The following is a 115,343-nucleotide window of genomic DNA, read 5'->3' as shown; positions in this document are numbered from 1 at the left end:
TTCCGACTCTCCCAGTGAGGCTCCCAACCTGTTTACTGATATCAGCGGTAATACGTTTCTATCCTGGACAACCACCCGTGGTGAAATTGCACAACTTCGGTATACACGTTACCTGGGCAACAAGCAATGGTCGGAAATACAGACTATTGCCGAAGGTGCTGACTGGTTTGTGAACTGGGCTGATTTTCCTTCCCTGGTTACGAGCCAGGGTGAGATTATTTTCGCGCATTATCTTCAGAAGACTGATCCGGGAACATATAATTACGATATATACCTGCGCAGATCGGCTGACGGTGGTATCAGCTGGAGCACCCCGTTCACGCTGAACGAAGATGGCGTCCCTGCAGAACACGGATTTGTTTCGATGGTACCCTCCGGTACTGATGTGTTCATCTCCTGGCTTGATGGACGAAATACTACAGGTTCCCACGGTGAAGGAGCAATGACACTCCGTGCAGCCATCCTGGGAAGTGATGGTACCAGAAAGGGCGAATGGGAATTGGATAATCGTGTTTGTGATTGCTGCCAGACGGCCGCTGCCATTACTGCCCGTGGTCCGGTAGTGGTCTATCGTGACCGTTCAGAAAATGAATTTCGTGACATGGCTATCGTTCGGTTTGTTAATAACAAATGGACAGATCCGGTTTTGATTTATCGTGACGGGTGGATGGTTGAGGGGTGTCCCGTAAATGGTCCGCAGATCAGTGCGCTTGAAAATACAGTGGCAATTGCCTGGTTCACCGCGGCCAATGACAAGCCTGAAGTGAAGCTTATTTTTTCGAACGATGGAGGTCAATCCTTTAATGCCCCCGTTCGAATCAATGAAAATTCTCCGATAGGGCGGGTTGATATTGAACTGATCGATTCTACCCGTGCCTTCGTAACCTGGATGGAAGGCGCGGCCATCAGGGGAGCCATAGTAACCGCTGATGGCTATGTGCAATCCCGCTATCTGATTGCTTCTTCTTCAGAATCACGAAGCAGTGGCTTCCCGCGCATTACCCGCCGAGCTGAAGAGATCATTATCGCCTGGACGGATCCGGATGACAACGTGATCAGAAGTGCGTTCATCCCTCTTTAAGGCGTTTCGTCGTTATTTTTTTAATTCTTGCGTCCGGTATGGTAGGAAAATCACCTGTCAGACGGTTTCATTATCAAACAGATTAAAAATTAAAATCAAAATGATAGTGAAGATGAGAAATATTGTAATGACACTGTTGGTAATCGCGATGCTGGTTTCTGCATGTGATGGAAATAACGATCCTGCACTGCCCTTCGCACAACTTGATCTTCAGATGAAGGCTGTTGCAGCGAATGGAAAGGTTAACGCTTCTGGCAGGGCAGCGGATGAGATTACCTTCAATGAGATTCTTATTGGCGTAACTGAAATTGAATTTGAACTGGTCGACAGTGACTGGGATGATGACGATGACAGTGATGATGATGATGACAGTGATGATGATTCAGATGATGACAACTCTTCCAACGATGATTCTGACGATAACGACGATGATTCCGATGATTATGAGGATGAAATAGAGTTTGAGGGAGCGTTTATTGTGGATCTGATCAATGGAACCAGTACTCCTGATTTTGGAGTGGCGGATGTAATTCCGGGCCGTTATGAAGAAATCGAAATGGAGGTTGCTCCGATTATGGAAGGTAACAGATCGGTATTTATTGCACTTACCTATAAAGACGCGAATGATGAGCAGTGGGATGTCGAATTTTCTACAGGAGCGTCTTTTGAAATTGAATTTGAAGATGAGGACGGACTTCAGCTGGACGGAAATTCATTGAACAGCGTGCTGGTATTATTTGATCTGGATCAATTGTTCGAAGGGGTGGATTTTTCCCAGGCGATCAAAGATGAAGATGGAGTAATTCGCATCAATGAAAATTCAAATACAGCCCTGGCTGTCCAGATACGCAATAATTTTGTTAAATCATTTGATTGCAATGACTGAGACGTTGGATTGAGCGTGGAGATAAGCCCGGCCATATGGCCGGGCTTTTTTTATGGCCCGCGTGACGATTTACCCCTTTTTGGGGATTGTAAATTATCAGTTTGTCGAGTAATATGCCTGCTTCATCGAGAATCTTTAAAATAGTATACCTTTCAGGCTTGCACCTGACGTTCTTAAAGTATGGCAAAGGCATATCATTTCAATTGCAGGCAATGTTCGTTTTCATATACTGGCCCTCTTGGTCATAAGCATGCATCACGGGACCAGGTCATTTCAGTGATTTGTCCGTCATGCCAGGTAGTCGAAGCCCGCAGGCTTAACTGGACGCAGATCCCCCCTGAGGCAAAGTATATCTCCGATAACCTGGAGGAGATTGTCATGAATCCTGAAATTTCCCAACTACAAAAGACAGAGCATCACAAAATGGAGAGTATGATCCGGGCGGTTGATAAAAATATTGAATGGCACGATTATTCACTCTATGCTGAGGATGTATTTAAGTGCTGGTCCTGTGAAGAAGAAATGTTTGTTTGGGATACCGCTGTATGCCCCTGCTGTGGCGATAAACTTCAGCGGGAGTTTGGTATAGATATGGATTAAGGTTTTGGGGGAAAAGTATTATTTTTTGTGTAAATGATTATATATTGAATTCTTAATTTTTCAATATTACGTCTATGAGGGCTTTTACAACTTTCTTCCTCGCCCTTTTGCTTGCTGCCTGCTCCACATCTGAAAATAAACCCGCATTGTATGTAAATACTACCATACTTCCGGGTAATGATTTCTATCACTTTGTAAATGGCAACTGGCAAGTTGATTCCTCTAAGGAGGTAGAAACTGTTAACCTTGAAATGCGGCACCGACTTCAGAAGGAATTGCTGGAGCTGTTGAAGGAGAATCACGAAACTGAGATGTATTCTAAAATCTACGATTTTTATCACAGCCTGGCCGATCCGATTAATGATAACGATGAAGGGGCATCATTGACAGCAGAGCTGGCCTTATTGGACAGCTTTCAATTGGAAAAGGATGTAATCCCCATGATGGCAGCTATGTTCAGGCGGGGTTATGGCGGACCCATTTCAGGAGAATTCTACGCAAGGTATGATCAGTCATATGTTTTACAACTCAAGCCTGGAAGTGTTCAGTTTGATCCTGTATCTCGTTCCGGTCCGAATTACAATATCTTTCTAAATGAGATAACCGAAGAGGTTCAGAAATTATTGGGCAGCAGTTGGACAGAAAAGGAATCGGGAGAAGTTGCTTCGATCTATCATAAGATTAATAAGATTGAACAGCAATACGGTAAGCCTTATAAACGTGCAGACAGTGCCTTTTATCACCAAATTCCTCATATCGGTGCGTTGCTCGGAGAACTCGGTTTGACCGACCATGAATACATTGAGCTGCCTGCCAATCCGCTGTCCTTTCAGATGGATAGCCTGATCGCCGAATATCCTCTATCGTCATGGAAAATTTTTTACACCTATACAATCATTAAGGAGAACGATAGACTGTTTCGGGTCTCGGATCAATATGCATTTGAGATTTTAATGAAATACTGCAATGATGCATTGATCAGGCTCCACAAGCAATATCACTATGATTCCAAAAAGGAGGCGGGAATCAAAGTTATGGCCGAAAATATACGCCGTGCGATGATAAGTAATTTAAGGCAGGCAGATTGGCTCGACGATCCAACAAGAGATCGATTATCCGTTTTATTCGATACTACACGAATTGAGGTTTCGTATCCTTCATTTTACGAAGACTATTCGTCACTTGTTATAAAAAAGAGCGATCCGGTAGGTAATTACCGAAGGGCCCGGGAATTTCAGATTTCGAAGGATATCGGATATCTGGGCGCGGGGAAAATTCCACCGGGAAAATGGCGGATTAATACCCTAGATGATAGTCCGACGAGCATCAAGAGCATGAATACAGTCTATCTTCCAATTGCTTTCAATCAGTACCCGCTCTACAGCCAGTCCTTTGATGAAGCCTATAATTACGGCGGACTGGGATTTTACATTGGTCATGAGATGGCGCATCTGGTGGATTTCAATTCCGAAAAAATACAGGATGTTAAGTTCTTTAATGAACTGGAGCAGAAACTAATTTCACAATATGGGAGCTATCTGACGACGGCCGGAGATACGTTGAACGGCCGGCAAACCATCAATGAAAATTTCTCCGACATTATGGGTCTTAGCGCTGCCTATAAAGCGTTTTCTGAATTGCCATCTTTCAATGATAGAAGAGACGGATATACCGGGGCTCAGCGATTTTTCATGGCATTTGCGAATTCGCAACGTGAATACCGAAATGATGTAAAATCCAGGGAATTCATCTCAAAATTCGAGCATTCCCTTTATTACCTTCGTGTAAACGGGGCGGTTAGAAATCTGGATGCTTTTTATGAGGCATTCGACGTGACCGAACAGGACTCCCTGTACCTGGTGCCGGATGCACGAATTCGGATTTGGTGATGGTATGTTCTCTGAATTTCGTAATTTCCATATCTAATTATTGAAGTATGAAGATTACCCCTGTCCTTATAATTTTTACTTTGTGCATTGCTACCGTGTCGGCACAAAATACCGATCGCATTAAACCCGGTGTACTTTATAAATCGGGTGAAACCATCAATTCACCCAAATATGGATTTACGGCCACCATACCTCAGGAATGGTCGGGTTTCCTGCCGCAGGGTACTGAAGTATTCGCGTTGGCGAAGAACGACGGCACGAGCGGTGAAGTTGTGCTTCTGGCCCGGGAGAACAGTAACCTTGAAACCCTCGAGGCAGCATGGGAACAGGGTGGTAATCTTACCGATGGCATCAGGATCAAAGCTGCTGATGTTCAAAAGGAGGGTGATATGATCTTTTCGGAAGTGACAGCGGAAGGTGAGAATATTAATAAATCCTACCGTGGATTTATCATTGGAAAATGCGGGGGATTCGGTCCGTGCGTTTCCCTTTTCATGATTACGCCTTCCCAGTTTTTTGAAGGGATCCGGGATGAGATGCTTTCGCTGATGCGATCGGGTCAGTTCTCGGAGCCGGGAGAAGCCAATATATATTCGGATTTTGACTGGCAGCGATTTCTGGCGAACAAAACGCTCGTAGCCTTTGAACTGATGGAGTTTTCCAAGAAACAGAATACGATCGACTTGTGTGTAAACGGAACTTTCCGATCGCAGGTAAAACAATCGGGGTGGTTCAAGCAGAATGGCAGTGACTACAAAGGCAAAAATGGAGGTACCTGGTCTGTCCGGGGAAAAGGTCCGCAAACGATTCTCAGGCTGGAATTCAACGACAAAAAACTATTGCCTCTGGAGATTGTCCTGCGCATCGAAGAGGAAAAAATCTATGCAAATGATGAGCGCTACTATGCTGGCTATTCCTTGCGCTGCAACTAATTTACCTGTATGGAAAATCACCCAATTTGGGTGATGTAAAGGGGTAAATATCTCTCTATATTGTTACATGCATTGGTGGAATCTCATCGGATTGAATGAATTGCTGCTCTTAGCCGTCCTGGCAGGGGTCATATTGGTTGCCATTCGCCATTTTGGCAGCAAAGAAAATACTACCCACTGATTGCCATTAACCACGGAAATAATCCTGCAGACCCCTTAATAATTGAGCCGATAAGCAACAACCTTGTTTTTGAAAAACGTTGGGACCAGAATAACATTCTGATCCGGAATGAATCCGATATCAGCCGTGTTAGCCTGCTGGGCTTTGGTATCCAGCAATAAATATTCGTGACCGTCTTTAATGAGGTAGATTTCACCCTGCCATCGGCTCGCTATATACGTGTTGGCATCCAGTACAATCAAGCCATCGCCACCTGTAACACCATCGTTGATCATAACGGGAGCTTCCTGAGCATATCTTCTCAATCCTTCGGCATCAAGGCCGATCAAAACACCATTTGTATCGATCGCTAGTCCGTTGATGCTTTCGAGCCCTTCAAGAACAGTGTCAACCATCCCATTTTCAAGCGAGTGTACTTTCCCGGTACTCATGTCTGAGAAATATATGATACCATTATGGGTGGTTACATCATTCAGGAATTCAGCACCTTCCACAGCATAGGTATTTACAATTTTCCCGCTGGCAAGTTCTATTTCTACAAGCGCATCGATATCGGTAACGTATAGTCTATTGCCCGTAATTGCCATTCCTTTGGGTGCATTAAGGCCTTTTACCCATTCCAATTCGATTATATCACCTGATTTCGACAATTTGGTTATAAACCCGATTCCGTCTTTTTCAGTAGGATTCCCGGAGATGTTGCTGGCATAAAGGATTTCGCTGCCCGGATCGAACAGAACAGATTCAACGGTAGTGAGTACAGTATCCGTTTCCCAAACCATTGTGAGGGAAGGTGAGAGGGGAACATCAATTTCCGATGTTATTTCTTCTGAATTATTAATTTCTTCCTGGTTTTCCTGTTTATCCGGGTTTCCGCAACCGGTAATGAACGCGATGAATATGCAAAATGTTAGTATGCCCTTTGTCATAATACTTTTAAGTAAAAATGGAACTGTTCACCGAAATTAACACATCAAATCATAACATGTTAGGTTGAGGTATCTAATTGTTGAATATTCTCTTCCAGCCGGTTGAGCAACTTCTTGAATGTGATCCTGTTCATCCATTTGGTAAGCCAGTGGCAAAGCGGGGTTAAGATGGCAATAACAACAAAAAAGATCACCCACTCATGCCATTCATTAAAGAAGGGATCAATATCAGGATCTGCATTCACACCTATTATGAAACCCGCCGAGGCCGAGAGCGGATACATTGTAAGGCCTATCATCTCTTCATAATGTATAACCCGGCGGATTCTTGCCGAGAATCGTGTCATAACATCCCTGGGGTTGGCAGTGATATCGATATCTTTTTTCAGTTCTTTATGTTCCTTATAGAAGAAAAATACACCGGCAAGCATGGCCAGTTCTACCACAGTCAGCAAAATGATTACGGCAAAATCGTCTGAAAGTATGATGAATGGAATCAGCAGCGCAAATGAGAAAACAGAGAACCACATTTTGTATAATACCGATTTGCGTAATTTATCCATAACGCCTCCGGATTTCCGTTTGATTGCTTCGTGAACGATTTCCCGGCTGATGATATCTTCAGTTCCGTGTCGCTCCTTGGCCGTTTCCCAAAGTAATTTCAGATCAGACATTTGAGAGTTGTTTTTCAAGTTGTTGCCTGATCCGGTGCAGTTTTACAGCGACGTGATTCTTGCTGATACCCAGGATTTCTGTTATTTCATCGTTGGAGTAATCCTCGAGATGCAAACTGATCAGTGTTTTATCGATATCTCCCAACTTCTTTATGGCGTTCCAAAGGAGATCTGATTTGTCACTTGGTTCAGGATAAAGGACAGATTGTTCATGAGATTCATTCATGGGTTCTTTTTTTAAACGACTGTTCTTGCGTTTGTGAGTCAGCACAGTATTCAGCGACAGACGGTACAGCCAGGTCGAGAATTTCGAATTCCCCTTAAACCTGTCGATTGATTTCCAGGCCTGATACAGGATTTCCTGGTGCAGGTCTGCCTGATCTTCAGGATTATCCGCGTACAGATACAGGATCTTGCGGATAATCCCGGAGTGTTGCTGAATCATTAAAAGAAACTGTGCTTCTTCCAATGTTTATTCGGTGATTGGGGTGACAGTATAACCTGCTTTCCGCAATAATTTGATCACGCCTTCCTCACCTCCAAGGTGGCCGGCACCTACGGCAAAGAATGTGCTTTTCTCTGAAGCAATCGCCGGGATACGATCGATCCAACGCTTGTTGCGATTGACCAGCATGATCTCATTGAAGTCCTCCATGCCCGATTCAGCGACTTGTTCATTCATGAATTCGAGCAATAATTCGGGGTCCTGTTTTTTGTAAGCAGCTACCATTTGTCCGAAATCCGCTTTCATATCATCGATATCAACGATGTATTCCATCAGCATATCTGCCATCTCATCCTGTGAAAATGAATCAATGGCGTCCATTTGCTCTTCTACCGTTTCCAATCCGATTACTTCCTGTTCGTTCTCTTTTGCGAGGCCAACAAGTGTCTGCTCATAGGAAGCCGGGGGGCATTCGAGCACCACGGGCATGATCATGCTCATCAGCATGAATGGTTTGATCTTTACCAGGTTGTCTGCCGGCATACCCATCCGTTCGGTAAAGAAAGATTTAAAGGCAATCATTTCCTCCTCTGTAAGCATATCGGCTAATGACTGATCGTCTTCAAGCATAATATACTTCTGGATATCTGCATACATGTTCGGGTCGTCGAAATCGAGCTCAAGGACCAGCTGTTCTGATGTGGCCAGGGATTGCTTTACCGTTTCCGGAAGGTAGAAATCATCCTGACAAAGCAGGTGTATGGTGCCGAAAAGGTAGGAATCCTTGATGTCCTTGCCTGTGATTTTCCATAAAAGTGATGTTTCCTGTGCGTGAAGGACGCTTCCGGCAAATGCCAGCAATATGCTGAATATTATTCTTCGTTTCATAAGGGTAGTTTTTTCTGATTAGTATCGAATGGGTTTCTGAAATTACAATTTCCCCAATTTTTTTTACCTGCCCACATTTATATGTGGTTGAAAGCCGGATATGGCATTTCTAACTTGAGTCCCATCTATCGACAATTCTTTTGATAACCAAAACAAGAAAACCATGAAAAGGATTATACTACTTACAATCGTGTTGGCACCAATACTGGCATTTTCGCAATTCCGTATCGGAGCGCGCCTGGGACCCAGCCTTGCCAACTTCACAGGAAGTGAAGTAAAAGAGTGGGGTGAGGCCAATGTAGACCCTACAGCCCAGATCAAATTTCACCTGGGTCTCTATCTGGATTATTATCTCCTTGATAATCTCAGCATTCAGCCCGGTATATTCTATTCTGCCAAGGGACCGAAGTATGAGGGACAAACTGAAATCTATGACTTTCAGACGAATGAGATCATGATGGCAGATATTACCTATAAAAAGAAGCTGGGCTATATCGACATACCCGTGTTAGTCCACTTTCACATCAATGGATCGATCTCCGTATTTGCCGGACCGCAATTCTCTTTCCTGCTGAGCGCCAAGGTTAAGAATGATGCCACGCAGGAAGTTCTTGATGCCCTCGGACTGGAGGAAGATGAGGATGTAAAGGATTTCTATCGTGGGTTCGATCTGGCACTTCCGATTGGAGTGGCCTATGAACTGGCCAATGGCATAAATCTCCAACTGGGCTATGATATAGGACTTATCGACATCGCCAAAGGATATGATTACGACGGTGGAGATGGAAATGACAAGTATTACAAGGTGAAAAATGGTGTTCTTAAGCTTTCCGTGGGATATGTGATTAAGGATAACAGGGACGACTGATCACTATATCGATTGGGCGAATTTTTGCTCGAATATCCGCCAAATCACCCAGCCATTGTTCATAATTAAACCCGAACACCATGAAAAAGATTTATCTTATCCTGCCAGCCATGGCATTGATCACGCTATTCACAATTGAAGCATGTAACGAAGACGATACACTCAACCTGACGCTGTTCGCCTTTGAATGGCAAACAGAGCAGGCTGGAGTAAATCTCAATGACCTTCAAAGCCAGCTGTGGAATCCATCTTCAACCATTACTTCCGGAGCACTGGAATTTAATAATGTATCCCCCGATCCAACCATTACCCTCAACAATGCGAACAACATTAATGTCTATGGAGCACCCCCGGGTAACATAGATATTTATATCACACGGGACCCGCAGCCAGCCGAGCAGAATGCACGCGCATTTCGGCTGTACCTTGTCGATGATTTGGAAGAAGGCAGGACTTACAGCAGCAAAGACAGTCCGCAAAACTATGCCGAAATGGTATTTGGCACGCAGATAGGCAGTGGCAATACTGTATTTTCAACACGGCCTGGCGGTGATACCTATTTTGAGTTAAAGATCACGCGGCTCAATACTGATACTCGCCGGATAGCGGGAGAATTCATTTTCGCATTGCGAAATGAGGATGATCCGAATTCGTCAAATTCAGTCATAGGCTTCAACGGGTCTTTCGACTGGATTTATTAGGCTATTCTTCAATTTGGTTTAGTTAGGAAGCCGGCGCATATGTGCCGGCTTTTTTATGTTGATGATTATCATTCCCAATTAAGGGGTGATTTCACTATATTGCTGCCTTCATCATCAGAAACAACATGATACCCGTAAAACGCACATTACTCACAGGCAGCCTGGTGTTCACATTGCTGATTGGCATTGTTGGATGTACAGGAGATTCGGCTCAGTCAGACACTGAAAAAAGTGCCAGAACCCAAAAGATAGATTCCCTGATCACAGTTATGACCCTTGAGGAAAAAGCAGGTCAGTTAAACCTCTATGTAGGGGATATGTTCAATACGGGGCCGACCCGCCGTACTGTGGAATCCGAGAGATTTGACAGCCTGGTTCGAAATGGAAGCATTACAGGTCTTTTTAATATTCACGGTGCCGCGTATACCGCAAGACTACAGCGCATCGCTGTTGAGGAATCACGACTGGGCATTCCGCTCGTTTTCGGTGCCGATGTGATTCATGGTTTCCAAACGGTGTTCCCTATTCCTCTTGCCTCTGCAGCGAGCTGGGACATGGAAGCAATTGAAACCGCAGAACGTATTTCTGCCATTGAGTCAACCGCAGTAGGCATTAATTTCAATTTTGCCCCGATGGTTGACATTACACGCGATGCCCGCTGGGGCAGGGTTGCGGAAGGGGCCGGCGAAGATCCATACCTGGGAGCCCAGGTAACCAAAGCCCGTGTGCGCGGTTTGCAGGGGACATCACTCGACGATGCCAGAACGATGGCTGCGTGTATCAAGCACTTTGCTGCTTACGGTGCGCCCGATGGGGGGAAGGAATACAATACCGTTGATATGTCGGAACGAAAAATGCGTGAGATATACCTGCCTCCCTACAAGGCCGGGATTGAAGCGGGAGCCGCAACCATTATGACTGCATTCAATGATGTGAACGGCATTCCTGCCACGGGAAATAAGAAATTATTGCGCCAGATTCTTCGAAGTGAGTGGGGTTTTGATGGAATGATTGTTTCCGACTGGAACTCTATCGGGGAATTGGTTGATCACGGCTATGCGGTAAATCCTGAACAGGCCACTGTGCAGGCAATTGAAGCGGGTGTCGACATGGATATGATGAGTGATTACTATAAGTTGTTCATTCCGGCACTTGTGCGTGAGGGACGTTTGGATGGAAAGCTGGTAGATCAGGCAGTTCGCCGGGTACTGGAACTGAAATGGGATCTCGGGCTCTTTGAAGATCCGTACAAGTATTCGCAAATTGAACGGGAGAAAAATGAGATTCGTACCCCTGAGCATCTGGCGGCTGCACGTGATGCAGGCAGAAAATCCATTGTACTCCTGAAAAATGAAAATAATCTGCTTCCGCTGCCAAAAACCGGTAAAAAGATTGCGGTCATTGGCCCGTTGGCCGATAGCCATGCCGATATGAATGGTACCTGGTCGTTCTTTGGAGAGCAAGAACATTCAGTGACCTTCCTCGACGGGATCAAGGAAGTGGCAGGAGAAAATAACGTAATCTATGCCGAAGGCTGCGGAATGTATGACGATTCAAAAGCCGGATATTCTTCAGCAATGAGTGCCGCCCGTCGTTCGGATGTTGTTGTAATGGTATTGGGTGAGAGTGCGGTGATGAATGGTGAAGCGGCATCACGGACGAATATAAAAATCCCGGACAATCAGCTTGCCCTGCTTGAAGAGGTTACAAAGACCGGTAAACCAATTGTTGTGATGGTGATGACAGGAAGACCCCTCGATCTTTCATGGCTCGATGAGAATATACCTTCAATCCTTTGTGTATGGACGCTGGGATCAGAATCCGGACATGCTGCAGCTGATGTCCTGTTTGGTGACTATAATCCTTCGGGCAAATTACCGATCACTTTTCCAAGAAATGTCGGACAAGTGCCGATTTATTACAATCACCCCCATACGGGAAGACCTTATTTGGGCGATTACTCTGAACCACCTACAGAGCGTATTTATCTGTCAAAATACAGGGATGTGGAGAATTCCCCGCTGTATCCGTTTGGATACGGACTCAGCTACACACAATTCGAGTACTCTGGAATTTCAGTAAGTGATGATACAGTACGGAGTGGAAACCATATAACTGTAAGTGTGATGCTCACCAACAAGGGTGACCGTGACGGTACTGAGATCGCACAGTTATATATTCGCGATCTGAAGGCGAGCATTGTACGGCCAATCAAAGAATTAAAAGGGTTTAAGAAAGTTACCCTGGCTCCTGGTGAAAGTAAGGAGGTAACGTTTGATATAACGCCTCAGATGCTGGCATTTTTTCATGCGAACCTTGAGAAAAAGGCAGAAAAGGGTGAATTCCGGGTGTTTATCGGCGGTAATTCAGATGTTGAGGAATTCGCAACGTTCTTTTTTGACTAGAAACTTTTTACAATCGGGGGCGTTCAGATCATGATGAAAGATCTGTATATATTCCTGGAAAAACTCCGGGTGAATAATAATAAGACCTGGATGGATGAGCATCGTGCTGAATACAATCAGGTTCGCGATGCATATATTCTATGGCTGGATGACCTGGATGCGCGGCTGGCGGAAATTGATCCGTCCTATGATCATACGGAGGGGAAACGCGCCATCCATCGCATCAATAATAACCTGATGTTCCATCCCGACCGGCCCACTTATAAGGAACACATTGGGGCAACCATGGATCGGGTTAAGGAGAAAAGTGACTTTTATATCCATATCGGACCGGAGGAGTCCTTTGTTGCCGGAGGCTACTACCATCCTCCTTCATCCATCCTGTCAAAAATTCGGGAGGCCATTGATTACGACGGAGATGTGCTCCAATCCATACTGGATGAGAAACGCTTTAAGGCAAATTTTGTGCTTGAACAGGATCTGTTAAAGACTTCTCCAAAAGGGTTTACGCAGGATCATCCGCACATCAAACTTTTGCGTTACAAAAGTTTCGCGGTGATGCATACAGTTACCCGGCAAGAGGTTTGCCATCCCGATTTTCAGGATAAAGTTGTGGAATTGTATAAGGTAATGATGCCGTTCAGGGATTACCTGAACCGTGCGGTATTATACTGAGTTCAGAAGCCAGGCTGTTTAATCTCAAAACCTTCTTCTTCCTTCGATGCATCCACAAGCTCTTTTACATCCTGAAGCAGCTTTTTGGCGTCATAGATAATACCATCCTTGATCGTGTATTTTACACCACCCACACGAACTACGTCGTTTTCATCTGTTAGCTTTATGGCACCAGTTCCATACAATACCTTCAGGTTTTGAAGTGGATTTTCTTCGACAATGACAAAATCTGCCAGTTTGCCAACTTCCACTGTGCCCAGATCCTTGTCAAGACCAAGCGCTTCGGCGCCATTCAGCGTAGCGGAGCGAATGACTTCCAAAGGATGAAATCCAGCTTCGCGCAGTAATTCCAGTTCGCGGATATAGGCAAATCCATATAGTTGAAAAATAAAACCGCTGTCAGATCCGGCCGTTACCCTGCCACCCCGGTTTTTATATTCATTGATGAAGGTCATCCAGAGTCGATAATTTTCTTTCCAGGCTACTTCTTCCTCGGTGCCCCAGAAATGCCAGTAGGACCCATGTGATATTTTACTTGGCTGATAGAAACGCCATAAACTGGGCAGGGTGTAGTCTTCATGCCATTCTGCACGGCGAGCACGCATCAGATCCCGGCTCGCCTCATAAATGTTAAAAGTAGGATCCAGCGTGAAATCCAGTTCCAGTAATTCATTCATTACGGCATTCCATTTTTCGGTATATGGCGCTGCGGCCTGTTGCCAAAGACGCCCTGCCTCGCCGAAACGATGCTGCTCGTTATTGTAATTATAATCCAGCGGATAGTTCTGTACCGTCCGGTCGGTAAACAATGCCTCCGGCAAGCCATACCAATGTTCCATGGAGGTAAGTCCCGCGCGGGCGGAATTCAGTACGTTCCATCGCGCGACATCCATCTGCGCGTGGTGACATGCAGAACGCAATCCCAGTTTTTTGTTTTCCATCAATGCCGCTTCCATGATATCCGGGGCAGCACCAAAGAATTTAATCCCGTCGGCACCGTTTTTTGCATTATTCTGCACCCATTCGCGCGCCATTTCCGGTGTACTGATTGGAGAGGTACTTCCCTGTCCGAACGATGTATAAGCCAGTATTCGCGGCGCAGTAATTGTATTTTTCTGACTCTTTTGTTTATGGTCAAGAACCCAGTCGAGTCCGTTTCCCGCTGATGGATCCCGGATCGTGGTGATGCCGTGCGCCATCCAAAGTTTGAAAACATATTCTGCAGGTGTTCCCTGTGCTGACCCTCCGATATGGCCGTGCATATCGATGAAGCCCGGCATGAGATACATACCTGTTGCATCCAGTTCCTTGCCTCCCTTTTCCAGCTTGGGCCGGCGATCGGGGTCGATCGCAACCCCGGGATACCCAACAATTCGAATTTGTTCAATGCGATTATTGCGAACGACAATATCCACTGGCCCGGTGGGTGGAGCGCCGTCTCCTTTAATCATCATTACGCCCCGAATGATTAGCTGTGGCCACGGACCTTCTCCCTCCGTCCGCTCCGGTGCGTCTGTCACCTGGCCGAACGTGAGAAATGGTAGAATTAATAATGCAATTAATGAAAATGCCTTCATAAGATGTTTTTTGGGAATTTACAAAATGACGAATTGATACTAAGGGATTATTATTTGGCCGGCGGATCGAATTGCGAATCACGGTCTGGATTTTCCAGAAATTCGATGATCATCCTTGACTTCAGCCACAGAAATTTCTCCAGTTCATAATAGTCGAAAGCTTGCAGGTCATAGGTTGAGGAAAAATGATCTGTTACGATCTTAAAATCCGAATAGCTCAGTACTGATGTTGGATGCCCGTTGTTTTGAATATGCTGGGTGTAAAGCCCCATTATTTTTTCTGCAATATCCGATTGTACCGGATAAACATCCGGAAAATGAAAATTGCAGTACGTTGAAGCCAGTTTTCTGAATTCGTAAGGCTTATCCGGGAGTAATGCCGAAATGCGCGGAACGATTTCAAGTTCACTGTTTTGAAGATATGGATCTATATGCAATGATTGGATGTGCTTAGCCATCGAGGGCACATAGTGCAGGTCGATAATGCCGTTGTTCATGGCACTGATCTTCTCATTGATAACTAACAGATCTGTATTTTCCGGATTGGCTTCAATAAATTTGAAACAGCGATTATCATTGTAAAAGTAAAGTTCATCCCGCTTGATATCGCGAATCAATTCTTTTATTGTCTCCTTGAGTGTAGCCATGGGCAACGATTTTTTAGCCACATAAGGTAGAAAAATTATTTGAAGAGACTCCAGTTAATTCCTACAAAAAATTCCCTGCCGTGAATAGGGGCATACGAATAGGCGGTATCAAAAAAATTGCTGAAACCCGGATTGGAATAAGGATCATTCAGTCCCGATAAGGGTGAAACCGGTTGAGTGAAATTAAAAATATTACTCACACCCCCATATAGTCTGAGGTTCTTCCAGGATTTGGTGATCTGAATATTATGAATCTGAAAAGGAGAGGAGGTTCTGGGTCTTGGATCAGCCATTGGCTGACCCTGTTCATCGAGATCAAAAACCTCAGGAAGCAACATAGAACCGGTAAAGGTGGCCGACCAGGCAAAGATCCAGTTGGAACGAGGAATGGTATAACTGATATTCAGCAGGGCCGACCATTCAGGGGCGAATGGCAGATTTTCCTTGATGCCCTCTTCGCCGGTCTCTGTCGACCGCAGCAAGGTGCCTGCTGCCATCACCTGAAGGGGAAATATGAATTCCTGTGTCCAGCTGAAACTCACCCCACCGGTTTGGGCATGACCAGCGGTATTGTCATAAATAATTTTCCCGGGATCTGAATAATCAGGAATTATCTTATTGGTAAAGTGCGTGTAAAACACATCAAAATCCACGCTGGCCTGACTGCTGCCCATCGTGAGGATATGATTCAGGTTGAGTGAAATATTGGCGGAACGTTCGGGTTTCAGCTCTTCCCTGATTTCAATGCTCCGCTGCCCGGTTACAAAGGCATGGTCTTCGGTGAATAAGTTTACAAGTCTGAATCCTGTGCCTGAATTGACCCGCAAAGTAGTCCAGTCACCTGCTTTCCATTTCGCATTAAACCTTGGCGAAAAGATTAGTCCGTGTTTTTCATAATAATCTGTGCGCAGGCCACCCAGGAAGGTAAGGGAAGGTGAAAGAGCAAGTTCATCCTGGATAAATATTCCCGGAATGAATTGTTTGTCGGCACCCCCGGGTGTCGCTACCGTATTGTCGTCATAATACTGATAGCGAGAAGTTACACCGGCCAGGATAGCATGCCGACCGGATTCCAGTCTTCTGTAGGCATTGATGAAACCAATCTGTTGCTTTGCCTCATACAGGTCACTGCCGTAGAAACTGTTCTGGTCATGAATACTGAAGGAGTAATCGATTTTATATCCATGGTTGCCGGTAAAGCTTCCGAATAATTCGAACCGTTCTGTCTGGATACTCTCGCCATAAATTGTATCGTTGCCTCGTAATGAATTATGGTTCTCCAGAAAGGATTGAACGCCATTCCTTCGGTCTTCTGTCATGAACTTTGCCGACACGCTTAATTTCTGATCTTTCGGCAACTGTGCCTCCCATTTGCTGAAAATCGCGATGCGGTCCATGTTAATAATATCCCCGAACCCGTCCCTGTTTTCATCAATATACTGGTGCATCCCACTGTAGCTGAGTCCGGAATAGGTTGAAATTTTTTTCAGTTTACCAGACACGGCCGTATTAAAGAACATTTCCCCATGGGTAGTGCCCATAACGTCTGCCGTGAGTATTGGCTGCTTAGCAGGATCTCTTGTAATGATATTGATCACTCCCGCCAGGGCCTCTGAACCATACAGCGTTGAACCCGGGCCTTTAACCACTTCCACCCGATCTACCATGATACCCGGGATACCATTCAGGCCATAGACAGACGCCAGGTTGCCGTACATGGGGGTTCCGTCGATGAGAATCGAGGTATACTGACCCGGAAGTCCGTTAATACTCAAACTATTCGTAAAACATACCCCGCAGGAAACTACCTCCTGGACGCCATTCACCATCGACATGGCGTCTACCAGGTTGTTGGAAGCAGAAGGCATAAACGTATTAAAATGTTTGGTGGTGAGTACTTCGGTTTTAATCGCCGACTGGGATACGAATACGGGCTGGAGTGTACCGGTAATGACCACCTCATCAAGCCCCAGAGAACTTTCCTCAAGCAATATTTTTATTTTTTCATCTGATGCCGGGAGAATTTCCTTGAGGACTGACTTATACCCAAGGGAGCGAATTTCTATACGAATGATATTCTGATCGGCAATTTCCAACCGGAACTTTCCCAGGCTATCTGTGACGGTCATTCCCCCATCCGGCAACTGTCGGATTGTTGCTCCCGGTACGGGACCTTCTTTTCCCTCTACACTGCCCCGTAAGATTTGCTGGGAGAATCCGGACAGCGTGGTTATGAGAAGAAAGAATAAGAAAATAAACCGCATTTCGATTTGACGTAAAATAATATAATAACAAAACTAAAAAATAAATTAGATAAGTCTAAAAAATATTTAAAAAACTCTGAAATACACGGGAGGAAATATTTTACGTATACTTGCACCGTCATGGTGTCCACAATGGTGGACTTAAAAGGGAATACCGGTGAGAATCCGGAGCAGTTCCCGCTACTGTAATCCCATGGATGGCTGATATCCACATTGCCATTGTCCGTTTCGGATGAGAAGGCGGTATCAGTCGGGAGAGCCAGGAGACCTGCCCTGACGATGTTTATTCAATGCTTCGGGTAAAAGCGTGTGAATGGAATCGACTGTTCCCATTCCCCTCTTTTACTCCTTTTGTTTCATTTAACCATTATTGCAATGAAAAAGGAGTTAAAGGTTTGGGCAATAACCTGTATTGCCTTTTGGTGGCTGACGCCAAACATCATTTACGGTCAGCATGACACATTACGCACGGATGAGCTTCGTGAAGTGGTTATTACCGCAAGTAAATTTCCTAAAGCCTCTTCGCAAACCGGTAAAGTAATAAATGTGATCACAAAGGATCAGATAGAAAATGCCGGTGCGCGGGATCTGGGTCAGCTACTACACGAGCAGACCGGATTGTTTGTAAACGGTGCCAATAGTAATCCCGGGAAAGACCGGGGCATATATCTTAGGGGTGCTTCTGCGCAATACACCCTCATTTTACTTGATGGTGTACCAGTTTATGATCCCTCAGGTGTTAATGGCGTATTTGATCTGCGGCTTCTGTCGCTGAACAACATAGAACGGATCGAAATTTTGAAGGGGTCACAATCGACTTTGTACGGGTCTGATGCTATGGCGGGAGTGATCAATATCATTACCAAAACCCCGGAAAGGGCAATTGAACCTTCAGTTTTACTTTCATATGGCACCTATGGGCAATTCCTCGGGGATGTAAGCCTGTTGGGAAGCAAAGGCAAGTTCAGGTATTCAGCCGGATACAGCCGGCGACAGAGTGAAGGATTTTCAGAAGCACGGGATACTACGGGCACAGACGCATTTGAAAAGGATCCGTTTAATCAGAATTCGGCAAATGTGAAAGCAGGGGTTGAGTTGACCAGTAAGACCCGCCTGGAAGGGTTTTTTCAGTTTACCGACATGAAGGGTGATTATGATGCCGGCGCCTTTACCGACTCGGATGTGAATCTTTATGAGGCGCGCAACATGCGCTACGGTATTACTGCCACCAGTCGGGGTGAACGGGGTGATCTCCAGGTTCAGGTTGCCCGGAATGAAACGGATCGTGTTTTTGATACGGATTTCGGAAAGTTTGAATACGCTGCCATTTTTGATCACCTCGAAGGATTCTATCATTACAGAATTTCCGACAGATGGCAGATTCTTCCGGGGGTTTCATTTCAGCGCCAGGAAATTACCAATGAAGAATTTGAAGATGCCAGCCTGTTTGCTCCCTACGCTACGGCTACCTATCAGGCAAACGGTTTTTCCCTGGAAGGGGGTATTCGGTTCAACCGGCATTCTCAATTCGGAAATTTTACTACCTACAGTATCAATCCGAGCTGGTTGATCACTCCGGTATGGAAGGTTTTCGCCAATTATACCACAGGCTTTAAGGCACCTACATTAAATCAGCTTTTTGGGCAGTTTGGAGCAAATCCCAATTTAAAGCCCGAACAAAGCCGCAGCATGGAGGCAGGATTTCAGCGAGCTGATCAGAAGTCTGATATACGTATTGCTGTTTTCAACAGGCGTATTGAGAACATCATCATCTATATCATGGATTATCAGAACAGCGATCGTCAGGATGTAACGGGTGCAGAGGTAGAGGCCGGATATCGAATCACGCCTGAACTGGAGTTCAAGGCGGGATATACCTGGCTCAATGGTGAAATGCAAATGAGTCAGGAGGATAGTGTTTTTAATGGAATTCTCCGTCAGCCGGAACATGCTTTGCGCACTTCGCTTTCCTATTCACCGGTTGCGGGTCTTGAATTGCGGGCCGCCTGGCAGTTATTTGGGTCGCGCAAGGATGTTTATTTTAATCTCCGGGATTTCGCAGTCGAGCAGGTGAATCTTGACGCGTATTCATTACTGGACCTGATGGTTTCCTATTCATTCCCAAAGGCGAAAATGCGTATGTTCGCTGACATTCGTAATTTATTGAATACCGATTATTACGAGGTGTATGGCTATAATGTAATGGGAAGAAATATTCAACTTGGGGTTCACTGGACCCCCTGAGTTTACATAATATAAGGGGAATGCAGGTGCAGAATATTGTCGTTGTTGTCGTTATTTTCGTTGTCTCCGTGATATTATGCGACCACCCGCTGCGCAGGGGTCGGATTAACAAATGCGATCTGTCTCACATATGCGACCACCCGCTCAGGGGTGGAACTATGGTCTGCAGAGTTTCTATTATTTTGCTTTTTGAGAGATGTTTGTGGATGACCCCTGCGATGGCGGGGGTCAAATAAGTGAGCACATTGGCAGAATAAAGAACGACCCCTGCTTTAGCGGGGGTCGCATAAGAACTAATGGCTTGATATACCCGATTAATGAATGATTTGGTGTATGCGTTCTTTGAATTTTTATGCTTGAATTTCCAGCATTCGTTACATCGGAGGCTTCTGCGTGGCTGGTTGTGGATCAATAGGCTGAAGTTCCTTACCTGCGACTGCCGGATGATCTACCGGAATGTGTGTAGCCCTGAAAATGGCATACATGAACGGTCCTACCGGCTGAGGTGGTGTCCCGTCGGGCAGTTTCCACTGTCCGATATAGGGTGACCAGTAGTCCCAGACAACCTCACCGTCTTCCGTAATTTCCTGCAGCCGGCCCTGCGGCCCGAAGTTCATCAGCGTATGACCATTTTTCATACGGTGGGCACTGGAAATAAACATTGCAAGATAGTCACCCTCATTATTTGCTGTATAGGTCCAGGTAGGTTTTTCAGGTCCGATTGGCCCGCTTTCAGGAATAATATATTTCCCATCGGCATCCATGGGTGGCGTAATTTGAGTTACCTGTGAATGAGTTTCACCATCGGCATCCTTGAAGTTATTATTAAAGATGGTAAGGTCACCTTCACCCGGATAGCCGGGAAGGATCCAACGCACATCATGTTCGAATCCAAGGTATTGATCCGTGGTATCCCCGCGGTTATATTCCTGCGGATTTCCCCATCGGTACAAGAGGTCGCCGCCTTTACCAGATTTTCCGCCGGTACTGCCCGATGCTTCCTCCGTAGTTGTAGAATGATCAATAATCCAGATTTCAGAAAAATCGGGTATACTAAGTACTATTTGATCGAGTTCAGGATTGTAGTCGATCGCATTGGTATGGAACATATCCGAGCCCATGTTATCAATGGTCGCATTAGCAGCATACTGACCCTGCGCCTTGCCCCGTTCAAATTCCTCCGGGTCGGGCTGGCGGATAGTATCACCATTGTTGATATTGATCCGCTCCGGGTGATCGCTTAATTTTCCGTAATTCGGGAGATCAGGGTTTACATCCTGAATCATATGGTCCCATGCGTACCATTCCCAAACGATTTCACCTCCACTTGGTTTGGTGGGTTTGACTTCGATTATTTTATCGGGCCACACACCGGCTTTCGGGATCAGGTGTGGCATTCTGCCAGCCGCCATCGCTTCCTCCGGCGTTTTGCTTTCCCAGACAATGAGCAGGATATTTCCATTGGGCATTACGGCAAAATCGTGGTGCATCAGATTGTCCTGATTCGCCAGTTTGTATTCCCATAGTAACTCCCCATCCCAGCTAAACTCCTGAACACGACCTGCCATACCCCCGCCGGAAAATACAACCGCTTCGGGATCCCGACTGTGCACATATAAACGGCCATCTTCCATCAGATAATGGGAACCGAGTCCAAAGTTCGTTTTCCATTCATGGACTACCTTGCCATCCAGATCGATAAGATATACGTCGGAACTGGTAAGGGAGGAAAATAATATATAGCCTGGCGTTGCATTTTCTGTTTTCAGGCGGAGTCCCCTTTCCTGATCCAATGCCGCCATTTTCACCATTTCCGGGGGAATCCCGCCTTCCGGGGGTGCTTCCGCGACGTCGGACTGTTGATCCTGCTGACCACAGGAAAAGCAAAATGTAAGTAAAAGTAAAGTGAACAGTCGTTTAGAAGTGTACATGACAAGATATGATGGTTGGGGAGTTTTGAAAATTTTCAGAAGAACATAAGAATTAATGGTAAAAACAAGCCTCTTTCATGAATTGGTTGAATTTTTGGAAGAATCACTCAACCTGAATGAAATTATTATGTTTAGTGATTGTATCTTACTAGTCCAAAATATTTTGATGTTATGAAATTTATGTCTTTCCTGATCCTGCTTACCCTCACTGTCGGCGGGTTATTTGCTCAGTCTGCAGAAAGACCAAAAATCGGGTTGGTGTTGAGTGGGGGTGGCGCCAAGGGAATGGCCCATATTGGCATACTTAAAGAACTTGAAAGCCTGGGTATCAGGCCGGATTATATAACGGGGACGAGCATGGGAAGTGTGGTTGGTGGTTTGTATGCTGCTGGTTATACGGCCTCTGAAATTGAGGAAATTGCCCTTGCCATCAACTGGGATGAGTTGCTGAGCAATAATACCTCGATGAATCAGATCAATTATCAGGAAAAGGCCTATTACGAGCGTTACCTGATTGAACTGGGATTAAAAAAGGGGAAGATCGAGTTACCGCAGGGACTGATCGACGGTCAGCGTTTGTCTGAGCTGCTGTCCAAACTCACACGCCATGTGCATCATATCAACGATTTTAATGAACTTCCTATTCCCTTTGCGTGCGTGGGTACCGACATTGCTACCGGACAACCTGTTGTGATGCGCAGCGGATCCCTTCCGATGGCTATTAGGGCTAGTATGGCCATTCCTTCGATATTCACCCCGGTTGAACGGAATGATACCTTGTTGGTTGATGGGGGACTGGTTCGCAATTTTCCCGTTCCGGAGTGCCAGGAAATGGGAGCAGATATTATCATTGGTGTTTTTGTAAGTGGAGGTCTTCTGAAGAAGGAAGAACTTAAATCTGCGGTGGACGTCCTTTCTCAATCCGCCTTTGTTATGAGCGCACTGGATTCTGAGGAGCAAATGAAAAAGTGCGACCTGTTGATTGAACCTGATATTTCATCATTCAGCACTATGGGATTTGAAGATACGCCGGCCATTATCCGGAGCGGTGAAGCCGCGGCAGAAGCAGCCCGGCCGGCACTCAGGGCCCTGGCGGATTCGCTCGGACTCGTTCCATTCGATGTTAATGAACTGATTCCTGTCCGACCAGATTCGTTCAGGATAGCAAATATTATCATTCGAAATAATATCCATACACCCGACAGCTATGTAAAAGGAAGACTGCGGATTGACGAAGGCTCAACTGTATCAATTGGTTATATTGATGATCGTGTAGACGTCCTGTTCGGATCCAGGAATTTTGATAAAGTGGTCTATGAAATGATGCCCAACGGAGATGAGTATGATTTAATACTTACCGTGGAAGAGGCACCACAGGCGCAGATCAAACTGGCCCTCCATTATGACAATGAAAATGGGGCGGGAATCAATCTGAATTTTACAAAGCGGAACCTTCTGCCTGCGAGTCGGCTTGTGCTCGAGTTTGATTTGGCTGAAAATCCCCGCGGTGATGCCAACTTCCTGAAGTATATGGGGGCACGGCAAAACTGGATTGCTAAGGCCGGAATAAATTACCGCAGCAGTGACGTGCCCATCGTAGATTCAGACGACCGTCAGGAGGGCATTTTCCGGAATCGTTACCTGAATCCCTATTTTACAATAATAAATTCCAAACGACGAAATTATCAATGGGGCGGTCTCTTTCAGTACGAATCCTCCCTCCTCAAGCCGGAAGTAGCCGGAGAGGAACTGCGTTTTTTGAACAGATTTGACTGGCGCAGTTATAGCGTACAGACTTTTGCTGACTACAATTCGTTGAATGCCCGGTATTTTCCAACAAAAGGTGCTGTCTATGGTGGATATATAAAATACTCTTTTCCAAAACGATACAACATTGAATTAAGTGATTCGCTGGGAACAGTGGAACTTCCACTTGATATAGAAAATTTCCTGACATTCGAAATTCATCAGGAAAATCACTGGCTTCTTTCCTCCAAATTTTCAATTGGACTTAAGAATGCGATGGTCATGAATTTTATCGACAGGTCGAACCCCCTTATAGGTATAATTCCTTTCATTAACGACCAGCAATTCGTAGGTGGATTCCGTCCGCAGCTTCGAAACAGCTGGCAGCTTTGGGGCTCCGAACAGCTTATGTATATAAGTGATCACATGTATTACAACGAGATTTCCATACAGTATCAACCCATCTCTAATTTATATCTGCAGGTGGTTAGTCAGTATGCCAACGCGCTCTATCCCATGAAATGGTTCTACGGCGATACGGAGGACGGCAATTATGATTTTCCGGATGGTAAGCATGAAATATGGAGTTACGGTGTGATGGCATCCTACGTCACAATTCTGGGTCCGGTATCAGCAGGAATCGCCCATGTTAATGGTTCAAATTCCTGGAATAGTTTTGTAAGTATTGGCTTTTACTTCTAAACCATGTAATTTGAACGGACATCACGATTTACCTATGCGGGCAATAATACTCATTGTTCTTTCTCTGTTCTTTCTATTTCAAAATTCGTTTTCTCAAAAAGCGGATTCGCTTTCCAGTGTTCCCGGACCGAAGACAGCTTCGGATTTAATTATTGCATATGAAGAAGGCTCCCAGAAGCTGCGTGAAATAAGCAGGGCCCTAGCCTCTGATTTCAAGACAGAACGTATCCGGCAGGATTTCAACATTCTACACGAACAGCTTAACAAATATTTTACCATTGACAGCGCCTCTGTAACCGAATTGAGTCTTAGTAGAGTTAATGATCTGATCATCATTTTTGAACGGCGGCACAATGAACTGAATACCTGGCAGAATCAACTCACTGCCCTAACAAAACAGTTGAGTAATTACAAGATCGATATTGCCAGGATGAAAAAGCAGATGGCGGTGAATGTTACAGGGCTGAATCAGCGGGAACTTGATTATTACAACAACCGGTTTGTTCCTATTATTGACAAGGCTGATAGCCTAAGTGAACGGGTTGATCAAAAGCTGGAAGAAATTCTGAACCTGGAATATACGGTTTCCCAGGATTATGCAAAAACATTGAATCGGATTGAGTCTCTTCGGTTGTACCTGCGTGAGTATTGGAGTAATGTGACGAAAAGAGAATCAGGTACATGGAAGTTTTCATTATCGGGTGAAGGATCTCAGAATATGTCCTCCACGGTGCGTAACACCGTCTGGAGGATTGTTGGATTCTTTCGGGATAATAGTTCGAGGACCGGAATTCTGATTATCTGCCTGGTTATTATATGGTACTCAATACGAAAAATCAGAAGCGTAGAAAGAAAGGAAGATGCAGAGGATGAATTCACAAGTTTGTATTTAAGTCCGCTTGCCACGGCAGCAGTATTTGGTGGAGCGCTTTTTCCCGTGATTATGCCACCGACAACGACACTTATGTATGACTTTGTCATTCTGTCAACATATTTTCCTTTCCTGTTTTTGTTAAGAAAAACAATGGAGCGGGATATGCTGAGGCGCTACCTGGTATTTTTTCTTGCTTTTCTAATTCTCAAGTTTCAAAACCTCCTGTTGCCAGTTTCCGGATATTCAAGTTTTATTCTGATATTTTGTTCGGGGGTATTTACCTATGTTCTTCTCACGAGTTCGGTAAGAAAGTACTTTCAAATCCGATGGAACTGGATAAAAGTATTTAACTGGATCCTGAGCTGCATATCTGTATCGGGATTGGTTTTTGTTTTCATCAACAGGCCCACATTAGGAAGGATCCTGATAAATGGTGTGGGTGAGACCCTGGCTATTGCAATGGTATTGATTTATTTGGCCAGCTGGATGGATCAGCTTATTGAATTTCTTCGAAGACGACCCTATTTCCAGCGTCTTTCAAGTGACACGGCGAAGCTGAATGACTTCTGGGAAAAATGGCATAACCGTATTTATTTCTTACTATTCATATTATTTATAATTGCCTTCCTGCGTAATTTTAATGTTTACGCGGACATTAAGGCGAGTATTGAGCTATTTCTCACTACAGATCGGACAATTGGTGAACTGACATTTACCGTAGGTGGTATTGCCCTGTTCGTTATTGTCCTTCTGATTTCCACAAATTTATCTTCCACAATAAAATTCCTATCTGAAGATAAGTCGTTTTACCGAAGTCAGAAAAGAACGGCCAACCTTTCAGTTATACTTCGGTTTTTCATCATAACACTTGGCTTTTTGCTGGCACTTGCGGTGTCCGGCATTCCATTGGATAAAATTACAATCATTCTGGGAGCACTGAGTGTTGGTATTGGATTCGGTCTGCAAAATATAGTTAATAACCTCATTTCTGGTCTGATTCTCATTTTCGAACGTCCCATTCAGTCGGGAGATATTGTGGAGGTTCAGCAGACGATGGGAATAGTGAAGGACATCGGTATTCGTTCCAGTGTGATCAAAACTTATGACGGAGCAGAGGTCATTGTCCCTAATGGGGATTTGATTTCCAATTCGGTCGTGAACTGGACACTAAGCAATAAACATCGACGTGCAGAAGTACGTGTAGGTGTGGCATATGGTTCAGATGCCACAAAAACTATTGAAGTACTGGCCGCAGTGGTGGCAGATCATGATAAAATTTTAAAACTTCCGAAACCAATGGTTCTCTTTGATGGATTTGGAGATAGTTCGCTTGATTTCAGGGTTTTATTCTGGACTTCCGATATTGATAGCTGGCTTGCAACGCGGAGCGAAATTTTAACCGAAGTCTACGATGCACTTGCCAAAGCAAAAATTGAAATCCCATTCCCGCAACGGGATCTGCATATCCGATCCTGGGAACCGGGTGCCGGACCTGACCAAAAGAAACCAGCCCCGGTAAAACCTGCTCAGAAGCCCCGCTCGAAACCTGAATCAACCGACGATCGAAAATCAAAAAAATAGTAATGCAACACAGTTGCACAATTGCTATTTTTGCACCATGCGGTTCATCATACTGTTGTGTTTGCTATTGAATGTTGCCTCTGCCATTGCACAGGATAAGTGTGATTATGTGGTGGAGGGTACCGTTTATGACCTTTCTTCGCGTGAACCGCTTCCATTTGCCAACGTACATATTGATGGCACAAATAAGGGAGCCTCAACAAACGAGAAAGGATATTTCAGGATTGAAAATATTTGTAAAACCGAATTCGATCTGATTTTTACCTATGTGGGGTATAAACAAGTGATTCATCATCATGATGTTCATCATGAGCTTCCTGAGATATTTCTGGCTCCTGATGCGTATACCCTCCAAAGTGTGGTTGTTGAAGCTGATAAACTGGAGGAATATGTGCAATCCATTTCCTCACAGTCCATCGATGGGCGGGATTATGAAGAATTGAATACAGGTAACCTGGCGGATCTCACGGCAAACATCAGCGGGGTTAGCAGCATTTCCACGGGTCAGAATATTTCAAAGCCCATGATACACGGACTCCATAGTAACAGGGTTGTAATCATTAATAATGGCGTCCGCCACGAATTCCAGAATTGGGGGCAGGAACATGCCCCGGAAATTGACCCTGAACTGGCGACAAGCGTTTCTGTTGTAAAAGGTGCCGGAACCGTTCGTTATGGTCCGGAAGCATTGGGAGGAGTAATTCTCCTAAACGGACCGACCATGGAACTCCATGAGAAATTAAAGGGTAAGATTGGGATGCAGTATCAGTCCAATGGAAGGGGAGTGGAAGCCAATGGGGAGATCAGACAGGGTGGTGAACGTATTTCATGGATGGCGCAGGGAGGTTATACGCTGCAAGGTGACCGGAGAGCACCGGACTACATGCTCACCAATACCGGTAAGCGGGAATGGACCGCAGCTGGAGGGATTCGCTATCACCGTCCGAATTTTGATTTACGCCTGCTTTACAGTCACTTCAGCCAGGAGCTGGGCGTATTACGGAGCTCCGTTACTGGTAGCCTGGAAGATTTGAACAATGCTATCGAGAGTGATGTCCCCCTGATTGTAGATCCCTTCTCCTATGAGATTAACAACCCGAGGCAGCGTGTCGACCATGATATGGTGAAGCTCAATGGCCAGATCCACGGGAAGGACCAACTCCTCGAAATTACGTACGCTTTTCAGCGGAACCTCCGCCAGGAATATGATGTAAGAAGGGGAGTATTGAATGAACGTCCGTCCATCGACCTGGAACTTTTTAGCAATAGCCTGGATATCGACTGGCTGCACCCGTCGGTAGGTGCCTTTGAGGGACGGATGGGTATGCAATGGACATACCAGGATAATAATAACATTCCGGGCACGAATACCGTGAACTTTATACCGAATTACAACCTGAACAGATTCGGAATTTATCTGATTGAATCATTGTCGAAGGGGCAAAATGAATTTGATTTTGGCATTCGCTATGACTACCAGTACGTTTCGGTTCGGGGAAGGGAACAGGATAATTCGGTTTATGCAAGTACGCTGAGTTTCCAGAATTTTTCTGCCACCGCGGGGTGGTACCGAAAGCTCAGTAGTAACTGGAATTTCAGGAGTAATATTGGAACTGCCTGGCGCCCCCCCAATGTCTTTGAGTTATATGTTTTTGGTAAGCATCAGGCAAGTATTGAATACGGCCTATTCCGATATGAGAGACAGGAAGACGGGACCATCGATACAGACGTGATCCTGGATGAAAATGAAAAGGATATTTTTTCTGAGATCGGTTACAAATGGGTAAATACCTTCACGCGTTCTAAAGGTTCTACCGAAATGGAGATTACTGGTTACGTGAATTATATCCGAAATTTTATTTATGCCACACCGGCCGGGATCACCCTGACGGTTCGAGGCGCCTTCCCGTTTTTTGTTTATGAACAAACCGACGCCATGCTGGCAGGTATCGATTTTACCACTCGGTTTACTCATAGCAGTGAATGGATGAGCGAGGCGAAAGGTAGTTTTCTTTATGCGAGGGACGTTTCGAAACAGGATTATTTTGTGGAGATGCCGCCGGTACGTATTGATTACAACCTGGTTTATTCACCCTCATTCGGGAGTGAGCATGACCTGAAGTTCAAAGCCGGATTTACCTATTTGTTCCGGCAGTTCATGGCGCCGGATGTTATCCCGGTAAGTGATTTTCTGGAGGGAAATCCTCCCGAAGTTTCCGAAGGCAATTTTGATTTTACAGAAACGCCGGATGGGGTAATGCTTGTGAGTGCGGGTATCTTCGGAAAATGGAACCGATTCGATTACTCCCTTCAGGTTCAGAATCTGCTGAACCAGTCCTACAGGCTCAATACAGATTCATTTCGATACTTTGCCGACCAGGCCGGAATAAACCTGCACATTAAATTGACATATAATTTTTAATTCTACTTGCAACAATGTTGCATATTGAATAGTTTTGTCAAAAATTTAAAAACTATGACAAGACTCATTTCATTTTTCGTACTCTCAGTTATGTTGTTTGCATTCACCGGCTGTGGCGACGATGATGTTCCGCCAGTGGAAAACGTAGAGGAAGAGATCACCCAGGTATTGCTTACCTTCACTAATACCCAGGATGCGGGTGATGTGGTAACGGCGGAATGGCTGGATGCAGATGGCGAAGGTGGAAATGCACCTACGGTGGATGATGTTGTCCTGGATGCTTCAAAGTCATATTCGCTTTCAATCGAGTTTTTCAATACCCTCGAGACACCTGCTGAGGATATCACAGAGGAGGTAAGCGAAGAAGCGGATGAACACATGATCTTCTTTGGATTCTCAGAAACCGTGTTCGCAAACCCTGATGGCAATGGTAACATCGACAGCAGAGCGGATGCCGTTAATTATGATGATGAGGATACCAATGGCCTTCCACTGGGACTTCTAACCTCATGGACGACCAGTGATGTTGCATCGACAGGAACATTCCGGGTTGTGTTGAAGCACCAGCCCGGGTTGAAAACCGCCACCAGCACATCGGCTGATGGTGAGACGGATGTGGATGTGACCTTTCCCCTGATTTTGCAATAGTCATTTCTGACAGTTGAAACTGTTGATTTCCCAGCCCCGGTTCTTCCGGGGCTTTTTTTGTTATTCAGATAGACGTCATACCAACGATTCCCTTTAGCAGCTTGCCCATCTTTTTCTGCAGTAATTGCTACCCGGGTTTACCCGTAAAAGGGGAATGGTTCTTCAGAAACTGCCCGTTATAATATTCAAGTATATCGCGGGTCTCCAGCATCTCGTCCCAGGTGGTACGCTGTATGTCTGTGAAGAGAACCGATTCAGATTCATTGATGACGGCAATAATGTAACCCGACTGGCCATCACAGCTGTAGTAGTAAAGTGATCTGGGTGACCGGTACCGCGAAATGTTGATGCGCTGTACATAACGGAATGTTCTTGACGTAATTTCCGAAATAAGTTCATCCGGAGTCTTATCTTCGTTTTTGATAAGGTGACAATCGGTGTTTTCAGGATCCATTTTGAAATTATGTTCAACCTGGCTAAACCCTTGAATTCCCAGAAGCACCAACAGCATCAAAAGACTAATCCGAATCATACATGAAAGTTACAAATTTACCTTCGATTATCCTTTTTGCGAGTATTGTGTTCTTTTCGTGCGGGAGCAGCAAGGTCGCCACATCATCTGATCCCTATGAGCAGGCACTGGCCGAACAGGGCATGGGAGCCACATTATGGTTTCAGACATCTGCAGAGATGAGAGCCGCGTATTACCAGGCATATCAATATGGCCGGATGATCCTCGAAAAGAAACTGGCCCTTCAGAATTATGACAATCCGGCAATCGTATTTGATATTGATGAAACACTGCTGGATAACAGTCCGTACCAGGCCTGGCTCATTCATAATGGCAGGACGTATTCCTCCTCCACCTGGAAGGACTGGACAGATCAGGCCAGGGCAGAGGCCCTTCCCGGAGCCCTGGAGTTTGTTGCGTTTGTGAGGAGCAAGGGCATTGATGTCTTTTATATTTCCAACCGAAAAACAACTGAGCAGAAGTCAACAATGGAGAACCTGAAAGAACTGGGTTTTCCGCAGGTTACGGATGAACACGTACTTCTCCGGTCGGCCAGCTCCGATAAGACTGAACGTCGGAAACGGGTACAGGACTCCCATGAAATATTGCTGTATGTGGGCGATAATCTTACCGATTTCAACCAGGTATTTGATGCACGGGGAGCTGATTACGGGAAGGGCCTGGTGGATCAGTACCGCCAGGAATTGCTCAATAGCTTTGTCATGTTGCCCAATCCGATGTATGGTGAATGGGAGAGGGCCGTACTTAGGAATGAAACCGGACTTTCCTCTCAGGAACAAGCGGCACGGCGAAAAGCTGCTTTGAAAGAATGAATAATTGAAGGGTTGCAGGTTTTTTATGCGACCGCCCGCTCCGCAGGGGTCGATTGACTGAATGCCATATATCTCACATATGTGACCCACGCTCACGCATGGGTCAATTACCACGGTTGGCATTAGACTCTTGACCGTTTTATTCTTTCAAATCCACTCCTCTAGTTCAGGGGTCGGTTTAATTTATGCAACGCGACACACAGATGTGGCCCACCCGTGACTATGTGTTATCTCAGAAATTCCAACATTATTTTGGTGCAATACAAGTCGACCCCTGTAAAACGGGGGTCGAATATGTGAGCAAATGATCATAAAACAGAACGACCCCTGTGGAACGGGGGTCGCATAAGTGAGTAAATCATCGTAAAGCAAAACGACCCCTGCGATAGCGGGGGTCGCATATGTGAGAAAATGACCGTCCTATAGAACGACCCCTGTAAAACGGGGGTCGCATAAGTGATTCGATTATAAAAAAAGGCCACCCTTGTGGGGTAGCCTTTTCTTTAAAACCATGCGGTACCATAATCCTGGAATGGCCATGGGATCCCTGCGAGAATCAACAGCAAACCAAGAAGATAAAATACCAGTATATTCCGGAATTTCTTGCCTTCATCGATGGCGCGTTTCGACCTGCTGTAACCGATGGTTATCAGCAGGACGGCGAGGATCATAATGAATATATGCTCGACCAGGAAAAATCTGAGTATGTCATTACTCATTGATTCAACCGAGAACACAACTTTAGGGCTGATGAAGTAAAGAATCAGGCCAAGCACCAATTGCAGGTGTGTGAAAACGAGTGCCATTAATGACAGCCTTTTATCACTTCGCAGGAATGGTCTGTTTCCATTGGTCTTTCCAATTGCATTACCAATTGCGATCAAAAGGGTGATAAGAACGATCCACCTGAGTCCTGAATGGGTATGCGTTAAAATTGAATACATAGTTTACCTTTTAGGTTACAATATACAAATTAATCCTTCTTGCCAATGGTAAGCGTTTCCGCCATTTTAACGGCCTCATACGCATTGATAAGACCACCGCTGATGGAAAGTTCAGAAAAGTCCACCAATTCCTCGGAACCGGGTCTTTTCACTTTCAGGTTATCAAATTTTCTGGAGGATTTGTTCAGAATATCACGAACCTGTGTTGCAGTGAGGTCAGGATAGTATGACATCAGCATTGCTGCTACACCCGCTGTGGAAGGAGCGGCCATACTGGTTCCATTATAACTTTCATAAGAATTATCGGGGGTAGTGGAATAAATATTTACACCGGGTGCAAATACATCCATGGTCTTCTTTCCGAAATTCGAAAAATTACCCACAAAATCACTGTTGTCCCCGGCAGCCGATGCACCAATCTCCAGCCAGTTTCCGGCCGACTTTCCATCATTAAAATTCCGCGACGGGTAATTGTCCGATTTATCAATATTTTTCGAGCTGTTCCCTGCTGCATGAACCATCAGTACTCCCTTCGATTCGGCATATTTGATTGCTGCATCCACCACTTCCTTCTGAGGGGAATAAGATTTCCCAAAACTCATATTGATGATACTGGCACCGTTGTCTACCGCATACCGGATGGCATTTGCAACGTCCTTGTCCCGCTCGTCGCCATCTGGTACTGCGCGAACCACCATAATTTTTGCATTCTCCGCGATACCCTGGATTCCCAGATCATTATCACGGTTGGCCGCGATGATGCCTGAAACGTGCGTACCATGGCTGGGATCATGACCTTTTACATCGTTATTGCCGTAAATGCGCTCGTTCGGGTCTGAATAATTATCACCTACGATCGTGCGCGGATCAAAGTCGGTATTGTAAGCATAGTTTACCTGATCACCGAAATATTTTACAGCACCTTCAAGTTCAACAGCGATGTCTTCGAAGTTTACATCTTCGCCAACCTGCTGGAAGATCATCCCAACCAGGTTTCTTGCCTCCAAAATCGTGGAATCCTGAGACCGGATGCCTCTCAGGTCATTCAGACTCAATGTATCAACGTCGAGATAGGCTTTCAACAGGTTATTGTAACGCACTACGTTCTTATACAATCCATTGTAAAAAGCATATTGTGATGCAGCCTTTTCATATGTTTCTTCAAAGTCCTTCTTTACCTTGAGAAAATAATCATACTCTGCGCGGTCTTTCTTCTTTACAGATTTTTCATCGATATCACCGAATTTTTCAGAGAGGCGTACATATTCACGAGTCATTTCATGCGTATCCTGCTCCACATTTCCGTCGGCACCGCCAATGAAATTCCAGCCATACCGGTCATCAATGTAACCATTGTTATCGTCATCGATTCCGTTCCCTTCAATTTCATCCTCATTGATCCATATCTTTCCCTGCAGATCTTCATGATCAATATCCACACCTGAATCAATTACTGCTACAATCACAGATTTTGACTCGCGCTTTTTTTCTTTCAGGAAACTATAAGCTTCATCCACACTCAATCCCTGAACCTTATCCTTCGCAGGATCCAGTACAAACCAGTTTTGCGGGGTACCGCCTTCAGAATACTGTTCCTGCGACATTCCTGTGGTAGAAACTGATATGAAAATCAGCAGGCTAACCACCACTTTCATTAAATTACTTCTCATTTTAAACGTTTAAATTTTTTCCAAAAATTTTCCCAAATATACGTTTTCCGCCATTACTAACACGTAACATGCTGTGAACGGTTCGGCTGAAGAAAGAAATCCTTCAAATTTGCTCAACATCTTACAAATGTGGTACCATAGTCAAACTAAAACCGGAAAAAAAATGTTTTCTTAGTATCTTCATGAACTAACTTAGTTGTATGATCTGATAACAATTCTAACCGTTAAAGTGATGTTTCTCATAGCAATAGTGTCGATGGCGATTTTTTTTGGGGTATTCTTCTATGCCGCTGTGAAGGCACATCAACGTTCACATACCGTTGAGATCGCGAAACATCACTGAGTCAATCATAAAGTTTCCTTATTTCTGTTTAAACAAACTGCTGGTTCTTAACTTTATAAAGTAACAGGACCAATTATGTTAGCAGTTGATTCATCTCCCTTTACCAAGTTCCTTCTCGTGCGGCAACGTTCCGAGGAAATTTGCAAGCCGCTTGAAGCTGAGGATCATGTCGTGCAGCCTATTGTCGATGTGAGTCCGCCTAAATGGCACCTGGGTCATACCACATGGTTCTTTGAAGCATTCATACTTCAACCACTCAAGTCGGATTACCAGGTTTACGATGATACCTACGCTTTTGTATTTAATAGTTATTATGAGGGAAAAGGAGCCAGAATTATTCGAACGAATCGCGGAAATCTCACGCGTCCGACAGTGGATGAGGTTCTAGATTACCGTCACTATGTGGATGAACAAATGGCCGCGCTTCTCGAGGCAGATCCCGGTCCGGAGTTACTCAAACTGCTTGCGCTGGGTCTGAACCATGAACAGCAGCATCAGGAATTACTTCTGTATGACATAAAATATATTCTTGGTACGAATCCATTATTCCCTGCGTACCGGGAGTTCAGAAGTTATGAACTTCAGACAAGTCCTGAAATGAAATGGCTTGACATCGATGAGGGATTACACATGATCGGGCATGAGAATGAAGGATTCAGCTTTGACAATGAACATGGCAGGCATCAGGTTTTCCTTCATGGGGCACGAATTGCAGACAGACTGGTGACAAATGGTGAATACCTGCAATTCATGGCCGACGGCGGGTACACCAACTACCGTCACTGGCTTTCAGATGGGTGGGATTGGGTAAATGCAAACCAGGTACGGGCACCGTTCCATTGGCATATAACCGATGAGGGATGGATGAATTATTCACTTAACGGAGGGTTGCTTCCGGTTGACATGAATGCCCCCGTACAACATGTCAATTATTTTGAGGCCGATGCTTTTGCCAAATGGGCGGGATACCGGCTGCCTACAGAATTTGAATGGGAAGTGGCCTGTCGTTCGCACGGGGATGCCGGCGTGGGTAATTTTTTCGAATCCAATTATCTTCAGACCATGGTAGTCGGGCAGTCCGGCCATCAATTCTACGGAGACGTTTGGGAATGGACGTCAAGTGCCTATCTTCCATATCCGTATTACAAGGCACCGGAAGGAGCCGTAGGGGAATATAATGGTAAGTTTATGGTAAATCAGATGGTACTGAGGGGCGGTTCATATGCTACCCCAGGCGACCATATCAGGGCAACCTACCGGAATTTTTTTCAACCGCAGCATCGATGGCTATTTTCCGGTGTTCGACTCGCTGCCTATCAATAACAGGAATTAATGATACAACAGTTTGAAAAGGACGTCATAGCCGGCCTTTCTTCCAAGCCAAAACAACTTGCTTCCCGCTACTTTTATGATTCAAAGGGTGACCGGCTCTTTCAGCAGATCATGGGGTTGGATGAATATTACCTGACCCGCAGTGAATATGAAGTGCTGGATACCAATAAGGCGCAAATATGCAGGTCAATCAGGGTAGATGAATCTCCTTTTAATCTGCTTGAATTTGGAGCCGGGGATGGGTTCAAAACAAAAGTGCTGTTACGGCAGCTGGTTGAGCAAGACGCCCGTTTTACGTACCGTCCGATCGATATTTCGGATAATGCGATTTCCAGTCTTACCGAAAATCTTTTGAAAGAATTGCCCGGGCTTCATGTTGCAGGAATCCGCAATGAGTATTTCAGTGCGATTAAAGCGCTGGAGAATGCATCAACGCGAAATGTTGTTTTGTTCCTGGGGTCAAATATTGGAAATTTCACAGATGATCGTGCCGTGGTGTTTCTTTCTGAATTGAATGAAGCCCTTCATCCCGGCGATATGGTCCTCATAGGTTTTGATCTAAAAAAAGATCCGCGAAAAATCCTGGCGGCTTATGATGATTCCAGCGGAGTTACGGCCGCTTTTAATTTGAATTTACTGGACCGCATAAACCGCGAGCTTGGGGGAAATTTTGATCTGGATGCATTTTCACACTATCCCGTTTATGATCCCATTTCGGGGCAGGCGAGGAGTTACCTGATTAGCCGGAAGCAACAAACGGTACAAATTGGAGAGCATTCATTTGAATTCAGGCCATGGGAACCCATACATATGGAAATCTCAAGAAAATTTGATCCCTATGAAACGGATGCACTTGCTGCCGCATCGGGATTTACCGTCGTGGAACACTTTTTTGATTCAGAACGTAATTTTCTGGATACGCTCTGGAAGAAATGAAAACTATTGGTATTAATATTTTTTCGTATTAGTTTTGCCACCCTGAAAACAAGATCTACCTGCGCACGTGGCGGAACTGGTAGACGCGCCAGGTTGAGGGCCTGGTGGCCATTGCGGCCGTGGAGGTTCGATTCCTCTCGTGCGCACGACCCTGTAGCATACGCTACGGGGTTTTTTTGTGGCCGGGAATGAAGATCATTTTGCGATTCAATTGATTCATTCTTATTGAGGAATATCATAAGATTTCCGGGATCATTTTCTTAAATTCTGATCCGTTAGCAATCAACGCCCCTTTTTATGAGAGTTTGGCCTTTCATTCTACTATTCATTCTTGGCTTTAGCCTGCCGTGTTCCGTAAATGCACAAAGCAGGAAGGAGAAAAGACTTCAGGAGAGTCAGCGAAAGCAATTTGAGCTAAACAACAATTATATCGCCATGAATATGCATGAGCTGCTTACGGTGTATTCGAAGCGTATTGAATGGAAGATTGACAGTTTAATTGAAGATGAGCCCTCATCAGAAATGCGCATGAACCAGATCGCATTGAAATCCTTGTTGCTGGGTTCGATCGCCGAAACAAGCATTCATCCTGATCCGCTGGCTGCAGCCATTGATAGTTGGGTACTCTGTTATCAGCTGATTGATTATTTTGAATCTGAGCAATGCAGCAAAATTTACGGGTTGGCCTGTCCTGAAATGCAATCCTTATTCACTGAGTATGTAACCAGCTATATAAACGGATTAAGCAAGTATATTTCTGATGAAGACAGGGCAAGCTTACGAACATATGCCTCCCGGTATCCTGTACAGGATGATTATCTGAGCCGTCGTTCCATCATTTTTGAAATTTCAAATTGGATCAGTTCCGATCAGTTGGGTATCAAGGGAGGAATCTTATCAATGCCGGACCTGATGCGGTATATGGGAAATCAGCTCGAATATTTTTCAGCAAATATGCCTAAACAGGTGGTCTGGCAAATGGATAAAAGACTTAGTGCACTGCAGGCCGACAGCATGATGACCCTGCTGACTGATATGCAGCGAATGCTGGATGCCAGTGCCAGTCTGCTTGAAAATACTGAAGACATTATACAAGAAAACCGGGATACACTTCTTGCAAACCTGGACTATCAGCGTCGCGTAACTTTATACATGATCCGGCAGGAACGCATAGAGACATTAAAGGCTCTGACCCAGGAACGCATCGAAATTTTAAATGCAGTTCGACAGGAACGGCTGGGTATTCAAAATTTTGTGGAAGACCAGCGTGTGGCGATCACTACGGATGTATCCTCAGGTTCAACAGGCATGATGAATCAGTCCGGTGAGATGGTCAGGGAATTGATCGACTATATGTTTATACGGGTATTGATCCTCGGCGGACTTTTTGCCGGTGTGATCTTCCTTGCGATCTGGTTCTATAAAAAACAGTCGGCATAAAGATTCGGGTCTGATTGTTTCCTGCATATCCCAGAAAGAAATAAAGCGGCGGGTTTTACTTTTTGGTATTAATTACACTATTTTTGCAACGTCTTACAAAAACGCGCACGTGGCGGAATTGGTAGACGCGCTGTCTTCAGGCGGCAGTGCCTTCGGGTGTGAAGGTTCGACTCCTTTCGTGCGCACAAACCCTGTAGTATTCACTACAGGGTTTTTTTATTCGTATTAGAGTCTTTATATATACCAAAATTCTTTACTATCTTGTCATGCTCAACAACGAATACAGCTTAAATGGCTAAGAAACTCGATAAAGTAGATCTTAAAATCCTTTCAGAACTCTCGAAGGATGCCCAAATGCCCTATACTGAAGTGGCCAAAAAAGCAGGTGTTTCAAGCGGTACCGTTCACTTGCGTATGAAGAAAATGATGGATGCAGGAATGGTAACGGGCACCACCCTAAGTATGGATTACGCTAAAATGGGATGGACTGTATCCGCTTTTGTTGGAATTCATCTCGACGAGACCAGCAAGTTTGATGCTGTATTTGAAAAACTGGAACTGATCCCGGAAGTAGTAAAAATACATTATACCACCGGCAAATTTAATATGTTCATCAAGGTGCATGCCCGTGATAATATGCACCTGAAAACCATCCTGCATGATCAGGTGGAGACCATAAGCCACATTAAGCGTACGGAAACATTCTTAACGTTACATGAGATGCTGAATCGTCATATTTTATTTGACGAGTCGACGATCTGATCAGTTCTTGCGCTTCTTCTTTTTATTTTCCTTGAAGATATCTCCGATCTTATCAAAGAATGTACGCTCGCGCTGAACCTGAGGTTTTTCACCAAAGGATCGTTCCCGCTGTTCAGATGAGGTTTGTTCCTGGCCAAAAAGGCGTTCGGCAAGCGAAAGATCCTCTTTGATAGGTGGACAACTGATCATGCGCATTACGCGGTTTGAAGGAGGGGGAAATTTCATGCGCGTTTCCTGACGGAATGCTTCATCCTTATTCAATTGCTGGAAAAGTGATGCAAATATTGGCAGCGCTGTATTAGCCCCCTGGCCGAGTGCTGTTGATCTGAATCGAATCGCCGGATCATCCGCACCTACCCATGCCCCGACCACGAGGCGCCTGGTGAATCCGATAAACCAGCCATCGGCATTGGACTGCGTGGTTCCCGTTTTACCTGCAAAATCATTTTGAAGACCATATTTCCATCGGAGCCTGGAGGCGGTGCCGCCTTCATTGGTAACCGTCTTCATCAATTCGATCATGATGGCAGATGTTTCCTGCGACATCACACGATCTTTATTGTTGCGTTTATAAGGAAATTCAGCCAGCAGGTTATCATCCTGATCCCTGATCTCGAGAAGATATCGGGGTTCAACTTTTCTGCCGCCATTAGCAAATGAACAGTATGCCGTCACCATTTCGAGCAATGAAATATCTGCTGTACCAAGAGCGATGGAAGGTACGTTCGGCAGCGGGGATTCAATGCCCATACTTTTAGCCAGCTCGATCGTATTGTCGATTCCTGCAGCCTCCAGTACTTTCACACTCACGGTATTCACCGATTTGGATAAGGCACCAGCGAAACTGTATTTATTTTCGTCTTCACTGGGATCCGCATTTCCGGGAGTCCAGTTGGCAAGGTTGGTATATTGGATTTGCTCTCCTGAAATGTAGGTGCAAGGGTCAATCCCTTCTTCAAGAGCCGTTGCATAAACGAACGGCTTGAATGTAGAGCCTACCTGACGTCGCGTATTAACATTTACGTGATCGTATTTGAAATATTCAAAATTTATTCCACCAACCCATGCTCGCAAGTCCCCTTTATTCGGGTCCATGGCGAGCAATCCTGTTTGAAGAAAATTCAGGTAGTGCTTTACCGAATCGATCGATGAGAATTCTACTTCCTTTTCACCATCCCAGGTAAATATTTTCATGGGCCGTTTTTCAGTCATTGCCTGAATTGCTTCCTGGGATGACATTCCCTGCTTCCGGAAATTCTTGTAGGGATAGGAGCGCATCAAAGCGGCATCCAGAACGCTCACGTTATTTTTCCACGGCTTTCCATTCCAGTGCTCATCAAATACTGATTGCAATGATTTCATTTGTGTTGAAACCGCATTTTCGGCGTAACGCTGCATTTTTGAGTCGATGGTCGTATAGATTTTCAGACCATCGGTATACAGATTATAAGGAGACCCGTCGGGTTTTTCATTGTTGGCACACCATTCTTCCAGCTGGGGCCGGAGAAATTCACGGAAGTAAGTCGCCAGTCCGGTATTATGGGTGATCCTGTAGTAGTTCAGCTCGATGGGCAGTGGAGCCAGTTTGTCATAGGTAAGCTGATCGATATATCCGTATTTCACCATTTGCGCCAGCACCACATTACGTCGTTCCAATGCACGTTCAGGATAAAGCCGCGGATTGTAGGAGTGATTCGCCTTAAGCATGCCAACCAGTACAGCGGCTTCCTGCAAGGCAAGGCTCCTTGCCGGCTTATTAAAGAACCGGCGTGATGCCATTTCAATTCCGTAAACATTGTCTCCGAAGGGGACTGTATTCAGGTACAGGGTGAGGATCTCCTCCTTGGAATAAATATCTTCCAGCCGGTGTGCGATAATCGCCTCCTTGATTTTAATGACCGGCATATACCACCGTCCGCGGTTGCTGCGGGGAAACAGGTTTTTGGCTAATTGCTGACTTATCGTACTTCCACCGCCGCTGCTCTGGTCCTGCAGGAGGATCGTACGTATTCCCACGCGGAACAGGCTTCGGTAATCAACCCCATCGTGTTCAAAGAACCGCACATCCTCCGTTGCAATGAGCGCGTTAATGACATTTTCGGAGATCTCATCGTAATCATTCAGCGTTCGTTCCTGTATGTAGTATCTGCCCAGAAGTACCTTATCTGCACTGTATACTTCGGTGGCCTGATAGTTATCGACTTTGCTAAGCGCATCCCGTGTGGGCAACTTCCCAAACGCGCCCGACCAGACCAGAAATACCAGTCCGCCAACAGCCAGTATGCCAAGAAAAAATACAGCAAGCGTGAATTTTAGCAGGGTTACTTTCCAGTTTTTCCTCCTTGTGCTACCTGCTGGTCTTTTTCTCCTTTTTCGTTTTTGTGCCGGTGTAAGCTTACGTTTTGCCATCAATAAAAACTAACGTCACATTCGGGATTCAATTGTTTGAATTCATCAATCCTTTTACTGGAAATACGGGTATTGTAGCAATTCAGTATCTCCAGTCCAAGATTGTAGACAGGATCCAGTTTCTTAACCGAGGTATTGGAACAATCCAGGTTGTTCAGCGCGCTGAGCCGTTCCAATCCGTCCAGCCCTTTGATCTGTGTGCCGGAACAGTTGAGCACTTCAATTCTGTACAGGGAGGATAGTATCCTTAAATCATCTACCGGCGTATTGGAAATATCGAGCTTATGAAGATTACTCAGACTTTTTATGCCAGTGATGTCTTCCAGCGGGTTTCTGGAAACATCCAGTGATTCCAAGGACGACAGGAACGATAAAGGGGATAAACTACGAATCCGTGTGCCTGAAACTTTGAGTTCTTTCAGCCGGATAAACTCCTTCAATGGATGAATATCTGCAATTGAGGCATCTGAAATTTTAATTGAATGCAGGCTGATCAGCCGGTGTAATTCCTCCGTGTCAGGTGTTGCTGACATAGTCATCTGACTGGAAAAGATTTGTTTCCATTCGTCGTTCAGCTGGGACCACCAGGTCTCCAGCCTGCGGGTTTTGTAAATGATCAGGGTTTCCGGACGCATCCGTGCCATCGTGATCATTGCAGTATCAGAAATCCCGGTCTCATCCACATTGATCAGTTCAAGTTGTGGAAGTGTTCGTACCAGACCTAGCTCCGAAACATTCGTTTTAGAAGCCCTGATAATGGACAGGTTAATAAGATCCTCGAGCGGGGAAAGATCTGTGATCTGTGTTCCTGATATGTCGATGTAATGTAAATCCTTCTTTCCTGAAAGCGGAGAAAGACTGTTTACAGCGGTGTTGGCTGCATTGAGATATTCCAGTTTGATAAGTCGGCTCAAAGGCTCAAAGGATTGGATATACATATTGTCGGAAATATCCAGACTATCGAGGCGAACCATGTTGGCAAGCTCTTCCTTCTCGGCATTTTCGCCGATGGATACATAGGAAATAAAGACATCCTTCCATTCCGGGGGGAGTTGATCCCACCAGGTAATGAGGTCTTCCGATTCGAAAACCACCAGGACCTTTGGATTTTTATCCATGAATGACCGGGCCTCTGTAAGGGTCACTCCCGAATAATCGCAGTAAACGCGTTTAAGACTTTTTAGATCCGACAGGGATCCCAGATCATTCACCCCTGTGTGATTAACCGATAAGACAGCCAGTTTTTTCAATGCAGAAAGCGGCGACAATGAAGTTATCAGCGTGCTGTCGGCATATAATTCATTCAAATTCTGAAGGCCAGAAAGATCCGCGGCTGAGACCAGGTCGGTGCCGTTTATATTGAGTGTCTCAAGTGACGTTAGGGAATTCAGTGAGCTGAAGTCACTCAATTCTGTGTAAGCGCATGTCAGATGTTTTAGTTTTACCGCACTTGCAATCGGGGAAAAGTCTGTAACGAATGTTCCGTTCATCGTAAGCGTTTCAAGTGCTGGCATTCGTCCAATGACTTCGATATCCTGAACTGGTGTATGATCAAGATGAAACGTTATCAGCGAGCGGGCATATTTCAGTGCATCAATGGATGAAACACCAGTATGGGATATATCCAGGCTTTGAAGCTTATTCAGATTCCTGATGGGCGATATGTCTGTTACCTGGGTATGGGAAAGGTTAATGTTTTTCAGCTGACTGATACGGCTCAGTGGCTCCACATCCACGATAAAACGGTTCCCTTCCAGGTCTAATTCCTCGATGTTTGCGAGTTTTTTGATCTGGCTGAGTTCGAGATCATCAATGCTGCCGGTTTCACGCTTAAAGATGGACTGCCATTCCAGCGAGAGATTATCCCACCAGTTCATCCATACGTCATCCTGGTTCAGTTCATTTGTGTATATACTGGCAATACGAAGGTCCTGCGCATCTGTATTCAGGTTGATTTCGACAAAACGGGGGAGGGTCTGATTAATGGTATCACCCGTGACGCTTATTGCCTGAAGGTTCCTGAGAAGCGAAACTTTATAGTAAGTTTCGCCCTGCTCATTTTCACTCACTTCCATATCCTGCCATTCGAAATCGAAGCGTGCGGTCTTGAAAAAAAAGTTTACATCCTTCAGGTATGCCTGAACATCCTTATTTGTGACTACGTCCCTGTTCTCATCAAGGTCATCCTCTACCTGAACAGTACCGTCACGGAATATTTTGGAATAACTTTCCGTTACGATCACGTCCTTGTCACGCGCACTGGTCTGGGGGTCACCCAGCGTATTGAGCATATATTCAAGGAAACTAACGATATCCCTGATTTTCTGCTCTTCCTCTTCCTGTGCCATGATGGGGGTGAGAGGACCTATCAGCAGCATGAATGCCAGCAATAGAAATTTATTTTTCATGATAGATATACTTGCGCATAATGTCCTTGTCACGGTCTTCAACTTTTACCAGGTCTGAAATGAGCCAGCCTGTATTGTAGCCGGTACGGTTAAATTCAGAAATCTGAAAATACCAGTCCTTCACCTGGAAGAAGTGAAATTTTACTTCCTTTACTGTTTTAAAGGTGAGATTGCCCTTTTTGATTTCATACAGGAATAATGTGAGATAATCAGGCTGGTATTCCTTTTTCACGAACTGGCTTACACTGTCCCGGTCGATCATTGCCTTTCGTAAATTCATGAAGTCAAGTTCATGACTCATCGGGTGAAGAAACTTACCAATACCTGTGGTATCCCTTTCCATGTAATTCTCAAACATTTCCGACCAGACGCGGGTGATCACCCATTTATATCCCAGGCCGTCTTTTTCCAATGCCATGAAAAGTTTGAATTCCTTGAGCTGATTATTAAGAGTGAAAAGTGTTGTGACTTCAGCAAACCACTCTTTATTATGAAAATCCAGGAATACAGGGTCATTGTCACTGATCACGTCCCTTGCAAACTCTATTTTCCGATCCCGGGGAATTCCCGCGTTGCTCGCATCAAAGAGGATGCCCAGGTATTTCTGACGAAGTTCAGGAGAACGGTATTGCCTGTCTTTGGGGTAGTACCGTTCTCCTTTTTCATCTTCTTCACCATTGAAACGCCGAAAAAACTGGTTTACCTGTTTGGTTTCAGCATATAATTTGCTTTCGTCTGCCATTGGGTCACCGATTTGTGCACCCGCAGGAAAAAAATAAAGCAAAGACACTAAAAAAATGATGTATTTCATGCAGTGGTTTCAGTCACACGAATATCTCCTAAAAGAACGTCCCAGAACTCAATAACGCGTCCCTGAATCTGGGTTTTTTTACGTTCCACATAAATGGTAATATCTTTTTTCGTGGTGTCCTTGTAGGATAGTCCGTCATCAGACTCACCTTCAAATCGCTGATAAACGGTAACTACACCAACATAACGGCCGTCAGGCTGTCGTTCCAGGTCGCTGATATAATGGATATCATACCACTTGATATTCACCCGGTCGTAGTTCAGAGCCATTAGACGCTCAAAATAGCGGCGGATCTTGTAGTAATTGATCTCCTGCGTGGTGAGCGAGGAAACGCCAATTTCACTGTCATCGGCAAATAACTCTTCAGCCCGGTCCATCACGCGCTGGGCTTCTGAGAAAGGAGTTTCCTTATTGCCGATGATGCTGATATACTTACTGAGGTCACGAACTTTTTCAAGTGCAAGGGAGTCGATTGCCTGCTTTCGCTGTGGGCTGATATCGGCGGTCTGGGCCTGAAGACCAGCAGAAACAGTGAGCAGACAAATGAATGAGAAGACGAATAGTTTATTCATGATAGTCGGGTTCATTAAAGTTCTTTGATTAATTCCAGTTCGGTAATTTTACCGGCGGCATCGTATTTTACCTCGAAGATCCGGTTAACGTTGTTCTTTGTATCCTTAAGGTAATTCAGGTATTCCTTGATGGTAGTCGGACGGTCATAATCTTTCTGACCTCCGTCTTCGCTGATCACAATGAGTACCGGAGTTTCAGGAGATGCAAAGAGAGACATGGCTTCCTGCATGCTTTTGCTGGATGATCCGGTTCCGGATGCGATGGCGTCGAAGTATTTTTCAAGTCGGCGTTCCGGCGAGTTTTCAGCGGCAGCGGCGCGCTCGCGCTCTGCAGCGAGTCGTTCTTCCTCTGCTTTTCTGCGGGCGGCTTCTTCTGCTTCTGCACGACGTTTTTCTTCCATTTCGCGCTCAATTCGCGCTTTCTCTTCAGCGGCTGCAGCTGCTTCTGCTGCCTTCTTCTTGCTTTTACAACCGGAACCTCCCACCAGGGCAATTGCGATTATGCCAAGCATCAGATATCGTAAAGATCGTTGGATGATGGATGAGTGTTTTTGCATTTTCTGTTGTGGTTTTGTATGGATAATGTACGGATACAGAGGATAGTTAAAAAATTTCTGCAGCCAAACAAAAGTAAGATATCTTACAGTGCTTTAAAAAGGACTTCAGCGTATTTATTTTAACGGTAATTTATGCAAAGAAGGGCACTTTCGTGCCCTTCCCGCGTATATGAATCACTTCAATCAACAGATCTACTCAACCATCACTACCAGGTATTTCGAAGATGCCCAGAATTTCTCGGGATCAAGGATTACCAACTTCTCTATTTTCTCTTCCGCGTTCATTTCGAATTCATATGATCCTGCAGGGTGAATGGAAACCAACTCAACCTTTTTTGCAAGAACAGGAATGCTTCTTACTTCTGTGATATCAATCTTGCTGAATGCCTCAGTGTTGATCTTATCATTTAGTTTCTCGGTGCTTCCAAGGCCGAGTACACCACCTTCTTTAACTACAACCTGCTCATCACGCAGATCTTTGTAAGATCCGATCGCAACATAGGCAGTATTCATGGCTTCAGTCTGATTCTCAATCTTCGACTTTTGCTCCTGGATAGTAGCCAGCTGCTGTTCTTTTTCCTGTGAAAGGGTGTCAATTCGTGAAGTTAACGTCACCACATTTTTAGCAAGTTGCTCTTTCTCAATGTTCAGCGTTTCAAGATCAGTTTTAAGGGCAACAATTTCCTCATCTTTCTGCTTTATGCGGTAGTTAAGGTTTGAAACCATCTTCTTGAATTCTGAATTCGAGCTTTCAAGTTTGTCCTGAAGACTTGCGATCTTTTCCTTATTCTCTGCCATCAATGTGTTGATCGCCTGTACATCAGATACAATAGCCTGCTTGCTATCCTTGTTCTGATACTCTACGTTATCAGAAGTTGCCGTGTTGATGTTTTCCTCACGGGCTTTGATCTCCTGAAGGTTCGCTTCAATCTCATTGAAGGTCTTCATGTATTCTTCCAGTTCCTTGTTCAGGTTCTGGGTCTGTGTTGCAAGTTCCTGATTTTCACTGCTCAGCTGATCAATCTTGTCCTGGTTACAGGCTACAAATGCGGGGGCTGCCAGTACGGCAACGGCGATGAATTTATGTATTCTTTTCATGGTTTATGGATTTTGCTTTTAATTAATTCATTTGTTCTGATCCTGACTTGGCATCCAGGATCATGATGCGCTCCAACAGAATGTCTCCGATAATCTTTCGAAGTACTGTTGTAATTTTTTCAGTGGCATTCCGGTCTTTATGGATGAACTCATAAATGCCGTTATCAAATAATGACATGGTGAGTGCAGGATCCGATGAGGCCGAAACAACGATGGTCTTACAATTCGGACAGTAATTCTTTATGGCCTTTAAAAGATCCATACCTGCCAGGGGAATTTCTCCCAGATCATTTTCCAGGTAATAATCCATGATTACAATGTCGGTGTCTTTTTCAAGATGCTGCAGGGCAGACTCTGCCAGCTGAAATATCTTGACATCGTAATTCAGGCCAATCTCCTCACGTGTCATATGATTCTTCAGGTTCTTTTCCAGAATAGCGGCATAATAAATGTCGTCTTCTATGATCAGTACCTTTAAACTCTTTGTAAGCTCCATATCGGTGTTATTCACTATGCCAACTGATATGCAACTGATATACCAATAAGTTAATTGATTGATAGTGAGGGTATAACGAAATTTTAGAGGGCAGTAAATTTTTGCAAAATGAAAATTTTTTGCAAAATGAAAGGTTATTCCTCCTTTTTCAGGATCCTGTAAATGGTGGAATAGCTGATGTCAAGTTCGCGTGCAGCTTCCTTGATATTGTCGTCGTGCTTTTTCAGGTAGAGCTTGATAATGTTAAATGTGTGTTCACGCAATGTGAGTCCTTCCATCGGCGGTTCGTACAGTTCATCATTTTTCCGAAAGTTGATGTCATCGGCCAGAATCTGTTGCCCGTCAGACATAACCGTGGCCAGCTCCATCACAGATCTGAGTTCACGAACGTTTCCAGGGTAATTATGACTCATTAGCTTTTTCTTAGCCTCCGGGTGAATTGCGGGGACGGGTTTTCCGTTGTTTTTACTGAATTGATTCACAAAATATTCTGCCAGAAGAATGATATCCTTATCGCGGTTCCTCAGCGGGGGCATTTCTATGGTAAGTCCGAACAGCCTGTAATAAAGATCTTCCCTGAACCGTCCTTCTTTTACCTCTTTGAACAAGTCCCTGTGTGTAGCAACTATAATTCGACAGTCGATAGCTACGGGTTTGTTACTGCCGATTCGCACGATCTCCTTTTCCTGCAAAACTCTCAGCAACTTGACCTGCAGATTTGGATCCATTTCTCCAATTTCATCCAGGAAAAGGGTTCCTTTATCGGCTTCCTCAAACTTTCCAACCCTTCTGAAGCTGGCCCCGGTAAATGCTCCTTTTTCATGGCCGAACAATTCACTTTCGATGAGCTCTGCAGGAATGGCGCCCATGTTCACTGCGACAAACGGATGGCCGGCCCTGTTGGAATTATAATGAATGGCCTTCGCTGCTAATTCCTTTCCAGTACCCGTTTCACCGGTAATGGTTACCGTAATATTACTGTCTACAGCCTTGGTGAGCAGTTTGAATATATGCTTGATGGGCTCACTGTCGCCAATTATTGCTGTGCCAAAATCGTATTTCTTCTGAACTTCCTGTTCGAGTGTGGCTACCCGTCGTTTCAGCGAGGAATGATTACGGATATGCTGAATTGTATTGAGAAGACGGTCACGGATATCCCGGGTTTTTACAATATAATCATAGGCTCCCATTGTCAGGAGCTCCACGGCCGTTTCTATTTTATCCTGTTCTGAAATAATGATCACTTCGGCTTCCGGACAAAGCTGACGTGTCCTTTTTAACAATTCATTTCCCTCCATATCCGGCAAACGGTAATCCAGGGTAACCACATCCGGACAATTTGCCAGGGATTTCAGAAAATCTGTGGCATTACTGAATTTACGGACGGTAAAATCAGGATTCAGCGAAAGTGTATGCGCGAGAAGTTCGCGATACCATTCATCATCTTCAACCACATAAATAGTAAAGGCAGCCATGCGATGCTAAAATAGTGAATAATCTGAATTACCCCCTAAGGGTTGAGCAACCCTATTTTAGCCGGTCTGTCAGAAGTACAGTCAGATTGTCTTCCAGGTCCCGGTCCTTTTGCAGGAATTCGCTGGCGCCCGATGAAATAAGGTCCTGCTTAAACATGGACCAGTCTTCCTGCTGGGAAACGATCAGGATGTACGCATCCGGAACCGTTTTATGAATATCCGAGAGGAGGTCATAAGCTGTGGATGTGATATCATTGCATGAATCAAGGTAGAAATCCAGTAAAATAACGGATGGATTCAGATGAAGATGCGCCATACACGCTTCCCCGCTTTCGAACGATTGAATCGTAACAGGTATCTGAGCTTTTGTTGAAATTCTCTTTACGAAAGCAGTTAATAATCCATTGAAATATGCGTCGTCATCAACGACAAAGATCAGATTGTTTTTGGTTGGAATCATAATGCCGAACTTGCCTGTCGCTCCGTGAATTTACGTAATTCCTCTTCAACAAGCGGATACATCTGATCCATTTCCCTGCATAGTTTTTTATGATCTGTTAAAACATCCTCCATCTGTTCGTCTTCTGCCGCGTGTTCCATATGACGAAGCAATTCAACAATTTCAACAAAGCCCAGGTGCCTGCAGGGAGGGATCATTTTATGGGTGAGCGATCTGATGTGTTTCAGATCCGTATTCTCGACTGCTTCTTGCAGCTGCGCAAAATCCGAACGGCTATTCTTGAGAAAAATACCGAGCATATTGATCACGAATGAATCATCCCCGTTGGCGAGGTTGATGAGATCTGTCATGTCCAGATGAGGGGATGCGTCTGGAATGGGCCCTTCCGGAGTATTGTTCAGATACCGGGAGAGCGTGTTGTACATATCTTTTTGTGTAAACGGTTTGAGCAACATACCGTTCATGCCAGCACCTTCACTGGCCTGTTGTTCCTTCGGTGATGCGCCGGCTGTGAGTGCGATGATGGGCGTATCCCTGTTGAGGCTGTTAGAATTTCTTATGTTAGCGGCGGCTTCAAGTCCGGTCATCCCGGGCATTTGTATATCCATCAATATCAGGTCAAAATATTCCTTCGAAGCAAGGTGCACGGCTTCCGTACCATCTGAAGCAAGCGTCACAGAAAGGTTCCATTTTTGTAGGATGGTTTCGACCAGTTCCCGGTTGAACTCCTGGTCATCAACCGCGAGAATATGCTGACCGCCGAAGGAAGGAATGATATCCTGTTGTTTTTGTTCCGGTATGTCTTTTTGATCTCCTTTTCGGTAGTGCAGGGTGATCGTAAAAGTTGTGCCTTCCCCGGGTTTTGATGCCACATGGATATTTCCATCGTGTGCTGCCGTGATTTTTCTTACAATAGATAATCCCAGACCGGTTCCTCCATATTCCCGGGCTGTGGAGGTGTCGGCCTGTGCAAATTCCTTAAAGATCTGGTTGATCTTGTCCTGCGGAATTCCCACCCCTGTATCTGTTACCTCCAGGATTACTTTTACACTCTCATTCCCATTCCCATTCCCATTCCCATTCTCATTCTCATTCTCATTCTCATTCTCATTCTCATTCTCCTTCTCCTTCTCAGCAAGTAACCGAATTTCAATGCCGCCTTCACGCGTGAATTTCAATGCGTTGCTTACCAGGTTAATAATGATCTGATTAAACCGGACAGGATCCCCGATGAGCACCGGCGGAAAATCAGGAGCAATGGTTGCTTTCAGATATAACTTTTTATCCTTTGCCTGCTGCATGAAAAGATCCGCAATTTCCTGGGTCTCTCTGGCCGGATTAAAGCCCACCTGTTCAAGTCTCACTTCACCGGATTCAAGTTTAGCGTAATCCAGGATGTCGTTTAAGAGCTGCAGTAAATGCTGACCGGATCGCTGGATTTTATTCACATGGTTTTTTTGAGTCGGGTTGAGCGGGGAAGCTTCCAGTTGCTCGGTAAACCCAATCACGGCATTAAGCGGAGTCCTGATCTCATGGCTCATATTAGACAAAAAGTCTTCTTTCACGCGTGCCAGCTTTTCTGCCTTGTCCTTTGCCCGGGCAAGCTCTTCGCGATTTCGCTGATTTCGGCTAATATCGTTGAAAATGATTAGTAAAAGTCCGGCAAATACGATCAATGCCAGGACCATGATGGTACTGATCGTTGTCTTTGCATTTTCTGAAGCCGTTGTCAGAAGCTGTGTGCGGTCTGCGGTCAGTCCGAGATCAATTTTCTCAAATTCATCAACTACCGAACGGATTTCATCCATCACACGGTTGTCCCTGCGGGTTAAAGATTGTTCCCGTTGTTTGCGAAGCTGCGCTGTCTGATAGGCTTCCTGGCTGATTCTTGTCAATGCCTCATCGACCTGTTCGGAACTAAGATCCTGCCGCACGGTATCTCCGAACAGGGAATCGCTCGGAGTTGTATTATTACGGTTGTTGCCAAACAGTTTCTTCCAGATACTGGAATTGTTTTCGCTCTCAGGGTCCAGATCGCGAATGGTGCTTAGCTCTTCCGGGACTTCTTTTTTCTTCAAAATCTCGATATCGGCACGCACACGTTGAAGTACACTGCTGTCCTTTCCTGTCTCCTTGATTTCTATGAGTTGGCGAAGAATGTCAAATTTATTTTCGATCAGGGAATCAAGCTCTTCCAGTAAAAGGATCTGACTGCTATCGGCGGTCAGGGTTCTTAATTCAATCAGCTTGCTGTCAATATTGTATGCAGCATCACCGAATGAAGACAGGGAATTTCGGTTTTCTGTGATGGTATAGGTGCGAACACTGCTTTCAGCATCAAGCAGATCCTGAAAAACTTCTTTGAGTACATTCAGCTTACGGTTCGGTTCGGAAGCCTCTTCTATTGATCTGATGGAATTATTGATGGAAGTCCGCCCCAGTATTCCAACGACTACCAGCGTAACGAGTGCCAGGACAAATAAAAGGAGGACTTTTCGTTTCATAAATTCCGATTCACAATTCGTTCACAAATATCTTCATGATATTAACGATTTCATTGCATTTCATTGTCCGCGATCGGCGAAAAACAAGTAATTTTCAGGACAGATGTAATGTATTAAAATGAAATCTCTGATATGGCAATAAACGTAAAATTGCTCAAAAAAATTTGCGAGGCACCGGGAGTGCCGGGATATGAGCAGCGAATCCGAAGGATGATTATCGATGAAGTAACACCGCTGGTCGATGAGTGTCATGTGGACAATATGGGTAACATTATCACTATTAAAAAGGGTAAGTCCTCAGACAAGCGCGCAATGGTTGCGGCCCATATGGATGAGATAGGCTTCATGGTGACTCATATCGATGATAAAGGGTTTGTAAGGTTTACTACGCTGGGGGGCTTTGATCCCAAAACCCTGACCGCACAGCGCGTGATCATACATGGGAAGAAGGATGTGATTGGAGTGATGGGCACTAAACCGATCCATGTTATGTCGGCCGAGGAGCGTACCAAGATGCCAAAAACCACCGATTTTTACATTGATCTGGGAATGGAAAAGAAGGATGTGGAAAAGGTGGTTTCCATTGGTGATCCAATTACGCGCGAACGGGAACTTATTGAGATGGGAGATTGTGTTAATTGTAAGTCGATCGATAACCGTGTTTCTGTTTTTGTGCTGATCGAAACGCTCAGAAAAATAAAAACTACGCCGTTCGATGTTTATGGTGTTTTTACCGTGCAGGAAGAAGTAGGAATCAGAGGTGCCAATGTTGCCGCCCATACGATCAATCCGGATTTTGGGTTTGGTTTAGATACCACGATAGCCTTTGATCTGCCCGGTGCACAGCCCCATGAAAAAGTAACATCACTAGGGCATGGTACGGCCATCAAGCTGATGGATGCCAGTGCCATATGTGATTACAGGATGGTGGACTACATGAAGAAAACGGCCGACAAGAATAAGATTAAGTGGCAGCCTGAAGTGCTTACAGCAGGGGGAACGGATACGGCAGGTGTTCAGCGAATGGGTAAGAACGGTTCAATTTCCGGAGCAATTTCAATTCCAACCCGGCACCTGCACCAGGTAATTGAAATGGCTCATAAAAAGGATATTGAAAGCAGTATCAAGCTATTGGGTAAGTGTCTGGAATCACTGGATACCTATGATTGGGAGCATAAATAGAAGATAATGAATTGGCGATTTGCACTGGTAGTAATTTTCGTTCTGGGCAGCGTAGAGCTCAATGCCCAGCGTGTAGGAAATCCGATATTGCTAACCGGGGTTGTGATGGATGCCGATCAGCAAAAAGCATTGCCGTACGTGAATATCCAGCTTGGAGGTACGGTTTACGGAACTGCCAGTGATTCCAACGGCTATTTTTCAATTTTTATTAATCCGGGTGATACACTGCGATTCACTTCAATCGGATATCGCCCGGCCTATTTTGTCATGCCTTATGAGGTTTCGAATAAGCGGTATTCGTTGATCCAGTTAATGTGGCAGGAATCGATTCTGCTTCCGGAAGTGGTGGTTTTTCCATGGCCAACGCTGGATCATTTCAAGGATGCTTTTCTGGATGCGGAATTGCCTGTAACGCAGGATGATATTGTTCGTGAATTTCAAGCGGATGTGCGGCAGGAGGTAAAAGCGAATCAGCTCACTGAATATGAAGCGGATCAGCAACGGTATCAGCGATTGTATGAGCTGAATCTGATATTTCCGCCCAATAATTTTCTTAACCCCATGCGCTGGTCTAATTTCATCAGGGATGTGGGTAAGAAAGAGTAATCAGATTGCCTTTCCAATCACAATGCCGCCAAAAATCATCAGTATGCCGATGGCAAAACTGGCGACAGTATAGCCGGCCAGCTGCAGATATTCCTGGTTGTTGAACATATTCCAGTTCTCCAGCGCAAACGTTGAAAAAGTGGTAAAGCTTCCACAAAATCCGACTGCGAAAAACAACCGCGCAATATTCGTTTCCGCACCTCTTATCAGGAAATATCCAATGAAAATCCCCAGGACAAAGCTTCCCAACATGTTTACCGTGAAGGTTGCCAATGGCATATTCCGTTCTTTTTCCAGCCATATATAAAATAAATACCGGCAGATACTGCCAGCAAAACCACCCAGGCCAACAACGAGTAAATTTTTAATCATAGTTAAATTCGGATTTGTTTACCGGCGCATTTGGATTTCAGGTATTTGAGGGTCTCTTTGTACCTGGAATGTTCCTGCATCGAGATATCAAGTGTCTTGTGTGTTGAATGTTTGATCTGAAGTTCACGGTAAGTGCCGGAAGCCGTTTTAATTGATTCCTCCTTCCAGGAAATGATCTCTTTCACTGAAAATTCGGTGTGCCTCATTCTAACCGGGTAATGCACGTGTATTTTACCTTTTCCTATGCTGATCCTTTTATAGGACCAGAGCGTTCTGATTAATATGGCAGTTCCAAGTGGTAAAAACAGAATGGCCAGGACATACTTGTACCACGCGGCATGTACATCGTTGATGAGTCCGAATAAACCATAGATGCCACCGGCCATCGATATCAGGACAAACAATCCGATTGATATCAGCGTGCTTGATTTGGGTTTTACCAAAATCATAGTTAAAGGTACATTTTTCCCCTGAATTCTTTTTTAAAGTACAGTGAGTAAGCTTTGGCGAACTAAGGCGCCCATGCTTTCGCATTTAAGAAATTCCTTGTTCCGGTAATGTTGTGCAAGGTCCTTGCGCAATGACTTTACATTTTCAGGCGGGGCCAGCGTATCCGCGGTCATCACATCGAGCAGCTCGTCGATCACTTCGCGACCTGCTTTCAGCCTGTTAGCAATGAGTGAACGTTCTTCTTTCTGGTATTGCTTCACTGTTTCGGGGGTCAGGCAATGAAGACCTACCTCGATCAACGCATTATTCTGCTTAAAATATTGGGGCAGGTAGATGGATTTTCTTCCTTCATAGGACTGCTGGTCAAAGTCAATCGCCCGGATCCGATATACCACATCTTCAAAATCCGGTGTGATGTCCACGACGAAATTACTCGAATGCATATCGCCCAGCAGTCGGATAAAACAACGCTCGTTAAATTTTACAAATTCCTTGCTCAGTCGGGTGGCATTCAGATGCTGGTCGTTCAGATAGGTCTTAATGAACTGGTCTCCGGGAATTCCAATGATATGTTCCTCTATCAGCGTATTCTCATGCACGAGATAGCTGATCCTGTTCGGGGATAGCAGGTGTTCGAGTTCCAGGCCATAAATACGGGAAGCATCGGCATTTTTGATATAGAAGTAATCAAAGTTGTCATTGATGCGGTTTACCACCCGAACCCGGAAGGGCTGTGTGTTTCCATAAATACACAGGTCGATGCGGTCAATAAAAAGGTGCTCCATAACCGACATATCTCCGTCGGCCTTCAAAAGGGCGTAAATCTTTTTTACGCTGTTATGGATTGCCTTCATGTCATCCTGTGAGTAGATAACCGTTTCCCACAGGGTATCATGGTCATTCTTGTCTATTAATGGTAGCGAATTATCGTACCGGAGAAGATCGGTATAGGTAATGGGCAAATCGGCTTCCCGTCCATTATGGATGAGATAACCGCGGAGACCCCGGCTGATCGGATAGGGTATTTTCTTTTTGGAGATAACGGCCATGTGACATAAATACAAAAATCCGGCCGCATTGTAAAGTGTCGGGGAATGAATAGGGCGGAGGTTTGTGTTCGCCCCCGCCCTGAGAAACTGTTATTGCATTACTGCGACTTCGGCAGTTTTTACGGTCTTGATAATGCGACCCGCAACTTTGTACGGGTCTGCATTGGACGCAGGACGCCGATCTTCCAGCCATCCCCTCCAGCCGTTTTCAACCGTTCCGATTGGAATCCGGATGGAGGCGCCACGGTCTGAAACCCCATAGCTGAACTTGTCTATGGATTGCGTTTCATGCGCTCCGGTAAGACGCTGGTGGTTGTCTGCACCATATACCTCAATATGCTCGTGCTTAACGGGCTCAAATGCCTGGCAGATTACGTCATATACATCCTTTGAGCCGGCTTCACGTAATGTGGAATTCGAGAAATTGGCGTGCATGCCCGATCCATTCCAGTCACCTTTTACAGGTTTCGGGTGCCAGTTCACCGACAGACCGTATTTTTCTGCAGTCCTTTCCAGCAGGTAACGTGCAATCCATACCTGGTCACCGGCACTCTTTGCACCTTTTGAAAAAACCTGGAATTCCCATTGTCCAGTTGCCACTTCCGCATTGATTCCCTCAACGTTGATACCGGCTTCAAGGCAAAGGTCCAGGTGTTCTTCAATGATTTCCCTGCCGTATGCGTTGGTTGCTCCAACTGAACAGTAGTAAGGACCCTGCGGACGGGGATATCCTGCTTCAGGAAATCCAAAGGGCAGATTTGCGGATGGGTTCCAGAGGAAATATTCCTGTTCAAATCCAAACCAGAAATCATTATCATCATCATCAATGAGGGCACGACCATTGGTGATGTGGGGCGTGCCATCCGGATTCAGAACCTCGGTCATCACCAGGTAGCCATTGGTGCGTGCCGGGTCCGGAAAACAAGCAACAGGCTTCAGCAGACAATCTGATGAATGGCCTTCTGCCTGTTGGGTGGAGCTTCCATCGAAACACCACATCGGGCAATCTTCTACGTTGCCACTGAAATTTGAAACGATTTTTGTTTTGCTGCGAAGTCCCTGGGTTGGCGCGGTGCCATCAAGCCAGATGTACTCAAGTTTTGATTTTATCATGATTTAAGATGTTAGTGGTTCAAATTTTACCCCAAAAATAATATTTAGATATATAAATTTTAATTATAGGGTAAAAAAATAACCTGTTATATAAAATTACGATATGTAAACTGTCAATTAAGGTCATTTTCGATCTTAGAATGCGTAAACAGCGGCTAATGTAATTTGTGAAGCCTGTGCAACGGCCGCTTCATTGGAATCCATAAAAGCATCGAAGGATACGTTATCAAGTCGGACTTCCCCGATAAAGCGGAAATTTTTGTAGGAATAATTCGCGGTAACGGTACTCGCAAATACACTTTCGGATTCCGAGATAACCGTACCGGATTCGGTGGTTGCTTCCTTATAGGAGAAGAACTCTTCACGTAATCCAATCGAAAACGCTTCACTTATTGAGAACTGGGGATACAGGGCGACGCCGGTGTATCCGCCTTTTTCATCACCGGCAATTGAATAGTCCGCCGCATTCAGTCCGAGGTAAAACTTCTCGCTGATCTGGAAGCCGGTGGTGAGATCAAAGATTGTTCCTGAAGGAGAGCCCGTAACCATATTCAGGTAGACCGACCAGCCCTCGACCGGCTGGATAAAGATCTGCGCTCCAAAATCACTAACACCGTTTTCGTCGTTGTATACATTCCAGTCATTGAATATACCCACCATGATCGCGAAATTATCGCTGATGGTGATATCGGCCTTCAGACCGGAATTCTGGAACGGACCGTTTGTAAAAAGGTAGGAAGTTGAGTAGTTAAAGTTGCCCACAGGTGAAATCACTTCATAGCCAACAAATGTTCCCATGTAGCCGGCCGTAAGAGAAAGCACATCATTGAATGCGTAGCTTACATACAGGTTTTGGATGCCCACAATGGCTCTTTCTTCGTCGCCCAGATCAAAAAGCGGGATCGATTTAAAACTTCTGGGTCCAAACGACAGTTCTCCGACAAAGCTGGCCTTTCCTAGTGTCTGACTGAGGGCCACGTCAACCATTCCAATCGAAATTGAGTTGCGATCATCGGCAAAGGAAGTTCCGATATTATCCTGTCCGGAAAAATCGTAGGTATAGTAGGTATCTACGGAGCCGGAAATGGTGAGCGAGTCTTTTTTATCCTGACCGAAGGAAGAGAGAAAGGTAAAAGTCAGGCACAGGGTGAGTAGTAAATGTACATTTTTCATGTAATTTTGGGTTAAGGTTAATGAAGAGTTAACTGCAGGCTCGCCGGAAGATGTTGCAGCAGTTCCGGTGAGCCTTATTTTTTCTTATTGATCGTAGGTGATTGTATAACCACGGATTCCATGTTCGTGTGAATCGAGTCCTTCGCGTTCATGCTGTTCAGACACCCGGATTCCGATGGTATATTTCAGAATGGTAAAAATGATGTAAGCCGATATGAATGCAGCGGCTCCACAGACGAGTACACCTTTCAGCTGAGGCCAGAACGCCATGTCATTTCCGTCACCGTCGATGCCGAAAATTCCTACTGCCAGCGTTCCCCATATTCCGCATGTCAGGTGTACCGAAACTGCTCCGACGCAATCATCCAGTTTGAATTTGTCAAGGGTAATCGCGGAGAGTACGACAAGGATGCCTGCTACCAGGCCCACAAAACAGGCCCATCCAGGACTGATCACATCGGCACCAGCGGTAATCCCCACAAGTCCGGCCAGAATCCCATTCAGTACCATGCCCAGGTCAAGGCGTTTAAATACAACGTATCCGGTAATGAAACCGCCCAAAGCCCCGGTACAGGCCGCCAGACAGGTTGTTACGAGTACATAGGATACAATAGCCGGATCAGCGCTGAGCACGGATCCACCGTTAAATCCAAACCATCCAAACCACAGGAGGAATACCCCGATCACGGCCAAAGGAACACTGGAGCCGGGTTTGTCGATGACTTTTCCGTCGACATATTTGCCCAGTCGCGGACCGATGATCATGATGCCTGCCAGGGCACCCCAGCCACCTACCGAATGCACAAGTGTTGATCCGGCAAAATCATAGAATCCGGCTGCATCCAGTGCGCCCGCACCCCATTTCCAGCTTCCGATAACCGGATAAACCAACCCAACAAATATGATGGTGAAGATGAGGTATGCTGATATCTTAATGCGCTCTGCTACCGCACCCGATACGATGGTCGCCGCAGTAGCGGCAAACATGGCCTGAAAGAGGAAGTCGGTCCAGTACGTATAACCCGCTGAGGCATATTCCACCGTATTTCCATTTTCCGGAAGACTTAACGGGAACCCGCCAAATCCGAACCAGCCCGGCTCTGCAAATCCCGGATACATCAGGCTGAAGCCAATCAGGTAATACGTGAGAATTCCAATGATTGGGGTTAACGTGTTTTTAAAGAGTACGTTTACGGTATTTTTAGCTTGGGTGAAGCCAGCTTCGACACCAGCAAAGCCCAGGTGCATAATGAATACAAGGGCGGTAGCCAGCATCATCCATACGTTGTTGGCAGTAAACAACGCCTGTGTTCCATCACTGATGGTCTGACTCACTTCCGCTGTTTCCAGAACAGCAGCTGTTCCTGCATCTCCAAGGATACCGGATAATTGTACACTAAGATCGAGTGTAAATAGTTCTCTCATAATATTTTATTTCTTGTTAGTGGTATAAGGCAGAATAAAATATGCCTGAATCTGCGGGCAAGAAAATAATGTTTTGAGAGATAAGGAAATTATTGATGATAAAAAATAACCCTGTTTCTTGAAAAATTTACAATTTATTATGCTTATAGGTTAATTAAATGCCATTATACTTCAGATAATTGTAATGATATTCCAATATAGGGTATAAAATGACCCTCGTTTGTGAAAAATTAATAATTTTTTGAAAATAATTTCGCATTGAAACAATTGTCCTAAAATTTTGTTTTCGCCTAAAAAAAAATACCCATTTGTTACATGGGCATTCAATTTTATAGAGGTGTGGGTTAAAAAATACCCGGTTCTGTGAATTAATCAGTCTTATTGAACTGCTTTGCTTTCATTAATAGCTGTAAGCATTTTTTCCTTTACTTCGTTAATCCGGATCAATTCTTCACGGTAATAGTTTATCTGTGCATCGGGATCCTCGCTGAATTTATCGCGGTCGAATGAACGCATCCATTCCATCATGGATTCGTCTGCTGAATTCAGGTTGCTGATTGTTTCACGCAGCATGATAATACGGGCGGAATCATTCTCAGAATTGATCATTTCCTGAATACGGCCCTTTTCTTTCATGATATCGTCCATTTTGGGCATGACCTCATCATGAACGGCCATTACTTCGTTAAACAAATCTTCAGACGGATTACTGCATCCGGAAAACAGGACCAAAGAAATAAAAAGTAATATGTATTGTGTTCGCATGGGAAATGACTTTTGATCAAAATTACCTAATAAATGCTGTAGTCGCGTAACGAAAGTTACAATCCTTGCCGGCCTTCGTTACAAAGTCTGGTTCTCGCTCGCCATGGTTCGTTGCCGGGCTATTCTCCGCATTGCTTTCTGGTGGATGATCTCTCCAACTTTATGATTATTGCTTTTTGATTCCAGCCATGAAATAATATCGAAATACATGAATGCCCTTCGTTCGTAGGGGTTATGCTGCAGGGGAACCAGCTGGTCGCGCAGTTCATTGAATGCTTCCATTAATTCTTCTTCGGATAAGTGGGCATCCAATTTTTTCAGAAAACTGAGGATATACTTTTGAAAGGAGTACAGGTCCTTCTTTCGAAGCAGGAAGCGGTATGTCGACCGGATGTAATAATCTATGACATCTGTATTGCCCAGTTCATAGTGACTGATCAGACTTAATATCCGCGCGAAAGAGTGAATATCTTCACGCAGATCAATATTTTCGGAAGTGAAAATCCGGTTCAGCCAACGGATGCAGTTCCCATATTTCTGATCCCCGAAATAAAGACAGGCCACCTTGTAAAAAAGTATGATGCGTGAATGATTGTCTAGTTGCCTGATAAAAGGCTCAAGGAGCGGTTCAATTTTTTCGATCAAAGAAACACCATGGCCGAAATCGCCCAGCATAAAGATTCGGTTGAATTCATGCACGTACGTATATTTATACAGGCGCATCCGGATGTTTTCATTCATTGTATGCCTTGGATAATGGCGGATTTCCCTGAGCCTTCTGCTGGTTTCAACAAAATCATCGTAGGAATACATCTTGTACTGGGCAATCATCAGTGTATTGATCGCACTCAGGTAATCATTGGTCCGTGAGTAGCGGATCTCCTTATGCTCATCGAAAAGATCAAGCCACTTGCGGGCGTATTTGAGTCCGCTGTCAAAATCCTGGATAAATGAATAATACCCGGAAAGTAATTGATAAAGGCTTAGTTTTTCCGTAAGCGAGAGTTCTTGCTCAATAAAATCAGGCAGTTCCTTTTCAAAAAGTCGTTGGATGTGATTATAATCACTCTGATTTCGGATAAATCCGATTCTGTAATAGATTGCGTTCAGTCGGGCAGCCAGGTTGGTGAACTTGTTTACATTGTTGATACGTTCATTCACCTGCTGAACCTCCCGCACGATGCGGTTCACCCGCTGCTCATTACCGGCACCAACCGTTTGGGTAAGTATATTCTTTTCCCACTTAAGAATTTCGAGCTGCAACTCCAGGTTGTCGATGCTGCCAACCTTTTTACGGGCTTTTTTTAATATCTGAACACATTGGTCGTATAAACCCCGGTTAAAGAGGATCTGCACATGATCGATCATCTCGCGTATCTGGATCTCAAGTGAGTGGGACTGACTGTACTGACGCATACACTGAAGTACACGCTGATACAGATGAGCCTTGAGGTTGGAGATCTGTGTTGGAGAAATATCCGGAATAGAATTCAGAAGTGCTTCCTCATCGTACTCAGTTTGTTCAGAAAGCCCGTTAAATAAAAGAATGAATTTCTTTTCCGAAGACCCGTTGCGCGAAGCCCACACATTGAAATATCTTCTTTCAGCTGGTTTCATGGTTTGAACAAGCGAATGCAATGCTGTGGATTTTGATCTTGCCATCGTAATAAATATGACGAAAAATATCTTTTAAGCCGTATAATAATCAATATTATTGATTCAGGAATCGTAAATATAATACTTTTTGGCATTTACTTCCGTTGCGGGTAACCATACCTTTGATTTTGACCAAATTAGTAAGTATGGCTACAGAGAACAGAATTTACATTTTTGATACCACGTTGCGGGATGGTGAACAGGTGCCCGGGTGCGGACTCACCAAGAAGGAAAAGGTACGTCTTGCCCAGGCACTGGAGGATTTAGGGGTAGACATAATTGAGGCGGGTTTTCCGATAAGCAGTCCGGGAGATTTCGAAGCTGTGAAGTCTGTTGCCGAAGTGATTCGTAATTCATCTGTTTGTGCCTTATCGAGGGCAGTTGAGCAGGACATTGTTACTGCAGCCAGGGCGATTGAAAATGCGGTTCGTCCACGTATCCATACAGGAATCGGTACTTCCGATCAGCATGTTTTTACCAAGCTTCGTACAACCCGCGACCGGATCCTTGAAAAGGCGCATTTCTGTGTTAGCACGGCTAAAAAGTATGTGGATGACGTTGAATTTTATGCGGAAGATGCCGGCAGAACAGAGAACAGCTTTTTGGCCCAGGTGATTCAGGAGGCCGTGAATGCTGGTGCTACAGTAGTAAACATTCCTGATACGACGGGCTACTGCCTGCCTTCGGAATACGGTCAAAAAATTAAATACCTGATTGATCATGTGAAGGGCATCGAGAATGTGATTATATCTACACATTGCCACAATGATCTCGGACTTTCTACTGCCAACAGTGTGGAGGCCATACAGCAGGGTGCCCGTCAGGTGGAATGTACCATCAACGGAATTGGTGAAAGGGCTGGAAACACTTCGCTCGAGGAGGTTGTAATGATCCTCAAAAAACACAATTGGCTCAACTACACCACCGGAATTCACACAGAAAAGCTTTATTCCATGAGCCGGCTAATCTCGGAAACCATGAATATGCCGGTTCAGCCTAATAAGGCAATCGTCGGAGCAAATGCATTTGCGCACTCTTCCGGGATTCATCAGGACGGTGTCATTAAAAACAGGGATAATTATGAAATCATCGATCCTGCAGAAGTAGGAGTTAATAAATCTTCCATCATACTTACCGCGCGGAGTGGTCGTGCCGCCCTGAATTTCCGCCTCGGTCAACTGGGTATCCAGCTTGCCCGCCCGGAGCTTGAATCTGCCTATGAAGAATTTTTGGCTGTCGCAGACCAGGTTTCTGTGGTTGAAGACGAGCATTTGCAGGAAATCGTAGCGAAACTTCAAGACGTAGCCTGATTTATGGGAAAGACACTTTTTGACAAGGTGTGGGACCGTCATGTTGTGGAGGTTATTCCCGACGGCCCGCAAGTCGTATATATCGATACGCATTTTATCCATGAAGTAACGAGTCCGCAAGCCTTTGCCGGATTACGAAAACGGGGAATCGGCGTTTTTCGTCCGAAACAAACCGTCGCAACCGCTGATCACAATGTTCCTACGATCGACCAGCATTTGCCGATTCGCGATGCCTTATCCAGGCATCAGGTTGACACCCTTATAAAGAACTGTGAAGCATTTGGGGTTGAATTATACGGGCTCGGGCATCCTTACCAGGGAATCGTGCATGTTATCGGACCTGAACTGGGAATCACACAACCCGGAATGACTATCGTTTGCGGAGACAGCCATACGTCTACGCATGGGGCATTTGGAAATATTGCATTTGGAATCGGAACAAGTGAGGTGGAACAGGTACTGGCAACCCAGTGCATTCTCCAAACAAAGCCAAAGAAAATGAAGATCGAAGTAAACGGATCACTGCGCTCCGGTGTACTGTCGAAGGATATCATACTTCATATCATTTCGAAAATCAGTACCAGCGGCTGTACGGGTCATTTTGTGGAATTTGCCGGATCAGCGATCCGCAGCCTTTCCATGGAAGCGCGTATGACCATCTGTAATATGAGCATTGAAATGGGTGCCCGGGGTGGTATGATCGCTCCGGATGAAACAACCTTTGAGTATATGAAGGGACGAACATTCGCACCGAAGGGCGCAGAGTGGGACCGCAAAGTAGCGGAGTGGCGCGAGCTGTTTACAGATGACGATGCTGTTTTCGACAAGGTTCACACATTTAATGCCGGCGAAATCGAACCCATGATCACCTATGGTACAAACCCGGCCATGGGAATCGGCATTACCCAGCGAATTCCGGAAATGGAAGGAAATAAGGAAGATACCACCCTGAAAAAGGCGCTGAAATACATGGATTTATCAGCCGGAGCACCCTTACTCGGACAGCGAATTGATTACGTATTTATTGGAAGCTGTACGAACTCCCGGATTGAAGATCTTCGCCTGGTGGCAGACCTGGTTAAAGGGCGTAAAAAGGCGGATCACGTGACAGCATTGATCATACCAGGTTCGAGACAGGTAGAGGAACAGGCGAAAAGCGAGGGCCTTGACAAGGTACTTGAGTCGGCGGGGTTCGAACTCCGTCAGCCGGGATGTTCGGCCTGTTTGGGCATGAATGAGGACAAGGTTCCGGACGGGAAATATTGCGTTTCCACGTCAAACAGAAATTTTGAGGGCCGGCAGGGTCCTGGTGCGCGTACCATGCTGGCGAGTCCGCTCACAGCTGCAGCAGCTGCACTCAATGGATATATTTCGGATGTGAGAGAATTAATGACTAATGGATAAGTTCAGGAAAATAGAATCTACCGTTGTTCCGTTGCCGCTGGAGAATGTTGATACGGATCAGATAATTCCCGCAAGGTTTTTAAAAGCCACAACACGGGAAGGTTTTGGCGATAATCTTTTCCGAGACTGGCGGTACAAATCAGATGGAACGCCGAATCAGGATTTTATTCTGAACCAGGATAATATCAAAGGAGAAATACTGGTAGCGGGAAAGAATTTCGGATGTGGCAGCAGCAGGGAGCACGCGGCCTGGGCTATCTATGATCATGGCTTCAAGGTGGTGGTTTCAAGTTTCTTTGCAGATATATTCAGAAATAATGCATTGAACAACGGACTTCTTCCCGTGCAGGTTTCAGAAGAATTCCTGGACAGGATCTTCCTGGAAAGGGAACGGGATGAAGACCTGAGGGTCACGGTAAACCTCGAAGAACAACTGATCACACTGGAATCAACAGGTGAAAGCGAGGAATTCGATGTGAATCCCTATAAGAGATACTGCCTCATTAACGGATATGATGATATCGATTATTTGCTCAGCAAACGGGAAGCAATTGAGGAATTTGAAAAGAACAGATCATGAATAAGAAAATAGCCGTGTTGTCGGGTGATGGTATCGGTCCGGAAGTAACTCACCAGGCCGTTCAGGTACTGGAATCGGTTGCCGACAGATTTGGCCATCAATTTATTTTTGAAGAGGCCCTCATTGGCGCATGTGCCATTGACCAGACCGGGGATCCATTCCCACAAGATACAGAACAGGTTTGCCGTAATGCTGATGCCATTTTGTTCGGTGCGATCGGCCATCCTAAATACGATAATGATCCCTCCGCAAAGGTACGCCCCGAACAGGGTTTGCTGGCGATGCGTAAAAAATTAGGATTATATGCCAATGTAAGACCTGTCACCAGCTATGAAGCGCTGGAGGACAAGTCTCCATTGAAAAATGAAATTGTGCACGGGACAGATTTTGTGGTCTTTCGTGAACTTACCGGAGGCATTTATTTCGGTGAGCCGCGTGGACGTACAGAAAATGGCGCAACAGCTTTTGATACCTGTGTTTACAGTCGTCACGAGATCGAGCGCATTGCACATCAGGCATTTCAGGCGGCTCAGAAAAGAGGTAAGCATCTGACCCTGGTGGATAAAGCAAATGTACTCGCAACCTCGAGACTATGGCGGGAAGTCGTGAAATCTATGGCAGCCGGGTATCCTGATGTTGAGCTTGACTTTATGTTTGTTGATAATGCGGCGATGAAAATTATTCTGAATCCGGGATTCTTCGACGTGATTCTTACCGAGAATATGTTTGGAGATATCATCACAGACGAAGCCAGTGTTCTTGCGGGTTCGTTGGGCATGCTTCCTTCAGCAAGCACAGGTGACTCCTATGCATTGTACGAACCGATTCATGGTTCCTACCCTGAGGCAGCCGGAAAGAATATAGCGAACCCTGTAGGCGCGATCCTGTCGGCAGCCATGTTACTGGAATATTCATTTGATATGCTGGAAGAAAGTGCTGCAATTCGCGAGGCTGTAGCCGCTTCTATTACTGAAGGAATCGTCACTTCGGATATCGATGCGTCTTCCACGTATGGCACAACAGAGGTTGGTGCGCATATTATTTCACTGCTGAAATCTTCAGTTTCCCTTAAATCCTAGAAATATGCAGCATTTAGTTTGTTTTAACCGGGATTTATTCACTACATTTAAAAAAACTAATGAGAAACCTGTTCATCATATCACTGGTCATTATTAACGTCATTCGATTGAATGCTGACCGGGATTGGTGAATCTGAAATAAGATAAACATTGAAAAGCGCCATCCCCCGGGATGGCGCTTTTTTTTTAACCCCATGACATATGTATTACAATAAGAATACCATCGTATTTAAAGACGGCCGAATGATTCCGGCGGCTGAAGCCATGTCCAGTGATTATACACAAACGCTGCATTATGGCAATGGTGTATTTGAGGGAATGCGATCCTACGAGAATGCAGAGGGATGCAATATTTTCCGTGCCAGGGAACATTTCGACCGCCTCGCCTATTCAGCGGATCGGATGCAGTTAAAAATGCCTTATTCCCCTGAAGAAATGGTGCAGATCGCATACCAGCTTCTTGATGAGAACCATCTGCACAATGCCTATATCCGGCCGCTGGTATACGGCGGTATGAATATGAGCCTGGAGCCTTCCGATGAGTGTCACGTTTTCATGGCAGCCTGGAACTGGGGAAAATATCTGGGTAATGATCCGCTGAGCGTAATGGTTTCATCCTATCAGCGACCTAATCCGAAATCAACAATTATTGATGCCAAGATCGTTGGACATTATACCAATAGCATTCTAGCCACATCCGAAGCCAGGAAGTTGGGTTATGATGAAGCTTTGCTGCTTGATATGCATGGCAATGTTGCTGAAGGTCCGGGAGCCAATTTCTTTTTTGAAAAGGAAGGTATCCTCTATACACCCCCCGCTGGTCACATACTTCCGGGCATTACCCGCAGGACGGTCATGGAGCTTGCGCAGGAGCTGGGCATCCGCGTGGTGGAGAAATTCTTCGAAGTGGAGGAGGTATATGATGCAGACACTGCTTTTTTCGTAGGAACTGCTGTAGAAATTGCACCAATCGCCGCGATCAATGGTGAAAAACTGAAGGGAACCTGGGAAGATTCAGCGGGACACCAGCTTTATCTGATGTACCGTCAGAAGGTTCGGTTTAATGAATACCAGGGATTAACGATTGTTTAATGAGTTCTGCGCCAAATAAATACAGCCGTGTTGTAACACAGGACCCCACTCAGCCTGCCGCACAGGCCATGCTTCACGCCATTGGTCTCACTGATTCCGACCTGAAGAAAGCACAGGTAGGGATTGTGAGTACGGGTTTTGAGGGTAATCCATGTAACATGCATTTGAATGACCTTGCCAGGGATGTAAAGGGCGGAGTTACCTCCGCTGATCTGGTAGGTCTGATATTCAATACGATCGGAGTAAGCGACGGAATTTCAATGGGAACACCGGGTATGCGGTACTCACTTCCATCGCGCGATATTATTGCCGATAGTATTGAAACAGTAGTAAATGCACAGGCATATGACGCCCTGGTTGCGGTTGTTGGCTGTGATAAAAATATGCCAGGGGCTATGATTGCCATTGGCCGTTTGAACAGACCTGCTATTCTTGTTTATGGAGGCACGATCGCCCCGGGCTGCTATGCCAACAAAAAACTGGATGTGGTTTCAGCGTTTGAGGCGCTCGGGCAAAAAATGGCCGGGACCATTTCAGAAGAAGATTTTAAAGGTGTGGTTCATCATGCCTGTCCGGGTCCGGGCGCATGTGGCGGGATGTACACAGCCAATACGATGGCTTCTGCGATTGAAGCACTCGGATTAAGCTTACCCTACAGTTCATCGAATCCGGCCAGGGATCAATCCAAACAAATAGAATGCAGAAAAGCAGGTGAACAAATGAGACACCTCGTGGAGATGGACCTGAAGCCACGGGATATCGTTACGAAAAGATCATTTGAAAATGCGATTTCACTCATTACAGTGCTGGGAGGATCAACCAATGCGGTTCTTCATTTACTGGCGATGGCCCATGCATTCGGCATTGACCTGACATTACAGGACTTCAGTTCCATCAGTGCACGTACGCCTTTCCTGGCAGATTTGAAACCCAGCGGTCAGTTCGTTATGGAAGATTTACACGAAGCAGGCGGTATTCCGGGCGTGATGAAACTTATGCTGAAGGAGTCACTACTCGACGGAAATTGCATGACCGTAACCGGCAAGACAATTGGGGAAAATATTGAAGAAGCAGCGCTTGCCGACGGACAAACGGTGATCCACCCTGTTGCGGATCCCATAAAATCATCCGGGCATTTGCGCATCCTGTACGGGAATTTAAGTCCGGATGGTGCCGTAGCCAAAATCACTGGAAAGGAGGGTGAATTTTTTGAAGGTCCGGCCCGTGTATTCGAGAGTGAATTCGAGGCCAACGATGAACTTCTCGCCGGAAAGGTGCAGGCAGGAGATGTCATTGTGATCCGATACGAAGGTCCGAAAGGGGGCCCGGGAATGCCTGAGATGCTGAAGCCCACTTCGGCGATCATGGGTGCCGGACTGGGTAAGGAAGTGGCTCTTATTACCGATGGCCGGTTTTCCGGCGGAACACATGGTTTTGTGGTGGGGCATATTACACCCGAAGCACAGGATGGCGGACCGATTGCCCTGGTTCAGAATGGTGACAGAATACGTATTGATGCCCGGGAGAACAGGCTGGATATTCTGGTCGACGAGGAGGAAATGGCCCGAAGGAGGAAAAGCTGGAAGGCACCGGATTTGAAAAAGACTTCCGGGATCTTATACAAATATGCCAGGATGGTGTCAACCGCATCAGAAGGCTGCATAACAGATGGATAATATGGAATTACAGGCAAATAAAACGCTTACAACTACGGAAACGATCAGCGGGGCAGAGGCGGTAATACGATCGCTGCTGGCCGAGGGTGTTGATACCATGTTCGGTTATCCCGGTGGCGCCATTATGCCGGTTTATGATGCGCTTTATGATTATCAGGAAGAGCTCAGGCATATCCTGGTGCGTCATGAACAGGGAGCAGTACATGCCGCGCAGGGATATGCACGAGCCAGCGGTAAGGTGGGGGTTTGCCTGGCAACAAGCGGCCCGGGTGCTACCAATCTTATTACAGGTTTGGCAGATGCGATGATCGATTCTACGCCTGTTGTGTGTATCACGGGGCAGGTTGCTTCCCATTTACTGGGAACCGATGCATTCCAGGAAACAGATGTGGTTGGCGTTTCGATGCCGGTAACAAAATGGAATATTCAGATCACCAAATCAGAAGATATACCCCAGGCTCTTGCCAAAGCGTTTTTTATTGCACGATCGGGAAGGCCTGGTCCGGTGGTGGTAGATATCACAAAAAATGCACAGTTCGGAAAACTCGAATTTGCCTATGCTCCTTGTGAAATGCTCAGGAGCTATATCCCCCGTCCGGCGATTGATCCGGTACAATTAAATGCCGCGGCAACACTGATCAACAATGCAAAAAAGCCCTTTCTTCTGGTTGGCCAGGGTGTAATTCTTTCAGGTGCTGAAAATATTCTGACTGAGTTTGTAGAAAAGACGGGCATCCCTTACGCCTGGACATTACTGGGACTTTCAGCAATGCCAACGGATCATTACCTCAATACCGGAATGCTGGGCATGCACGGGAATTATGGGCCAAATGTAAAAACCAACGAATGTGATGTCCTTATCGCTGTGGGCATGCGTTTTGATGACCGGGTAACCGGTGATGTCGATCGCTATGCCAGACAGGCCAAGGTGATTCATATAGAAATTGATCCGGCGGAAATCGATAAAAATGTAAATGCCGATGTACCGCTGATCGGAGACGCAAAGGAAGTGCTTGAAAAACTGATTGATCTGGTGGATCCTGCCGGTCATGAGGAATGGATAGAGGAATTCAGGGTTTGCAGTAACCTGGAGTTTCAGAAAGTAATTGAGAAATCACTGCATCCGGGAGATGAACATGGTCTTCTGATGGGCGAGGTAATCGCCAATGTATCGGCACGGCTGAAGGGTGATGCAATCCTGGTAACCGATGTTGGTCAGCATCAGATGGCGGCCTCACGTTATTTCAATTTCCGTCAGAGCCGCAGCAATATTACCTCGGGCGGACTGGGGACAATGGGATTTGCGCTGCCGGCCGGACTGGGCGCGAAACTGGGGGCTCCGGATCGTGATGTGGTCATCGTTGTTGGCGACGGTGGCATACAGATGAATATCCAGGAACTCGCTACCATTTTTCAGTATGGTGTGAATGTTAAAATTCTGCTGCTGAATAATAATTTCCTGGGCATGGTGCGTCAATGGCAGCAACTGTTTTTCGACCGCCGCTATTCCTTTACCGAGATGGTAAATCCTGATTTTGTAAAAGTGGCAGAAGGCTTTGGCCTCACTGCTAAGAAACTCACAGACCGCAAGGATTTGGATGCGAGTATTGAAGAAATGCTCAATTCAGAATCACATTTTCTTCTCGAAGTGGTAGTGGAAAAGGAGGAAAATGTATTTCCAATGATCCCGACTGGTTCGTGTGTATCAGAAATACGTCTTGAATGACGATAACAATTGAAATATGAAAAAGCATAAATATACGATCACAATTTTCACTGAAAATTTCATCGGGTTGCTTAGCCGGATCACCCTGATCTTTACACGGCGGCATATCAACATCGAAAGCATTACCGTATCAGAATCTGAAGTGAAGGGGGTTCATCGCTATACGGTTGTCGTCAAGATCACTGAAGAGCAGGTAAAGCGTGTGGTGAAACAAATTGAAAAGCAGGTAGAAGCGCTGAAAGCATTCTACTACCGCGATGACGAAACGATCCACCAGGAAATTGCCTTATACAAGGTTTCAACAAAATTCCTTGACGGAAAGCATAACCTTGAGTTTGTGATCCGAACACACCAGGCGCGGATACTCTCGGTGGAAAATAAATATATGGTCATTGAGAAAACCGGTCACAAGAGCGAAACTCAGGAGTTGCTTGAGTTGCTTCAGCCATTCGGGGTTCTGGAATTCGTCCGTTCCGGACGGGTATCCATTTCAAAGCCTATGAAGGAATTGAGCGAATATCTCAATGAGATGGAGGAGGAGCTGCAGTCGCAGCGTGCATAAATTAACAAATGAATTAACTAACCAAATCAACAAAATAAAAAGATGGCAAAGATCAATTTTGGAGGAGTAGAAGAAGAAGTCGTAACACGCGAAGAGTTTTCACTGGATAAAGCCAGGGAGGTATTAAAGAACGAAACCATTGCCGTATTGGGTTATGGTGTTCAGGGACCTGGTCAGGCATTGAATTTAAAAGATAATGGATTCAACGTAATCGTTGGTCAGCGTAAAAATTCCAAGACATGGGATAAGGCAATTGCCGACGGATGGGTGCCGGGCGAAGATTTATTCGAGCTTGAGGAAGCATGCGAGCGCGGAACCATCATCCAGTTTTTACTTTCAGACGCAGGACAGATCAAACTTTGGCCAACGGTGAAGAAACATCTCACACCGGGTAAGGCATTATACTTTTCACACGGCTTTGGTGTGACCTATAATGAGCGCACCGGAATTATTCCGCCAGATGATGTTGATGTCATCCTCATTGCACCAAAAGGATCGGGAACGTCATTGCGCAGAATGTTTCTTGAAGGGCGTGGCTTGAATTCAAGCTATGCGATTTACAAGGATGCTACAGGCAAAGCCAAGGAGCGTGTTGTTGCACTCGGGATTGGCGTAGGATCGGGATACCTGTTCCCAACTACTTTTAAGAAGGAAGTTTACAGCGATCTTACCGGTGAACGCGGAACGCTCATGGGAGCAATCCAGGGAATTTTTGCAGCGCAATATGAGGTGCTTCGTGAAAACGGACATACTCCGTCTGAGGCCTTCAATGAAACAGTGGAGGAACTTACCCAGTCACTGATGCCGCTTGTCGCTGAAAATGGGATGGACTGGATGTATGCGAATTGTTCGACCACTGCACAGCGCGGCGCACTTGACTGGTGGAAGAAATTTAAGGATGCGACAAAACCAGTATTCTCTGATTTATACAAAGAGGTAGCTGCCGGTGAGGAAGCCCAGAAGTCGATCGATTCGAACTCCAAGGAAGATTACCGTGCGAAGCTGGAAGAGGAACTTACTGAATTGCGTGAATCTGAAATGTGGAGAGCGGGCAAGGCAGTTCGTGAATTGCGGCCTGAGCGGGCAAAATAGCCGATGGAAAATATTACGACACAGACAGTTACCGTAAACGGAATCCTGACAGCATCTGAAGTACTGAAGGATGTCATCGTCAGGACTCCGTTGTTGCGTCATGAAGGGTTAAGTGAGAAGCTCGATGCAAACATCCTTTTGAAGCGTGAGGATCTTCAGGTAGTTCGTTCCTATAAGATACGGGGTGCTTACAATAAGATCCATAACACCAATCCGGGAAAACTGGACAACGGGATCGTATGTGCCAGCGCCGGCAATCATGCGCAGGGTGTGGCACTGGCGTGTCGTAAAAAACAAATTCAGGGGAGGATCTATATGCCTGTTCCTACACCGGATCAAAAGGTGAAACAGGTTACGTTTTTCGGAAGGGAGTTTGTTGAGGTAGTGCTTACCGGGGATACCTTTGATGATGCCTATCATGAAGCCCGGAAATACGGAGAGGAGCACGGTGCCGAGTTTATCCACCCCTTTGATGACCCGCTGATCATTGAAGGACAGGGAACTGTCGGGAAAGAGATCCTGGAAGACAGTGAATACCCGATTGACTATCTGATTGTGCCCATCGGCGGCGGCGGACTTGCGGCCGGTGTGAGTACTTATATAAAATCATTGAGTCCGAATACCCGGATAATTGGCGTTGAGCCTGCCGGAGCGCCGGCGATGAAGAAGTCGCTGGAAAAAGATGAATTGGTTACTCTTGATCGCATCGATAAGTTTGTCGATGGTGCCGCGGTAAAGCGTGTGGGTGAAATGACATTCCAGATTTGCCGTGAGCTGATTGATGAGGTCATCACCGTTCCGGAAGGTAAGGTGTGCAGCGAAATCCTGCGCCTGTATAATGAAGATGCCATTGTTGTGGAACCGGCGGGCGCATTAACGATTGCAGCCCTGGATATGCTGGCAGAACGCATCAGGGGAAAAAATGTGGTGGCCGTTGTGAGCGGAAGCAACAACGACATTACACGTACCAGTGAAATTAAAGAGCGGTCAATGCTTTTTGAAGGACTGAAACACTACTTTATCATTAATTTTCCACAGCGAGCCGGAGCTCTTCGTGAATTTTTGATCGATGTACTTGGCCCCAATGACGATATAAGTCATTTTGAATATTACAAAAAGAATAATCGTGAGAAAGGTCCGGCACTGATTGGAATAGAACTGAAAAATCATGCGGATTTGGAGGGATTGATCGATCGTATGGATGAAAAGAAAATCAGGTACGAATACGTAAATGATCAGCCACATTTATTTCATTACCTGATATAAGATATTACATTTTCCATTCAAAAATTGCCCTGATAATGAGCTAAATAGCTCAGAATTAGTGCATAAGTGCAAAAAAACTTACCCTTGCTTGGTCAAAAGTAAAACGAATTATACCTTGGAACCATAATTCGGCGCGTTTTATGTGCTGACTTATATTTTTTAAACGAGTAAGTAACATCATTTTTTAAGCATTAGCGTTATGTTACGAATAACAACTTTTACCAGGGTTGTCATGATATTCATGGCAAGTCTGATTACGATTACGGGTAATTCGGTTCCGGACAGGGATCCGGATCCTATACCTGGAAATTCAAACTATGTAGTTATCGGAGCGTTTGCATTCATCAGAAATGCAGAGCGTTTCACCAAATATGCGCAGGAAGAAAAGGACTTTGATGCCAAATTTGCCATTAATCCTCTTCGGAATCTGTACTACGTGTACATGTACAGCTCAGATGAACGAAAGGATGCTGTGGATGTCGTTCTGAAAGTACGCGCAGACCATCCTGACCTTTGGGATGCCTGGGTTTTTTCCGGTTCGCTGGGAGCCCTGGATGAAGGTGAGATGGTAACGCCGGTATTGAGTGAAAGTAATGAGCCCCAGGAGTACACCGAGGCCGAAAATGCGGAGTGGGAAGCGATGATGTCGGAGCGTGAGGCCGTAGTGGAGCAGGCTCAGGAAGAGATGGCCCCGGTGAATGAAGCCCTGGCTGTTTCGGCAGAAGTGGAAGAAACGCCGGTTGTTGAACCTGAAAAACCAGCCAACCTGGAACCCAAGGAGGGCTATTATTACCTCTACTTCAATACGATCAATAAAAAGACCATGAAGGAGGTAAAAGGACGGGTTCGCGTAATTGATGCGGAGCGATTTAAAGAATTGGAAATTGTTGAATCACAGGAATTAATTGAATTAAAGGATCCTAATAATGGAACCAACCGATTGAAGGCAGCAACCCAGATATTCGGTTTTAAGGAGGTAGATCATGTGATTAACCTCGATCAGCCGTTAACAGATTCAACAGCATCATTTGTAAAGGTTGTTGGTGATTCAATCATTATGGATTTTGAGCTTGAGCGATTCAAGAAAGGCGACATCCTGGTAATGTACAATGTATATTTCTTCAAGGATGCGGCGGTCATGAAGCCTGAATCAAAATATGAATTACTCAGCCTGCTTGATATGCTGGAAGAAAACGACAAACTCAAAGTTCGTATTCATGGTCACACCAACGGAAATGCAAAAGGAAAGATTATTCATCTGGATGATGAGGAAAAGAATTTCTTCAGCCTGCGCGCAGACCAGGAGGAGGATTTTGGAAGTGCGAAAGCATTAAGTACATATCGCGCCGAGACCATTCAGGACTGGCTAATCTCGGAGGGCATCCCAGCAGACAGGATGTCCATCAAAGGATGGGGTGGCAAGAAAATGATATACGATAAGCATGATACACAGGCGCATAAGAATGTGCGTGTTGAAATAGAAATTGTGGAAGATTAATGTTGGTTTCAATTGGCCGCCCTCTCTGCAGGTGAGCACCTAAGGATGGGCGGCTTTTTAAACTATGAAAAATAATATGCGGAATTGGTGGTTCATTCTGATGGCCTGCATGGGTTTTACCCTGCAGGCCTTTGGGCAATCTGGAGAAGTAGCGGGTGAAGGGTACTATGTGGTGATCAATGCATATGCTCAGAGCAAAGAAGACTATGCCCGCAGGTACTATGAGAAAATTCAGGGAGATGGCGACGAGGTGCACTATGCCTATGTCCCGGGAAAGAAGATGTACTTTGTATATCGCCAGTTTCATACAGATTACCGTTCTGCAATAGAACAAATGAGGGAATCACGAAAGGACCCCCGGTTTCCCGATGCATGGGTTTTTGTATCAGGGGAGGTTGTTGAGGACATGTCCGACAGGAAGAATTCAACGAATAAGAATCAAACCGAAGAGGCTGAGATCGAAGAGAACGAAAAAACTCCTGTTATTTCAACGCCTGAAACTGTCGCAGAAATTGATTCGGTAAGCGAAAATGGCGAATTGAATGAAAATGCCCTGGAAGAGCTGAATGACCGCCTCGAGCCGCCGGCAAATGTTAAACAGGTTGTGTTTATCCTGAGCAACGCCAGAAATAACGAAGAAGTCACAGGTGACGTTCAGATCATCGATACGGAACGGTCAAAACTGATCAATGTTCAAAATTCAGGGGAGATCGCGACTATAGCCGACCCGGAAAATGGAACCGGGAATCTTACCATGATCTGTGATGTATTCGGTTATCGGAAGGATCAGAAAGAACTGAACTATCAGACTTTTGCCGAGAATGAAGATGTTCAGATGGTTAATGATTACTACGTGGTGTTCTTCGACCTTGTGCGTTACCACAAGGGGGATATTGCCACCATGTACAATGTGTATTTCTACAATGATGCCGCCGTCATGCGGCCGGAATCCCGTTATGAGGTCAATAGCCTCCTGAATATGATGCGGGAAAATCCCAACTATAAAATCCGGATTCACGGACATACCAATGGAAACCGTTCCGGAACGATTATCTCCATGGGCGATTCAAAGAATTTCTTCGGACTCGACGATCAGAATAAGGACGGTTCCGGATCCGCAAAGATGCTGTCGAAAAGAAGAGCGGAGGTGATTAAATCCTATCTGGTATCGCAGGGAATCGAGGAAGGCAGAATGGAGATCAAGGCCTGGGGCGGACGCCGGATGCTTTATGACAAAAACAGCTCCCTTGCCAAAAAGAATGTTCGTGTTGAAATAGAAATTCTCGAAGAATAATGCTGCTTTCCGAGTTCTTCACGTATTGTCAGTGGCTCTTCTATCTGCTGCTGGAGCTTCTTGTTGTCCGGTTTGTCGTCAACAGGATCGATATCAATCCTCAGAAAATTCTGCAGACCAGGGACCGGTTTTATCACTGGTCCATTTCATGCCTTGGCTAAACACCTTATTGGCAAGGCACCGTTTGTGTAAAAACATGAAACCGCGAAGCAGAGCGTAGCGTATATTGAAGTAACTCAAAATACAACACCATGCTTCGTAATTACCTGAAGGTCGCAATTCGCGGCCTGCGCCGGAATTCAGGTGCCTCCATCATTAATATTCTTGGATTATCCATAGGTCTGGCCTGCTATATTCTCATCATGATCTACGTGGTAAATGAGACCGGTTATGACCGGTTTCATTCAAAAGCCGATCGTATTTTCAGGCTTACAACGATCGACGAGGCCCTGGGGGTAACCAGCAACAATGTTGCGATCACAAATCCGCGAATGCCCGCCGCAGCCCGTGAGGAAGTGGCTGAGGTATTGGATGCAACCCGTGTTCTTGAGCAAGGCAGAGTGCGTATCGAAAAAGGAGATGATTTTTTCTATTCGGAAAATGCCAAGTCTGTTGAGCAGAACTTCTTTTCAATTTTTGATTATTCTGTAGAGCCGGCAAATGCGATAGAAAGGTTTCATCAACCCCTGAAGATGATCCTTACCGAGGAAATGGCACAGACCACTTTCGGCCGCAGTGATGCCGTTGGTGAACTTTTGAGTATTAATGACCAGGATTGGGAAATAGTGGGGATCATCAGAGATACACCAAAAAATTCACACCTGGGTCTTGATGTTTTGATGTCCTTATATCCAACGGAAGCGGATTCGTCAACTGCACAATATCTTGATGCCTGGGGCGGACTGGGTATGATCGGATATGTTGAATTGGATGATCGCTCTTCGGAAGCAAGTGTGGAAAGCCAGTTGGGTGAAATCGCCTGGTCCAATGATGTTCCTGAATTTTGGGTGCCACAGCTGCAGCCACTTACCGATATTCATCTTGGGTCTTCCGAAATATTGTTTGATTACTATCACATCAATAAAGGCGATAAGGTATATGTTTATTCCCTTTCCGCCGTTGCCATTTTTGTCCTGTTGATCGCCGCTTTCAATTTCATGAATCTTGCCACGGCAAAATCATCCTCACGGGCGAAAGAGGTGGGTATCCGCAAAGTTTTAGGTGGAGCCCGAAGGCATTTAGTGCGCCAGCACCTCGGGGAGTCGGTGCTGCTCGTTTTATTGGCTACTTTCATTGCCATAATCCTTGTGATCATTGCCAGCCCGATGCTTAACCTTGGATTGTATGAGCCTGTTCAGACGTTTCTTTTCAATCGCCCCGGATTACTGGGAGTCATTTTCCTTTCATCCATCATTATTGGATTATTGTCCGGTCTTTACCCGGCATTTGTGCTGTCCGGCTTTCAGACCGCGTCGATCTTACGTGGAAAATTCAGTGGCAGCAAAAGCGGCGTAGGCTTACGGAAGGCATTGGTGATTCTGCAGTTCACGGCATCAATTACTATGATCATCGGAACGGTCTTTATTTATCGCCAGATCGACTATGTAAAAAATAAGGATTTGGGATTTTCGAAAGACCAGATCGTTACTTTTCAGATGACCGATCCCGGTATGGGCGAAAATCTGGTCGCCTTCAGGGACAGGCTTATGACATATGAAGGTGTTGAAAAGGCATCCCTGTCAAATAATATGCCGGGTCGCACCTTTGGCAGAACGGGAATTACACCGGAAGGGTATGATCCCGAATCGAATGAGGATACGTGGATCGTGAGTGTTTTATCGTTTGATGAACATTACATCGATATGATGAGTATGGAGGTCGTGAATGGCAGGGCATTTGACGCTGCATCCGGAACGGATCAGAATGAGGCGGTGATGGTGAATGAGTCTTTCATAGAACAGGTAGGGTGGGAAGATCCTGTTGGAATGAAGGTAATAATGGGGAATAATACCGAACGTACCATCATCGGAGTTGTAAAGAACTTTCATTTCGCTGATATGAAGCACTCCATCGAACCTATCATCATGTTTTACAATCCGGGGCCTAACGGGAATCTTTCCTTCCGGCTGAATAGTGAAAATATCCGTGAGTCGATGGCAACTGCTGAGAAGCTATGGGATGAGTTTTATCCCGAATACCCGTTTGAGTATCAATTCTTTGATGAGGAATTCAACCAGGTTTTTGCCGCTGATGAGCGCTTTTCCAAACTCGTTGTAAGCTTCACCTGGCTGGCCATATTTATCGCGTGCCTGGGACTGCTTGGTCTTTCGGCTTTTATGGCCGATCAACGCAGGAAGGAAATTGGAGTAAGGAAGGTTATGGGATCCTCCGTAGGTCAAGTAATGGTGCTGCTGTCGAAGGAATTCATCATTCTCATCGGAATCTCCATGGTCCTTGCCTGGCCGCTGGCTTACCTGGCAGTCAACAACTGGTTGGGTGAATTTCAATATCGGATCGATCTGCTCACTCCCCTGAACCTAATTATTTTCCTGGCTGCGGGACTGGCCGCTCTGGCCATTGGCCTCCTTACCGTCAGTTACCAGGCACGTGCTGCAGCGGTCGTAAATCCGGTTAATTCGCTGAAGGAAGAGTGAGTTGTAGTCAGTAGTCAGCGCCGAAGGGGCGTCCCTTTGGGATAGTCAATAGTCAGTAGTGGTACAAATAGGGAGTAAGGAGTAGGTAATTGGAAGCTAGCCTGCACTCCTTGCCGTCATCACGGCGGTACTCCCGGCTCAAGGCCGGGAGATTATACCGGGATGACGTGCGAAAAAGGGGTTGCGGCTCAAGGTCGGGAGATTACACCGGCCTGCCTGCCGGAAGGCAGGGATGACGTGTGAAAGAAGGGTTGCCCTGGAATACGATACTCACTATTTCTTCGTTTATTTAAGAATGAAATTTCAACTTGCAGCAACATTCATTTTTCTTGCCGTTACCTCGGTATTCTCCCAGAATGTTCGTCTTGAATCGCTGCTGATCAATGGCCAAATTCCCGTTTACTGCAATCGCAGCGATCTTGAGAAAACATTCCGGATCGACAGCGTCGTTGCTCTTGATATTTATGAGAATTCGACATTGTCGGATTCTGTGATCTATATTGGCGAAACGGATTTCGACTATTTTTCTGGTAATAATACCCAATCCCGGGGGCTTGAAACAGATTGTGTTCTCCGGTCAGTTGTTTTTGATGAACAGGTCACCACTTTCAATATTGGTATTTTTGAAATTACCGGAAGTACGACCATTGCTGATATTGCAAGGTTGTTTCCCGAATTCTGTGCAGATCCCCAGCCGATTTCAGTTTACGGAGATCCTCGACCGCACCTCGTTTGTGCAATCGATACAGATACTGAATATCGCATTCTTGTCTTTTTCAGGGAAGGAAAAGTAGTCATGCTTCATTTGTGGCAGGCCGACTGATGTTTTATCACTGAATATCAAATATTTCCATAGTTATGTTTATCTTAAAAGGCTAAAACCTGAAGGAATATGAGACATCATTGCTTGTGTATAGAAATCAGGTACGTCTATTAAAAAAATATCAATACAATGCAGATACGTCAATTTTCAAAGGGTATGTTTACCATGTCACTGATTATTACCGGATTGTTTTTTGCTTCCTGTGGAGGTGATGACGGTTCAGATAATGCAATGCCGCCGTCGAACCTGACAGTAAGCATTACTCCAAATCCGGATACTCCGGGCCTGATCCAGGTGGTCGCAACCGCGACGAATGCCAGTTATTATAAATTCAATTTCGGGGATTCACCATCGATCGTTCAGAACTCAACCGGTACTATTGAGCATACTTATATCAGCTCAGGGGATTTCGAAGTAACGGTTCAGGCACATTCATCAGAATCATCCTTCATCTCCACAACCAGGGATGTCTCCATTACCTTACCTGACCCGACAGAGCTGGGATATGAATCTCCCGAAAGCTATGATGGCTATACCCTTGTATGGCGTGATGAATTCAACGGAGATGCGCTTTCAGATGACTGGACCTATGATATTGGGGATGGATGCCCTGATCTCTGTGGCTGGGGCAATAATGAGCTGGAATATTATAAGAGCGAAAATACGCTGGTGGCCGACGGATTCCTACGGATCACTGCAAAGCAGGAATCATTCGGAGGAAAGAATTATACCTCATCAAAAATTATTACCAAAGACGCACAAACATTTCAGTACGGCCGAATCGATATTCGCGCGGTACTTCCCAGAGGCCAGGGAATGTGGCCCGCACTCTGGATGCTCGGAACCAATATCGATGACGTAGGCTGGCCTTCCTGTGGCGAGATCGATATCATGGAAATGGTAGGCGGCGGTGCCGGTAAAGACAATACTGTTCACGGAACGGTTCACTGGGATAATAATGGCAATTATGCCAATTACGGAGGGGAAGTAAGCCTGTCCAGCGGGGTCTTTGCAGATCAGTTCCATGTTTTTTCCATCACCTGGGATGAAACTTTCATCCGTTGGTATCTCGACGGAGTGGAATATCATGTGATTGATATTTCACCATCAGGATTAAGCGAACTGAAAGGTGAGTTTTACATGATCTTCAATGTGGCAGTTGGCGGAAACTGGCCCGGATCACCGAATGCGTCCACACAATTTCCACAAGAGATGATCGTCGATTATGTGCGCTATTTCCAGGCGAACTGATCTTTAGATAAAATATCGCTTATACCACCATTGAAAAACCACCAGGCCCCAGATACGCGCATGCGTATCACCGGGGTCTGATGAGTATAGTTTCTTTCTCAGCTTATGAACCTTCTCCGGGTTGAAAATGCCCTGCTCCCTGAGCCAGGAATCTGCAAGGAGGTCATCTTCAATGATGGATCGCATATCCGTTCGAAGCCACTTCAGTAATGGTACCTCAAATCCCTTTTTAGGCCGGTTATATAATTCTTCCGGCAGTATTTCCCTGAAAGTATCCTGTACGATCCGCTTTCGTATCCCTCCGTTTATTTTTGATGAAACAGGAAGACTGTTGGCAAATTCAACAACACGATGATCCAGAAACGGCACGCGAACCTCCAATGCATGCGCCATTGACATCCGGTCAACCTTGGTTAACATATCATCCGGCAGCACCAGCCGCAGGTCTGCATAGAGGAAGTCGTTAAGTGTGGCGTTGTGCCCCGGGATATTTTCAAGTAATGCTGATCGTAATTTATTGTAATTGTCCGCGTCGAATTTTTCCTTTGAATTAGCAGAAAGCAAAGCAAATGCCTCGCTTTCCCGTGCATAGCCAGCCCAACGCCAATAACGGTCTTTTGGTGAGAGCTTCATGCCTTCGCCGAGTCTGTCCAGTTGTCGGAAAAGGTTGGTGAGTTTGTTATTTCTCGATTTTGGGAGGATATGCCAGAGTGGCTCCAGGGCTGCTGCTGCTCTTACTGCCCCGCCACCTTCGATTATCCGTTGAAAGGCGGCGTGTTTATTGTATCCGCCGAATAGCTCGTCAGCCCCATCGCCCGACAAGGCTACGGTAGCATGCTTTCGGGTCTCTCGTGAAAGTATGTTTACAGCAATCGCAGATGAATCGGCGAAGGGTTCATCGATGCCATCCAGAATTTCGTGAACGTGCCGGTAGAGGTCACTGTTGGTAAGGGAGAAAACATGGTGCTGACTTCCTATTTTTTTAGCCACCAGCTGCGCATAATTGGTTTCATCGAAAAATGGCTCATCCCTGTACCCGATGGAAAATGTATGCAGCCCGGGTTTGTGCCGTGCAGCGAATGTGGCGATTACCGAGCTGTCAATCCCACCACTCAGGAAAGACCCGAGCGGAACATCCGACACGAGGCGTTTCAGTACAGCATCTTCGAGTAACGTAGCCAGCTGTTTCTGCTGGTCCTCATAACCTTCCGATGCAGGCTTTTCATTATAGCGGGGAGGTGTATACCATATTTTCTTTTCAAAGATATTCGCATCGATGTAAATGGATTCCCCGGGGAGCATTTTTTTCACGCCTTTCATAATGGTTCGTGGCGCAGGAATGTAATTCAGCTGAAGGTAGGTATGCAGCGCCTCGAAATCCAGTTGCTTTTCGATCCCATAGGCCAGGATGGATTTCATTTCCGACGCGAAGAGAAACCTGTCATTGTCGGAAAAATAATACAGCGGCTTGATGCCCATGCGGTCGCGGGCCATGAATATGGATTTCTGCCGGCGGTCGTAAAGGGCAAAGGCGAAAAAGCCATTGAGTTTATTCAGTGCTTCACTTCCCTCCAGGATCAGCAGATGAAGCAATACCTCCGTATCACTGAGACTTCTGAAGGTTATACCCCGGGCCTCCAGCTCCTGACGAAGCTGACTGAAATTGAAGATTTCGCCATTAAAAATCAGGGTATACCGGCCGCTTGGATCCGTCATGGGCTGATTGGCATCAGGCGTTGTGTCAATGATGGAAAGTCTTCGGTGACCCAGGCCAACAGCTTCATCATGCACGGTATTCTGGAAGTCGGGTCCGCGGTGATCCAGCACTTGTGTGGCTTTCGCAAGATGGATCATGCTTACCCTGCCTATCATGTTAAACGCGTAAATTCCGGTAATACCGCACATAGAATTATTTTTTCAGGGCTTCGTAAAGAACTTCTACCGGATGTTTGGCTGATCTGCCCGTACCGTCCATGATTTGGTGGCGGCAGCTGGTTCCCGGTGCTGCAATGATCGTCGTAGATTCTTCCGCACGAACTGCAGGGAAGAGAACAAGCTCGCCAATCTGCATTGAAACGTCATAGTGCTCCTTTTCGTATCCGAATGATCCTGCCATCCCGCAACAGCCTGAAGGGATCATCAATACTTCGTAATTTACTGGCAGCGATAAAATTTTCTTCGTCGGCACGACCGATGACAGGGCTTTCTGATGGCAATGGCCGTGGAGGCGAATGCGCGCCTTCTCTGTGGTGAACTGATCCGACTGAATCCGTCCTGCCGCAATTTCCTCAGCAAGGAATTCATCGATCATAAAACTGCATTCTGCTAAAATTTTAGCGCGTGCCTGAAGGGATTCACCAACGATTTCAGGATATTCATCGCGGAATGAGAGGATCGCCGAGGGTTCAATACCAATGAGCGGCACCTTATCCGAAATGAGCTCGGAGAACAGGCGTACATTTTCTACAGCAATGGCTTTGGCCTCATCAAGCATACCCTTGGAAAAGAACGTCCGGCCGCTTTCCTCATGATCTGCCATTTTAACCGCGTACCCCAGCTCCGTGAGTAATTTAATGGCTGTAATTCCAATGGGAGTATCATTATAATCGGTGAATTCATCGCAAAACAGGTAAACCGTTCTTTTCGGATGTTTCGGCTGCAGCTGTGCCAGATTCTTTTCTGCCCATTTTCGCAGGGTGACCTTGTGAAGCTTTGGCATCGAACGCTGAGGTGCAATTCCCATAATTGATTTAGCCAGCTTTCCGGTGAGTCCGCCCGCTACAAACGTGTTATATAATCCCGCTACTTTGGAAGCTTTACGATTATTTGACGTGAATTGGGCGATCATTTTTGTGCGAAATGGAATACCGTGGCTCTTGTAGTACTGGTACTGCCATTCAGCTTTCATCTTTCCGATATCGACGTTCGACGGGCATTCCGACTTGCATCCTTTGCAGGAAAGACAAAGATCCATAACGGCCTTGATCTCCTCACTGTCGAAGGGGTTTTCACGCTTTGAATTCGTTAAAACCTCCCGGAGAATATTGGCCCGTGCCCGTGTTGTATCCATTTCATTTTTTGTGGCCATGTAGGACGGGCACATGGTCCCCCCGCTCAGGTGCGTCTTCCGGCAATCACCGGAACCATTGCACAGCTCTGCTGAACGAACGATCCCATGATAGGTGTCGAAATTAAAAATAGTATGAAACTCGGGCGTCAGCTGACCAGGCGTATAACGAAGCTGTTCATTCATGGCAGGGGTATGCACGATCTTGCCCGGATTAAAAATGTTTTTAGGATCCCAGGCAGCCTTGATATCTTTCAGTAGGGCAAAATTTGCATCCCCGATCATAAACGGAATAAATTCACCCCGAAGCCTGCCGTCGCCGTGCTCTCCGCTAAGGGAGCCCTTGTATTTTTTTACGAGCGCCGCAATTTCTTCCAGTATCACACGGAACATGCGATTGCCTTCCTGGGTCTTCAGATCCAGGATCGGGCGTAAATGAAGTTCCCCGGAACCGGCATGCGCATAGTGAACGCAAAAGAGATTGTATTTTTTCAGCGTTTCATTAAACTCGTCGATATAGGCCGGCAGGTCCTGAACATCCACGGCAGTATCCTCGATGACGGGAACAGGTTTGGCATCGCCCGGAATATTGCTCAGCAGTCCGAGTCCGGCTTTCCGGAGTGACCATACCCTTTTCGTGTCTTCACCCGTCACCAGCGGAAAGTGATAGCCCAGGTTTTTCGCCTTCAGATCTGCGACAAGCCCAGCCGCTTTTTTCTCCACTTCTTCGAGCGTGGACCCGCGCAGCTCCACCACCAGGATCGCTTTCGGGTCGCCCTGCAGGAAGAACCGGTTCTGCCGGTACTGGATATTACCCTTGGTGCATTCCAGGATATAGTGATCCATCAGTTCAGAAGCATAGGGCTCGTAGCGGATTGCTTCCAGGTTTCCAAGCAAGGCGTCATGAATGGATTCAAAATGCGCGCACAGAAGCCCTGAAACCGGGGGAGGCAAGGGATTGATACGCAGTTTGGCCTCGGTAATGAACATGAGGGTTCCTTCGGAGCCGGCGATGAGTTTGCAAAAGTTGAATTTTCCCCCGTTCTCTATGAACGGCTCAAGGTCCTTCAGCATATCAATGGCATAGCCGGTGTTCCGCCTGTGGATCGTCGGCTTGGGATAGTTACTGTCAATGTTCGCCCGGTTTTCAGGGTTGCTCAGCATATCCCGTATCTGGCGGTAAATTTCTCCCTCCAGTGTTTTCAGACTGCATTTTTCACTGAATTCATCGAGTGTCAGTTCACCGAATACCACTTCAGAGCCATCACTGAGAAATCCGTGAACCTCCATCAAGTGGTCCCGTGTACTTCCATAGACGATGCTGTTGGATCCGCATGAATTATTCCCGATCATGCCGCCGATCATGGCACGGTTGGCTGTTGAGGTTTCCGGTCCGAACAGAAACCCATGAGACTCGAGATACATGTTGAGTTCGTCACGGATCACCCCGGGCTGAACCCGTACCCACTGTTCCACGCTGTTATGTTCGACGATTTTGGTAAAGTTTTTTGAAACATCCACCACAATACCGTTGCCCACGACCTGTCCGGCCAGTGATGTACCTGCTGTGCGCGGGATCAGGCTGGTTTTTGCTTCGATTGCGTAGCTGATTAGCTGCCGGATATCTTCTGCATTTTCAGGGATCGCAACCGCCAGTGGCAGTTCCCTGTATGCCGAGGCATCGGTTGCGTACAGTTTCCGCATGGTGTCGTCATAATACAATTGGCCCTGCAGACGTTCTCCTAATGATTCCAGTGTTATTGACAAAGCGGGATGGTTCTAATGTGAAGTGGAAAATTAAATTCTTTTTGACATTGTTAAAAAGATAATGGTAATTTAAATACGCGTTTCATGATCGTATTTTTTAATTCTAACACCATGCACCGAATAGGATGGTATTTTTTACTGATCGCATCGCTGATTTCCTCGTGCGCATCTTCGAAAAAAACAGCAAAAACCGATACCCGGGTGGATACCGTTATCCAAACAGCCCGGAGTTACACAGGCACGCCCTATAAATGGGGAGGTACCACACGATCGGGAATGGATTGCAGCGGTTTGTTATGCAATGCTTTCGCGAGTATTGACTATCAGTTGCCGCGCACTTCTGCGGCGCAGAGTGAAGTGGGCCAGAAAGTGAAAAAAGAGGACATTAAACCAGGCGACCTCGTATTTTTTGCCACGGGTCGCAGCCGAAAGAAGGTGACGCATGTCGGACTGGTAACTACCATTAAAAAGGGTGAAGTCTGGTTTATTCACAGCAGTTCCTCTTTGGGTGTGATCGAAAGCAGCCTGGGGACGTCATATTACGCCAAACGATTCCTTCACGCCCGAAGACCCATCGATTAAATTGATTTTTTAATTCCTGTGATCTGATACACCTTCCCGTCGGCCTTTGTGAGGATGTATAATTCACCGGCGGCATCCATGCCGAACCGCAGATCTACCCTGGCCTTGCCCAGGCGCTCACGGAATGAGGAAATATTTCCGTCATCAAATTGAAGCTGAACCTCGGAAACCGCTGACTGCTTACCCTGCTTAAAATCAGACGCATCGGATAAAAATACGCGTCCGTTTATAATGCCTCCAAAAAGATAGTATCCCTCAATTTCCGGAATCTGCTTACCGTAATAAATGTATCCGCTGGAGATGGCGGCAATTTCGTCGTGGTCAACCTGAATCACTGGGTAGGTGAATCCAAAACCGGCATCGTCGGTCTCAAGTGAATATACCTTATCCATGCTTTCATTTTTAAACAGGCGGAAGGTTCCTTCCCGTTCCGGCCAGCCATAATTCCTTCCTTTTTCAATGATGTTGAGCTCTTCGATATTGGTATGCCCGATGTCGGAAGCCAGCATCCTGCCGTCAGCATCCCAGAAGATCCGGTGCGGATTGCGAAATCCCAGTGCATAAACCTCTGATTTATCTGGGTTAGAAGAAGGAATGCCATAATGCCCATTCATACTGTTATTACCTGCGGGATCAATTCGAAGGATGGTGCCCCACGGCTGCTGCTGATTTTGAACCAGGAATGCATACCCGTTTTCAACTGCGCCGCCATCGCCAATTCCGATGTACATCAAACCATAGTCTTGATCGCCCGGATTGGCATGGGGATTAAAGGCGATTTCCTGCATTCCGTGGATCTGGCTCACCATATCAATGCGCATAAGCTCTCCGTGTGTGCCACTAAAAACAGAGGATGTTGGATCATCGTGTTTCCATTCGTCGAGCACCCAACGCACTGTTCTCGGAATGGTATCTGTATAACTGAAATCAGCGGGTGCAGATGTCTTCGGATCCTCGGTATGACTGGTATAGAAGATTCCGTTTTGGTCATATTCAGGGTGAAAGGCAAAGCTTCCCAGGCCGGTGGCCAGTCCGGGCTGGGCAATGAAATGTTCGAAGTAATCCTCCATCTTCAGGAACGGAATCCATTGCTGGTCCTTTATTTCATACAGAATTCCATTCAGGTCGGAAATGAACTGCCGGCCTGATTCCGGGATCATTTTATTGATGCGCGCCACGGGTGGATTTTTGGCTGTTGGAGGAGCCGTAAGTACTTCTTTCAAAATGAGAATAATACCGGATTCCGGAATTTTTTGAGGAATGGGATCGTCCAGGGGCTGAAGACCAGCAGCTGCTGTTGAATTCGGCTTATCCGGATAAGTGTGCATATAGGCCAGGATGGCTTTCAGGTCGGCATCCGATAGGGTCTCAAAAGACGGCATGTAGGTATTAAATTTTTCAAATGCGGCAACGGCCCGGTTATCCCCGCCGGAGATCATCCTGGCCGGATTCCGGATGAAGCGTTGAAGCCATTCGTCCGATACTACTGTCGTTATACCGCCAAGGGCGGGTCCAATTCCGGTTTGTCGGAAGTTGTGACAGGACGCGCATTGCATTTCGAAAAGTTTTCTTCCTTTTGCGATTGTTTCCGGATCGTTGGTATACGCGCTTCTTTGGTTGCAGGCGACCAGAAGAATGCCTGAAAGTACAAATGCAACAAGTGTGTAAAATCTCATTCCTGATAAATCTAATAAAAAGAATTCTTTAAACATGGAAGACTCCTGTTTGTGGAAGTTTCAGGGTTGCTTTTGCCGGTTACTTGACGCATGAATTGCGTATATTTAGGTGCAGAAACAAGCGATCATGAAATGAGCGATCTTAAGGAAGAATATCTGTCAGGATGGGGAAATATTCCGATGGTGCGGGGTAAAATTGCCTTTGCTCATGATGAAGGTGATGTTTCCCGTGCGTTGAAAAACGGTTCGCTGATTTCACGGGGGAAGGGGAGGAGTTATGCAGATCAGGCTACCAATAACGGTGAGCTGGTGCTGAAGATGGAGAAAATGAACCGGTTCATTTCTTTTGATCCTGGAACCGGTATTCTTACAGCGCAGGCTGGTGTCACACTTGCTGAAATAATTAATGTCTTTGCCCCCCGGGGATGGTTTACAATGATCAATCCGGGAACGAAATATGTGACACTGGGCGGGGCTATTGCCAATGATATTCACGGGAAGGCGCATCATGCTGACGGATCATTTGTAAATAGTGTGATTGAGTTCACGATCATGCTGGCCGACGGGCGGGTTCTTACGGCCAGCCGCGAGGAAAATGACGACCTTTTCTGGGCTAATTTCGGCGGACTGGGTCTGTTGGGTGCGATTCTGACGGTAACGTTGAAACTTCGGAAAGTTGAAACCACATATTTTTCACAGAAGGCGATTGTAGCAAGAAATCTTGAGGAGATGATGGATGCGCTTGACGAGACGGAGCAAACGTACCGTCATTCGGTCGCCTGGATCGATTCACTGGCGAAGGGAAAAAACCTGGGGCGGGGTGTGCTTACGGTGGGGAATGAAGCCCGGTTTGATGAATTGCCTCCAAAGCTTCAAAAAGATCCCCTTGCAGTGGGAGCCAAACCAAAAATTACGGTGCCGGTTTATTTACCTTCTTTTACCCTGAATAAACTTACCATCAGTGTTTTGAACAGTGTACTGCATTATTTGCAGAGCCATGGAAAGCCCTTTACCCATTACGACAGCTTCCTGTTTCCGCTGGACGCGATCAATGAATGGAACAAAGGGTATGGAAAACGTGGGTTTATTCAGTACCAGTTTGTCGTTCCTGAGGAGGGCGGACGCGAAAGTGTGCGCCGGATCATGAAAGAGATCACTGAAAGCGACTGCAAGCCATTTTTAAACGTTTTGAAGAAGTTTGGGGAGGCTTCCGGGGGTCCGCTTTCGTTCCCAATGAAAGGTTATACATTCGCTATTGATTTTCCTATAACCGATCAGCTTGAGCCTTTTACGAAACGCCTGGACGAGATGGTACTGGACGCAGGAGGCAGGATTTACCTGGGCAAGGATGCGTTTCTTGATATGGATATGTTCAGAAAAATGTATCCAAATTACGGGGAATGGATGAAGGTAAAACAGAAGTACGATCCGGAATGGCATTTCAATTCAGATATAGGCCGGCGCCTGTTGCATACTGAGCATATACCCTTGGATGATACCGGAATGAAATCAACGATTTAGTTTGATTCAAAGCGCTATTTTTTCTAGATTCAGCTATGTGTCGATGGTTAGGCTATACTGGCAGTCCGATTTTACTGGATGATCTTTTATTCAAACCGACCAACTCCCTTATTCATCAAAGTTTACTATCCAAGGAAGGAGCTGAGCCTACGAATGGTGACGGTTTTGGCGTTGGGTGGTACGACGATCAGCCGGAGCCCGGAGTGTTTAAGTCTATAGAGCCTGCATGGAATGATCATAATTTGGCAGTCCTGAGCCGGCATATCAAGTCCCCCCTTTTTTTAGCCCATGTGCGTGCCACCACCGGCACCCCGATTCAGAAGACCAATTGTCATCCGTTTCACTACAAGAACTGGATGATGGTTCATAATGGTGTGATCTATGGGTTTGAAAAACTTAAAAGGGATATGGCATTTACCATTGATCCGGATCTGTATTATCTCATTCATGGCACAACCGATTCGGAGCTGTTGTTTTACCTGGCGATAACCTTTGGTTTGGAAAAGAATCCCAAGCAGGCACTACAGGTGATGGCCGGTTTTGCAGAGGACCTGGGCCGAAGGAACGGGCAGGGCAAGACTATTCAGATGACCCTGGGGATCAGTGACGGAGAGCGGCTGATGGCGGTGCGGTATTCCAGTGAGCGTAAGTCAAGAAGCCTCTACCACAGCACGAGCATTGAGGCGATGAAAAAGATCAACCCCGACCTGGCGCGCTTTTCAGATGACGCGCGTGCGATTGTATCCGAACCGCTGGGTGACTTGCGGGAATTCTGGGAGGAAATCCCCGAATCGAGTTTTGTGATGATCGATAAGGGAAGAGTTACCGTTGAGGATTTCCGGCCGGAAATCTGAGTCGTAAAATTGTAGGTTTCCGATTATTTTATGGAGGTTTATTTTATATATTTGCAATCCCTTTGGGGCTATAGCTCAGCTGGCTAGAGTGCTTGACTGGCAGTCAAGAGGTCGTGGGTTCGACTCCCACTAGCTCCACCTCCGCCCGCCGAAGCTCCGAAAGGAGCGAAGGCGGGCTTTCTTATGTCTGCACGTCGCTTCTTCGGGCTACGGCGGAGGGACTCCACTGTTAATGCTCCTTTCATATGCTTCGATAGAAGCGAAGGCGGGCATTTTCATTTGTACCCTTCATAACATTTTACTTTTATTAGCAGGCGGGCTTTCATCGTCGCTAAAGCTATGATGAACGAAGGCGGTGGAGGGACTCCACTGTTAATGTTCCTTTCATATGCTTGATAGAAGCGAAGGCGGGCATTTTCATTTCTACCTACCATAACATTCTGCTTTTATCAGCAGGCGGGCTTTCATTGTCGCTAAAGCTATGATGAACGAAGGCGGCGGAGGGACTCCACTGTTAATGCTCCTTTCATATGCTTCGATAGAAGCGAAGGCGGGCTTTTTCATGTCCGAATGAAGGTTTTACTTTACCAAATGACTGGCTTTTTTCATGTTTATATACTGAAGTGTTACGACGGTATTTATTATGTTGGGCGAACGAATGATTTATACAGAAGAATCAAGAAACATAATAACGGAGAGGTGGAATATACGCAATCACGCAGACCGGTACGAATGATTTACTATTGCTCTTTTGAAAACCAATTTTTGGCGATTCAATTTGAGAAATATTTAAAATCGGGAAGCGGAAGGGCATTTATGAAGAGGCACCTTATTTAGTTTTATCAATTTAAACTAATTTATACCATGACCATCATAAAATATCTTTCCGTGTGTTTCTGTGTTATCTCAATCAGCTGTTCTGCACAGACACTGGATGAGCCGGAGATAAGTGCAGTGATGTATGGTTCATATGACAGTCTTTTGTCAGTTACTCAAGCGATCCGAAAAATTGTTGAAAAAGAGAATAATTGCCACCCTGGAAAAGTATATGTGCAGATGGAAATTGATACCTCCGGAAATGTACGCCAGCCTAAAATCGTCAGATCATTGTGCCCCGCAGCAGATTCAATCGCTATGATTATCGCTAAACAACTCAAATTTCATCCTGCATGGCAAAATCAAACCAAGGTTAAATCAAATAAGATCATCACTATTCCCTTCCAACAATAACCACACCCTACACCTTCACAAACGTCTTGTTCCGGTACATATACCAAAGGATCAGGTAGAGGATCAGGAACCCCCCGAATACCTCCAGGGCACCATAATATGGGCCTGTATATTGTTCGGTACCGAAGAGGATAAACCCGGCAATCGTTGAAAAACGTATCACGTGCGACAATACATAGGCGGTGATAGCATTCATCCCGATCACCTTCAAAGGGAATGCCCATCGCCGGATCCCTTTCATATCGATAAGCCAGTAGAAAAACGCCAGGATCAGGTAACAAACGCCCGATGAAGCCAGCACGAAAGAGGAAGTCCAAAGCTTCTTGATGATCGGGTGCCAGATACCCATCAGTAAACCGGCCGCCAGTCCGATTACGCCGGCGAGCAATAAATTTCTCAGAACCTTTGGCTGACTCATGCCCGACTTGATCCACTCGCCCGCAAACATGCCTGAGAGGGTGGTGGCGACAAACCCGAAACTGCTGAGCAGCCAGGTGTACTGTGTCTGATCCTCAAACCGGTCGAATACAAGCCTGTCGAAATACAACGCGATATTTTCATCCGGCAGCAGCAGTCCGGCTTCACTACCCGGAACACTGATGGTGAGCAGTATCAGGGTAAAGGCGACCAGGCAGAATGTAAAAACCGCATACTGCCCTTTTTTGCTGAGGTGCATGTAGCAAAGACAGCTCACGACATATCCCACGGCAATCGCCTGCAGCGTATTGCTGAAAATATAAAACCTGTCAATATCCAGCTCGAGCAAATTTCCCTGTACAATCCAGCCCAGTACAAACAGGATTAAAAACCTCCGGCCTATTTTTAAATAGATATCCCTGTTTGAATTTGTTTCCCGGATTCTTTTGGATAGGGAAAACGGAATAACGGCGCCCACAGTAAAAAGGAAAAGGGGCATAATGATGTCGTATATGGTATTGCCGGTCCAGTCTGGGTGATCAAACTGATGCGCCATAAATTGCGTAAATGGCGTGTCGACGCCGCTGTAGAGCGCCCAGAAAAACTGGTCCAGGAGTATGATCCCAAGCATATCAAGTCCGCGTACGACATCGATGGATTCAATTCTGGCAGTGGATATATTGGCGTTCATGCTGATATGCGGGTTTCGACCACGACTCCAAAATATAAATTATACTTATGTGATCATACATTTTAAAATTATCATTCTGCTTGTTCTTTCCGAAGTATTCTTCGGACAGGTCTTTTTTGAATAAATATGTATCTTGAATTAAATCTGATCTATGAAAAATTTTCGAAGTTTTGATCTGATCTGTCTCCTGATAGTATTCCTTACGGCAGCGGGATGTTCGGAACAATCGGGAAATGCACCCAACATCATTTTCATTCTTGCAGATGACTTTGGAAATCACGATTTAGGATATACAGGAAGCAGTTTTTATCAAACACCCAATTTGGATCAGCTGGCATCGGAATCCATGATTTTCACCAACGGCTATGCGGCATGCCAGGTCTGCAGTCCGTCCCGCGCCAGTATCATGTCGGGAAAATTTCCTGCCCGCCATGGGATTACCGACTGGATCGGCGCACCGTTCGGGGAGGACTGGCGACGAATGAACCGGTATAACAAACTTTTGCCGCCTGATTACAAGCATCAGCTGGATACTGCCTACATCACCCTCCCGGAGGCATTAAGGGAAGGAGGGTATTCGACATTCTTTGCCGGGAAGTGGCACCTGGGAAGCAAGGGTTCCTGGCCCACCGATCATGGATTTGATCACAATATCGGCGGCTGGGACGCCGGCAGTCCGCGGGGCGGCTATTTTTCACCATATGAAAATCCGAATCTAGCCGACGGCCCTGCCGGAGAAAACCTTTCAATGCGCCTCGCTCGTGAAACTGTTAATTTTATACAGTCCCACCAGCAAAGTGAGAGTGATAAACCCTTCTTTGCTTTTCTGTCCTTTTATGCTGTTCACGGACCCATTCAGACCACTAAGGAAAAATGGAAAAAATACCGTGACCTGGCAGTGCATAATGGTATTGCTGATCACGGATATGAAATGGGAAAATTTTTACCCATTCGCCAGGTACAGGATAATCCGGTTTATGCCGGGTTGGTTGAACAAATGGATGATGCCATCGGGGAAGTACTCGCAGCCTTGCGGGAAATGAATCTTGATGAGAATACCATTGTAGTATTCACTTCGGATAATGGGGGTGTAGCCGCCGGAGACGCCTATTCCACCTCTAATTTGCCCTTGCGTGCGGGAAAGGGGTATCAGTATGAAGGCGGAATCAGGGAGCCTTATTTCATTAAGGTACCCTGGATGAATACGGGCGGACGAACTTCTGATATACCTGTGACCGGAACTGATTTTTATCCGACCCTGCTCGAACTGGCAGGTCTGCCCTTGCGAACTTCGGAACATTCTGATGGAGTAAGCCTGGTGAATGTATTAAAAGGGGATTCGATTGAAACACGACTGCTGATTTGGCATTATCCGCATTACGGAAATCAGGGAGGAGAGCCTTCGTCGATCATTCGGAGGGGTGACTGGAAGTTGATTTACTATTACGAAGACGGGCGAACCGAATTGTTTGATTTAGAGAAAGATCCGGGGGAACAGTCAGATGTTTCCGCTGATAATCCGCAAATCGTTGAGCGGCTACTCGATGAACTATTTAATTTCCTTCGGCAGGTGAATGCTAAAAGGCCTGTTCCGGATCCCGGGTATTCCCCGGAGTTGGAGCAAGAACACCTGGAAAGAGTAAAGAACGAAGTGTTACCCAGGTTGGAACAGCAAAGGCTTCAATTCCTCTCAGAGGACTTTGATCCGAATAATGACTGGTGGGGTTCTGCAGTAAAAGACTGAAGTTCACGTATTCAATCTTCGTCGGAGGGTTAGATTTAATTATTTTCTGCCCTGTGCAAGCCGGGCAGTCAGGAACAGGTTAAATCCTCCAAACCCAAATATTACTCTTCCTGTAAACTTGTCACTAAGTGGTAAATTTCTGATCTGATACGTATTACTTGAATAGGCAACCCCCAAACCAACTTGCTTAAAAATGAAATACTGAAGCGAAACATTGGTCTCAAGAACATTGATCTTAATATCGCTAACGTCGACGTAAAAATATTCCAGTGAATACCGGGCCAGCAGTCGGGGTCTCATATATCCGGCCCCATGAACACCCAGTAGTATAGCCGGGGCGATAAATTTTTCGCTTTCGGCATAACTCCGGTTATTCAGGCTCGCCGACATCCCCATATTAAAACGTACAGCACGAAGACCGAATGATAATCCCGCATTCCAGTTTCTTTCGCTGAAGAAGGAGTACCGCCAGGTGGCCCCGAAATAGTTGACATCGAATTTGATATTTGCAGACGCTCCGGCATAAAAGATGGTATCGTTGAATTCAATATCCTTTTCCAGTGTCAGGGAATTTGACCTGGCCATGCGCGTAAAGGTAAGGTTCATCTGCGATCTCTTACTCAACAAAAGAAGTCCGTCGATCCGAAATACATTCAGGTTCTGGTCCAGTTTCAGATCATCCTCGAAATTAATCTCTGTACCAAGTCCAAAATCCGAATCAAAGCGTACACGTGTTGTCATTTTTGGGAAATAATATCCCATCGACATATATAGTTTGGGCGAGAGCGAATCCTGTTCTTCATTGATATAGCTCTGTGAGAAAGCAAGGCTGCTAACAAGACTTAGAGCGAATAAAAAGGCGATGAACCTGAATCCTCTTGTTCCGGGGATCATGAATTTTGTATTCTTTTTTTGAAAATAATCCACAGATTTGATCACTTACCGATATCTGTAAGTTGGCCCGAATTAGACTTTAATCCAAGCATAAAATCAAGAGATTTGGGTGCTTACTGATCTTCCTGAAGGTCAGCCTTTTCGGTCTTTACTGAAACCCGTCGCACCAGATTTCCAACGGTCAGCCCCTGGACCAGAATACTGAATACAACAATCACGTAGGTCATCACCAGAAACAGCTCCCGGTTCATTTCCTGGGACAGGCTTAGTGCCAGGGCTATGGATATTCCTCCCCTGAGTCCGCCCCAGGTCATGACCAGGCTGGTACCAGGTACGAATTCAAGGCGTTTCTGAAAAAAAGAAATGGGCGGTAATAAGGATAGGTAGCGGCACAGCAACACAAGCGGAATGGCAATCAGGCCGGCCACCAGGTAATTCATTTCAATCGTCAACACAAGAATTTCCATGCCGATCAAAACGAACAGGATCGTGTTCAGGAGAATATCCAGCAATTCCCAGAACTTGTCGACATAGGTCTCGGTAATTTTGGACATCGACGAAGCCCGCATCGTATCATTTCCCACGATAAGTCCGGCAGTCACCATGGCAAGCGGTGCAGAGAGATGAAATCGTTGTGCCACCACGGTTCCGCCCATCACGGCAGCCAGGGTTATGATGACTTCGGTGTCATAATCATCGATAGACCGTAGCATACGATAGGTTAAAAAACCAAGGATTAATCCCAGTACAATGCCTCCCAGCACTTCGAGTCCGAATAATTCGGCGATCATCACCGGATCAATCGCCTGGCCGGGGGAGGAGGCAATGTGATAAATCGTTATGAAAACAACGACTCCCACGCCGTCATTAAAGAGGGATTCACCTACAATTTTGGTTTCGAGTTTTTTTGGCGCATCGGCCTGCTTGAGAATTCCCAATACGGCAATGGGATCAGTCGGGGAGATAAGTGCACCGAAAAGCAGGCAATAGATAAATGCCACATCCATGCCCAACAGCATCAGGAGAAGGTAGGTAACAATTCCAACGAGGAAGGTCGACAGTAAAACCCCAAGCGTCGAGAATGCCAGTATAGGGCCGCGCTGAATACGAAGCTGTTCGAAATTGGTATGAAGGGCACCCGCAAAAAGGAGAAAGCTCAGCATGCTGTCCAGCAGCAGTTCCTCGAAATCGATATTGGAAATTATTTCTTTTTCCGCCTCCAGGATGGTATCATCAAATTGGGCAATCCCGAGTACGATCAGTGTGAACACAATGGTAATGAGCATCAACCCGATGGTCGTGGGGAGCTTAAGGAAGCGCTCATTTACATAGCCGAAAATCGCGGCAAGTACTATCAGGATTGTGCTGATCAGAAAAATATCCATGGCTTTCAGGTTGTCCGTTGAAAATACTAATATTTTTTATCTATGGCATAATGAAAAAAGGACCGGCTAAACAAGCCGGTCCTTTTTTCCTGATATCTATCCTGCAAACTGTTAGAAATCATAGGTGATTCCAAACAGCCAGTAGGTCTGAAGTTTGTTGTCAATATTGTCGAATGTCGCATCCGGAAGCTCCAGAGTTTCACGCGCATAATTGAGTGCTTCCTGCTTGTTATCACGCAGGCCGAATTCAAGACCCATCCCGATATTCTTCCATACTTTATAGGAAAAAGCATTGGTCCACGTCCAGTTGGAAAGGTTACTGCTCTTGTAGCTGATAAAAGATGAGAGGTTCGACTTCAATGAGAAGTTCCCGAATTTTCTGCCATAGTTGGCCACGATCTTGGTACCGGCAGATGATTCAAATACATCATCAGTACTGCTGAAAACGAAATTATAGTTGAGCGGGTGAATAACCACTACAAGATCAGCCACAGGCTTCCAGGTAATACCAACCCCCACATCGAGATATCCGGGATCGTTAAAGTTGTTGATCAGTGTAGTCCGGTATTCCATCAGGAATGATGCCGCTATCTTTTTAGAAAGGTTATAGCCGAAGAGTGACTGAATGTTGAATACATCTGTAGTTGCCCGGAATCCCGCCTCGTCATCCGGATCATCTTTGTCATCCAGTTTTACCCAGCCAAGGTTGATCTGACCCGCATTGTACCAGAAGTATTTATCACGGTCCAGTCGCGCATAAGGGTTGATGGTAATGCCTATCTTTCCCGATGCGTTATTCGGTATTCCCTGGGCATACCAGTTATTGAATTCTGAAAAACTTGCCCCAATGGTTCCGAAAGCACCTGTTTTCCATCCCGGGAATGCGTCAATCTGCTTCTGCAGCGCATCAACCCGTCCCTGGATCGCACTGATGGAATCTTCCTTTGTTTTTTTAATCGCTTTTAATTCATCGATCGTTTGTCCGTATGAATACAAGCCAGCCAATAGAAAAATAATAGTCGTAAATAGTTTATTCATAGCATGTTGAGTTGAAGTGCCAAATTTAGAACATCCTTGGTTTTGACCTTCTTAAATTCAATATTTTTTAATCAATTCTGTTCAGAATTCAACAGGGTCTTTTCCAGCTATAAGAAACAGTAGTCGCATACAAATGTTTAAACTGACCATATTTTGATACTTTTTTGCATATTGTGGAAATATGAACCTGAAAAGAATTACTCCGATTTTCCTGATCATCCTTTTGATCAGCGCCTGTACTCAGCAAGAGCAAGATTCTGTTGCCGTGCCGGAAGAAATTAAAAATGTCCCTGCCACCTATCAGGAGCTCCAGGCTTTCTTTCTGGAATGGCGTGAATTTCTCAGGCCCGATGAGGTGAATGGCATTCCGGATTACAGTGATGAGGCGATGGCACAACAGTATGATGAACTATCCGATTGGAAAAATCGGCTGGACGCGATTGATACGGCGGGCTGGCCAGTGGCACACCAGGTGGATTGGTTCCTGGTTTGGGCAGAGATGAACGGACTTGAATTCGCCCATCGGGTGAAAAAACCCTGGAAAAGGGACCCGTCCTTCTATGTCTGGTTCTTTTCCTATCCGACCGACGTACCAGAGCGAGAGGCCTCCAATGCGTGGGGTGCAGTGGAATATGACTATTACCCCAAACCCTTATCAGCTGAAGATGCGGATAAAATCAGCCATCAATTGCGTAAGGCACCGGCTCTCTGGGAGCAGGCCAGGAAAAATCTGACAGGTAACGCCCGTGATTTATGGGTATTGAGTGAAAGGAGCTTCCGGGATCAAAGTGCCGATCTTGAACAGTTCTCAGCTTTGATGCAGTCTGAACATCCGGATCTCGCTGCCGCAGCACTGGAAGTTCGTGATGCTTCGGAGGATTTTGCTGATTGGATTGCATCCCAAAGTTCACAGAAGACAGGCCAGTCCGGCGTGGGTAAGGCCAATTATTCATGGAATTTGAAGAAGGTTCACCTGTTGCCCTACACATGGGAGGAAGAGCTCACACTCATTGAGCGGGAGCTGTCCCGGGCGCATTCCTCGCTCAGGTTGGAGGAAAACCGAAACCGCAATCTGCCGGGGTGGGAAAAGATCGATTCCCCGGAAGCATACGATAAGGCTGTGAAGGAGGCAATTGATGATATGATGAGCTTCTTTGAAAAGGAAGAGATCCTGACTATTGTGCCCAATATGGATCCGGCATTACGTGAAAGAGCAGGAACATTCGTGGAATCAGACGGCCTTCGCGGTTTTTTTGACGAAGTGATTTACCGCGATCCGATGACCATGCGGGCACACCATTATCACTGGCTCGACCTGGCACGAATGAGGGATGAACCACATCCGAGCATTATTCGAAGTACACCATTGCAGTTTAATATTTTCGATGGCAGGGCCGAAGGAATGGCCACTGGCGCGGAGGAAATGTTCATGCATGCGGGATTGTATGAAGGCCGGCCGCGCGGACGTGAATTAGTGTGGGTAATGCTTGCCCAGCGTGCGGCACGGGCATTGGGAGCGTTGCATCAGCATGGTTTATTAACTGATTTTGATGGCGCAACACAAATCGCATCAAAATACACGCCCTGGGGATTATTGCCTGCAGACGGGGGAACAATTCAGGTGGAGGAGCATTTTTACCTGACCCAGCCCGCCTACGGAACGAGCTACGTGATCGGAAAGATCGAAATAGAAAAATTACTTGCCGAATATGCGCGGCAGCGTGAAGGCCAGTATTCACTCCGGGAATTTTTTGATGAATTTAATTCTAAAGGTGTGATCCCTGTTTCATTAATCTATTGGGAGATGACCGGTGACCGGTCGATGCTGGATAAGGCACTAACAGAAAGTAAACTGGAAGACCTTGAGTGATATAAAGACTATAGTCTTGCCCCTTATCTTGCTCCTGCTATGTTTTTCAGGTATCTGCCTGGCACAAAATCCCGGTACACCCGGGCAAAAGGAGGAAGTGAAGGTTGGATTTGTGTTGCTGGACCTCTTCAATATAGATAATGTTAAAGGTACTGTGAGCGGAGAATTTGTGTTTACTTTGAGCTGGACGGATACCTCACTGGTTAGACCCGGACAAACAGCTCCCATCATTCTGCCATATGATTCGGTAAACCCTCCGCAAATTCAGATCCGGAATGTGATTGACTACAGATCATTCCGTGAGCGATCGGTAACGGTCCTTCCGAATGGCGAGGTAAATTCCCGGCATCGGCTCACAGGTATCTTAAATACGAAATTTAATTTTCGAAAATTCCCATTTGACCGGCAGACGCTCGGTATTAGTATTTTTGATACCAGTGTTGAGCAGGATGTGAGGCTAATCCCGGATGATCGTTACCAGGGCATCTTCAAACCGGATAGTCTCAGCATACCGAATTGGAAGGTCATGTACAACGGGATGAGAACCTATTCAGATGTTGAATATGGCATACCATTTCAGTCAATCGTATTCAGCTATTCGCTTGTCCGAATTTCAGAGTTTTATATCTGGAAAGTGGTTTTTCCGATGGTGCTGGTGGTATTGATGTCGTGGTCGGTTTTCTGGATCGACCCGAAAAATATTTCTGCACAACTCACTGTTTCAGTTACGGCCATTCTTACCTTAATTGTATTCCAGTTTTCAGTGGCACAAACGTTACCTGAACTGCCTTATCTTACTTCGCTCGATAAATATGTTATCGGTACTGATATTTTTGTGTTCATGGCTTTCCTGGAAACGCTCATTACCAGCTATCATGAGGACAGGGGAAAGAAAGAGCTTTCAGCGCTAATCGACCGTACTTCGCGAATACTGTTTCCTGCCGTTTTTGTTTTGTTTATTTTACTAACGCTGATAATTTTTTAGAAACCTAATACTCAACTTTCAGAATAATCTCCGGATGGGTCTTTGGGGCAGTAACCGCGTTTAGGACCCGAAATCTGAGCTCGAATTGGTCCTTGAAGTCAATCGTTTTTACATCGATTAAATTTTCACCAGGATGAATCTCAATTACATCCGAATGTGAATGAAATGTATATTCAGAGAGGTTCTCCAGAATAAAAGTTACCCCGGTTTTATTATTGATCTGTACTCTTGCAACCTGTTCATTATATTGAAGTTTACCGGTCTCGAGGGAGGCGTTAAGAAGAGGCAGAATATTCTCCTCCTTGCCTACCAGCAGATCATTAAACCAAACGGCGGTTCTGCCTGCTTTCAGGGCTGCTTTTATTTCAGATTCCGACCGGTCCTTTGTAAATAACAGGGTAAGCGGACGATGACCGCCTTCCGGTATGTCAAATTCCCAGTCGACAAGACCGTGGATATCCGACGTCCCTAATATGGTAAGATTATTATCCAGTGCAATCTGCAGCGCCTCATCGGAAAACATGTGTTCATTAACCACTTCAATTCCATGCAGCAGACCTTCTGAAATCAGCGTTCTGTGAAGATCAGTGAGTTTCGCGACCCCGTCTTTATAATGGTAGGCCCACATGGGATGGTTCCAGAACGTAAAGGCGCCTTGCCGGTTGGCCTCACGGAAGACTTCCAGTACATCGTCTTTCAGCAATTTATTGGCATCCTGAATGAAAATGGCATTGCTGTGCCCGGGAGGCATCGATCGGGTGATTTCAGATCCCGGAACAACGATCAGGTTTTCTTTTGCCGCGATTTTTGAAGCAATTTCGTAAGAACGGTTGCGATCGGGATGCGGAATATCATCTTCATGTGGCTGATATTCGAGATGTTCTGTCATGGCGATCAGGTCCAACCCCTCACGAACCGCTTCATACACCCGGATATCCGGCCATACGCTGCCATCTGAAAAAACGGTATGCATATGCAGATCAACCTTCAGTGTTTCATAGCCCGGTACATCCGGGAAATTGGAATCGTTTTCCTGTGCCAGCAGGTTCACAGATAAGCCGGCCATTAGCATGATAGTCGCAATCTTTTTCATTGGGGGCATACGTATTTTCTTCAAGATAAAAAGAATCCTGAATTTTATGGTGTTGAAGATACCGAGGTTAATTGTTACTGCCTGCCCAACTGCTTCAGCCAGGAAGCGTGGTCGGCCACAGCACCTACGAAGGTTTTTTTGGAATAATAGGGCAATCCGAATTCCCGCGCGGTTCGTTCCACGATGGTAGAAACCTGCGGGTAATGTACATGACTGATGTTCGGCATCAAATGGTGTTCCACCTGGTAATTAAGACCCCCGATAAACCAGTTTAAGAGTCGATTTTTCGGAGCGAAATTACTGGTAGTTGCCAGCTGATGGATTGTCCAGTTATTAGCAATGAGACCAGTTTCATCGGGTAACGGGAAATCCGTTGACGGCACTACATGTGCTGCCTGAAATACAATCGTGATACTCAGCCCTGTAAGGAAATGCATCGATAAAAAGGCCAGAACGATCAGCCACGGCGAAAGTGGAATCATAATCAATGGAATGATCAGTGTGATCGAAATATGAACAATCTTCCATGCAATGATCTTGGCGAGTTCCTTATACACCTCATTTTTGCCCTTGAAATACCCCATTTTGTGATATTTGATCAGGCGGACATAATCTTTTGCGGCAAACCATGAAAGTGTTGATAACCCATAGAAGAACCAGACATAAAGATGCTGATACCGGTGTACCCAGTAGCGCTTTGCGTGAGGAGAGAAGCGTAAAAAGAACGGCGCATTGATGTCGTCATCATGCTCCTGAATATTCGTATACGTATGATGCAGGATATTATGCTGCACTTTCCAGACATTCGCATTCGCACCAAGAAGGTTCATGGAATACCCTATGATTTTATTTACACGGCGGTTCTTTGAATAGGAGCCATGAAGTGCATCATGCATGATACCCATACCAACACCCGCCATGCCGATACCGGCCAGCAGATACAATGCGAACATGAGCCAAACACTGCTCACAATACCCAGACATAGAACAATCAGCGGACCCAGAAATATGGACAGCATAAAAATGGTTTTGAACACCATTTTGCCATTTCCCTGACGTTGAATACCGTTCGATTTAAAATAATGATTAACCCGTTCGTTGAGCGTTTTTGTGAACTCCGAACCGGTTTCGGTAGAAAATTTGAGATTTTTGATGATAATGAATTTTGATGATGTTTCTACAAAGGTAGGATAGTTTCCTGATACCCGGTATTAAATTATACATTTAGACCTAATATCCTTTAAACGGTAGAAATTTAACTTACGTTCCATTTTAGTCTTTATTCAGAACTATCGATTTCCCGCTTTGTGCCGAATTCATTGCCGCCTGAAGAATTTCCATGACGATCATATTGTTTTCAAGCGATGAGGGATTATAAGGTTCTGGTTGAATTTCACCGTTCAGCACTGCTGCGAAATAGGCAAAAGGATCATCCGCCGGTGAATTCAACGGTGCAGCTTTATGCATTTGCCATTTCTCGTCTCCAGGAAGCCTGATACGCATATTGGATCCGTCATCAGCAATAGCATATCCAACAGCGCCATACACTTCCATATCCTTTCGGTTGAAAGGCCAGTTCCATGATGCCTGAATAATGACCTGCGCCCCGGGATATGTTACAAGAATAGTTGCTTCATCATCCACCTTAGGGTATTTGTCGGGCTTCATCTGTTGTGTAAACGCGAATACCTCTATTGGCCGCTCACCCTGCATGAACCACGTACTCAGATTCGCGCCATAACATCCGAAATCGGTGAGCGCACCGGCACCATTCCAATGAGGATCTGTGAGCCACTCTAAAAATTCCTTGTTCACACCAATCTCTTCCGGGCCCTGGTGCCCGTCATGAATAACCATTTTGCGAATATCTCCCAGTCTATTTTCCTTCACGGCCAGGTCAAATATCGCGTGATTCGAACCATACCAGGTGGTTTCATAATTCGTTAGCAGCCAAATATTGTGCTTCACAGCCAGTGCCTCCATTTGCTTCGCATGGTCCAGGCTAACTGCCAGTGGCTTTTCCACCATTACATGTATGCCACGCGGTGCACATTTTTCAACTACCTGAAGATGATCGTAAATCGTATTGAAGGCAAAAACAGCATCCGGTTTCACCTCCTCAAGCATGGTATCCAGGTCACTGTACACAATATCCATTGAAAAATTATGCTGAACTGAATAACGACGGGCCAAATCCGTATTACTTTCCTGAATCCCAACAATTTCAATGTCGCCGCGGTCCTCCCGGCCCAGAATCCAGTGAACGTGCGTATGTACCAGGCCCACGACTGCAACGCGCAGGGGTTTTTCAGTCTGACTATAACTGGTGAGAGAAATAAGCAGTGCGAATATTACGAGTAATCTGCGCATGTGATTGGCGCTATTCATCAAAATAATGTTCCTTTCCATTAACGTCGGTATAGTGATAATAGATCATGGACGGCCAGGCAGCACTCCGATTTAATGCCGACCATTCTTTAAAAGCAGCAACCAGGGAATCAATTACAGGAGGTTTTTCAGCATACCGGTCTGTGAATTCAAAAGGATCCTCTTTGATAAAATAGAGTGACGAATCGCCGTTATCCTCATTCCAGGTAAGTTTCCATCGTGCATTACGTACCGCCCGGTTGTCACCCATCTGAAAAAAAACATACTCATGCGCGGGTTGTGCTTTCAATACCGACTCCAGAAGGTTGGCACCGTCATAAATACGATCACCTGACAGTGAAGCGCCTGCAGCATTCGCAGATGTCATGAAAAGATCGGTTGCATGTGTAAGTTGGTCATAGGTGCTATTTTCAGGGATAACGCCCGGCCAGGACATGAGCATCGGCACTTTTACACCGCCCTCGAAATTGGTGATCTTTCCTCCCTGGTAATCTCCATTGTCGGTAGTTAGATTATACTCTGCACCGCCATTATCACTGATGAACATCACAAGCGTATTTTGTGCCAGCCCGGTTTCATCCAGGTAATCCAACAGTCGCCCGATGTTGTCGTCGAGTGATTTGATCATCGCATAATGTACCCGCTTGTATGGATCTTCGACACCTGCAAATTCGTTCACATACTCATCCGGTGCCTGTAGCGGTGTATGCGGTGCGTTATAGGCAGCTACACAATAAAATGGGTTGTCATTGTTTTTGCTGATAAATTCAATTGCTTCGTCGGTGATGGCATCAGTCAGGTATCTTGATTCACTGATCTCCTGGCCATTTTTCCGGATCGCGTGCAAGCCTTCCCGCTGCCCCTCCCAGATGTATTCATCGGTGAAGTCCTCCGGGATCTTCTGGTCGGTGAAACCCGGTGTTCCCTCAGGCACATAAAGACTGTGTGAAGCCATGAATCCGTAGAATTCATTAAAACCAAAGGCCAGCGGTGAATTCGATTCAAGTTTTCCCACATGCCATTTTCCAATGTATGCGCTCGAATAACCCTGTTTTTTTACTATTTCTGCAAGGCTGATTTCCGATAAAGGCAATCCCATTTCAGCGATGACCTGTTCATCCGGAACTTCTGTCTGGTACTGAGGCTCCCAGGGATAACTGTCAATCAGGTATTTGAAGGCATAGTATTCAATCCGGTTCGAAAGGTAACGCTCGTGCAGCTGATGTTCAAAACCAAAACGCTGATTGTACCTTCCTGTGAGGATGGAGGCACGCGAAGGACTGCAAACCGGTGAGGAAACATAGGCATTCGTGAACTTTACTCCGCGTTTTGCCAGGCGTATCAGGTTGGGCACATGAACAGGCCCATCGGTATACAGGTCTGTATCTGCGATACTAAGGTCATCTACGATAAGCCAGAGAATATTTGTTTTTGATGAATCGGCCAAACCACCGGGTTTATTTAAATATTCTTCTTTACCATTTAATAGCCTGGTATCCGGCTCAAGGTTGTATGAACCTTTGTCCATGGGTATGAACATATAGATCAGCAAGCTTGGAATAATGATGATGGAAGGGACGAAAAGATTTTTAATTTTCTTTTTCAATGAATTTCCGGTTATTTTCAGCCACAAAATATAAGACTATCTACGAAGGTAAAAAATCGTCATCGAAATTTTAGGGCGGACAGAAAATGAAAAAACACCATACTTTTTGCAGGATTTGTGAGTCATTATGCGGATTGGAGGTTGTGACGGACGGAGATAAGGTTGTCTCTGTTGCACCCGATCCGAACCATGTGGCGACGGAAGGATTTTCATGTGTAAAAGGATTGCGGCAGCACGAAATGTACCAGTCCCCTGATCGTCTCAAATATCCCTTGAAACGGATGGATGATGGAAATTATGAGCGGATATCGTGGGAACAGGCTATTTCGGAGATTGGGGCGAAAGTGAGAAAGCTTCGATCTGATGACGGTCCTGATTCAATTGGAATGTATGTAGGTACTGCCGCCGGGTTTGGTGTGCTGCACCCGGTATTTGCGCAGGGATTTATGACCGGTATTGGCTCTAAAAGCATGTATGCATCGGCAACGCAGGACTGCTCCAACAAATTTGCCGTATCAAGACACATGTACGGTTTCCCGTTTACACTTCCGTTTCCGGATCTTGAGAATACCGAATGCCTGATTGTGGTTGGGGCAAATCCGGTCATTTCAAAATGGTCCTTCCTGCAGGTTCCAAATCCGATTGAAAAGCTGCGGCAACTGGAGCGTAGAGGAGCAAAGTTGTACTTTGTAGATCCCCGCAAAACCGAATCTGCGCAGGTGGCCGGGAGTCACGTATTTATTCGTCCGGGCACTGATGTCTTCTTTTATCTGTCATTTCTCCATGAGTTGATAGAGCAGGGAGGCGTAGACAGGGATCAGGTGTCTTCATGGACAGAAGGTTTTGATTCGCTGAAGGAACTCGCAACCAACTGGCCGGCAAACCGGACTGAAGCGGTTACAGGCATTCCAGCAGATGTACTCAGCAGGATGGTGGCCGACTATATCAGCGCGGATGGGGCAGCGCTCTACTGTTCCACCGGCGTGAATATGGGCGGTAACGGAACCCTGGCGTTCTGGATTCAGGAGTCTATCAATGCCATTTCCGGCAACCTGGACCGGAAGGGTGGAACACTTGTGGGAAAGGGGATCATAGATTTCATAAAATTCGGGGTGAAAAATGGGGTTCTCATGCGGGATGATACCTCCCGGGTGGGCAATTTCTCTGCTGTAAATGATGCATTTCCCGGCGGTATCATGGCCGATGAGATTCTCACGCCGGGTGATCGGCAGTTGAAGGCGCTTTTTGTAACCGGAGGAAATCCACTTATCACCATGGCAAATTCAGGCCGGCTCAGGAAAGCCTTCCGAAAACTGGAATTACTTGTCACGCTTGATATCTATCAGAACGAAACAAGTTCGGAGGCGCACTATGTGCTTCCTTGCACAGACCCATTGCAGCGGCCGGACCTGCCTTTTATTTTTCCACTCATGCTGGGATTACAAATGAAACCCTATCTCCAGGCTACCCGTGCCATTGTTCCCCCGGAAGGGGAGCAGCGTGATGAAGCGTCTATTTACCTGGATCTCGCACGTGCATCCGGCGTTTCAATCTTTGATTCGGCAGTGGCACAGCGGTTCTTTGAGTTCACAGCTGCGTTTCATTCGCGGGTAAAGGGGAAGAAAATTCGGGGGATACCCCAGGAATCATATCTTAACGGACTCCTTCGCCTGTCGCGCCAGAAGTCCTTTAAAAATCTCTTAAAGCATCAGCACGGCATCGAGCGTGAGCCGCATAAGCCCGGATCATTCCTCAGGAAACGTGTAATGACCCCTGATGGAAAGATTCAGCTCGCCCCTGAGATTCTTCTTTCCTATGCCAGCAAACTGGAAACAGATTTTAAGGCGGAAGAAAAGATGGCAGGAGAATTTAAACTGATTACAAAAAGGGCAGTAACGACCCATAATTCATGGACCCACAACATACCCCGTATGATCGCAAAAGGCAGAGATACGAATTATGCGTATTTCAACCCACTGGACATGGATGCACTGGGGGTTGAAGAGCTGGACCTGGTGGATATCAGCACCGATGCGGCAACCATACGAATTCAGGCAAAAGCTCTCGATACGCTCATGCCGAAGACAGTTGCCGTTCCTCACGGATGGGGACATCAGCATGCCAGGGGGTTGTCGGTTGCGAATAAGACCAGGGGTGTAAATGTGAACTTACTGGCAAAGGATGGTCCGGATAATATTGACAGGGTATCGGGTATGGCACATCTTACAGGCATACCTGTACGCATCAGAAAATCTGATGGAGATTTTCAGCCGACATGGTCAGGCATTAATTCAAAAATTGAACACGAAGAATAGTGGCACACGGAAGATTTGATAACCCCGTTATTGCAGCATTAGCCGGGGTAAAGGACTTTTTTAGAAAACAGGATCTTACAGATCGCCTCAAAGAAACCGACAGGGCTGATGGTAAAACCGTACTGATTACGGGTGCTAATTCCGGTCTGGGCTTCGGGATGGCCGTTGCATTTGCCAAACGTGGTGCCCACGTGATTATGGCCTGCCGGCGTCAGATCCCGGAGGCCGGTGAAGAAGTAAAAAGGCTCAGTGGCTCCGATAAGATTGAGATGCGGTATGTGGATTTCAGTAAAATCGGGACTATTCATGATTTTGCCGATGCACTTGAAAAGGACGGTATTCACATCGATATCCTAGTTTTGAATGCGGGGGTGGCACTGCCCGAATCCCGGCCAACCGAAAGCGGTCTGGAAGAGATGTTCCTGGTGAATTACATGTCGAACGTAATACTTGTTTCAAGATTGCTCGCGTCAGGAGTTGTTCGAAATAAGGCCATAGCGGGAAATGCCGTTGCAGGCGAGGTTCCCCGCCTCCTGTTTATCTCCTCAGATTCACATCAGGGTTCATCCTATATCGATCATGAACAATTCGGGACCTATGAAAAATACGGGGTAACCAAAGGCATGAATTACTATAGTTACTACAAGCTTGTGCTGAATACGTATGCTACTGAGCTTTCCAGAAGACTTAATCACGAGGGAGATATTGATGTAATCGTGAATGTCATGTGTCCCGGCCCTGTTGATTCAAAGATCATCAAGGAGGCACCCTGGTTGCTGCGGAAGATCCTGGGTGGCATATTTTCAATTGTATTCAAATCTCCTGAAGATGCTGCCCAGCCGGCTGTTTATATGTGTATCTCGGAGGATTACGCAGGAAAGACCAATGAATACCTGCATATGTTCAATGTGAAGAAAATGGACGAGAAGATCTATATTCCGGAAGAAGGTAAAAAATTATGGGATCATACGTACCAGGTATGGCAGCAATATGATCCCATGGCAATAAATTATCTGATTCTTGCAGAATCCCATACTTCGGAGAATCCTTCTGCTTAAATCATTCCTTCACTTTGCACGTTGAAATCCCGAAGGGTGCATAGAGCGGACAAAAACTTACGAAACTGGTGAGTACAAACACACCGGCCAGTACGAGTAAGACAATTCCAAGCGTTCCGCTAATCACATTGGCGTAGAACAGAACGGCGATCACGCCAGCAATCAGCAAACGGATGATCCTGTCGGCGCTTCCCATGTTTTTTTTCATGATTACATAGTTTTAGGTTACAAAATATTCCACAAGCAGCACAATTCCGGTAATGATTGCCAGGCAGATCATGCAGACCAGCAAAAACCGTATAACCTTATTACTTGTCACAGGGCTAATATAGCAGGTATAAAAGGGTATTTAAGTGATGTTCGTCAGGAAACAGACTAATATTTATTCGCAATATCAATATAATGGCCAGAAATTTGGTGGCAGACCCAACCTATTGGCGGCTCTTGAAGTTTAAGTAAACAGTATCATCTACTTTTGAATATGAAGATAGCCATCATCGGAACAGGGAATGTAGGAGGTACACTTGCCAAAGCATTCAACAGCGCCGGTCACACTGTGATCCTTGGGGTTCGTAACCCCGACAGCTACAAAGGAAAAGAAACACTGGAAGCAGCCGGACTGAAAGCCCTGGAAATACACCGGGCTGTGGAAGGCGCAGATTTGTTGGTTTTAGCCACTCCTGCCACCTCTGCCATAGAGGTCGCAAAGAGTCTGGGTGATACAACAGGAAAGATCATTATCGATACCATGAACGTAGTTATGGGAAGGGGGCCTGAAGGATATTCAAATACTACTGATGCGATATTGTCAAATACCACGGCAACAGATGTCGTAAAATGCTTTAATACTACCGGCTTTGAAAACATGGCCGATCCTGTTTACCAGGGCAAAGGCATCGACATGTTTGTTGCCGGTAGCAGTGATCGGGGGAAAAAGGCAGCCTCACAACTAGCCCGGGATATTGGTTTTGGCGCCGTCCATGACATGGGAGGAAATGACAAATTTTTTCTCATTGAGCAGCTGGCTAATGCCTGGATTAATCTGGCGATCTTTCAAGGCGAGGGCCGGGATATGGCGTTTCGGTTAGTGCGAAGATCCTGATGGAATATTTTCCATCCGAAGGGATTCTGCACTTTTGAATATCGCTTCAATAACTTTCATATTGTTATATGCATCTTCCAATGGCGTGGGCACTTCCGTTTGGTCCAGAATGGAGCGGGAGAAGTAGTCCGCCTGCAAGGTATAGTGATCGGAGGCCACAACTTCGATGATTTCTGTGCCATTTTCATTTTCCACATCGATGGTGCAATTCATATCCGAAGGAACGTTCACCGGCCGGTTGACGCGAATCCTGCCGTGATTTCCGATTATCTCCACGTACTGATCAGGAAAGCTTTGGGTTCCGCAGGTAAATGAGGAAAATCTGCCTTCACCAAAATCAAGAATGGCATTGGCAAGAATATCGACATGCCATTGGGGGTGATTTCTAAGGCTTCCGAATGCCCGCAAAGGTTCATGATTGAAAAGCCAGCGTGCAATGGAAACACAATAGCAACCGATATCCATGAGCCCGCCTCCACCTTTTTCAGGATCCGTCCGGATATTGGAGGGATCGTCCTTGAAGTAGGTAAAAAGGCTGTTTACCTGGTTAATATGGCCGATTGAACCACTATCTACCAGACTTCTGACCATCTGCCATTGCGGATGGAAGCGGTACATGAATGCTTCCATTACAAGGATATCCGGCTTTGTTTTTGCGTGCTGTAATAACTGTTCCGCCTGGCGTGCATTTAACGCTATAGGCTTTTCACAGAGAACATGCTTACCCAGATCCATCGAACGGATTGTCCATGGAACGTGCATGTCATTGGGAAGCGGGTTGTAAACCGCATCAATTTCCGGATCGTCGAGGAGTTCCTCATAACTGCCGTAAGCACGCCCGATGCCGAGTTCACTGGCAGTATTCTCAGCTTTTTCCATGGATCGGCTGGCGATGGCGACCACATCGCCGAACTGACTTTTCTGAACGGCTGGAATAAATTTTTCACGTGCAATTTTAGCAGTACTCAGGACTCCCCATCGAATTTTTTTCATCGGACTCATTTTTTTAAGAATCGGAATTTACGAAAAATACCCTTGGGGTACCAAGGAGTCTTTGACAAAGCCGTATAATTTTAACTATCTTTCATTTGTCATGGTAAATGAGTTTAAATCAGATCGTGTTGTGCGCGCAACTGCGTGGTTATTGTTGATTGGTCTTTCGTTGGCTATGATGATCCTGGGTCAGCAGTTGTTTATCCCGCTGACGTGGTCTCTGCTGTTTGCTTTTATTCTGTTTCCATTTTGTGACTGGATGGAAGGAAAAAAAATTGGACGAACCTGGTCATCACTGATCGCTACACTATTATTTACCATTCTGAGTGGTGTTGTGTTGTTTTACCTTGTTTATCAGTCAGTTCGGATTCTTCAGCAGGAAGGGGCTGTTTATGATACCATTTCACAGGCTTATGAAAATATGCGTATGTGGTTCTATGATAAGCTCGGACTAGAGATTTTTCATCCAAAGGAAGGGGCCCAGTTCGGGTCAGATTCACTCGGCCGTGTAATTAATTTTGCGGCCCGTGAAATCAGTTCGATCGGAAAGAATATTGTGACGATTACGCTGATTCCCATGTTTTTGTTTTTTCTGTTGCTATACCGCGGACTAGCATGGAAATTCACCCGTACCAGATATGAGGGCAAGCAACTAGAACAGCTCGAGACCTTTTATACGAAAAGTCAGTATTCAATACAGAATTACCTTTGGGGCACACTGATCTTAACTGGTGTGACAGCTGCGATGGCTTTTGTGATATTACTTTTATTCGGGATCAAGTATGCCTTCTTCTTCAGCATATTTATCGGGATCCTGAATCTAATTCCGTACATAGGCAATCTTGCTGCGTTTGTTGTGGTACTGCTTTTCGTTTATGTTACCAAACATGATATCGGACTCACCATATTTTGTGGATTAGCACTTTACAGTGCAAATCTGATGCAGGAAAATTTTCTTCGGCCAAAGCTTGTAGGTGATAAGATGAAAATGAACGCAATGGTTGTTTTTACTGCAGTGATACTGGGTGGAATGATATGGGGTTTTTCCGGGATGGTGTTGTTTATTCCATTGCTGGGTGTGCTTAAATCCCTGTTTGAAAGTCATCCTGATCTGAAAGTCTATGGAATCTTTTTTGAAACGGGAGATGAGCCTGATTCAGATTAATCTGAAACATTGGATGCGCTTTTTCCTTTTCTGACGGCAGCCATTGCACCATGAATGGCACATTTCACCCAATAATTTATCGGGCCTTTAAACGTTATACGCTCCTGTTCAAATGTTCCGATGGCATCGGTCTTCGAATGTTTCAGAATGATGCCATCTGCCAGAGCGGTAAGCAGGGAAGAACCAAAGTTTTTTACGTCAGGGGAATGCTTCTTGAAAATTTCAATGTGCAGGTCTTCATAGGTCATCAGTGCCTGGCCAGTGGCAATGGAATCATTCGCGGTAACAGAAAGATCGTATTCCTTAAGATACCCCGACTTCAGTCGTACAGCTTCAAGCGGGTCGATCATGTGGTTCAGCGAATCAAGCACCATGTCGGTAAGACGTACTTCAAGATCAAAATGATTTGAATCTATTCTTGAATAGTTAAAAGCCATTAAACCCGAATCGTATAACTTGGCTGTACCTGTCAGTACGTTTTCAGATTCGGTTTTTGGCTTTCTGAGATTCATTTTAAAATCAATATCATTCAATACGATATAACCTTCCTGTCCTGTTTTTTCTCCAACTTCCCGATAGGTGAGAACTCCATCAGTAGCCTTGATGCCCAGCAGTTGAAATTTTTCTGAAAGTGGCAGGAGCTCCCTCAGCAAATAGGGTTTATTAACTGCCTCCGGGTCGGGCAGCGTTTTATCCCGCCGCAGTCTCACATTGAACCCCTCGATCTGAAGCTGTTCCGAAATAAATTGATTTTTCCTGAGAAGTGAGTCCCAAACAACCCCGTTAAAGACAAGATGATCGAAATTTCCGGATATCACATCGTTCTCAATTTCCATTTTCTCAACGAATTCCGGTTTTGCATCGATGCGTACGTCATAAATATGAAGCTGCTCCCCGGTATTCTTTATTTCACCAATATTAAAGGTTGAAGATGGCGTATCGAAACGGAGGTCACCCATATCTATTGCCACTTTGTTATCAGCTGTTCGTATGCTGATGTCGCCAAAAGCAATGAGTTGATCATTGATGGCCACTGTCCCCGGTGATATTTTTAGCACGTCAAACAAGGATAATGGTGCTATTGCCTTTTTCGTTTGTTTCGTTTGAGATGCATCTGATTTTTTTACTGATGTGGAATCAACCGGCTTTTTCTTTATTTGCATGAACGGTTTGTAAACTCCAATTTCCCCGACATGTGGCAGCGCTGACGGGCTCCAGGTGATATTTTCCAGGGATATGCTGTCTAATGTTGAATTCAGTGTATTTTCTGACTGAATAAATGATACCTGGTTAACACTGGCCATTTCAATATGCCATACTGAATCTGATTTTATTATTTCATTCAATGATATCTTCTGTAACTGAAGATTATCACCGGATGCCAGGGATAGGGAAACGCCGCTTATTTCAGATTGTTCTTTTGTAGCGATGTTCACGTCGTCAACACTGATATTGATCTTGTCGGAGGAATGCTTCAGCTGGTGCATTTGAGCCTGTATTTCACCAAATGTTGAAGCCTTGCCTGCTACCAATACTTCCTTGACCTTTAAATTGTCTGAAATAAAAGACAATTGGCTATTCTGAGAAAGTTCAAGGTTGGCTGTAATCCGGTCAAGCATGATACTTTCAAAAAAGAATTCCTGGACCGGTTTATCGGCTGTGTTTTTCTGTGTTGTATCTGGTTGAGGCAATGAACCGCTGATATCAATTTCGCTGATATGGAGGGTATTCCAGACGTGGTAAAATGGCTTGTTCGGATTAAAGTTCTCCGGTGTGGCCGTAAACCCCTTCAGGGTTAGGTTAATGTCTTTGAACGAACCTTGAACCGAAGATATCTCAAAGCGCTTTGGTTCAAAAAAAACGCCGGTGAGTGATGCCCGGATATCATTCTTACCGCTTGTGAAGGTTACGGAAGGTGATTTGAAATATCGCAGATCATAGGTCGTTCCATCTTCTATCACAAGATTTTCAGTAACCGCATTCAGATTTTGTATTTGGGCGTTGGTTTCGAGGTAATCGTAAATAATATTAATACTGTCCAGGACAACCTTGCCTAAATGAACAGTGGAACGTTCCCTTGCCGGCTTTGGAGGCCTGGAGCCGGAAGTATGTACAATATCACCCGTGGCTTCAAATAAGGTTAGGTTTCCACCTTTCATGAGGACCGAATCGGCAGACAGGTCATTTGTGTAAATAAAATTGAAGATATTAAAATTGTAGAGGGCCAAAGACTCACTTCTCAGGAGTTCTGCATTGATATCGGTATCAGTAAGGACAATGTCCTTGATATCCACATTATAGGTCTTATCGTAGACCATTTCCGAAAATTTTACAGCCAGTCCATTTCCCATATCCAGCTCAGTAGCGCTCAATGACAACCTGAGTTTCTCTATCATGAGTGTACTGCTGTCTTCAGTCACCACAAAGTTTGAGGTTTTCAATGTCATTTCGGGGAGCAGGAGACGTACAGTATCATTGGGCCGCATGATGTTGAGGTGTACTTCAGCCTTATTGATCTCTCCATTTCTAATCAGTAATTCCCGTAAATTCTTTTTGAGGAGGTCAGATACCGGCTGACGGCTCTTTATTTTTGAGGGATCTGCCTCATGCGGGAAGATATTCGCTGTAACGACAGGCTGATTGATTTGCAGTAAATCAAAGATATATTCCTCATCGAGAAGTTTTTCATAATCCATATCCTGGATTACCACGGAAGCGCCATCAAGTATGAGAACGGTTCGGTCCAGTGAATCCTTCTGTGTGAATGAATAGTTATCGATCTCAAGCTTGTGATCATCGTAGCTCCAGGTGATGGCATCAAAGGAAAATGAACTGGTTTCAAAGTCAATGCCTTGTTTGCCCAGCATAATTTTAAATTGTGCATCATCAGATAGATCGCGCATGTTCCAGTTGGCAATGAGCAGATCCAGCAACTGAACTTCTATGATCAGATCAGACTTGTTCAGCTGAAGGTCCGCCCTGTCGATCCGGAAGTCTTCAATGTCGAAGTTGTCCAGAATTGCCCTGATACCCGGATAAAAACTCACGATCTCATGGGCAATGTTTACGGGTTCCTTTTTATCCGTTGGTTCGTCGGGCTGCTGTGCGCTTACCCGTGCCAGCGGTTCTATGATTCTGAATAATTCAATCCTAAGCTGACCACTACCAAGCAGATCGAAAAAAGATCCCAGGTTTACTTCGATTTCCGGAATCCTGATGCCTAACAGCCCTGTGGAATCAGATTTGTCCACCTTGGCGATGTCCACACCCGACAGAGCGAAATCCAGTTCAAGATAATCTATTTTAGTGTTTCCAATCGTGAGTGCATACGTACCGTTGCTTTGTTTGTCGACCAGATCGATGAGCGTTTTTTTGAAGCCTTGTACTTTAAAGTATATCAGTCCGATGCAAACTGCCCCCAAAAGGAGAAAAGACAAAGCAATCAGAATTTTC

Annotated in this window: 92 protein-coding genes, 3 tRNA genes and 1 riboswitch (2 of these 96 only partly in view); of the genes, 52 read left to right on the top strand and 43 right to left on the bottom strand. The window is 45.7% G+C overall.

All coding sequences use genetic code 11. The features are described from left to right. From LDX50_RS11655 to LDX50_RS11635, 5 genes are all read left to right on the top strand, one after another. Positions 1–1,081 carry the 3' portion of an exo-alpha-sialidase gene (locus LDX50_RS11655; protein ID WP_225698624.1) on the top strand. Its footprint begins 107 nt before the window's first position, so only the last 1,081 of its 1,188 coding nucleotides appear in the window; the start codon falls outside the window, past its left edge; it ends in the stop codon at positions 1,079–1,081. 112 nt (positions 1,082–1,193) lie between these two features. Next, entirely contained in the window at positions 1,194–1,967 is a 774-nt protein-coding gene (locus LDX50_RS11650; protein ID WP_225698623.1) for a hypothetical protein, read from the top strand. A 180-nt stretch (positions 1,968–2,147) separates the two neighbouring features. After that, entirely contained in the window at positions 2,148–2,567 is a 420-nt protein-coding gene (locus tag LDX50_RS11645) for a hypothetical protein (RefSeq protein ID WP_225698622.1), read from the top strand. 74 nt (positions 2,568–2,641) lie between these two features. Further along, on the top strand, positions 2,642–4,456 hold the full coding sequence (locus LDX50_RS11640; RefSeq protein ID WP_225698621.1) for a M13-type metalloendopeptidase: 1,815 nt from the start codon (positions 2,642–2,644) through the stop codon (positions 4,454–4,456). 47 nt (positions 4,457–4,503) lie between these two features. After that, positions 4,504–5,388, top strand: coding sequence for a hypothetical protein (locus tag LDX50_RS11635; protein ID WP_225698620.1), 885 nt, complete (start codon positions 4,504–4,506; stop codon positions 5,386–5,388). A gap of 216 nt (positions 5,389–5,604) precedes the next feature. Here LDX50_RS11635 and LDX50_RS11630 read toward each other — a convergent pair whose 3' ends face one another. The 4 genes from LDX50_RS11630 to LDX50_RS11615 are packed head-to-tail and all read right to left on the bottom strand — an operon-like array spanning position 5,605 to position 8,505. Then, positions 5,605–6,498, bottom strand: coding sequence for an SMP-30/gluconolactonase/LRE family protein (locus LDX50_RS11630; RefSeq protein WP_225698619.1), 894 nt, complete (start codon positions 6,496–6,498; stop codon positions 5,605–5,607). A gap of 59 nt (positions 6,499–6,557) precedes the next feature. Next, positions 6,558–7,172, bottom strand: coding sequence for a hypothetical protein (locus tag LDX50_RS11625; RefSeq protein WP_225698618.1), 615 nt, complete (start codon positions 7,170–7,172; stop codon positions 6,558–6,560). Next, on the bottom strand, positions 7,165–7,617 hold the full coding sequence (locus LDX50_RS11620) for an RNA polymerase sigma factor (RefSeq protein WP_225698617.1): 453 nt from the start codon (positions 7,615–7,617) through the stop codon (positions 7,165–7,167). The genes LDX50_RS11625 and LDX50_RS11620 overlap by 8 nt, the downstream gene beginning before the upstream one ends. A gap of 27 nt (positions 7,618–7,644) precedes the next feature. Continuing rightward, a complete protein-coding gene (locus LDX50_RS11615) occupies positions 7,645–8,505 on the bottom strand; it encodes a TraB/GumN family protein (protein ID WP_225698616.1) in 861 nt (286 codons plus the stop codon). A gap of 163 nt (positions 8,506–8,668) precedes the next feature. On the opposite strand from LDX50_RS11615, the gene LDX50_RS11610 reads away from it, so the two are divergent. The 4 genes from LDX50_RS11610 (at position 8,669) to LDX50_RS11595 (ending at position 13,154) form a co-directional block, all read left to right on the top strand. Next, positions 8,669–9,373 carry a porin family protein gene (locus LDX50_RS11610; RefSeq protein ID WP_225698615.1) on the top strand — a complete coding sequence of 235 codons (705 nt, stop codon included), beginning with the start codon at positions 8,669–8,671 and terminating at the stop codon, positions 9,371–9,373. Positions 9,374–9,453: 80 nt separating this feature from the next. After that, a complete protein-coding gene (locus tag LDX50_RS11605) occupies positions 9,454–10,074 on the top strand; it encodes a hypothetical protein (protein WP_225698614.1) in 621 nt (206 codons plus the stop codon). Positions 10,075–10,199: 125 nt separating this feature from the next. Beyond that, a complete protein-coding gene (bglX, locus tag LDX50_RS11600) occupies positions 10,200–12,479 on the top strand; it encodes a beta-glucosidase BglX (RefSeq protein ID WP_225698613.1) in 2,280 nt (759 codons plus the stop codon). Positions 12,480–12,509: 30 nt separating this feature from the next. Continuing rightward, on the top strand, positions 12,510–13,154 hold the full coding sequence (locus tag LDX50_RS11595) for a DUF2461 domain-containing protein (protein WP_225698612.1): 645 nt from the start codon (positions 12,510–12,512) through the stop codon (positions 13,152–13,154). Positions 13,155–13,156: 2 nt separating this feature from the next. Here LDX50_RS11595 and LDX50_RS11590 read toward each other — a convergent pair whose 3' ends face one another. From LDX50_RS11590 to LDX50_RS11580, 3 genes are read right to left on the bottom strand one after another with little or no spacing between them, the layout of a single operon-like run. Beyond that, positions 13,157–14,731, bottom strand: coding sequence for an amidohydrolase family protein (locus LDX50_RS11590; protein WP_225698611.1), 1,575 nt, complete (start codon positions 14,729–14,731; stop codon positions 13,157–13,159). A gap of 50 nt (positions 14,732–14,781) precedes the next feature. Continuing rightward, entirely contained in the window at positions 14,782–15,378 is a 597-nt protein-coding gene (locus LDX50_RS11585) for a hypothetical protein (RefSeq protein WP_225698610.1), read from the bottom strand. A 35-nt stretch (positions 15,379–15,413) separates the two neighbouring features. Beyond that, positions 15,414–17,642: a TonB-dependent receptor gene (locus LDX50_RS11580; protein ID WP_225698609.1), complete on the bottom strand. Its 2,229-nt coding sequence runs from the start codon at positions 17,640–17,642 to the stop codon at positions 15,414–15,416. 104 nt (positions 17,643–17,746) lie between these two features. After that, a riboswitch (cobalamin riboswitch) is annotated at positions 17,747–17,932 on the top strand. Between the two features lie 85 nt (positions 17,933–18,017). Between LDX50_RS11580 and LDX50_RS11575 the strand changes: the two genes are divergently transcribed. Further along, entirely contained in the window at positions 18,018–19,886 is a 1,869-nt protein-coding gene (locus tag LDX50_RS11575; protein WP_225698608.1) for a TonB-dependent receptor plug domain-containing protein, read from the top strand. A 374-nt stretch (positions 19,887–20,260) separates the two neighbouring features. On the opposite strand, the gene LDX50_RS11570 is transcribed toward LDX50_RS11575, so the two are convergent. Then, positions 20,261–21,817 (bottom strand): aryl-sulfate sulfotransferase, encoded by a 1,557-nt coding sequence (locus tag LDX50_RS11570; RefSeq protein ID WP_225698607.1) that lies wholly within the window; start codon positions 21,815–21,817, stop codon positions 20,261–20,263. Positions 21,818–21,988: 171 nt separating this feature from the next. On the opposite strand from LDX50_RS11570, the gene LDX50_RS11565 reads away from it, so the two are divergent. Genes LDX50_RS11565 through LDX50_RS11550 form a run of 4 tightly spaced genes read left to right on the top strand, consistent with a single transcriptional unit; the run spans position 21,989 to position 29,790 of the window. After that, entirely contained in the window at positions 21,989–24,265 is a 2,277-nt protein-coding gene (locus LDX50_RS11565) for a patatin-like phospholipase family protein (protein ID WP_225698606.1), read from the top strand. A gap of 34 nt (positions 24,266–24,299) precedes the next feature. Further along, on the top strand, positions 24,300–26,720 hold the full coding sequence (locus LDX50_RS11560) for a mechanosensitive ion channel family protein (protein ID WP_225698605.1): 2,421 nt from the start codon (positions 24,300–24,302) through the stop codon (positions 26,718–26,720). A gap of 37 nt (positions 26,721–26,757) precedes the next feature. Next, complete coding sequence (locus LDX50_RS11555; RefSeq protein ID WP_225698604.1) at positions 26,758–29,142, top strand: TonB-dependent receptor; 2,385 nt, start codon at positions 26,758–26,760, stop codon at positions 29,140–29,142. Positions 29,143–29,196: 54 nt separating this feature from the next. Then, a complete protein-coding gene (locus LDX50_RS11550) occupies positions 29,197–29,790 on the top strand; it encodes a hypothetical protein (RefSeq protein WP_225698603.1) in 594 nt (197 codons plus the stop codon). 127 nt (positions 29,791–29,917) lie between these two features. Here the strand turns inward: LDX50_RS11550 and LDX50_RS11545 are convergent, their stop codons facing one another. After that, positions 29,918–30,322 (bottom strand): hypothetical protein, encoded by a 405-nt coding sequence (locus LDX50_RS11545; protein WP_225698602.1) that lies wholly within the window; start codon positions 30,320–30,322, stop codon positions 29,918–29,920. A gap of 2 nt (positions 30,323–30,324) precedes the next feature. On the opposite strand from LDX50_RS11545, the gene LDX50_RS11540 reads away from it, so the two are divergent. Continuing rightward, a complete protein-coding gene (locus tag LDX50_RS11540) occupies positions 30,325–31,134 on the top strand; it encodes a 5'-nucleotidase, lipoprotein e(P4) family (protein ID WP_225698601.1) in 810 nt (269 codons plus the stop codon). Positions 31,135–31,637: 503 nt separating this feature from the next. Here LDX50_RS11540 and LDX50_RS11535 read toward each other — a convergent pair. Continuing rightward, positions 31,638–32,078: a cytochrome B gene (locus tag LDX50_RS11535; protein WP_225698600.1), complete on the bottom strand. Its 441-nt coding sequence runs from the start codon at positions 32,076–32,078 to the stop codon at positions 31,638–31,640. 29 nt (positions 32,079–32,107) lie between these two features. Further along, positions 32,108–33,748, bottom strand: a complete 1,641-nt coding sequence (locus LDX50_RS11530; RefSeq protein ID WP_225698599.1) for a S8 family peptidase — start codon at positions 33,746–33,748, stop codon at positions 32,108–32,110. Positions 33,749–34,166: 418 nt separating this feature from the next. Between LDX50_RS11530 and egtB the strand changes: the two genes are divergently transcribed. The 6 genes from egtB (at position 34,167) to LDX50_RS11500 (ending at position 38,561) form a co-directional block, all read left to right on the top strand. Then, positions 34,167–35,414, top strand: coding sequence for an ergothioneine biosynthesis protein EgtB (gene egtB / locus LDX50_RS11525; RefSeq protein ID WP_225698598.1), 1,248 nt, complete (start codon positions 34,167–34,169; stop codon positions 35,412–35,414). Between the two features lie 9 nt (positions 35,415–35,423). Further along, on the top strand, positions 35,424–36,359 hold the full coding sequence (gene egtD, locus LDX50_RS11520; RefSeq protein ID WP_225698597.1) for an L-histidine N(alpha)-methyltransferase: 936 nt from the start codon (positions 35,424–35,426) through the stop codon (positions 36,357–36,359). A gap of 61 nt (positions 36,360–36,420) precedes the next feature. After that, positions 36,421–36,505, top strand: a tRNA-Leu gene (locus LDX50_RS11515). Positions 36,506–36,656: 151 nt separating this feature from the next. Then, positions 36,657–37,799 (top strand): hypothetical protein, encoded by a 1,143-nt coding sequence (locus LDX50_RS11510; protein WP_225698596.1) that lies wholly within the window; start codon positions 36,657–36,659, stop codon positions 37,797–37,799. A gap of 103 nt (positions 37,800–37,902) precedes the next feature. Further along, positions 37,903–37,984: transfer RNA gene (locus LDX50_RS11505), tRNA-Leu, on the top strand. A 106-nt stretch (positions 37,985–38,090) separates the two neighbouring features. Further along, on the top strand, positions 38,091–38,561 hold the full coding sequence (locus LDX50_RS11500) for an Lrp/AsnC family transcriptional regulator (RefSeq protein WP_225698595.1): 471 nt from the start codon (positions 38,091–38,093) through the stop codon (positions 38,559–38,561). Here LDX50_RS11500 and LDX50_RS11495 read toward each other — a convergent pair whose 3' ends face one another. From LDX50_RS11495 to LDX50_RS11450, 10 genes are all read right to left on the bottom strand, one after another. Continuing rightward, complete coding sequence (locus LDX50_RS11495) at positions 38,562–40,970, bottom strand: penicillin-binding protein 1A (protein WP_225698594.1); 2,409 nt, start codon at positions 40,968–40,970, stop codon at positions 38,562–38,564. Further along, the gene (locus LDX50_RS11490; RefSeq protein WP_225698593.1) at positions 40,970–43,378 is read right to left on the bottom strand and encodes a leucine-rich repeat domain-containing protein; all 2,409 of its coding nucleotides are present in this window, start codon (positions 43,376–43,378) and stop codon (positions 40,970–40,972) included. Before LDX50_RS11490 ends, LDX50_RS11495 begins: the two co-directional genes overlap by 1 nt. Next, positions 43,368–44,120 (bottom strand): hypothetical protein, encoded by a 753-nt coding sequence (locus tag LDX50_RS11485; protein WP_225698592.1) that lies wholly within the window; start codon positions 44,118–44,120, stop codon positions 43,368–43,370. The genes LDX50_RS11490 and LDX50_RS11485 overlap by 11 nt, the downstream gene beginning before the upstream one ends. 65 nt (positions 44,121–44,185) lie before the next feature. Further along, positions 44,186–44,761: a hypothetical protein gene (locus LDX50_RS11480; protein WP_225698591.1), complete on the bottom strand. Its 576-nt coding sequence runs from the start codon at positions 44,759–44,761 to the stop codon at positions 44,186–44,188. Positions 44,762–44,775: 14 nt separating this feature from the next. Then, positions 44,776–45,318, bottom strand: coding sequence for a nucleoid-structuring protein H-NS (locus LDX50_RS11475; protein WP_225698590.1), 543 nt, complete (start codon positions 45,316–45,318; stop codon positions 44,776–44,778). Positions 45,319–45,510: 192 nt separating this feature from the next. Continuing rightward, positions 45,511–46,416, bottom strand: coding sequence for a Cbp1 family collagen-binding glycoprotein adhesin (locus tag LDX50_RS11470; RefSeq protein ID WP_225698589.1), 906 nt, complete (start codon positions 46,414–46,416; stop codon positions 45,511–45,513). 22 nt (positions 46,417–46,438) lie between these two features. Further along, positions 46,439–46,912, bottom strand: a complete 474-nt coding sequence (locus tag LDX50_RS11465; protein ID WP_225698588.1) for a response regulator — start codon at positions 46,910–46,912, stop codon at positions 46,439–46,441. A 134-nt stretch (positions 46,913–47,046) separates the two neighbouring features. Beyond that, positions 47,047–48,387, bottom strand: a complete 1,341-nt coding sequence (locus LDX50_RS11460) for a sigma-54-dependent transcriptional regulator (protein ID WP_225698587.1) — start codon at positions 48,385–48,387, stop codon at positions 47,047–47,049. Positions 48,388–48,439: 52 nt separating this feature from the next. Continuing rightward, the gene (locus tag LDX50_RS11455; protein ID WP_225698586.1) at positions 48,440–48,847 is read right to left on the bottom strand and encodes a response regulator; all 408 of its coding nucleotides are present in this window, start codon (positions 48,845–48,847) and stop codon (positions 48,440–48,442) included. Further along, complete coding sequence (locus tag LDX50_RS11450; RefSeq protein WP_225698585.1) at positions 48,844–51,351, bottom strand: ATP-binding protein; 2,508 nt, start codon at positions 51,349–51,351, stop codon at positions 48,844–48,846. Before LDX50_RS11450 ends, LDX50_RS11455 begins: the two co-directional genes overlap by 4 nt. Before the next feature lie 132 nt (positions 51,352–51,483). On the opposite strand from LDX50_RS11450, the gene LDX50_RS11445 reads away from it, so the two are divergent. Further along, entirely contained in the window at positions 51,484–52,533 is a 1,050-nt protein-coding gene (locus tag LDX50_RS11445; RefSeq protein ID WP_225698584.1) for a M42 family metallopeptidase, read from the top strand. Positions 52,534–52,539: 6 nt separating this feature from the next. Next, entirely contained in the window at positions 52,540–53,139 is a 600-nt protein-coding gene (locus LDX50_RS11440) for a carboxypeptidase-like regulatory domain-containing protein (RefSeq protein WP_225698583.1), read from the top strand. Here LDX50_RS11440 and crcB read toward each other — a convergent pair whose 3' ends face one another. From crcB to LDX50_RS11400, 8 genes are all read right to left on the bottom strand, one after another. Then, positions 53,140–53,511: a fluoride efflux transporter CrcB gene (gene crcB, locus LDX50_RS11435; RefSeq protein WP_225698582.1), complete on the bottom strand. Its 372-nt coding sequence runs from the start codon at positions 53,509–53,511 to the stop codon at positions 53,140–53,142. Positions 53,512–53,513: 2 nt separating this feature from the next. Next, positions 53,514–53,960, bottom strand: coding sequence for a hypothetical protein (locus LDX50_RS11430; protein WP_225698581.1), 447 nt, complete (start codon positions 53,958–53,960; stop codon positions 53,514–53,516). Between the two features lie 33 nt (positions 53,961–53,993). After that, entirely contained in the window at positions 53,994–55,010 is a 1,017-nt protein-coding gene (locus tag LDX50_RS11425; protein WP_225698580.1) for a hypothetical protein, read from the bottom strand. 90 nt (positions 55,011–55,100) lie between these two features. Then, entirely contained in the window at positions 55,101–56,123 is a 1,023-nt protein-coding gene (locus tag LDX50_RS11420) for a glutamine synthetase beta-grasp domain-containing protein (RefSeq protein WP_225698579.1), read from the bottom strand. Positions 56,124–56,258: 135 nt separating this feature from the next. Beyond that, complete coding sequence (locus LDX50_RS11415) at positions 56,259–57,296, bottom strand: outer membrane beta-barrel protein (protein WP_225698578.1); 1,038 nt, start codon at positions 57,294–57,296, stop codon at positions 56,259–56,261. An 84-nt stretch (positions 57,297–57,380) separates the two neighbouring features. Next, positions 57,381–58,574, bottom strand: a complete 1,194-nt coding sequence (locus tag LDX50_RS11410) for an ammonium transporter (RefSeq protein WP_420828565.1) — start codon at positions 58,572–58,574, stop codon at positions 57,381–57,383. 525 nt (positions 58,575–59,099) lie between these two features. Next, entirely contained in the window at positions 59,100–59,486 is a 387-nt protein-coding gene (locus LDX50_RS11405) for a hypothetical protein (RefSeq protein ID WP_225698576.1), read from the bottom strand. A 78-nt stretch (positions 59,487–59,564) separates the two neighbouring features. Continuing rightward, positions 59,565–61,148, bottom strand: a complete 1,584-nt coding sequence (locus LDX50_RS11400; protein WP_225698575.1) for a hypothetical protein — start codon at positions 61,146–61,148, stop codon at positions 59,565–59,567. Positions 61,149–61,288: 140 nt separating this feature from the next. Between LDX50_RS11400 and LDX50_RS11395 the strand changes: the two genes are divergently transcribed. The 16 genes from LDX50_RS11395 to LDX50_RS11320 all read left to right on the top strand — a co-directional run bounded on the left by LDX50_RS11395 (position 61,289) and on the right by LDX50_RS11320 (position 80,449). Then, the gene (locus LDX50_RS11395) at positions 61,289–62,452 is read left to right on the top strand and encodes a 2-isopropylmalate synthase (protein ID WP_225698574.1); all 1,164 of its coding nucleotides are present in this window, start codon (positions 61,289–61,291) and stop codon (positions 62,450–62,452) included. Positions 62,453–62,455: 3 nt separating this feature from the next. Further along, on the top strand, positions 62,456–63,856 hold the full coding sequence (gene leuC / locus LDX50_RS11390; RefSeq protein WP_225698573.1) for a 3-isopropylmalate dehydratase large subunit: 1,401 nt from the start codon (positions 62,456–62,458) through the stop codon (positions 63,854–63,856). Then, the gene (leuD, locus tag LDX50_RS11385; protein ID WP_225698572.1) at positions 63,849–64,436 is read left to right on the top strand and encodes a 3-isopropylmalate dehydratase small subunit; all 588 of its coding nucleotides are present in this window, start codon (positions 63,849–63,851) and stop codon (positions 64,434–64,436) included. The genes leuC and leuD overlap by 8 nt, the downstream gene beginning before the upstream one ends. Continuing rightward, the gene (leuB, locus tag LDX50_RS11380; RefSeq protein WP_225698571.1) at positions 64,433–65,515 is read left to right on the top strand and encodes a 3-isopropylmalate dehydrogenase; all 1,083 of its coding nucleotides are present in this window, start codon (positions 64,433–64,435) and stop codon (positions 65,513–65,515) included. The genes leuD and leuB overlap by 4 nt, the downstream gene beginning before the upstream one ends. Before the next feature lie 201 nt (positions 65,516–65,716). Next, positions 65,717–66,607, top strand: coding sequence for a branched-chain amino acid transaminase (locus tag LDX50_RS11375; protein WP_225698570.1), 891 nt, complete (start codon positions 65,717–65,719; stop codon positions 66,605–66,607). Further along, a complete protein-coding gene (ilvD, locus tag LDX50_RS11370) occupies positions 66,607–68,283 on the top strand; it encodes a dihydroxy-acid dehydratase (RefSeq protein ID WP_225698569.1) in 1,677 nt (558 codons plus the stop codon). Before LDX50_RS11375 ends, ilvD begins: the two co-directional genes overlap by 1 nt. Beyond that, complete coding sequence (gene ilvB, locus LDX50_RS11365) at positions 68,276–70,009, top strand: biosynthetic-type acetolactate synthase large subunit (protein WP_225698568.1); 1,734 nt, start codon at positions 68,276–68,278, stop codon at positions 70,007–70,009. The genes ilvD and ilvB overlap by 8 nt, the downstream gene beginning before the upstream one ends. 16 nt (positions 70,010–70,025) lie before the next feature. Further along, the gene (ilvN, locus tag LDX50_RS11360) at positions 70,026–70,571 is read left to right on the top strand and encodes an acetolactate synthase small subunit (protein ID WP_225698567.1); all 546 of its coding nucleotides are present in this window, start codon (positions 70,026–70,028) and stop codon (positions 70,569–70,571) included. Between the two features lie 42 nt (positions 70,572–70,613). Then, entirely contained in the window at positions 70,614–71,663 is a 1,050-nt protein-coding gene (gene ilvC, locus LDX50_RS11355; protein WP_225698566.1) for a ketol-acid reductoisomerase, read from the top strand. Between the two features lie 3 nt (positions 71,664–71,666). Beyond that, a complete protein-coding gene (gene ilvA, locus LDX50_RS11350) occupies positions 71,667–72,929 on the top strand; it encodes a threonine ammonia-lyase IlvA (protein ID WP_225698565.1) in 1,263 nt (420 codons plus the stop codon). Positions 72,930–73,128: 199 nt separating this feature from the next. Continuing rightward, positions 73,129–74,427: an OmpA family protein gene (locus LDX50_RS11345; RefSeq protein ID WP_225698564.1), complete on the top strand. Its 1,299-nt coding sequence runs from the start codon at positions 73,129–73,131 to the stop codon at positions 74,425–74,427. A gap of 64 nt (positions 74,428–74,491) precedes the next feature. Beyond that, the gene (locus LDX50_RS11340) at positions 74,492–75,721 is read left to right on the top strand and encodes an OmpA family protein (protein WP_225698563.1); all 1,230 of its coding nucleotides are present in this window, start codon (positions 74,492–74,494) and stop codon (positions 75,719–75,721) included. Next, the gene (locus LDX50_RS11335; protein ID WP_225698562.1) at positions 75,721–75,882 is read left to right on the top strand and encodes a hypothetical protein; all 162 of its coding nucleotides are present in this window, start codon (positions 75,721–75,723) and stop codon (positions 75,880–75,882) included. The genes LDX50_RS11340 and LDX50_RS11335 overlap by 1 nt, the downstream gene beginning before the upstream one ends. 90 nt (positions 75,883–75,972) lie before the next feature. Continuing rightward, positions 75,973–78,375, top strand: coding sequence for an ABC transporter permease (locus LDX50_RS11330; protein WP_225698561.1), 2,403 nt, complete (start codon positions 75,973–75,975; stop codon positions 78,373–78,375). 295 nt (positions 78,376–78,670) lie between these two features. Beyond that, positions 78,671–79,198, top strand: a complete 528-nt coding sequence (locus tag LDX50_RS11325; RefSeq protein WP_225698560.1) for a hypothetical protein — start codon at positions 78,671–78,673, stop codon at positions 79,196–79,198. A 129-nt stretch (positions 79,199–79,327) separates the two neighbouring features. Continuing rightward, positions 79,328–80,449, top strand: a complete 1,122-nt coding sequence (locus LDX50_RS11320; protein WP_225698559.1) for a glycoside hydrolase family 16 protein — start codon at positions 79,328–79,330, stop codon at positions 80,447–80,449. 3 nt (positions 80,450–80,452) lie between these two features. Here LDX50_RS11320 and asnB read toward each other — a convergent pair whose 3' ends face one another. Together asnB and LDX50_RS11310 are read right to left on the bottom strand one after the other, a co-directional pair. After that, positions 80,453–82,354, bottom strand: a complete 1,902-nt coding sequence (gene asnB, locus LDX50_RS11315) for an asparagine synthase (glutamine-hydrolyzing) (RefSeq protein ID WP_225698558.1) — start codon at positions 82,352–82,354, stop codon at positions 80,453–80,455. Between the two features lie 4 nt (positions 82,355–82,358). Continuing rightward, positions 82,359–85,283, bottom strand: a complete 2,925-nt coding sequence (locus LDX50_RS11310; protein WP_225698557.1) for an FAD-binding and (Fe-S)-binding domain-containing protein — start codon at positions 85,281–85,283, stop codon at positions 82,359–82,361. Positions 85,284–85,394: 111 nt separating this feature from the next. Here LDX50_RS11310 and LDX50_RS11305 point away from each other — a divergent pair, with 111 nt between their 5' ends. Then, positions 85,395–85,865: a C40 family peptidase gene (locus LDX50_RS11305; RefSeq protein WP_225698556.1), complete on the top strand. Its 471-nt coding sequence runs from the start codon at positions 85,395–85,397 to the stop codon at positions 85,863–85,865. On the opposite strand, the gene LDX50_RS11300 is transcribed toward LDX50_RS11305, so the two are convergent. Beyond that, positions 85,862–87,541: a PQQ-dependent sugar dehydrogenase gene (locus LDX50_RS11300; RefSeq protein WP_225698555.1), complete on the bottom strand. Its 1,680-nt coding sequence runs from the start codon at positions 87,539–87,541 to the stop codon at positions 85,862–85,864. The genes LDX50_RS11305 and LDX50_RS11300 overlap by 4 nt on opposite strands. Positions 87,542–87,673: 132 nt before the next feature. Here LDX50_RS11300 and LDX50_RS11295 point away from each other — a divergent pair, with 132 nt between their 5' ends. The 5 genes from LDX50_RS11295 (at position 87,674) to LDX50_RS11275 (ending at position 91,146) form a co-directional block, all read left to right on the top strand. Continuing rightward, a complete protein-coding gene (locus LDX50_RS11295; RefSeq protein WP_225698554.1) occupies positions 87,674–89,062 on the top strand; it encodes an FAD-binding oxidoreductase in 1,389 nt (462 codons plus the stop codon). A gap of 35 nt (positions 89,063–89,097) precedes the next feature. Further along, on the top strand, positions 89,098–89,916 hold the full coding sequence (locus tag LDX50_RS11290) for a class II glutamine amidotransferase (RefSeq protein WP_225698553.1): 819 nt from the start codon (positions 89,098–89,100) through the stop codon (positions 89,914–89,916). 64 nt (positions 89,917–89,980) lie between these two features. Next, positions 89,981–90,054 (top strand) — tRNA-Ala (locus LDX50_RS11285). Between the two features lie 432 nt (positions 90,055–90,486). Next, entirely contained in the window at positions 90,487–90,753 is a 267-nt protein-coding gene (locus LDX50_RS31080; protein WP_420828563.1) for a GIY-YIG nuclease family protein, read from the top strand. A gap of 27 nt (positions 90,754–90,780) precedes the next feature. Continuing rightward, positions 90,781–91,146: an energy transducer TonB gene (locus LDX50_RS11275; RefSeq protein WP_225698552.1), complete on the top strand. Its 366-nt coding sequence runs from the start codon at positions 90,781–90,783 to the stop codon at positions 91,144–91,146. Positions 91,147–91,153: 7 nt separating this feature from the next. On the opposite strand, the gene LDX50_RS11270 is transcribed toward LDX50_RS11275, so the two are convergent. Further along, positions 91,154–92,254, bottom strand: a complete 1,101-nt coding sequence (locus tag LDX50_RS11270; RefSeq protein ID WP_225698551.1) for an acyltransferase family protein — start codon at positions 92,252–92,254, stop codon at positions 91,154–91,156. A gap of 151 nt (positions 92,255–92,405) precedes the next feature. Between LDX50_RS11270 and LDX50_RS11265 the strand changes: the two genes are divergently transcribed. Further along, positions 92,406–93,998, top strand: coding sequence for a sulfatase (locus tag LDX50_RS11265; RefSeq protein WP_225698550.1), 1,593 nt, complete (start codon positions 92,406–92,408; stop codon positions 93,996–93,998). A gap of 39 nt (positions 93,999–94,037) precedes the next feature. On the opposite strand, the gene LDX50_RS11260 is transcribed toward LDX50_RS11265, so the two are convergent. The 3 genes from LDX50_RS11260 to LDX50_RS11250 all read right to left on the bottom strand — a co-directional run bounded on the left by LDX50_RS11260 (position 94,038) and on the right by LDX50_RS11250 (position 97,315). Then, positions 94,038–94,892, bottom strand: a complete 855-nt coding sequence (locus LDX50_RS11260; protein ID WP_225698549.1) for a hypothetical protein — start codon at positions 94,890–94,892, stop codon at positions 94,038–94,040. A gap of 113 nt (positions 94,893–95,005) precedes the next feature. Further along, positions 95,006–96,277, bottom strand: coding sequence for a cation:proton antiporter (locus LDX50_RS11255; protein ID WP_225698548.1), 1,272 nt, complete (start codon positions 96,275–96,277; stop codon positions 95,006–95,008). A 111-nt stretch (positions 96,278–96,388) separates the two neighbouring features. Next, positions 96,389–97,315 (bottom strand): DUF3078 domain-containing protein, encoded by a 927-nt coding sequence (locus tag LDX50_RS11250; protein ID WP_225698547.1) that lies wholly within the window; start codon positions 97,313–97,315, stop codon positions 96,389–96,391. A 181-nt stretch (positions 97,316–97,496) separates the two neighbouring features. Between LDX50_RS11250 and LDX50_RS11245 the strand changes: the two genes are divergently transcribed. Together LDX50_RS11245 and LDX50_RS11240 are read left to right on the top strand one after the other, a co-directional pair. Then, positions 97,497–99,185: a DUF885 family protein gene (locus tag LDX50_RS11245; RefSeq protein ID WP_225698546.1), complete on the top strand. Its 1,689-nt coding sequence runs from the start codon at positions 97,497–97,499 to the stop codon at positions 99,183–99,185. Further along, positions 99,178–100,170, top strand: coding sequence for a ligand-gated ion channel (locus tag LDX50_RS11240; RefSeq protein ID WP_225698545.1), 993 nt, complete (start codon positions 99,178–99,180; stop codon positions 100,168–100,170). The genes LDX50_RS11245 and LDX50_RS11240 overlap by 8 nt, the downstream gene beginning before the upstream one ends. 4 nt (positions 100,171–100,174) lie before the next feature. Here LDX50_RS11240 and LDX50_RS11235 read toward each other — a convergent pair whose 3' ends face one another. The 4 genes from LDX50_RS11235 to LDX50_RS11220 all read right to left on the bottom strand — a co-directional run bounded on the left by LDX50_RS11235 (position 100,175) and on the right by LDX50_RS11220 (position 105,257). After that, a complete protein-coding gene (locus LDX50_RS11235) occupies positions 100,175–101,263 on the bottom strand; it encodes an Sb-PDE family phosphodiesterase (protein ID WP_225698544.1) in 1,089 nt (362 codons plus the stop codon). 74 nt (positions 101,264–101,337) lie between these two features. Further along, a complete protein-coding gene (locus LDX50_RS11230; RefSeq protein WP_225698543.1) occupies positions 101,338–102,282 on the bottom strand; it encodes a fatty acid desaturase family protein in 945 nt (314 codons plus the stop codon). Positions 102,283–102,535: 253 nt separating this feature from the next. Then, a complete protein-coding gene (locus LDX50_RS11225; protein ID WP_225698542.1) occupies positions 102,536–103,633 on the bottom strand; it encodes a Gfo/Idh/MocA family protein in 1,098 nt (365 codons plus the stop codon). Between the two features lie 10 nt (positions 103,634–103,643). Then, the gene (locus LDX50_RS11220; protein WP_225698541.1) at positions 103,644–105,257 is read right to left on the bottom strand and encodes a sulfatase family protein; all 1,614 of its coding nucleotides are present in this window, start codon (positions 105,255–105,257) and stop codon (positions 103,644–103,646) included. Between the two features lie 86 nt (positions 105,258–105,343). Here LDX50_RS11220 and LDX50_RS11215 point away from each other — a divergent pair, with 86 nt between their 5' ends. Continuing rightward, positions 105,344–107,572, top strand: coding sequence for a molybdopterin-containing oxidoreductase family protein (locus tag LDX50_RS11215; protein WP_225698540.1), 2,229 nt, complete (start codon positions 105,344–105,346; stop codon positions 107,570–107,572). Continuing rightward, positions 107,572–108,630 (top strand): SDR family NAD(P)-dependent oxidoreductase, encoded by a 1,059-nt coding sequence (locus LDX50_RS11210; protein ID WP_225698539.1) that lies wholly within the window; start codon positions 107,572–107,574, stop codon positions 108,628–108,630. Before LDX50_RS11215 ends, LDX50_RS11210 begins: the two co-directional genes overlap by 1 nt. A gap of 1 nt (position 108,631) precedes the next feature. Here LDX50_RS11210 and LDX50_RS11205 read toward each other — a convergent pair whose 3' ends face one another. After that, positions 108,632–108,838 carry a YgaP family membrane protein gene (locus tag LDX50_RS11205; RefSeq protein ID WP_225698538.1) on the bottom strand — a complete coding sequence of 69 codons (207 nt, stop codon included), beginning with the start codon at positions 108,836–108,838 and terminating at the stop codon, positions 108,632–108,634. A 267-nt stretch (positions 108,839–109,105) separates the two neighbouring features. Between LDX50_RS11205 and LDX50_RS11200 the strand changes: the two genes are divergently transcribed. After that, the gene (locus tag LDX50_RS11200; RefSeq protein WP_338030004.1) at positions 109,106–109,732 is read left to right on the top strand and encodes an NADPH-dependent F420 reductase; all 627 of its coding nucleotides are present in this window, start codon (positions 109,106–109,108) and stop codon (positions 109,730–109,732) included. Here the strand turns inward: LDX50_RS11200 and LDX50_RS11195 are convergent. Then, entirely contained in the window at positions 109,715–110,725 is a 1,011-nt protein-coding gene (locus LDX50_RS11195) for a Gfo/Idh/MocA family protein (RefSeq protein WP_225698536.1), read from the bottom strand. The two genes, LDX50_RS11200 and LDX50_RS11195, sit on opposite strands and share 18 nt — an antisense overlap. A gap of 100 nt (positions 110,726–110,825) precedes the next feature. Here LDX50_RS11195 and LDX50_RS11190 point away from each other — a divergent pair, with 100 nt between their 5' ends. Next, positions 110,826–111,890 (top strand): AI-2E family transporter, encoded by a 1,065-nt coding sequence (locus LDX50_RS11190; RefSeq protein ID WP_225698535.1) that lies wholly within the window; start codon positions 110,826–110,828, stop codon positions 111,888–111,890. Here LDX50_RS11190 and LDX50_RS11185 read toward each other — a convergent pair. Next, on the bottom strand, positions 111,887–115,343 hold the 3' portion of the coding sequence (locus LDX50_RS11185; RefSeq protein WP_225698534.1) for an AsmA family protein. 62 nt of this gene lie beyond the right edge of the window; the window shows 3,457 of its 3,519 coding nt (coding positions 63–3,519); its start codon lies off the right edge, out of view — the gene reads right to left on this strand; its stop codon occupies positions 111,887–111,889. The genes LDX50_RS11190 and LDX50_RS11185 overlap by 4 nt on opposite strands.

It is taken from the genome of Fulvivirga sedimenti (assembly GCF_020328055.1).
This window is presented reverse-complemented; position numbering and strand designations above follow the sequence as displayed.

Excerpts from the sequence above, each read along its gene's own strand:
- LDX50_RS11445 (WP_225698584.1), top strand. The coding sequence starts at position 51,484 with ATGGCAATAAACGTAAAATTGCTCAAAAAAATTTGCGAGGCACCGGGA.
- LDX50_RS11605 (WP_225698614.1), top strand. The coding sequence starts at position 9,454 with ATGAAAAAGATTTATCTTATCCTGCCAGCCATGGCATTGATCACGCTA.
- LDX50_RS11260 (WP_225698549.1), bottom strand. The coding sequence starts at position 94,892 with ATGATCCCCGGAACAAGAGGATTCAGGTTCATCGCCTTTTTATTCGCT.
- LDX50_RS11410 (WP_420828565.1), bottom strand. The coding sequence starts at position 58,574 with ATGATGCTGGCTACCGCCCTTGTATTCATTATGCACCTGGGCTTTGCT.
- LDX50_RS11265 (WP_225698550.1), top strand. The coding sequence starts at position 92,406 with ATGAAAAATTTTCGAAGTTTTGATCTGATCTGTCTCCTGATAGTATTC.
- LDX50_RS11510 (WP_225698596.1), top strand. The coding sequence starts at position 36,657 with ATGAGAGTTTGGCCTTTCATTCTACTATTCATTCTTGGCTTTAGCCTG.
- LDX50_RS11645 (WP_225698622.1), top strand. The coding sequence starts at position 2,148 with ATGGCAAAGGCATATCATTTCAATTGCAGGCAATGTTCGTTTTCATAT.
- LDX50_RS11290 (WP_225698553.1), top strand. The coding sequence starts at position 89,098 with ATGTGTCGATGGTTAGGCTATACTGGCAGTCCGATTTTACTGGATGAT.
- LDX50_RS11610 (WP_225698615.1), top strand. The coding sequence starts at position 8,669 with ATGAAAAGGATTATACTACTTACAATCGTGTTGGCACCAATACTGGCA.
- LDX50_RS11330 (WP_225698561.1), top strand. The coding sequence starts at position 75,973 with ATGCTTCGTAATTACCTGAAGGTCGCAATTCGCGGCCTGCGCCGGAAT.
- LDX50_RS11460 (WP_225698587.1), bottom strand. The coding sequence starts at position 48,387 with ATGGCTGCCTTTACTATTTATGTGGTTGAAGATGATGAATGGTATCGC.
- LDX50_RS11595 (WP_225698612.1), top strand. The coding sequence starts at position 12,510 with ATGATGAAAGATCTGTATATATTCCTGGAAAAACTCCGGGTGAATAAT.
- LDX50_RS11640 (WP_225698621.1), top strand. The coding sequence starts at position 2,642 with ATGAGGGCTTTTACAACTTTCTTCCTCGCCCTTTTGCTTGCTGCCTGC.
- LDX50_RS11420 (WP_225698579.1), bottom strand. The coding sequence starts at position 56,123 with ATGATAAAATCAAAACTTGAGTACATCTGGCTTGATGGCACCGCGCCA.
- LDX50_RS11205 (WP_225698538.1), bottom strand. The coding sequence starts at position 108,838 with ATGAAAAAAAACATGGGAAGCGCCGACAGGATCATCCGTTTGCTGATT.
- LDX50_RS11565 (WP_225698606.1), top strand. The coding sequence starts at position 21,989 with ATGAAATTTATGTCTTTCCTGATCCTGCTTACCCTCACTGTCGGCGGG.
- LDX50_RS11400 (WP_225698575.1), bottom strand. The coding sequence starts at position 61,148 with ATGGCAAGATCAAAATCCACAGCATTGCATTCGCTTGTTCAAACCATG.
- LDX50_RS11635 (WP_225698620.1), top strand. The coding sequence starts at position 4,504 with ATGAAGATTACCCCTGTCCTTATAATTTTTACTTTGTGCATTGCTACC.
- LDX50_RS11485 (WP_225698592.1), bottom strand. The coding sequence starts at position 44,120 with ATGGCAGACGAAAGCAAATTATATGCTGAAACCAAACAGGTAAACCAG.
- LDX50_RS11630 (WP_225698619.1), bottom strand. The coding sequence starts at position 6,498 with ATGACAAAGGGCATACTAACATTTTGCATATTCATCGCGTTCATTACC.
- LDX50_RS11190 (WP_225698535.1), top strand. The coding sequence starts at position 110,826 with ATGGTAAATGAGTTTAAATCAGATCGTGTTGTGCGCGCAACTGCGTGG.
- LDX50_RS11530 (WP_225698599.1), bottom strand. The coding sequence starts at position 33,748 with ATGAGAAGTAATTTAATGAAAGTGGTGGTTAGCCTGCTGATTTTCATA.
- LDX50_RS11475 (WP_225698590.1), bottom strand. The coding sequence starts at position 45,318 with ATGCAAAAACACTCATCCATCATCCAACGATCTTTACGATATCTGATG.
- LDX50_RS11480 (WP_225698591.1), bottom strand. The coding sequence starts at position 44,761 with ATGAATAAACTATTCGTCTTCTCATTCATTTGTCTGCTCACTGTTTCT.
- LDX50_RS11500 (WP_225698595.1), top strand. The coding sequence starts at position 38,091 with ATGGCTAAGAAACTCGATAAAGTAGATCTTAAAATCCTTTCAGAACTC.
- leuB (WP_225698571.1), top strand. The coding sequence starts at position 64,433 with ATGAATAAGAAAATAGCCGTGTTGTCGGGTGATGGTATCGGTCCGGAA.
- LDX50_RS11430 (WP_225698581.1), bottom strand. The coding sequence starts at position 53,960 with ATGATTTTGGTAAAACCCAAATCAAGCACGCTGATATCAATCGGATTG.
- crcB (WP_225698582.1), bottom strand. The coding sequence starts at position 53,511 with ATGATTAAAAATTTACTCGTTGTTGGCCTGGGTGGTTTTGCTGGCAGT.
- LDX50_RS11195 (WP_225698536.1), bottom strand. The coding sequence starts at position 110,725 with ATGAAAAAAATTCGATGGGGAGTCCTGAGTACTGCTAAAATTGCACGT.
- LDX50_RS11465 (WP_225698588.1), bottom strand. The coding sequence starts at position 46,912 with ATGGAGCTTACAAAGAGTTTAAAGGTACTGATCATAGAAGACGACATT.
- LDX50_RS11575 (WP_225698608.1), top strand. The coding sequence starts at position 18,018 with ATGAAAAAGGAGTTAAAGGTTTGGGCAATAACCTGTATTGCCTTTTGG.
- LDX50_RS11405 (WP_225698576.1), bottom strand. The coding sequence starts at position 59,486 with ATGCGAACACAATACATATTACTTTTTATTTCTTTGGTCCTGTTTTCC.
- LDX50_RS31080 (WP_420828563.1), top strand. The coding sequence starts at position 90,487 with ATGAAGGTTTTACTTTACCAAATGACTGGCTTTTTTCATGTTTATATA.
- LDX50_RS11245 (WP_225698546.1), top strand. The coding sequence starts at position 97,497 with ATGAACCTGAAAAGAATTACTCCGATTTTCCTGATCATCCTTTTGATC.
- LDX50_RS11415 (WP_225698578.1), bottom strand. The coding sequence starts at position 57,296 with ATGAAAAATGTACATTTACTACTCACCCTGTGCCTGACTTTTACCTTT.
- LDX50_RS11425 (WP_225698580.1), bottom strand. The coding sequence starts at position 55,010 with ATGGCCGTTATCTCCAAAAAGAAAATACCCTATCCGATCAGCCGGGGT.
- LDX50_RS11590 (WP_225698611.1), bottom strand. The coding sequence starts at position 14,731 with ATGAAGGCATTTTCATTAATTGCATTATTAATTCTACCATTTCTCACG.
- LDX50_RS11215 (WP_225698540.1), top strand. The coding sequence starts at position 105,344 with ATGAAAAAACACCATACTTTTTGCAGGATTTGTGAGTCATTATGCGGA.
- asnB (WP_225698558.1), bottom strand. The coding sequence starts at position 82,354 with ATGTGCGGTATTACCGGAATTTACGCGTTTAACATGATAGGCAGGGTA.
- LDX50_RS11300 (WP_225698555.1), bottom strand. The coding sequence starts at position 87,541 with ATGAGATTTTACACACTTGTTGCATTTGTACTTTCAGGCATTCTTCTG.
- LDX50_RS11625 (WP_225698618.1), bottom strand. The coding sequence starts at position 7,172 with ATGTCTGATCTGAAATTACTTTGGGAAACGGCCAAGGAGCGACACGGA.
- LDX50_RS11580 (WP_225698609.1), bottom strand. The coding sequence starts at position 17,642 with ATGCGGTTTATTTTCTTATTCTTTCTTCTCATAACCACGCTGTCCGGA.
- LDX50_RS11490 (WP_225698593.1), bottom strand. The coding sequence starts at position 43,378 with ATGAAAAATAAATTTCTATTGCTGGCATTCATGCTGCTGATAGGTCCT.
- LDX50_RS11650 (WP_225698623.1), top strand. The coding sequence starts at position 1,194 with ATGAGAAATATTGTAATGACACTGTTGGTAATCGCGATGCTGGTTTCT.
- LDX50_RS11585 (WP_225698610.1), bottom strand. The coding sequence starts at position 15,378 with ATGGCTACACTCAAGGAGACAATAAAAGAATTGATTCGCGATATCAAG.
- LDX50_RS11550 (WP_225698603.1), top strand. The coding sequence starts at position 29,197 with ATGACAAGACTCATTTCATTTTTCGTACTCTCAGTTATGTTGTTTGCA.
- egtB (WP_225698598.1), top strand. The coding sequence starts at position 34,167 with ATGTTAGCAGTTGATTCATCTCCCTTTACCAAGTTCCTTCTCGTGCGG.
- ilvC (WP_225698566.1), top strand. The coding sequence starts at position 70,614 with ATGGCAAAGATCAATTTTGGAGGAGTAGAAGAAGAAGTCGTAACACGC.
- leuC (WP_225698573.1), top strand. The coding sequence starts at position 62,456 with ATGGGAAAGACACTTTTTGACAAGGTGTGGGACCGTCATGTTGTGGAG.
- LDX50_RS11440 (WP_225698583.1), top strand. The coding sequence starts at position 52,540 with ATGAATTGGCGATTTGCACTGGTAGTAATTTTCGTTCTGGGCAGCGTA.
- ilvB (WP_225698568.1), top strand. The coding sequence starts at position 68,276 with ATGGATAATATGGAATTACAGGCAAATAAAACGCTTACAACTACGGAA.
- LDX50_RS11620 (WP_225698617.1), bottom strand. The coding sequence starts at position 7,617 with ATGATTCAGCAACACTCCGGGATTATCCGCAAGATCCTGTATCTGTAC.
- LDX50_RS11270 (WP_225698551.1), bottom strand. The coding sequence starts at position 92,254 with ATGAACGCCAATATATCCACTGCCAGAATTGAATCCATCGATGTCGTA.
- ilvD (WP_225698569.1), top strand. The coding sequence starts at position 66,607 with ATGAGTTCTGCGCCAAATAAATACAGCCGTGTTGTAACACAGGACCCC.
- LDX50_RS11230 (WP_225698543.1), bottom strand. The coding sequence starts at position 102,282 with ATGCTGTCCATATTTCTGGGTCCGCTGATTGTTCTATGTCTGGGTATT.
- LDX50_RS11555 (WP_225698604.1), top strand. The coding sequence starts at position 26,758 with ATGCGGTTCATCATACTGTTGTGTTTGCTATTGAATGTTGCCTCTGCC.
- LDX50_RS11255 (WP_225698548.1), bottom strand. The coding sequence starts at position 96,277 with ATGGATATTTTTCTGATCAGCACAATCCTGATAGTACTTGCCGCGATT.
- LDX50_RS11275 (WP_225698552.1), top strand. The coding sequence starts at position 90,781 with ATGACCATCATAAAATATCTTTCCGTGTGTTTCTGTGTTATCTCAATC.
- LDX50_RS11375 (WP_225698570.1), top strand. The coding sequence starts at position 65,717 with ATGTATTACAATAAGAATACCATCGTATTTAAAGACGGCCGAATGATT.
- LDX50_RS11305 (WP_225698556.1), top strand. The coding sequence starts at position 85,395 with ATGCACCGAATAGGATGGTATTTTTTACTGATCGCATCGCTGATTTCC.
- LDX50_RS11450 (WP_225698585.1), bottom strand. The coding sequence starts at position 51,351 with ATGAAACGAAAAGTCCTCCTTTTATTTGTCCTGGCACTCGTTACGCTG.
- LDX50_RS11250 (WP_225698547.1), bottom strand. The coding sequence starts at position 97,315 with ATGAATAAACTATTTACGACTATTATTTTTCTATTGGCTGGCTTGTAT.
- LDX50_RS11540 (WP_225698601.1), top strand. The coding sequence starts at position 30,325 with ATGAAAGTTACAAATTTACCTTCGATTATCCTTTTTGCGAGTATTGTG.
- LDX50_RS11455 (WP_225698586.1), bottom strand. The coding sequence starts at position 48,847 with ATGATTCCAACCAAAAACAATCTGATCTTTGTCGTTGATGACGACGCA.
- LDX50_RS11235 (WP_225698544.1), bottom strand. The coding sequence starts at position 101,263 with ATGAAAAAGATTGCGACTATCATGCTAATGGCCGGCTTATCTGTGAAC.
- LDX50_RS11320 (WP_225698559.1), top strand. The coding sequence starts at position 79,328 with ATGCAGATACGTCAATTTTCAAAGGGTATGTTTACCATGTCACTGATT.
- LDX50_RS11225 (WP_225698542.1), bottom strand. The coding sequence starts at position 103,633 with ATGCGCAGATTACTCGTAATATTCGCACTGCTTATTTCTCTCACCAGT.
- LDX50_RS11395 (WP_225698574.1), top strand. The coding sequence starts at position 61,289 with ATGGCTACAGAGAACAGAATTTACATTTTTGATACCACGTTGCGGGAT.
- LDX50_RS11570 (WP_225698607.1), bottom strand. The coding sequence starts at position 21,817 with ATGTACACTTCTAAACGACTGTTCACTTTACTTTTACTTACATTTTGC.
- ilvA (WP_225698565.1), top strand. The coding sequence starts at position 71,667 with ATGGAAAATATTACGACACAGACAGTTACCGTAAACGGAATCCTGACA.
- egtD (WP_225698597.1), top strand. The coding sequence starts at position 35,424 with ATGATACAACAGTTTGAAAAGGACGTCATAGCCGGCCTTTCTTCCAAG.
- LDX50_RS11545 (WP_225698602.1), bottom strand. The coding sequence starts at position 30,322 with ATGATTCGGATTAGTCTTTTGATGCTGTTGGTGCTTCTGGGAATTCAA.
- LDX50_RS11335 (WP_225698562.1), top strand. The coding sequence starts at position 75,721 with ATGCTGCTTTCCGAGTTCTTCACGTATTGTCAGTGGCTCTTCTATCTG.
- LDX50_RS11495 (WP_225698594.1), bottom strand. The coding sequence starts at position 40,970 with ATGGCAAAACGTAAGCTTACACCGGCACAAAAACGAAAAAGGAGAAAA.
- LDX50_RS11560 (WP_225698605.1), top strand. The coding sequence starts at position 24,300 with ATGCGGGCAATAATACTCATTGTTCTTTCTCTGTTCTTTCTATTTCAA.
- ilvN (WP_225698567.1), top strand. The coding sequence starts at position 70,026 with ATGAAAAAGCATAAATATACGATCACAATTTTCACTGAAAATTTCATC.
- bglX (WP_225698613.1), top strand. The coding sequence starts at position 10,200 with ATGATACCCGTAAAACGCACATTACTCACAGGCAGCCTGGTGTTCACA.
- LDX50_RS11615 (WP_225698616.1), bottom strand. The coding sequence starts at position 8,505 with ATGAAACGAAGAATAATATTCAGCATATTGCTGGCATTTGCCGGAAGC.
- LDX50_RS11295 (WP_225698554.1), top strand. The coding sequence starts at position 87,674 with ATGAGCGATCTTAAGGAAGAATATCTGTCAGGATGGGGAAATATTCCG.
- LDX50_RS11470 (WP_225698589.1), bottom strand. The coding sequence starts at position 46,416 with ATGAAAAGAATACATAAATTCATCGCCGTTGCCGTACTGGCAGCCCCC.
- LDX50_RS11345 (WP_225698564.1), top strand. The coding sequence starts at position 73,129 with ATGTTACGAATAACAACTTTTACCAGGGTTGTCATGATATTCATGGCA.
- leuD (WP_225698572.1), top strand. The coding sequence starts at position 63,849 with ATGGATAAGTTCAGGAAAATAGAATCTACCGTTGTTCCGTTGCCGCTG.
- LDX50_RS11535 (WP_225698600.1), bottom strand. The coding sequence starts at position 32,078 with ATGTATTCAATTTTAACGCATACCCATTCAGGACTCAGGTGGATCGTT.
- LDX50_RS11325 (WP_225698560.1), top strand. The coding sequence starts at position 78,671 with ATGAAATTTCAACTTGCAGCAACATTCATTTTTCTTGCCGTTACCTCG.
- LDX50_RS11340 (WP_225698563.1), top strand. The coding sequence starts at position 74,492 with ATGAAAAATAATATGCGGAATTGGTGGTTCATTCTGATGGCCTGCATG.